Raw genomic sequence first — 114,572 nt, forward strand, 5'->3', positions numbered from 1 at the left:
TCGGCGTCGCCTTCGACGTCTACTTCTCCGAGCAGGAACTCCACGACGCCGGGGCGATCGCCAGTGCCGTGGCCCGGTTGCGCGAGCAGGGCCACGTCTACGACGACGGCGGCGCCGTCTGGCTGCGGACCACGGACTTCGGCGACGACAAGGACCGCGTGATGATCCGCGCGAACGGCGAGCCGACCTACTTCGCCGCCGACGCCGCCTATTACCTGTCCAAGAAGGACCGCGGCTTCACCGAAAAGATCTACCTCCTCGGCGCCGACCACCACGGCTACATCAACCGGCTTAAGGCCATCGCGGCCGCCGCGGGCGACGACCCCGAGGTCAACATCGAGGTCCTGATCGGCCAGCTCGTGTCCGTCAACGGTGCCAAGCTGTCCAAGCGGGCCGGCAACATCATCGAGCTCAAGGACCTGATCTCCTGGCTGGGCAAGGACGCCGTGCGCTACTCCCTGGCCCGGTTCCCCGCCGATTCGCCGCTCACCCTGGACCCGGAACTGCTGAAGAAGCACAGCAACGAGAACCCCGTCTTCTACGTCCAGTACGCCCACGCCCGCTCCCGCGGTGCCTCCCGCAACGCAGCCGCCGCCGGCGTCGAGCGCACCGTGGACGGCCGGGAGGCCTTCGACGCGGCCCTGCTGGACCACGCCACGGAGAACGAACTGCTCTCGCACCTTGGCAGCTACCCCTCGATCGTGGCCAAGGCCGCCGAGCTGCGCGAACCGCACCGCGTGGCCCGCCACCTCGAGGTCATCGCCGGCGCCTACCACCGCTGGTACGACGCCTGCCGGGTGGCTCCGCTCGGCGAGGAAGCTGTCACCGACCTCAACCGCGCCCGTCTGTGGCTCAACGACGCCACCAGCCAGGTGCTCGCCAACGGACTTGACCTGCTGGGCGTCTCGGCGCCGGAACGGATGTGACCATCATGACCGCAAGCCCCGCCAACAACGCCGCGTCCCCGCTCGCCCCGGACTGGCTGGACGTCCCGGCCGACCTGAATGCCCTGCACGCGCCGATGTGGGCCGCCGGCGTCGCCCGCACCGACGGCGGCGAGCTCGCCATCGACGGGGTTCCGGTCAGCGAGCTGCAGCGGCAGTTCGGCACCCCGCTCTTCGTCATGAGCGAGACCGACTTCCGGGCCCGGGCGCGCGCCTTCCAGGACGCCTTCAACGAGGCCTTCGCCGACATCTGCGGGGGAGTGGACGTCTACTACGCCGGTAAGTCCTTCCTCTGCACCGCCGTCGTCCGCTGGGTCGAAGAGGAAGGCCTCCGGCTGGACACGGCCTCCGGCGGCGAGCTGGCCGTCGCGGCCCGCGCCGGCATCCCCGGGGCGGCCGTCGCGCTGCACGGCAACAACAAGTCCGACGCCGAGATCCACCGCGCCTTGGACATGGGCCTGGGCCGGATCGTGGTGGACAGCCTCCCCGAGCTCGAGCGCGTCGCGGCGATTGCCGCCAACCGGGGCGAGACCGCCAAGGTCATGCTGCGGCTGACCCCGGGTGTGCACGCCCACACGCACGAATTCATTGCCACCGCCCACGAGGACCAGAAGTTCGGCCTCTCCATGGCCGGCGACTCCACCGAGCAGGCAGGGCTCTCCGCCGCGGAGGAGGCCGTGGCCGCCGCCGCCGGCCACGCCAGCATCGAGCTGCTGGGCCTGCACTGCCACATCGGCTCGCAGATTTTCGAACCGGACGGCTTCGCCGTGGCCGCGGAGAAGCTTCTGGACTTCCTCGCCGCGATGCGCTCGAAGTACTCCGTGGAACTGCCCGAGCTGGACCTCGGCGGCGGCTACGGCATCGCCTACACCCCGGTGGACGCCCCGCGCCCGCCCGCGGAGATTGCCCGGGCGATGGCCGCCGTCGTCCGCGCCAAGGTGGCCGAGCTTGGCATCACCGCACCGCGGATCTCGATCGAGCCCGGACGCGCGATCGTGGGCACCAGCACCTTCACGCTCTACGAGGTCGGCACCCTGAAAACCGTGCGGGTGGACGTGGCGGTGCCCGCCGGCGGCGCCGAAGGCTTGGATAACGTTACGTACCCCCGCCGCTATGTGTCGGTGGACGGCGGCATGAGCGATAACGCCCGCCCGGTGCTGTACGACGCGGATTATTCGGCGGTCCTGGCCTCCCGCAGCTCCACCGCGGCCCCGCAGCTGTCCCGCGTGGTGGGCAAACATTGCGAGAGCGGCGACATAGTTGTTAGAGATGTATACCTGCCCGAGGACGTGGCAGCCGGTGATCTGCTCGCTGTACCGGGGACCGGCGCCTACTGCTGGGTCCTCTCAAGCAATTACAACTATCTGGCCCGTCCGGGCGTTGTTGCCCTGCGCGACGGAGCAGCCCGGCTGATTGTCCGCGGGGAGACCGAAGCCGATCTGTTGAACCGCGACATGGGAGTCTGAATGACGCAAATGCGTACCTTGAAAGTGGCCCTGCTGGGCTGTGGCAACGTCGGGGCCCAGGTAGCGCGGATTCTCATTGACGACGCCGACGCCCTCGCCTCCCGCACCGGTGCCCGCCTGGAGCTCAGCGGCATCGCCGTGCGCACCCCGGGCGCCCGCCGCGACGTCGAACTGCCGGCGGACCTGTTCACCACCGACGCCGAGTCCTTGGTCAAGGATGCGGACCTGGTGATCGAACTGATGGGCGGCATCGAGCCGGCGCGAAGCCTGATCCTCACCGCCATCCGGCACGGCGCCTCCGTGGTCACCGGAAACAAGGCCCTGCTGGCCCAGGACGGCCCCACCCTCTACGAGGAGGCAGACAAGGCCGGCGTGCAGCTCTCCTACGAGGCCGCCGTCGCCGGCGCGATCCCCATCCTGCGCCCCATCCGGGACAGCCTCTCCGGGGACCGGATCACCCGCGTCCTGGGGATCGTCAACGGCACCACCAACTTCATCCTCGACCAGATGGACAGCACCGGCGCGCAGTTCGCCGATGCCCTCGCCGAGGCCCAGCGGCTCGGCTACGCGGAGGCGGATCCCACGGCCGACGTCGGGGGCCTCGACGCCGCGGCGAAGGCCGCCATCCTGGCCTCACTGTCCTTCCACACCCGCTTCGCCCTCGAAGACGTGTACTGCGAGGGCATCACCGGCGTCACGGCGGCGGACATCGCCGCGGCCAAGGACGCCGGGTTCGTCATCAAGCTCCTCGCCATCGCCGAAAAACTCGGTGATTCGGAAGGCAACGAGGGTGTCTCGGTGCGCGTGCACCCCACCCTGCTGCCCCGCGAACACCCGCTGGCCGCCGTCCGCGGCGCCTTCAACGCGGTCTTCATCGAGGCGGAGAACGCCGGCGAGCTGATGTTCTATGGCCAGGGCGCCGGCGGCACCCCCACCGCGTCCGCCGTGCTCGGTGACCTGGTGTCCGCGGCCCGGCGGATCGTCCTGGGCGGCCCCGGCCGCACCGAGACCACCACCGGACACGTGCCCGCGCTGCCCATCGACGCCGCCGTCACCAGCTACTACATCGGCCTGGACGTGGCGGACCAGCCCGGCGTGCTCGCGCGGATCGCGCAGCTGTTTGCCGAACAAGGCGTCTCGATCGAAACCATGCGGCAGACAGTGCACCGCGAACCGTCCTCTCCGGCCACCTCGGCGGAGCTGCGGATCGTCACGCACCGCGCCAGCGAGGCCGCCCTCGCGGCCACCGTCCAGGCCGTCAAGGGCCTGGACGTCATCAATTCAGTCACATCCGTACTGCGGGTAGAAGGGGTCTAAGTGGCTCACCAATGGCGCGGAGTCATCCGCGAATACGCCGAACGCCTGCCGGTCACCGAGGCCACGAAGGTCATCACCCTGGGTGAGGGCGGCACCCCGCTGGTCCACGCGCAGAAGCTCTCCGCACTCACCGGCTGCACCGTCTACCTCAAGGTCGAGGGCATGAACCCCACCGGTTCCTTCAAGGACCGCGGCATGACCATGGCCATGACGGCCGCCGTCGCCGCCGGCGCCAAGGCCGTGGTGTGCGCCTCCACCGGCAACACCTCCGCCTCCGCGGCGGCCTACGCCACCTCCGCCGGCCTGCGCTGCGCCGTGCTGGTGCCCGAGGGCAAGATCTCTATGGGCAAGCTCAGCCAGGCGATCGCCCACGGCGCCACCCTGCTGCAGGTGGACGGCAACTTCGACGACTGCCTTGAGATCGCCCGGAAGCTGGGGGAGTCCTACCCGGTGTTCCTGGTGAACTCGGTCAACCCGGCCCGGATCGAGGGCCAGAAGACCGGTGCCTTCGAGGTGGTCGATTCCCTCGGTGACGCCCCGGACATCCACATCCTCCCGGTCGGCAACGCCGGCAACATCAGCGCGTACTGGAAGGGCTACAAGGAATACTCGGCGCCCTACGAGTCCGCCACCGCCGGGTCGCTGCCCGCCGTCGCCACCCGCACCCCGGTGATGTGGGGCTTCCAGGCCGCCGGTGCCGCGCCGTTCGTCGCCGGCCACCCGATCACCGAACCGGACACCATCGCCACGGCCATCCGGATCGGCAACCCCGCCTCCTGGGAGACTGCCGTCGCCGCCCGGGACGAATCCGGCGGCGTGATCGAGGCCGTGACCGACGACGAAATCCTCGCCGCGCACCGCTGGCTGTCCGCCCGCGAGGGCGTCTTCGTCGAGCCCGGCTCCGCGGCCGGCGTCGCGGGCCTGATCAAGAAGTACGAGGCAGGCGAGGTCCCGGCCGGCAAGACGATCGTCATCACCGTCACCGGCCACGGCCTGAAGGACCCGCAGTGGGCACTCCGCACCGAGGATGGCAGCGACGTCCAGCCGGTGAAGGTCGCCAACGACGTCGTCACCGTCGCCGCGGAACTGGGACTGGAAGAGCACTAGCAGTGGAGACCACCCTCACCGTCCCGGCGGAGTCCGCCGCCGACACGCCCACGGTGGCGGCCGGACAGTCCGTCACCGTCCGGGTCCCGGCCACCAGTGCCAACCTGGGCCCCGGCTACGACAGCCTGGGCCTGGCCCTGTCGCTCCACGACACCCTTACGGTGGAGACCCTCGACAGCGGGGAACTGGAATTCGACCTCAGCGGCGAGGGGGCGGACACGTTGCCGCGCGACGCCAGCCACCTGGTGGCCCGGGCGCTGACTGAGGCACTGCACCGGCTCGGATACCGGCACGCGGGCCTCCGGATCACCGCGGACAACGTCAACCCGCACGGGCGGGGGCTCGGGTCCTCGGCCGCCGCGGTGGTGGCGGCAGCCTCGGCGGCCAACGCCCTGGTCCCGGCCGCGGACCGTCGCGGCAAGGACTGGATCCTGCAGTTCACCTCCACCCTGGAGGGGCACCCGGACAACGTCGCACCCGCCATTTTCGGCGGACTGGCGCTGTCATGGCAGGACAGTGACCAGTACAGCAGCACCTGCGCCGTCGTGCACGCGGACATCGTTCCCGTGGTGGCCGTTCCTGACTACGAACTCTCCACCGAGGCGGCCCGGGCGCTGCTGCCGGCGTCCGTGGGGCACCATGCCGCGGCCATGAACTCCGGCCGCGCCGCGCTCCTGATCCACGCCCTGACCCAGAGCCCCGCCTTCCTGCTGCCCGGCACCGAGGACTACCTGCACCAGAGCTACCGGGCCCAAGCCATGCGCCCCAGCGCGGACCTGATAGCCGCCCTGCGCCGCGCCGGCCACGCCGCCGTCGTCTCCGGTGCCGGACCCACGGTCCTGGTGCTCGCCGACGGTGCGGAGCGGGCGGCCGAGGCGCAGGCCTTCATCGCCGAGTACACCGCGGCCAACACGCCGGGCGTGTCCTGGCGCGTGATGACGCTGGCCGTGGACAGTGAAGGTGCTAAAGTGGAAGTGCACCGGCGGTAATCACGCTAGCTTTTTCAAAAGACCGCGATGTCGGCCACGTTGCCCACTCTCATCTTTCACTGCGCAATATTTTCCGGTGCCACCTGCTTCCGTCTGGCGCAGGACGCTACAGAAGCACTCTGTACCCCTGAAAAGTCAGCCGGCCGTTCCTCCATTTCGGAACGTGTCCTGGTGTAGCAGTATCCGGCCTTGCCGGCCGGTTTGAGTCCGGCAAGGCCGCAAATCCCGGCTGCAGATCTGAACTGCAGCCCAGATCAATCACCGCGTCCAGCTCCTAGCCTGGACGCCGTCGAGGGGGAAGGATCCTTCGTGACCGAAACCACCGAGCTGTCTCCAGCTGTGGACTCATCATCTTCTGCTGCTTCGGCAGCACCCGCCAAGAGCAGCGGCCTCGCCGGCCTGAAGCTCGCCCAGCTGCAGGCCCTGGCCAGCCAGTTGGGAATCTCCGGGGGTTCCCGGATGCGTAAGGGCGATCTGGTGACCGCCATCTCCGCCCACCGCGCCGGCACCCCGGTGAGCAAGGCCCCCGCCGCTGCCGAGAAGGCCAGCGACAACGGAACCATCTCCAGCGGCGCTGTTGCGTCGAACGGCGCTTCTTCCAACGGCGCTGCTTCTTCCAACGTTGCCGAGGCCCCGGCGCAGGAAAACCCGCGTGCCCGCCGTGGCCGCAGCCGCCGCGCCGGCAGCGACGGCATCATCAGCACCGCCACCGAGGCTCCCGCCGCCGTGGAAGCCCAGCCGGCCGTCGAGGCCGCCCCGGCCGAACAGCCCGCCGAGACCAACGACCGCGCCCGCCAGCCGCGGACCCGCAACCGCCGCCGCGGCGAAGCAGCCGCCCAGGCTGCAGGCCAAGCGGAGGCCACGGAGGCTCCGGCCGAGCAGCCCGCCCCCGAGCAGCGCCAGGGTGAACAGCGCCAGGGTGAACAGCGTCAGGCCGAGCAGGGCAACGACGACGCCCAGCGCCGCGAGAACACCCGCGGCCGCGGCAACCGTGACGAGAACGCCGGACGCGAGAACGCCCGCGACAACAACCGGGACAACCGCGACAACAACGACGACAACGACGGCGGCAGCCGTCGGAACCGCCGCAACCGCCGGGACCGTAACGATCGCAACGACCGTAACGACCGCCAGGACAACAACCGTAACGACCGCTTCCGCGACCGCAACGAACGCCGCCGCGGCCGCAACCAGGGTCCCGACGTCGACGACGTCGAGGTCACCGAGGACGACGTCCTGCTGCCGGTCGCCGGCATCCTGGACGTGCTGGAGAACTACGCGTTCATCCGCACCTCCGGCTACCTGCCGGGCCCGAACGACGTCTACGTCTCGCTCGCCCAGGTCAAGAAGTACAACCTGCGCAAGGGCGACGCCGTCGTCGGCGCCATCCGCGCCCCGCGCGAAGGCGAAGACCGCAGCAACCAGCAGTCCGCCCGCCAGAAGTTCAACGCGCTGGTCCGCGTCACCTCGGTGAACGGCAAGACCGCCGAGGAACTCAAGGACCGCGTGGAGTTCGCCAAGCTGGTGCCGCTCTACCCGTCCGAGCGGCTGCGCCTCGAAACCGATCCCAAGAAGATCGGCCCCCGCGTTATCGACCTGGTGGCCCCGATCGGCAAGGGCCAGCGCGGCCTGATCGTCTCCCCGCCGAAGGCCGGCAAGACCCTGATCCTGCAGTCCATCGCGAACGCCATCACCACGAACAACCCTGAGGTCCACCTCATGATGGTTCTGGTCGACGAACGTCCCGAAGAAGTCACGGACATGCAGCGCACCGTCAAGGGTGAGGTCATCGCCTCCACCTTCGACCGTCCGGCCGACGACCACACCACCGTTGCCGAACTCTCCATCGAACGCGCCAAGCGCCTCGTCGAGATGGGCATGGACGTGGTGGTCCTGCTGGACTCCATGACCCGCCTGGGCCGTGCCTACAACCTGGCCGCGCCGGCCTCCGGCCGCATCCTCTCCGGTGGCGTGGACTCGGCGGCGCTCTACCCGCCGAAGCGCTTCTTCGGTGCCGCCCGCAACATCGAAAACGGCGGCTCGCTCACCATCCTGGCCACCGCTCTCGTCGAGACCGGCTCCAAGATGGACGAGGTCATCTTCGAAGAGTTCAAGGGCACCGGCAACATGGAGCTCCGCCTGTCCCGCCAGCTGGCGGACAAGCGCATCTTCCCGGCCGTGGACGTCAACGCCTCCGGCACCCGTCGTGAGGAGAACCTCCTCTCGCCCGAGGAAGTCAAGATCATGTGGAAGCTGCGCCGCGTCCTCTCCGGTCTCGAGACCCAACAGAGCCTTGAGCTGCTGACCAACAAGATCCGGGAGACCCAGAGCAACGTCGAGTTCCTCATGCAGGTGCAGAAGACGACGCTTGGTGCGAAGTCCGATAACGACAAGTAGCTGAGTACAAGGCGGGGTGCCGGAACTTCCGCGCGGTGAGCCGCGTGGGTTTCCGCCCCCGCCTTCGCCGTTCGGTTTTGCCGCCCCCGCCCCTCCGCCGGGTGGCTTGCGATCTCCGATCGCAAGCCACCCGGCTCCGACAGGCCCGATGCCACTCCCGGGGCGGCAGAAACCGAACGGCTTCGCTGTTTTCCCACCTTTGTCGTCGCGTTACTAGACTTGTAGAAGTCGAAAGAGGTTTTGAAATGTTTGAGTCCGTACAGGGGCTGTTGGATGAGCATGCTGCTATCCAGGCGCAGCTCGGGGATCCTGCTGTGTATGCCGACCAGAAGCTGGCCCGGAAGCTGGGGCGGCGGTCCGCGCAGCTGAACGGCATCGTGGAGGCCTACCACCGCTGGGAGGCACTCAACGATGACCTGGCCGCGGCGAAGGAGATGGCTGCCGAGGATCCCGAGTTCGCGGCCGAGGTGCCCGAGCTGGAGGAGTCCCTTGAGACGGCCGCCGCCAAGCTGCGCCGCCTGCTGATCCCGCGCGACCCGGACGACGCCCGCAACGTGATCCTCGAGGTCAAGGGCGGCGAAGGCGGCGACGAGGCCGCCCTGTTCGCCGCCGACCTGCTGCGGATGTACAGCCGCTACGCGGAATCCCGCGGCTGGAAGACCGAGATCATCTCGGCCACCGAGTCGGACCTTGGCGGTTACAAGGACGTCCAGATGGCCGTCAAGGGCAACTCCAACGACCCCGCCGAAGGCGTCTTCGCCCGGCTTAAGTTCGAAGGCGGCGTCCACCGCGTCCAGCGTGTGCCCGTCACCGAATCCCAGGGCCGGATCCACACCTCCGCCGCCGGCGTCCTGGTGCTGCCCGAGGTGGACGAGCCCGAGGAACTGGAAATCAACCAGAACGACCTCAAGATCGACGTCTACCGTTCCTCCGGCCCGGGTGGCCAGTCCGTGAACACCACCGACTCCGCGGTCCGCATCACGCACCTTCCCACCGGCATCGTCGTCGCGATGCAGAACGAGAAATCCCAGCTGCAGAACCGCGAGGCCGGCATGCGCGTGCTCCGCGCCCGCATCCTGGCCCACCAGCAGGAGCAGATCGACGCCGAGAACTCGGCGCAGCGCAAGTCGCAGATCCGCACCATGGACCGTTCGGAGCGCATCCGCACCTACAACTACCCGGAGAACCGGATCGCGGATCACCGCACCGGCTACAAGGCGTACAACCTCGACCAGGTGATGAACGGCGACCTGGAACCGGTGATCCAGTCCGCAATCGAGATGGACGAACAGTCCCGCCTCGACGCCATCGGCGACTAGCGCCCCGGCGCGACCATCCGACGAGACTAATGACCGACCACGATGACGCCTGATCCCGCACAGAGCCTCGCCGACGCCGTCCGCGGGGCGACGGCGGTGCTGGCCGCCGCGGGCGTGCCGAGCCCCAAGGTCGACGCGGAGCTCCTCGCGGGCCACCTCCTGGGCGTCGGGCCGGGGCGGCTCCGCGCCCTCCTGCTCGGCGACAGTCCGGCGCCGGAGGGGTACGCGGATCTTGTGGCCGAACGCGCGCGCCGGATCCCGCTGCAGCACATCACCGGGGTGGCGCACTTCCGCTACCTCGAGCTCGCCGTCGGCCCCGGAGTCTTCATCCCGCGTCCGGAGACCGAGTCCGTGGTCCAGCTGGTCATCGATTGGCTGGCGGCCCCCGGCCGGCCCGCCAGGCCCAAGGTGGTGGACCTTGGCACCGGCTCGGGGGCGATCGCCGGGTCGATTGCGCACGAGGTCCCCGGCGCGGAGGTGCACGCGGTCGAATACAGCGAATTCGCGCACGCCTGGGCGGCGAAGAACCTGCTCCCGCTGGGGGTCCGGCTGGTCCGCGGCGACCTGCGCGACGCGCTGCCGGAGCACGACGGAACGTTCGACGTCGTCGTGTCCAACCCGCCGTACATTCCGGCCGAAGCGGTGCCCAACGAACCCGAGGTGGCGCTGCACGATCCGCCCGAGGCGCTGTACGGCGGGGGAGCGGACGGCATGGAACTCCCGACGGCGGCCGCGGCGTCCGCCGCGCGGCTGCTGGTCCCCGGCGGCTACTTCGTGATGGAGCACGCCGAGGTGCAGGCCGGCTGGATCGCCCGGATGATGGAGGCCACCGGCCACTGGACCGGCATCACCACCCATCTGGACCTCAACGGCCGGGAGCGGGCCACCAGCGCCCGGCGCCTGGCAAGCCCCACCGGCGGCGCGGACCGCGAAGCGCAGCCCGGAATGAAAGGATAGGCCAGTGACCACTAGCTACGATTGCAACGATGCGGCCCAGCGCGCGGCCGGACTGGAACACGCCCAGAAGGCGATCCGCGAGAACAAATGCGTCGTCCTGCCCACCGACACGGTGTACGGCATCGGCGCGGACGCCTTTTCACCGATGGCCGTGACCCTGCTGCTGGCCGCCAAGGGCCGCAGCCGGCAGATGCCGCCGCCGGTCCTGATTCCGCGGCTGAATGCCCTCGACGGGCTGGCCACCGAGGTTCCCGCGGAGGCCCGCAAGCTGGCCGAGGCCTTCTGGCCCGGCGGCCTGACCCTCATCCTGCACGCCCAGCCCTCCCTCGACTGGGATCTCGGGGAGACCAAGGGCACCGTCGCGCTGCGCCTGCCGGCCGACGACGTCGCCCAGGACCTGCTGACGCTGACCGGGCCACTCGCCGTCTCCTCCGCCAACCGCACCGGCCTGCCCGCCGCGCAGACCGCCGCCGAGGCCGAGACGATGCTCGCCGAGTCCGTGGAGGTCTACCTCGAGGGCGGCCGCCGTCCCGTGGACGGCGAGGCCGAGTCCGCGCCGTCGACCATCATCGACGCTACGTCGCTGCCGCTGCGCGTGGTCCGGCAGGGCGCCATCAGCCTGGAACGGATCCGCGAGGTGGTGCCCGGCGTGCTCGGGGCCGGCGAGGAACCGGCAACCGCCGATGAGGCCGCCAAGCCGGCCGCCGAGTCGCCCGCAGAAGAACCGGCCGCGGAGACAGCAGCCGGATCCGCCGCAGAAGAACCGGCCGAAGCGAAGCCCGCAGCCGAAACCCCGGAGGCCTAGAGTGCAGCCCAAAGTCGCCGTCGCGGCCGTCACGTTCAACCGCCACGAGGAACTCGCCCTGCTGCTCAAGGGCCTCGCCGCGCAGACGGCCCCGATCCACTCGATCGCCCTGGTGGACTCCGGCACTGACCCCGCCGACCGGCTGGTGGCCGAGCAGGGCATGGATAACATCAACTACCTGCGCTCCGAGGCGAACCTTGGCGGAGCCGGCGGCTTCGCCTACGCGATCCTGGCCGCCATGGCCTCCGGCGCGGAGTGGATCTGGATGATGGACGACGACGGGCACCCGGAGGACGCCAGCTGCCTCGAGGAGCTCCTCAAGGCCGCCGACGAACACGGGCTGGACATCATCAGTCCCCTGGTCGCGGCCACGGCCGATCCCAACCGGCTCTCCTTCAACTTCCGGATCAACGGCCTGCTCACCAACGACCGGTCCCGCCTGGCCCCGATGGGCTACCTTCCGGACATGGTCCACTTCTTCAACGGCGCCCTGATCCGCGCCGAGGTCTTCTACACGATCGGCATTCCGGACGTGAAGTTCTTCATCCGCGGCGACGAGGTCGACTTCCTGTCCCGGGTCAAGAAGGCCGGGCTCAAGTACGGCACCCTGGCCACCGTCGCCGTCCAGCACCCCGCCACCTGGACCGAGATGAAGCCGGTCTTCGGCGGCTTCATCACCCCGGTCATTCCGGAAGGCAACTTCAAGCGGTACTGCTACTTCCGCAACCGTGGCTACCTGACCCGGAAATACCGCAACCTGCGCTGGTTCGGCGCGGACGTGGTCGGCTTCCCGTACTACTTCCTGAAGGCCGGTGACCTGAAGGGGCTGGCACACTGGTTCCGCGCCTACTCCACCGGGTTCATGGGCAAGGGCTTCGGCGCACCCGCGGACCTGATGGCCCGGAACGGCTAGGCGGCGTGGAGAAGCTCTACGCCGTCGTCGTCACCTACAACCGGGCGGAGTTCCTGGCGAACCTGCTGGACTCCTTCGCCAGGCTCGACACGAAACCCGAGGGAATCATCGTCGTCGACAACGCCAGCACGGACGGCACCGCCGCGGTGGTCGACCGGGCCAGGACCGCGGGCGACCTTCCCCTGCAGTACGAGCGGCTGGAGACCAACGCCGGGGGAGCCGGCGGATTCTCCCGTGGCGTCGAACTCGCGCTGGCGGCCGGCGCCGAATGGCTCTGGCTGATGGACGACGACGTCGAGGTCCTTTCCGGGGCTGTCGACGCGCTGGCGAGGTTCACGCCGGACTACTCATGCATCGTGGGACGCCGCTACGACGCCAACGGCCAACCCTTTTTCTGGCAGCACCACTTCGTCGACGCCCTCGGCGTCTTCCTCCCGGTATCCCGCGACGTGTTCAAGCACTCCGACGTCTTCCGCACCAACGTGGGCAACTTCGAGGGCATGCTGATCAGGGCGTCCGTGGCGCGCGAGATCGGCCTTCCCGATCCGCGCTTCTTCATCACCTGGGACGACGCCGTCTACGGCTGGCTCGCCGCGCAGCGCACGCCGGTGGTGTACGTCAATGCGTTCGTGATCCGGAAGGTGCGGGCGCAGCGCCAGGTGGACCTCGGCCTGCGCCACCTCAACGATTCCTCCGACCTGAGCCGGCGCTACGTGATGCGCAACCGCGGCCACGTCGCCCAGTACCTCCGGGCCCACGGCCGGTACAACCGTGCAGGGTTCGGGGCCGGAACGGCGCTGACCTTCGGCAAGGAAATCGCCCGCCTGGTCCTAGTCGAACGCACCCTCAAGGGGGTCGCTGCGCTCTGGCAGGGATGGCGCGAATCGCGCGAAATCCTTCGCGACAGGACCTGGAAACCCATGCCGCCGCTGCCCGTAGATGCGGGCCGCGGGAACGAAACGGCTTAGTATCGTTCTAGGTTCCGCGCTGTCCGACAGTCCCGCGCGGGTACTTTTTTGACCCAGGCGCCTTGCCGCCGCAGTACTGGAAGTCGGTTGCACACTCTGTTGACTACGAAATCTGAACCTCGAGAATCCGAGCAGATCCGGGACGAAAAGCCGGCCCTCTGGATCTGGATCCAGCTCATCCTGGACTCCATGTCCTGGGTGGTGGCCGTGATCCTGGCCCTGCTGCTGCGCTACGAGATGGGGATCCGCGTCGAGCAGTTCGCCGGTGCCGCCGTGATCGCGGCGATCGCCGTCGTCGTCCAGGTGCTGACCGGCTACGCGCTGGCCCTCTACCGCGGCCGCTACCCGTTCGGAAGCTTCCAGGAGGCGCGGGCCCTGGTCTTCGTCACCGTGATCGTCGCCGCCTCCATCACCGCCAGCCTGCTGGTGCTCTACGAAGCCATCAACATTGGCCGCAGCGTCGGCCTGATCGCGTTCCCGTTCGCCTGCCTCTTCATGGGTGCCGCCCGCTACGCCAAGCGGCTGTACGTCGAGAGCCGCACCCGGCCCGGCGACGGCGCGCAGAACACCCTCATCTACGGCGCCGGCTTCCTCGGCAACTCCCTCCTCACCCGGATGATCCAGGATCCGGAGTCCCCGTACTTCCCGGTGGGCCTGATCGATGACGATCCTGCCAAGAAGCACCTCCGGCTCTCCGGCGTCCAGGTCCAGGGCCGCGGCGAAGACCTTCCCGCCATCATCCGGCGCACCCGCGCCACGGTCCTGGTGCTGGCCTTCGCCAACGTCGAGGCGTCCGTGGTGCGGCGCATTTCCGACGCCGTCGCCGGCCTGAACATCCGGGTGCTGGTGCTGCCGCCGCTGCGGGACATGCTCGGCGGCTCCGCCCCCGCCGGGTTCTCCGACTTCCGCGACGTCGCCGTGGAGGACCTGATCGGCCGCCGCCCGGTGGACATCAAGGTCGACGAGATCGCCGGCTACATCAAGGGCAAGCGCGTGCTGGTCACCGGCGCCGGCGGGTCGATCGGCTCCGAGCTGTGCCGACAGATCATGCCGTTCGGCCCCGCCGAGCTGATCATGCTCGACCACGACGAGACCGGACTCCAGCAGACCCAGATCTCCATCACCGGCCGCGGCCTGCTGGCCGGCCGGGACACCGTGCTGGCGAACATCCGCGACGGTGAGGCCCTGAAGGAGATCTTTACCGACCGCCGTCCGGAGGTGGTCTTCCACGCGGCCGCACTGAAGCACGCGCCGCTGCTGCAGCAGTATCCGGTCGAGGCCTGGAAGACCAACGTCTGCGGCACGCTGAACGTCCTGCAGGCCGCCCGGAGTGCCGGGGTCTCCCACTTCGTGAACATCTCCACGGACAAGGCCGCGAACCCCACCACCGCCCTGGGCCACTCCAAGCGCGTCGCGGAGAAGCTGACCGCCTGGATGGCGGGCCAGACCGGCGGCAGGTTCGTCTCCGTCCGCTTCGGCAACGTCATGGGCAGCCGCGGATCCATGCTTCCGCTCTTCACCGAGCAGATCCGCGTCGGCGGTCCGGTGACCGTGACCGATCCCGAGGTCACCCGCTTCTTCATGACCATCCCCGAGGCCTGCCAGCTGGTCATCCAGGCCGGAGCCATCGGCGCCGGCGGCGACGTGCTGATCCTGGACATGGGCGAACCGGTCAAGATCCTTGACGTGGCACAACGCATGATCGCCATGTCCGGCAAGAAGGTGGAGATCATCTACACCGGGCTGCGGCCGGGGGAGAAGCTGCACGAGGAGCTCGTGGGCACCGGCGAGCTGGACCAGCGGCCGCTGCACCCGAAGATCTCGCACACCCGCGCCACCGAACAGGACCCGGCCACGCTGGACCTCGGAGTCTGGCTGGAACGCTGCGAAGCCGAACAGGGCGCCAGCATCGCGGAGATCCCCGACGACGAGTCGGACGAGACGGGACCGATCAGAATCGTCCGGGTCGCCTCGTGACCGCCCTGCTGGTCACCGCCGCCGTCACGCTCCTGGCCAGCCTGCTGCTGCCCTATGCGGTGAAGCCCTGGCTGATCCGGCTCGGCGTGGTGGACGTGCCGTCCGCGCGGTCCTCGCACGTGAAGACCACCATCCGTGGGATGGGCCTGGCCGCGGCGCTGGCCACCGCGGCCGGCTACGGGGTGGCCGTCCTTACCGGCGCCGTCACCGTCAACCGTGCGGTGTTTGCCGTCGTGCTGCTGATGATCGGCGCGTGTGCCGCCGTCGGCTGGACCGAAGACCTGCGCGGGCTCTCCATCCGCGGCCGTGCCGGAGCCCAGCTGGGCATCGGGGCAGCGGGCTCGGCGGTGCTGATCGTCATGACGGGCCAGTCCTTCTGGTGGCTGCCGCTCGCCGCCGTCGCGGTCGCCGCCTACGTCAACATCGCCAACTTCATGGACGGCATCAACGGCATCTCCGGGTTGCACGGCGTCACCGTGGGCGCCGCCTACGCGGCCGCCGGTTCCCTCTCGGACCAGCCCTGGCTCACCGCCGGCGGCGCCATCCTGGCCATGGCCTTCCTCGGCTTCCTGCCCTGGAACCTGGGCCGGGGCACTGTGTTCCTCGGCGACGTCGGAAGCTACCTCCTCGGCGCCTCCGTCGCCGCCCTCGCCATTGCCGGCTTCTTCACCGGGGTGTACGTCGAGTACGTGCTCTCGCCGATCCTGGTCTACGTCGCGGATACCGGCTACACGCTGCTGCGCCGGATCAAGGCGGGGGAGCGCTGGTACGCCTCGCACCGCGAGCACGTCTACCAGCGGCTGACCGACGTCGGCTTCTCGCACCTGCAGTCCTCCGCCGCTGTCACCGTCTGCACCGCTGCCGTGATCGTCCTAGGCTTCACCGCCGCGACGGCGCCGCTGCCCGTCGTCGCGCTCTGCGTCGCGGCCAGCGTGGCGGTGCTGGTGCTGTACGTCGCCAGCCCGGACCTCATCCGCCGCTACCGCCGCAAATCCAAGGTCACCCGCCTCCCCGTGGCCTAGCCATGTTCTATCTCGTGTAGAATTCAGGGGCGGACTTCTCCGCGCCCCCGCCCTTACCGCCAGCGACGATTGGGATCCCATGACCTCCAACGCCGAGCCCGGACGCACGCCCGGCCGCGGTCGCGTCGGCGTTTCTGGACCCACCACGTCGCTCTGGCTGCGCCTGCTGGCGCTCAGTTCGGTGACCGCCGCCGCCGCACTGGCGGTGACGGCCGTTCCGGCCTGGATCTTCAATGGCGGCTTCGGTGCCCTCTCCAGCACCTTCGGCGGTGCCCTGGTGATGGCGTTCTTCGCCATCAGCCTGCTGGTCGGCCACTTCGTCGGCCGGAACAATCCCTCCGGGGCGATCGGCATGTTCGTCGCCACCTACTTCATCAAGGTCGTAGGCTTCGCCGTCGTCCTGTTTGTCTTGGGTGCCCCGGAATGGCTGCACGCCCGCTGGTTCCTGATCGGCGCCGTCGTCACCGTCGTGGCCTGGCAGGCTGCCGAGATCATCGGCTTCAGCAAGGCCCGGCTGCAGATCTACAACGACCCCGACTCCACGGAAGGCGGACCCCATGCCGGACCGTAAAGAGCGAGACGAGAACACCCCCCGGAAGCCGCGCGGTACCACCGGTGCCCCCGGCGTATCAAAGGACGGCGACGACGGCGGATACAACGCCGGGATCGCAGTGTTCAGCTACATTGTTGGCGGAATCATCGTCTGGAGTTTGATAGGGTGGGGTCTGGATAATCTGTGGGGAACCCGCTGGATTGTGCTCGCAGGCGCCCTGCTTGGAGCTGCGGGAGGGTTCTATCTTTCTCATATGCACGGCCTCACCAGCCACCGGTCTACGGCTGGCGAAGACGGCGCTGCAGGTGGCCCGTCCAAGGACGCGGAACAGTAATGCCAAAAAATTTCAGAGGGGGACTGGTTGGCAGCAATGCCGTCGCTCCCCGCCCAACGCCCAATGATGGACACTGCAGAGAGGAAACGCGTTGATCGCGCTTGCGCTCCCGGCCCAAGATTCAGGAGAGTTTACTCCTCCCGGAATTGAACAAATGCACCTGCCGGCAATCCTGCCCTGGGGTGCTGCCGAAGGATTCTCCAAGCAGATGCTGCTGGTGATCCTCTCGGTCGTCATTATCGCCACCTTCTTCGTGCTGGCCGCGCGGAAGCAGCAGCTCGTTCCGGGCAAGCTGCAGTTCGCCGGCGAGGCCGCCTACGGTTTCGTGCGGAACGGCATCGCCAAGGACATCATCGGCGGCAAGGACTTCATCAAGTACGTCCCGCTGCTGTTCAGCCTGTTCTTCTTCATCCTGGTGAACAACATCTATGGCGCCATCCCGGTGATCCAGCTCCCGAGCTTCTCCCACGTCGGCGGCGCCTACGTGCTGGCAGCCATCGTCTACGTGACCTGGATTGCCATCGGCATCAAGAAGAACGGCCTGAAGTACTTCAAGCTGGCCACGGTCCCCAGCGGCGTGCCGGTCTACATTCTTCCGATCGTTATCCCGATCGAGATCATCTCCAACTTCCTGGTCCGCCCGGTGACGCACAGCCTCCGTCTGTTCGCCACCATGCTGGCCGGCCACTTGATCGTGATGATTGCCGGCTCCGGCATCGAGTTCCTGGTCATGCAGGAGAACGTCCTGCTCAAGGGCGCCTCGGTTCTGGTCCTCGCCGGCTCGCTGGCGATGTACATGCTGGAGGCGCTGATCATGGCGCTGCAGGCGTACGTCTTCACGCTGCTGACCGCGATCTACATCGAAGGCGCACTGCACGCCGACAGCCACTAAGGCTCCAAAAGACTTCCCCTCCGGGGGATGAAGCAACCCAAACAACCTGCCACACGGGTGGCATCTTGAAAGGAAGAAAAATGGAAGGCTCCATCAACGGCTCCCTCAACCTCATCGGCTACGGCCTCTCCGCCATCGGCGGTGGTATCGGTGTGGGTCTCGTGTTCGCTGCTTACATCAACGGCGTTGCACGTCAGCCGGAAGCCCAGCGCGTCCTGCAGCCGATCGCATTCCTCGGCCTCGCGCTGACTGAAGCCCTCGCCATCCTCGGCCTGGTCTTCGCATTCGTTCTCAAGTAAACCTTCAGAACACCAGCGAACATCCAGAACCGAGTAGATAAGGACGGGTGAAATATGAAGCAGCTGATCATCTCAGCCGCCAGCGAGGCCGGGTCAAACCCCCTCGTTCCCAACATCTGGGAAATGTTTGTCGTCCTCGTAGGCTTTGCTGTCCTCCTTTACATCGTGACGAAGTACGTTGTCCCGATGTTCGAGAAGAACTTCGCAGAGCGTGCCGAGGCGATTGAGGGCGGCATTGCCAAGGCCGAAAAGGCCCAGGCTGAGGCCACTGCGGCACTCGAAGAGTACAAGCAGCAGCTGACGGATGCCCGCACCGAGGCCAACCGCATCCGCGAGGAAGCCCGTGCCGAAGGCGCCCAGATCCTGGCGGATCTGAAGGATAAGGCAGCTGCCGAGTCTGCCCGCATCACCGCCCAGGCGCACGCCCAGATCGAATCCGAGCGTCAGGCGGCCGTTGTGTCGCTGCGCGCGGAGGTCGGCACGCTGGCCACCACGCTGGCAAACCGGATCGTCGGCGAGGCCCTCACCGACGATGCACGTTCGGCCCGCGTGGTCGATCGTTTCCTGGCAGATCTGGAGAACCAGAGCGCAGGTGCAGCTAAGTAATGGCAGGTGTATCGAGCGAATCGCTGACCGCGGCACTCGCCGCGTTGGAGCCCACGCTTCCCAACGCGTCGCTGCAGTTGGCTAAGGAACTCTTCGGAATCCTGGGAACGGTGGACAGCTCCGCTGGCCTGCGCCGCGCCCTGACCGACCCGTCCCGCACCGGCAGCGAGAAGTCGGCGCTGGTCACGCAGCTGTTCAGCGGAAAAGTCTCCGCTGACGCCGTGCAGATCGCGAGCGGACTGGCCGGCTCACGCTGGGCATCGGCCCGCGACATCGGCGATGCACTCGAGACCCTGGCCGCCACGGTGGTCATTGCCGTTGCTGAAAACAAGTCGGCAGTCTCTGCCTCGGGCCTCAGCGGACTGGAGGAGCTGGAGAACGACCTCTTCAGCTTCAACCGGGCCGTCGACGCCAGCCACGAGGTTCAGCGTGCCTTGTCCGAGCCGCAGGCGAGCCAGGCAGCCAAGGCTGCCCTTGCCGCCAAGCTCGTCCCCGGTGCCAGCGAGGAGGCCAAGGTCCTCATCGGCCAGGCCGTCGCGCAGCCCCGAGGACTCAAGGTCACCCGGCTCGTCAGCCGTTTTGCGGAGCTTGCAGCCAAGCGCCAGCAGCGCTGGATTGCCACGGTCAGCGTCACCCGTCCGCTGACGGAGGAACAGACCGGCCGGCTGCAGACGGCGCTCAACGCCCTCTACGGCCGCGAGCTGAAGCTCAACATGAACATTGACCCGGCACTGATCGGTGGAATCCGGATCCAGGTAGGCGACGAAGTGGTTGACGCTTCGGTCCTCGCCCGCCTGGGCCAGCTCCAGCGACAGCTTGCCTAGTCAGCCGGACAAGCACAACTTACCGACAAGAAACCCCGGTCATCGTGAGCAACGATGATCACGAAAACAGGAGAGCAGGGACTGCAGATGGCCGATTTGACCATCAACGCCGACGACGTCCGTAATGCGTTGAACGAGTTCGCGGCGTCCTACGAACCCGGTAACGCAGAGCGCGTAGAGGTTGGCCGTGTAACGACCGCAGGTGACGGCATCGCCCGTGTTGAGGGCCTCCCCTCGGTCATGGCGAACGAGCTGCTTCGCTTCGAAGACGGCACGCTGGGCCTCGCCCAGAACCTCGACGTCCGCGAGATCGGCGTCATCGTCCTCGGTGACTTCAAGGGCATCGAAGAAGGCCAGGAAGTGCACCGCACCGGACAGGTTCTGTCCGTACCCGTGGGCGACGCCTTCCTCGGCCGCGTGGTTGACCCGCTGGGCCAGCCGATTGACGACCTCGGCGAGATCAAGGCCGAGACCACCCGTGCCCTGGAACTCCAGGCCCCGGGCGTGACCCAGCGCAAGTCGGTCCACGAGCCGATGCAGACCGGCCTGAAGGCCATCGACGCGATGATCCCGATCGGCCGCGGCCAGCGCCAGCTGATCATTGGTGACCGCCAGACCGGCAAGTCCGCCATCGCGATCGACACCATCATCAACCAGAAGGCCAACTGGGCTTCCGGCGATGTGAACAAGCAGGTCCGCTGCATCTACGTCGCCATCGGCCAGAAGGCGTCCACCATCGCGGCGGTCCGCCAGACCCTTGAGGATAACGGCGCGCTGGAGTACACCACCATCGTGGCGTCCCCGGCATCCGACCCGGCCGGCTTCAAGTACCTGGCCCCGTACGCCGGTTCGGCCATCGGCCAGCACTGGATGTACGGCGGCAAGCACGTCCTCATCGTGTTCGATGACCTGTCCAAGCAGGCCGAAGCCTACCGCGCCGTGTCGCTGCTGCTGCGCCGCCCGCCGGGACGCGAAGCCTACCCGGGCGACGTCTTCTACTTGCACTCCCGTCTGCTGGAGCGTTGTGCAAAGCTCTCCGACGAGCTCGGTGCAGGTTCCATGACCGGTCTGCCGCTGATCGAGACCAAGGCGAACGACGTGTCCGCCTACATCCCGACCAACGTCATCTCGATCACCGACGGCCAGATCTTCCTGCAGTCGGACCTCTTCAACGCCAACCAGCGTCCCGCCGTCGACGTCGGTGTCTCCGTGTCCCGCGTCGGTGGCGCCGCCCAGGTCAAGTCCATGAAGAAGGTCTCCGGTACCTTGAAGCTGGAACTGGCCCAGTACCGCGACATGCAGGCCTTCGCCATGTTCGCCTCGGACCTGGATGCGGCTTCGCGCCAGCAGCTGACCCGTGGCGCACGCCTGATGGAACTGCTGAAGCAGGGCCAGTACTCGCCGTTCCCGGTTGAGGACCAGGTCGTTTCCATCTGGGCCGGCACCAACGGCTACCTCGACGACGTTCCGGTTGAGGACATCAACCGCTTCGAGACCGAGTTCCTGGAGCACCTCAAGCACAAGTCCTCCATCCTGACCACGCTGGCTCAGACCAACGTGATGAGCGACGACACCGCAGAAGCACTGAAGACCGCGATTGTGGACTTCAAGAAGGGCTTCTTCGGCGAGGGCGACAGCCTGCTGGTCGGTGCGGGGCACGAGGAGTACGCCCCGATCGATGAAGACCAGGTCGACCAGGAAAAAATCGTCAAGCAGAAGCGCTAGTTCCGTAGGCCGGGACTGCCGGATCCCTCAAGGGTCCGGCAGTCCCGGCCCAACGGAAGCTTAGGAAAGGATAAGTATGGGAGCCCAGATTCGGGTCTACCGCCAGAAGATCAGCTCGACGACGTCGATGCGCAAGATTTTCAAGGCGATGGAACTGATCGCTACCTCGCGCATCGGCAAGGCCCGCGCACGCGTAGCGGCTTCACTGCCTTACGCAAACGCGATTACGCGTGCCGTTTCTGCTGTCGCAAGCCAGAGCGAAATCGACCACCCGCTGGTGACCGAGCCGGAGCAGATCCGCCGGGCCGCCGTGCTGGTCATCACCTCCGACCGCGGCCTCGCCGGGTCCTACTCCGCGACCGTGCTCAAGCAGGCCGAAGGCCTCGTCGAGCTGCTCCACGAGGAGGGCAAGGAAGTCAAGATGTACCTCATGGGCCGCAAGGCACAGGCGTACTTCGACTTCCGGAACCGTCCGTACGAGCGGGTCTGGACCGGCAACACGGACGCTCCGCAGTTCGAGACCGCACGCGAGGTGGGCGAGGCCCTCCTGGCCGACTTCGCCGAGGTCTACGAAGAGGGCGGTGTGGACGAAATCCACGTCGTCTACACGCGGTTCAAGTCCATGGTGACGCAGGAACCGACGGTCATCCGTCTGCTCCCGCTGGAGGTCGTCGAGGAACAGGCTGCCTCCGAGTCGGAGCTGCTGCCGCTCTACGAATTCGAACCGGAGACGGAGCAGGTCCTCGATGCCCTGCTGCCGCGCTACATCGAGTCACGCATCTTCGCCGCCATGTTGCAGGCCGCAGCTTCCGAGCTCGCAGCCCGCCAGCGCGCGATGAAGTCCGCCGGCGACAACGCCACGGAGCTCATCAAGAAGTACACGCGTCTGCGCAACACTGCCCGCCAGGCTGAAATTACGCAGGAGCTTTCCGAGATCGTGGCCGGCGCCGACGCACTGAACGCGTCCTAGCCTGCCCGTCACGGGCCCAGCTGTACCTGCACCACAGAACGAACTTAACCGCCCACGCCATCTACTGAGTGAAGTGAGAGAGATGACTGCCACTGCTACCGAACACGTAGCCGCGACGTCCGGTGCCACCGGCCGTATTGCACGTGTTATTGGCCCGGTTGTCGACGTCGAATTCCCGGCTGACGCAATCCCCTCGATTTACAACGCTCTCACCACCGAGATTTCTCTCAACGGTGAGACCAAGACCATCACCTTCGAAGTTGCGCTGCACCTCGGCGACAACCTCATCCGCGCCATCTCGCTGCAGGCGACCGACGGCCTGGTCCGCGGTACCACCGTGGTCGACACCGGTGCCCCGATCTCTGTGCCCGTCGGCGACGGCGTCAAGGGCCACATCTTCAACGTCCTGGGCCAGCCCCTGGACGTTGCGGAGTCCGAACTGCAGGTCTCCGAGCGCTGGCCGATCCACCGCAAGGCCCCCGCCTTCGCGACCCTCGAGGGCTCCACCGAGATGCTCGAGACCGGCATCAAGGTCATCGACCTCCTCACCCCGTACATCAAGGGTGGCAAGATCGGCCTGTTCGGCGGCGCCGGCGTCGGCAAGACCGTGCTGATCCAGGAAATGATCACCCGTGTTGCCCGCAACTTCGGCGGCACCTCGGTGTTCGCCGGCGTGGGTGAGCGCACCCGTGAAGGCAACGACCTCTGGGTCGAAATGGAAGAGGCAGGCGTCCTCAAGGACACCGCCCTTGTGTTCGGCCAGATGGATGAGCCGCCGGGAACGCGTCTGCGCGTGGCCCTGTCCGCCCTGACCATGGCGGAGTACTTCCGCGATGTGCAGAACCAGGACGTGCTGCTCTTCATCGACAACATCTTCCGCTTCACCCAGGCAGGCTCCGAGGTTTCCACCCTCCTCGGCCGCATGCCGTCCGCCGTGGGCTACCAGCCCAACCTGGCCGATGAGATGGGCCTCCTGCAGGAGCGCATCACCTCGACCAAGGGCCACTCCATCACGTCGATGCAGGCCATCTACGTTCCCGCGGATGACTACACCGACCCGGCTCCGGCAACGACCTTCGCACACCTCGACGCGACCACGGAACTCTCCCGTGAAATCGCTTCCCGTGGTCTGTACCCGGCAGTTGACCCGCTGACGTCGACCTCGCGCATCCTGGATCCGCAGTACATCGGCAACGACCACTACAACACGGCCGTCCGCGTGAAGCAGATCCTGCAGAAGAACAAGGAACTCCAGGACATCATCGCCATCCTCGGTGTCGATGAACTCTCCGAAGAGGACAAGATCGTCGTGTCGCGTGCACGCCGTATCCAGCAGTTCCTCTCGCAGAACACCTACACCGCCAAGCAGTTCACCGGCGTCGAGGGCTCCACCGTGTCCATCAAGGACACCGTGGAAGGCTTCGCGGCGATCTGCGACGGCGAGCTGGACCACATCGCAGAGCAGGCGTTCTTCAACGTCGGCGGCCTGGATGACGTCGAGCGCCAGTGGGCCAAGATCCAGGAACAGACCAAGTAATATGGCTGAGCTTGAGGTTGAGATTGTCGCAGCGGACCACTTCGTGTGGTCCGGAGCGGCCAAGATGGTCAAGGCCCGCACCAGCGATGGTGAAATCGGAATCCTGCCCGGCCACTCGCCCCTGCTGGCGATTCTGGCCGAAGGTGAACTGGCCATCGAGCCTGTTTCCGGTGACCGCATCGCAGTGGACGTTGACGGCGGATTCTTCTCCGTCGACAACAACCGCGTGGTGATCGTGGCCGACAACGCCCAGATGGGTGATTCGGCTACTGCGGGGATCCGCTAGCCCTACCTTGATGGACGATACTGGTCTTCCGTTCATCATTCTGGCAACGGCGTTTGCGTTGCTGGTCTTTGCACTGTGCCTCTCCGGGGTGCGCCGCATTAATCTGCGGCGCGCCCTGGGCACGGTGGACGCCTCCATTTGCGTAGCTGGAAACAGCTGGCAGATGGGGGTTTGTCGTTATCAGGACAACGACCTCGAGTGGTTCCGTCTTGCCTCCCTGAGCGTCCGTCCGAAATACACCTTCCGCCGCAGCTCCCTGGAGCTGATCGGCCGGCGTCCACCCACCGAAACCGAACTGGTGAAGGTGCAGCCGGAGTCCGTCATCGTCGAACTGCGCTACGAGGGCCGGGACGTCCTGCTGGCCATGCGCTTCGACGCGTACACGGGGCTCTCTTCCTGGCTTGAGGCCGGCCCCGTCATCGGCGTCGGCACCTGGCGCTAACCGCCTTGGACTTCGTCGAAGACATCCGGCTGGTGGACGGGCCGGTGCTCTGGGTTGCCTGGGCTGCCGCGGCCGCCGGTGCCGCCTACCTGCTGTGGAAGAGCGGCCGCCGGCATACCCCCGGAGCGACGGCGGTGGTCGTCGGCTCTGCCCTGCTGCTGGGCGCCGGCCTGGTCGCCGGAGTCCACCTCCTCCTGATCTACGTCCTGTCCGTCTTCCCCGAGGAACTGCCCTGGGAGACACTCGCCTGGAGTGTTCCCGGCGTCGCGGCCCTGCTGTTCTGGCTGCTGCGGCTGCACGGCATCTGGGGCCGCCGGCCCTTCTTGGCGGCCATCCCCGGACCCGTCCTGCCGGTGGTGCACCGGATCCGCGCCACCGCGGTGGCCACGGCCGCCCTGCTGGGCGTGCTGCTGCTCTCCGCCGTCCAGATCAACTCCTACTTCGGCCTCAATCACACCGTGAGCGACCTGACCGGCACCGCCGTCGCGCGCATTCCGGTGCTGGAGGACGCGTTGCGTAGGCAGCCCGGGGGAGCCGCCGCGGTTCCGTTGGCCGACTGGACGGCCCCGAACGGCCTGCCGCCGGACGGCACGGTCCGCAAGGCCACCATTCCCGGCACGGCGTCAGGCTTCCAGAGCCGCGACGCTTACATCTACTTCCCGCCGGCGTACAGGGCCACACCCCGGCCCGCGCTGCCCGTCCTGGTCCTCTTCTCCGGCCAGCCCGGGGCCCCGGCCGACTGGCTGACCGGCGGCGCCCTGCGCAGCCGGATGGACCGCTTCGCCGCGGACCACGGCGGGGTGGCCCCGATCGCGGTGGTGGTGGACCCCAACGGGTCCGCTTCCGGGAACACGCTCTGCATGGACAGCCGCATCGCGAAGGCCGATACCTTCCTCTCCCGCGACGTGCCGGATTGGATCCGGGCCACCCTCGACGTCGACGCCGACCCGCACCAGTGGGCCGCCGGCGGATTCTCCTTCGGCGCCACCTGTGCCATGGAGATGGTGACCCGCCACCCCGAGGTGTACAGCGCCGCCCTGGCGTTCTCCAGCGAAAAGGAGCCGTCCCTGGCCAAGGAGCGCCGCAAGACCATCGACGCCTCCTTCGGCGGCGACACCGCGGCCTTCGAGGCACAGACCCCGCTGCGCTTGATGCAGGAACGCCGGTACGAGGGCAACGCCGTGTATTTCGGCGCCGGCGAACGCGACCCCGAGTTCATCGAGTACATGGCCCTGCTCGCCGGGGCCGCACGGAAGGCCGGCTTCACCGTGGAGGACCACCGGATCGCCAACGCCGGGCACTCCTGGGAAGCGGCGTCGCGCGGCATGCCCGGCGGCCTGGACTTCCTCGCCCAGCGGTGGGGGATCAAACGGTGAGCGGGCTGCACGGCATCCTCCGGCAGGCCCGTCAGCTCCCCGTCACCCTGTCGGTCCTGGCCCTCTTCCTCTTTGCCGGTGCGGCCACCGGCAGCTTCCTCGCCGGGCCGCCGGAACCGCTGCTGGACTTTGCCTCCGTCAGCGTCCAGGGGCTGCAGGCCGGGCACTGGTGGACGATGTTCACCTCGCTGTTCTTCGCCACCAACCCGCTGGCGTACCTCGCGGCGTCGCTGATGATCCTTGGCCTGATGGGCGTCGCCGAGCGGCGGGTGGGCTCGCTCCGCACGGCCGTGTTCTTCCTCGCCGGCCAGTTCGCCGCCGTGTCTCTGTTCCTGCTGGTCACGCAGCTGGCGCGCTACGCCGGGGACGGCTGGCTGGGCCTGATGGTCGATGCCCCGCTGATAGGACCCTACGCGGCGATCCTCGCCGTGGCTCTGGCCGCCTGCGGGCTGCTGCCCACCCTGTGGCAGCGCCGGCTGCGGACCGCGGTGCTTTCCGTGGCCCTGCTGCTGGTGCTCTACGTGGGCCACCCCGAGACGGTGGTGGGCCTCTCCGGTGCCGTGGTCGGCCTGCTGGCCGGGTGGTGGCTGCAGGGGGACAAGGGTACCCTGCAGCGGCACCGATCCACCGGGCGCGAGACCCGGAACCTGCTCTCGCTCACCGTGGCGATCTTCGCCGTCGGGCCGATCCTCACCGCGGTGGTGCGGACCGCGAACGGTCCGCTGGCCTTGCTGCGCGACGTCGTGCTCAACCCGCTGCCCACGCTGAACCAGCTGGAGCAGAACTGCGGCGGCGCCGTGGATGCCTCGTGCCTGGAGGCGGGCCGGCTGGGCTTCGCCGGGCCACTGGGCCTGGCCCTGGCCGTGGTGCCGGTGGTCCTCCTGCTGATCTGCGCCGATGGCATGCGGCACGGACGGCAGCTGGCGCTGCGGATCGCCATCCTGGTCCAGCTGGGCGTGACGGCGCTGGCCGCGGTCTACCTGGCCCTGTTCGCCCGCATCCCGCATTACCCCAACCGGCCACACACGGCCATCATGGGCTCGGGCTTCGTGCACATCCTGCCGCTCGCGGCGGTGCCCCTGGCGCTAGTGCTGCTGCTGTTCGCCAACCGCCGGCTCTTCCGGGTCGAGACCACCCGGCGGGCCCGGCGGACCCTGGCCCTGACCGTGAGCGGGACCTTCCTGGTCCTGGCCGGCGCGTACACCGGCGCCTGGTTCGCCGCCGGGGGACTGGAGCGCGACGGCGGTTGGCTGGGCCTGGCGGCCGAGCTGGCGCGGCAGTACCTGCCGTTGCCCATCCCGGGGACCTACAACCGGGTCTTCCAGGACCGGAATCCCGTGGAGGCCTTCCTCTTCGCCTACTCCGGCATCGCCTTCTGGGTGGTGGCGCTGGCCGGGGTGTGGCTGGTGCTGCTCCGCCGGGCGCACGGCACCGACGCCGGCCACGGCGACCGGGAGGTGGCACGCCGGCTGGTGCACCAGGGCGGCGACTCGCTCTCCTGGATGGCACTCTGGGAGCCGAACAAGTTCTGGTTCAACCAGGCCGCCCGCGGTGCGGTGGCCTATCAGCAGCACAACAACGTGGCGCTGACCCTCGGCGGACCGCTTGGACCCGCGGCGAACCGGCTGGATACCGCCGAAGGGTTCCTGGACTTCTGCGCGGACAATGCCCTGATTCCGTGCTTCTACTCCTGCACGGATGAAATCTGGCCGCTGCTGCAGGCCCGCGGCTTCCGGCGGCTGGCCGTTGCCCAGGAGACGCGCCTGGGCCTGCAGGAGCTGACCTTCAAGGGCAAGGAGTGGCAGAACGTCCGCACGGCGATGAACCGCGCGGCCAAGACCGGAGTGCACGCCGTCTGGGGCCGTTACCGCGACTTCTCGCCGGCGCTGCGCGCGCAGCTCAGCGAGGTCTCGGAGGAATGGGCGGCCCGGAAGTCCGTTCCCGAGATGGGCTTCACCCTGGGCGGCCTGGACGAGCTGATGGACGACGAGGTGCTGTGCTGCCTGGCCGTGGACGCCGAGGGCCGGGTGCAGGGCGTCACCAGCTGGCTCCCCGTGTACGACGGCGGTGCGCTGGTCAGCTGGACCCTGGACTTCATGCGGCGCCGCGGCGACGCCTTCCCGGGGGTGATGGAGTTCCTGATCGCCTCGGCGGTGACGGAACTGCGCGACTCGGTGGACGTCATTTCCCTCTCCGGATCGCCGCTGGCGCGCGACGAATCCCGCGACGAGGCCCGCGACGACGACTCCGACGGTGCCGGCGGCGAGGGCCTGGCCGGGATCCTGGACGTGGTGGGCCGGGCGCTTGAACCGGTCTACGGCTTCCGCTCGCTGGCGACGTTCAAGTCCCGCTTCAAGCCGGAGTACCGCACGCTCTACCTGTACTACCAGGACCCGCTGCAGCTTCCGGCCATAGGCCGGGCGCTCAGCCGGGCCTACCTGCCCGACCTGTCCGTGCGCCAGAGCGCCCGGCTGCTGCGGACGCTCGTGCGCTAGCGGGGACGGCGGAACGCAAAAAAATGATCCCCGGCAAAAGCCGGGGATCATTTTCTTCAGCCGGGAATGCTTCTAGCGCATTCCTGAAGACCTCATTAGACGACCGTGACGCCGGTGGCCTGGGGGCCCTTGGCACCCTGGCCGATTTCGAACTGAACGCGCTGGTTCTCATCGAGGGTCTTGAACCCGCCGGTCTGGATTTCGGAGTAGTGGACGAAGACGTCGCCGTCGGAGTCATCCGGGGTAATGAAGCCGAAGCCCTTTTCAGCGTTAAACCACTTGACGGTTCCCTGAGCCATTTAATTCTCCTCATTGTCGAACTTGAGAAAGTCCGGCGCACCTTACGCCGGGCTTAGTCACTCCGCGGGAAGAACCTTGGCATCCGCCCGGTACTCCGGGTTTCGGCGTCAGGAGCTTCACGCTCGCAACATGTCTTGCGAGCATGAAAAACACCTACACAAAGACTGTTCTAAGAATTTCATGCCCCCACAGTCAGGTCAACGGGCGCGGCTGATAAATCCACAAATTTTATGTAACAAGCTGGTGAACCAATTGGTGCGTGATTGCGGTGCAATTGCCGCGCTTAGAAGAGGCGGGATTCGCTGTCGTCCACACCGCGCATCGCGTCATAGTCCAGCGTTACGCAATCAATGCCGCGGTCGGTGGCGAGGACCCTTGCCTGCGGCTTGATCTGCTGGGCGGCAAAGATACCGCGAACGGGAGCCAGGAGCGGGTCGCGGTTGAGCAGTTCGAGGTAGCGGGTCAGCTGTTCGACGCCGTCGATGTCGCCCCGGCGCTTCAACTCGATGGCGACGGTGCCGCCGTTCGCGTCGCGGGCCAGGATGTCCACCGGCCCGATCGCGGTAAAGTACTCGCGGCGGATCAGCGAAAATCCCTCGCCCAGGGTCTCGATCTGGTCAGCCAGCAGGCGCTGCAGGTCCGCCTCCACGCCGTCCTTGATCAGTCCAGGGTCCTGGCCAAGGTCGTGCGAGGTGTCATGGAGCTGTTCGTGGATGTTGATGATCAGCCGGTCGTCGGTCTTGGTGGACTGCACGGTCCACTGCTCGATCACGCCGACCTCGACGTCGACCTCGTCCGGGGTGGACACCCGGAGCCGGGCCGGCGGGCTCATCCAGTTCAGCGGCTTGTAGGAACCGCCGTCGGAATGGACCAGCACGGAGCCGTCCGCCTTGACCACCAGCAGGCGGGTGGCGAGGGGGAGGTGGGCCTTGAGCCGGCCGACATAATCAACGGAGCAACGGGCTATCACTAAACGCACCCGGTCAACACTACCGGCAGCGGGGAGGCGCCGCGGCTTGGACACCGTCCGGGGACCCGCTGGGGCAGAATGGGACCATGCCCCGTTCCAACCGCCCCCGCCGCCCCGCCCCGGGCAACGGGGGCGCCCGGCAGCCCGGCAAGCACGGCGGGCCGGTGCCCGAGCTGGACCTGGAACGCGCCCGGACCGGGATTGCCCGCCGGGAAAGCGCCCCGGACGGTGAATGGATGGTCCGGTCCATCTCGGCCAGCCGCGCCGGCAAGACCTATGTCTGCCCTGGATGTCTCCACGCCGTCCCGCCCGGAACCGCCCACCTGGTGGTCTGGTCCGAGGACCATCTCTTCGGTGCCGCCGCCGGGCTGGCCGAACGGCGCCACTGGCACACCAACTGCTGGACCTCGCGCACATACCGGTACCGCTAGGCGCTCACTGCTCCCGCGGGTGCCGCCCGTAGCTTCGCTAAGCTGGAGGGCATGACTTTCGACCCGGCCTCGTACGACTTCACCCAGCCCGCCGCCCCGACCCCCATCCGGGCCGCCACGGTGCTGCCGGCACGGCGGGAGAACATCGAGCTGCGCACCGCGGACGGTCACCTGCTGGTGGGCGAACTCGCGCTGCCGGAGTCCGGCGAGGTCCGGGCCACCCTGATCACCCTGCATCCGCTGCCCACGCACGGCGGCTTCATGGATTCGCACGTCTACCGCAAGGCCTCCTACCGGCTGCCGGCCCTGTCCGGCGTCGCCGTGCTGCGCTTCAACACCCGAGGCACGTCCTCGCCCCGGGGAACCAGCGGCGGCAGCTTCGAGGAGGGCATCGGCGAACGGATGGACGTCGAGGCGGCGGTGCGGTTCGCGGTGGACCGTGGCCTGCCGAACCGCTGGCTGGTGGGCTGGTCCTTTGGCACCGAGCTGGCGCTCATGTACGGCGCGGTGGATCCCGTAGCCGGAGAGATCGAGGGCGCCATCCTGCTCTCGCCCCCGCTGCACCGCGCCACGGACGTGCACCTCAAGGAATGGGCTGCCGCGGGCAAGCCGCTCAAGGTGCTGGTCCCCGAACACGACGACTACCTGCAGCCTGCCGCCGCGGCCGAACGCTTCGCCCTGGTGCCCCAGGCCGACGTCGTCGGCGTCGACGGCGCCAAGCACCTCTGGGTGGGGGAGAAGTACGCCGGACGGGTGCTGAACGAGATCGTCGCCGAGGTCCTGCCGGGGACGGCGCAGCCGCTCCCCGAGGAGTGGGACGGCCCGGTGGCCACGGCGCACGCCTGAGCGGTGAGCGCCTGCCGGGGTTAGTGCTTGCCGGGTTAGTGCTTGCCGGGGTTAGTGCTTGTCTTGGCGGACGATGAAGATTTCCTTGACCAGGAGCATGATGGCCGCGGCCGTCGGGATCGCGATCAGCGCGCCGAGTACACCCAGCAGGCTGCCGCCGGCAATCACCGAGATGACCGCCACCGCGCCGGGCACCGCCACGGCCTTCTGCATGATGCGCGGCGAGACGAAGTAGGCCTCGAACTGCAGGTAGGCGAAGTAGCAGATCGCGAAGACGACGGCGGTCTGCCAGCCGGCGGTCAGAGCGATCAGGGTGACCAGGATGCCGGCGATCATGCCGCCGACCAGGGGAATGAAGGCTAGCAGCGCCACGACGAAGGCGAGCAGCACCGCGAACGGCACGCCCACGATGGTCATCACGATGAAGGCGAAGAGCGCGTTGAGCAGTGCCACGCAGACTTGGCCGATGACGTAGTTGCCGACCGAGCCGGTGATCTCCTCGGACAGGGCCTCCACGCGCGGCCGGCGGGAGCGCGGAGCCAGGCGGTAGCCCCACAGCTTCATCGAGGGCATCGCGGAGAGGAAGTACAGGCTCAGCACCAGGACGATCAGGGCGCCGAAGAGGCCGTTGGCGATGGTGGAGCCGACGCCCACCACGCCGCCGAAGATGCCGCCCATCGCGTCCGGGTTGTTGACGAACTTCTCGAGCTCCTGCGTGATCCGGTCCCGGACGCCGAACTGGCTGTCGAGGCTGCGGAAGAAGTCCGAGTCGATGAAGTCCTGGATCCACTTGGGGGCCTCCTGGACGATCTGGGTCACCTGAGCCACGATGGTCGGGATCAGGGTGGCGAAGAACCCGGCGACGGCCAGGGCCAGGACGGCGACCGAGACCAGGATGCCGGCCGGGCGGGGCACCTTGCGTTTCTCCAGCCAGCGCACCACGGGATCGAGGCCCAGGGCGATGAAGAGTGCCGTCAGGATCCAGAGCAGCAGCTGGGTGATGTTGGAGCCGATCCAGTAGACCAGCAAGGCCACGCCGACGCCCACGGTCCCCATGAACCCGACGTAGAGCGGATGCTGCGCGGAAATCCGCGGCCCGGGACGGCCGAAGCGGGTCTCCTCGGTGTCCTCAAGAGCGGCGTCGGCGTCGTCCAGCTGCTCGGGCGGCAAATCGAAGCGCAGCCGGGGCTGTGCGCCGGGCAGGGGTTGCCGCAGGCGGCGGGCCATCGCGGCCAGGAACCCGGCCGGAGCCTGGGCAGGCCGCGCGACGGATTCCGGGGGAGCTGCCTGTCCTGAGGGGGACGAATCCGTGGGGTCAGTCACTGCGCTGCAAGCCTTTTTCTCTCAATTTTCCCCGGAATTCCGCGGCTGCGGGGCCGGTGTGACGATCACCGCAAACACTATCAGCAGCCTTGCTACCGGGCGGATCGACGGGCCGGGACGGGCCGGGAAAGGGGCTTGACAAGCCGCCCGATCTGACTCGGAGGTAACAAAACGGTTACTCTTAAAACTACGTGTCCGCTGATGATAGGTAATATTTTGCGTTTCAAGACTGCAGTTGCACTTGTGCTGCTCGGCCTCCTGACACTGCTGGCGGGGATCGGGCAGAAGACGATCTGGGCTCCGCAGGCGACGGTGACGGCCAGCGTCCCGGCCAACGGCACCGCCGCGCCGCTGACGGTGGTCGACCAGAAGCTGCGCACCCTGCACGGCGGCACGGTCAAGATCCACGTCAAGGGTGAAGGTAACTTCCTGCTGGCCTCCGGCCGCCCCGACGACGTCAACGCCTGGGTGGGCAAGACGGCCCACAACACCATTTCCGGGCTCTCCGAGGACCGCAAGTCCCTGACCGTCGAGCACGCCGACGGCGAGGCCACCGCGCCGTCGCCCGCGGGCTCGGACCTCTGGGTCTCCACCGAGAACGCCAACGGCGAGCTGGACTACTCGTGGACTCCGCCGGCCGACGGCGACTGGTCGCTGTTGCTGGCCACCGACGGCACCAAGGCCGCCCCCTCGGACATTTCGATGACCTTCCCCAATGACACCTCCACGCCGTGGGCCATCCCGCTGATGGTTATCGGCGGGCTGCTGGTGGTGGGCGGCGTCGCGCTGCTGGTGCTGAAGCCCAAGCAGGGCTCGCCGCGCTCCGGCACCTCCGGTGACGGCGGTTCCGATGATTCCGGTTCCGATAACTCCGGCTCCGGCGACGTCGAGGCCAAGGAAGCCACCGCCGGCAGCGCCTTCGCGCGCCGGGCCCGGGCCCGCGCCGCCGACCGGGCCAAGGCCCGCGAGGCCGGCTCCACCCCGGCCGCCGGGGACACCGGACAGGCCCCCCGGGCCGCAACCCTGTCCACGCGCCGCCGCGCCGCGGGTGCGGCCGTGGCCCTGCTGACCGCCACCGCAGTCGCCGGCACGGGCGTTGCCGCCCAGGCCAGCCAGTCGCCGTCGCCCGCCCCGAGCGGAAGCACCGGCACGGCCGCCCCCTCCGCCGGCGGGACCCCGATCCTGCTGGATGCCCAGTTCCGCCGGATCCTGGAACAGGTCTCCGCGGCCACGGACGCCGGTGACGCCGCCAAGGACGCGGCCAAGCTCGCCCCGCGCGTCGGCGGGACCGAACTCGAGGTCCGCACGCAGAACTACAAAATCCGCTCGCAGGTGGGCAGCTACGAATCCCGGATGCCCGTGCGCGCCACCAAGCTGCTGACCACCGTGGTGAGCTCCAAGCGAGACTGGCCACGCTCCGTCATGGCAGTCACCCAGGGCGACGGCAACGTGGTCCCGCAGCTGCTGACGCTGGTCCAAGCGTCCCCGCGCGAGAACTACAAGCTGGTGGGTGCGACGCCGCTGCAGCCGGGAACCACCTTCCCCGCGATCAACCGCGGCGGCACGGAGACGCTGGGCGCCGACGACAAGTCCGGCCTGCTCTACAGCGGCCAGGAGGCCCTCGCCGGCCTGGGCGACCGCCTGACCAACGCCGACTCGGCCTTCAAGGACAAGCTCGCCGAGGGCCAGTCCTCGCCGTACATCGCCGACACCCTGGCCTACCAGGCCGACGTGGTGAAGTCCGGTGCCAACGGAAACTTTGCCTTCACCCACAAGGCCGTTCCCGAGGACACCGTGGTGTTCCGCACCGCCGACGGCGGGGCCCTGGTCCTGGGCCGGCTCAACTTCGGTTTCGACGGCACGCCGAAGAACTCCGGCGACAAGCTGACCATCGGGGACGACGCCGCGGCCCTGGCCGGCGGCAAGGAAACCAGCACCGGCATGGTCCTGAACTTCGCCGAGTCCGTGGCGGTCTACGTGCCGCCGGCGGGGTCCAAGGATCCGATGAAGCTGGTGGCCGCCACCCGCGGCCTGGTCGGGGCGAGCTTCAAGTAGTCCCGGCCGCGGGCGGAGTCGATAGAGTGGTTCCATGACTTCGCCCGCATCCCGCCCGGTCCCGCCCGCAGCCGCAAACCCGATCAACCTGCGGGGCGCCGTCGATCTTTCGTCGCTGAAGCAACGCCCCGCACCGCCCGCCGGACCGGGGTCCACGCACGCCGGGGCCGCCCAGGCCGGAGCCGCCCAGCAGCCGGCAGACGGCGGCGCCGCCCCGCTGCGTGTCAACGTCACCGAGGCCAACTTCCAGGACCTGGTGGATCTCTCCGCCCGGGTGCCCGTCGTCATCGCCATGTGGGCCGCCTACTCACCCGGGTCCGGGGATCTGGTGGACGCCCTCGAGCAGATCGTCACCAGCTACGAGGGCCGCCTGGTTCTCGGCGCCGCCGACATCGAGGCCTTCCCGCAGCTGGCCCAGGCGTTCCAGGTGCAGGCCGTTCCCACGGCCGTCGCCGTGGTGAAGGGCCAGCCCGTGCCGCTCTTCCAGGGCGGCGCCGACGAGCAGCAGGTCCGCAGCCTCTTCGATGAACTCCTCAAGGTGGCCGCGGCCAACGGCGTCACCGGCCGGATCGGCGGCGGTCCGGGCGCCGCGGAGGCCGAGGCCCCGCCGCTGCCCCCGCTGCACCAGAAGGCCTTCGACGCGATCGAGGCCGGTGACTTCGACGGTGCGGCCGCCGCGTACCGCCAGGCCCTCACCGAGATGCCCGCCGACGCCGACGCCAAGGTGGGCCTGGCCCAGGTGGAGCTGATGGGACGCCTGCAGGCCCTGTCCACCGAGGACGCCGACGCCGTCCGTGCCAAGGCCGCGGATGAACCGGACAACCTGGACGCACAGCTGGCCGTCGCCGATCTCGACGTCGCCGGCGGGCACGTGGAGGACGCCTTGGGCCGGGTGGTGGCCTTCATCGGACGGAACTTCGGACCGGAGCGGGAGACCGCCCGGGTGCGCCTGCTGGAACTCTTCGACGTCGTCGGCGCCACCGACGAGCGTGTGGCCAAGGCCCGCCAGAACCTGGCCCGGGTGCTGTTCTAATGGCGTCCGCACTCTTCAGCCCGCTGACCCTGCGCTCCCTGCGGCTCGAGCACCGCGGCTGGGTCTCGCCGATGTGCCAGTACAGCTGCGAACCCGAGACCGCCGAGGGCGTCCCCACCGACTGGCACCTGATGCACCTCGGATCGTTCGCCACCGGGGGAGCGGCCCTGATCCTCACCGAGGCGGCCGCCGTCAACCCCGCCGGGCGGATCAGCCCGCGGGACGCCGGCCTCTATAACGATGCCCAGGCCGAATCCTGGACCAGGATCGTGGACTTCGTGCACCGGCACGGCACCGCGGAGACCAAGATCGGCACCCAGCTCTCCCACGCCGGCCGCAAGGCCTCCAGCTACTGGCCGTTCTCCGGCAAGACCGGCACCGTCCCTGCCTCCGAGGGCGGCTGGGACCCGGTGGGCCCGGGCACCGGTGCCTTCGACGGCTACGCGCCGCCGTCGGCCATGACCGGGACCGAGATCGAGGGCGTGATCGCCGACTTCGTTGCCTCCGCCCGGCGGGCAGTGGAGGTTGGCTTCGACACCATCGAAATCCACGGTGCGCACGGCTACCTGCTGCACCAGTTCCAGAGCCCGCTGATCAACGACCGCACCGACGAATGGGGCGGCGACGAGGCGGGCCGTAACCGGCTCATGCTGGCCGTGGTGGACGCGGTGCGCGGGGTCATTCCGGACTCGATGCCGCTGTTGCTGAGGATCTCCGCCTCGGACTGGGCCGAGGGCGGCGTAGACGCCGAGGCCTCCGTCCGGCTCGCCCGCGCCGCCTCCGAGCGCGGCGTGGACCTGGTGGACGTCTCCAGCGGCGGCGCCGTAGCGCACCAGACGATTCCGGTGGGTCCCGGCTACCAGACCGGCTTCAGCGCCAAGATCCGACGCGAGGCCGGCGTCAAAACCGGCACGGTGGGATTGCTCACCTCCGCCGGCCAGGCGGAACACGCCGTGGCGACCGGCCAGGCCGACGGCGTGCTGATCGCCCGCGCGGCGCTGCGCGACCCGCACTGGTGGCTGCGCGCGGCCTTCGAACTGGGCCACGAGCTGGCCTGGCCGCCGCAGTACGAACGGGCCATGCCCCGGCGGACGTTCTAGCCAGCGGCTAAGATGGAAGCCATGACCAGCATGACGGAACCCCTGACGACGGCCCCCCAGAACGCCCTGGACAACGACCTCGACAACGACCCGATGCGTGAGCTTTCCGGCGCCGGGACGTCGACGGCGACGATCGAGCGTGAGGAACTGCGCCAGGAAGTGGAACCGGGAGACCGGGAGCGCTTCGCGCATTACGTCCGCAAGGAAAAGATCATGGAGTCGGCCCTCTCCGGGGAACCCGTCATTGCCCTCTGCGGCAAGGTCTGGACCCCTGGACGGGATCCGAAGAAGTTCCCTGTGTGCCCCGAATGCAAAGAGGTTTACGAGGGGCTGCGCCCCGGCGGTGACGACGGCGGCTCCGGCAAGTAGGGCGTGGCATCCGGTTCAACCGAAAAAGATTGGTGTTTTTGTGCTTAGTGGGGCTTTTCCCGAACCAACAGACGCGTATGGACGGGAGGCCCGCTAAGTGACGGAAACACTGTTCGGCGGTCCCGTGCTGCCGCCCGCCTATCCCGAGCGGGCCGCGTGGGGAACCGCGCCGAAACTGCGTGCCTGGCAGCAGGAGGCGCTGGATAACTACTTCGCCACCAACCCCCGGGACTTCCTTGCCGTCGCAACCCCCGGGGCCGGTAAGACTACGTTCGCCCTCCGGGTGGCCTCCATGCTGATCGATTCGGGCGTGGTCAACCGCGTGACCATCGTGGCGCCCACGGACCACCTCAAGCGCCAGTGGGCGGACGCCGCCGCGAAGGTGGGCATCGCCATCGACCCGAACTTCAAGAACGCCGACGGCCAGCACGGCCGCGGCTTCATCGGCGTCGCCGTCACGTACGCGCAGGTGGCCAGCAAGCCGATGCTGCACCGGGCCAAGACCGAGGCCGCCCGCACCCTGGTGATCCTGGATGAGATCCACCACGGCGGCGAGGCGCTCTCCTGGGGCGACGGGCTCCGCGAGGCCTTCGACCCGGCCGCGCGCCGGCTGTCCCTGACCGGTACCCCATTCCGCTCGGACACCTCCCCGATCCCGTTCGTCGAGTACGCGGAGGACCGCGACGGCATCCGCCGCTCCAAGGCCGACTACACCTACGGCTACGGCAAGGCGCTGCGCGACCACGTGGTCCGTCCGGTGATGTTCATGGCCTACTCCGGGCAGATGCGCTGGCGCACCAGCGCGGGCGACGAGATGGCGGCCTCCCTCGGCGAAGCCGCCGTCACCAAGGACATCACATCCCAGGCGTGGCGCACCGCGCTGAACCCGGCCGGCGAATGGATCCCGGCCGTGCTGGCCGGGGCGGACAAGCGCCTGAGCGAGGTCCGGCGCACGGTGCCCGACGCCGGCGGTCTGGTCATCGCCACCGACCACGAGGACGCCCGGGCCTACGCCGGGCAGCTGAAACGGATCACGGGCGAGTCACCCACCGTGATCCTCTCCGACGACGCCAAGGCCTCCTCCAAGATCGAGGAGTTCTCCGCCGGGGAGAAGCGCTGGATGGTCGCGGTGCGGATGGTCTCCGAAGGCGTCGACGTGCCCCGCCTCTCGGTGGGCGTGTACGCGACGTCGACCTCCACGCCGCTATTCTTCGCCCAGGCCGTGGGCCGCTTCGTGCGTGCCCGCAAGCGCGGCGAAACGGCGTCGGTGTTCCTGCCCTCGGTACCGCAGCTGATGGCGCTGGCGAACTCGATGGAGGCCGAGCGGGACCACGCACTGGACCGCCCGGAGAAGGAAGACGCGGACGGGCTGTTCAACCCCGAGGATTCGCTGATGGACGAGGCGAACCGCGAGGAGAAGGCCTCGGACACGCTGATGAAGGGCAAGTTCGAGGCCCTGGATTCCCAGGCGTCCTTCGACCGGGTGCTGTTCGACGGCGGCGAATTCGGCACCGGCGGCGAGGTCGGCTCCGAGGACGAGCTGGACTTCCTCGGCATTCCGGGCCTGCTTGACGCCGAACAGGTGGGCACTCTGCTGCGCCAGCGCCAGCACGAACAGCTCAGCCGCAAGAACAAGCGCGCCCCGCAGGCGGCGGCCTCCGAGCCGGTGCCGGCGGTCCCGGACCACCGGATGCTGATGGACCTGCGCACCGAACTGGCCAAGAACGTCGCCGCCTGGTCCGCCCGGACCGGCACCCCGCACGGGGTCATCCACACCAAGCTGCGCACGGTCTGCGGCGGCCCGCCCGTCGCCCAGGCCAACGAGGAACAGCTGCAGAGCCGGCTGCGGAAGCTGCAGGACTGGTTCATCGGCCGGAAGTAGCCGGACGCCCCGCGGGGCCCGGTACGCCCGGTGCGCCCGGGCGCCCCGGAGTCACGGCACGAAAAAGGGACCGGAGTGATCCGGTCCCTTTTCGTGTCGTTCGGGGGAGCTGCTACTGGTTCGGCTGGCCGGACTGGGCGCCGCCGCCGCAGGCCTGGGAGAAGGTCTGGCCGGCCGAGGTGTACTTGCCCTTGAGCTCGTCGAGCTTGCCCTGGTCCGGGTCCTTCTCGGCGGCCTCGTCCAGGTAATCAACGATCGACTGCAGCGGTGCCTGCAGTTCCTCGGAGGCGGTGGCCTGGATCGGGCGGATCTGGTTTGCCAGGCGGGTCATGCCGAACTTGTCCGAGCTGGAGGACGGGGAGCTGGTGATCGTCTTGATCCGGTCGCAGGTCTCGGCGGTGGTCATCTTCGGGGCCGAGCAAGCGGCCGCTCCGAGGATGGTCCCGGCAGCGAGCAGGACGGTCAGGGTCTTCTTCATGATGATGTACTCCGGGATTTACTGTTCCGACGTTACTGGCAAGGATTCCGAGTCTACTGTGCGCGGCGCCGGGGCCGCGATCTCAGTCCAGCTCGACGCCGCCGAGTTCCATCTCGGCGAAGGTGTCCTCGAGGTCGTCGGCGATGCCCACGGTCAGGTTGCGCGGGACGGTGACGGTATAGCCGGCCTGGACCGCGTCCAGGGCCGTGGCCTTGACGCAGTAGTCGGCGGCGATCCCCACGACCACAACCTCTTCGACGTCGTGGCTCTGCAGCCAGTCGTCCAGCCCGATCGCGTCCTCGTCACCCTCCTGGCCGCCGGCCGGGCCGGCCGCCGGCAGCGCGCCGGGCGTCCGGTCGCCGGTGGGTACGGCGTCGTCCGGGGCAAGCAGGCCCTCGAAACCGGAGTAGGCGGCCGTGTACTGGCCCTTGCGGAAATAGGCCTGGATGTATTCGGTGTCCAGGTCCGGGTGCAGCTCCGCCCCGCGGGTGCCGGCGACGCAGTGCCGCGGCCAGCTCTCAACAAAGTCGGGCGTGTCCGAGAAGTGCGCGCCCGGATCGACATGCCAGTCCTGGGTGGCCACGACGTGGTCGAACTGCCCGTGGTGGGCGTCGACGTATTCGCTGATCTCCGCGGCCAGTGCCGCCCCGCCTTCAACGGCCAGGGAACCGCCCTCGCAGAAGTCGTTCTGTACGTCGACAACGATCAGGGCGCGGGACATTCAGTCCTCCTCGTAGACGGTGGGGATGGCCGGTTCGCCGCGCTGCAGCCGGTTGACCACGGGCGGCAGTTCGGCCATGGAGGCGGCGTGCCGGTCGCGGGCGCGCACCACCCCCTCGGGGCCGGTCCAGCCGGGAAGCAGCTCGCCGTTCTTGATGAACTGCTGCAGCAGCTGGCGGTCGTTGCCGTCGTCCTCGGGCCGGTGGCCGATGCCGACGATCTCCTGGGTCGCGATGCCGCGGTCGTTGAGCCGGCGCAGCGCGTATTTGCGGCCGCCCTTGCTCGCCTTGTTCTTCGCCGCCTTCGCGACCGCGACGAACTCGCCGTCGTCGTTGGTGCGGCTGACGAGCTTGTAGACCAGGCTTGCCGTCGGCGCGCCGGACCCGGTGACCAGGGAGGTGCCGACGCCGTAGGAATCCACCGGGGCGGACTGCAGGGCGGCGATGGCGAACTCGTCGAGGTCGGAGGTGACGATGATGCGGGTGTTGACGTTGCCGAGGTCATCGAGGAGCTGGCGTACCCACTGGGCCTGGGCCACCAGGTCGCCGGAGTCCAGTCGGACGGCGCCGAGCTTGTCCCCGGCGAGGTCGACGGCGGTGCGCACGGCGGCCTCGACGTCGTAGGTGTCCACCAGCAGCGCCGTGCCCGCTCCCATCGAGGCCAGCTGGGCCTCGAAGGCGTCCCGTTCGGTGTCGTGCAGCAGGGTGAAGGAGTGGGCCGCGGTGCCGACGGTCTTGATGCCGTAGCGGCGGCCGGCCTCCAGGTTGGAGGTGCTGGCGAAGCCGGCGATCACGGCGGCGCGGGCGGCGGCGACGGCGGATTCCTCCTGGGTGCGGCGGGAGCCCATCTCCACGCACGGCCGGGTGCCGGCAGCGGTGATCATCCGGGACGCGGCGGAGGCGATGGCGGAGTCGTGGTTGAGGATCGAGAGGATGTAGGTCTCCAGGACGCAGGCCTCGGCGAAGGTCGACTCAACGATCAGGATGGGGGAGTTGGGAAAGTACGCGTCGCCCTCGGCGTAGCCCCAGATGTCGCCGGAGAAGGAGAAGTCCGCGAGGTACTCCAGGGTTTGTTCGTTGACCACGCCGGTGCTGCGCAGGAAGTCGATTTCCCCGGGGCCGAAGCGGAAGTTCGCGATGCCCTCAAGCAGGCGGCCGGTACCGGCGACGATGCCATAGCGGCGGCCCTCGGGCAGCCGGCGGGCGAAGGCCTCGAACACCGACTTGCGGTGGGCCGCGCCCGAGTGCAGGGCGGCCTGAAGCATGGTCAGCTCGTAATGGTCGGTGTACAAGGACGTGCGGGGGTGGTCCCAGCCGGCGGAGGTGCTCACGAAATTTACTCTAGTCCCCGACGGCTCCCTCGTCTCGCTCCGCTTCGACGCGGGGCCCTCGCCGTCGGGGGCCCACCCACCGGCTCCAGCCGGGCTCCTTCATCGCCATAGAATGGACCAATGACCCTCAGCGTTGCGCTTGGCCCCGATACCGAGGCCGGCACCCACACCGGAACGGCGACGTCCACCGACGTCCTGACGGCCCCGGACATCCCCTGGAACCTCGTGATCTGGAACGATCCCGTGAACCTGATGAGCTACGTCAGCTACGTTTTCCGCAGCTACTTCGGCTACTCCGAGGCCAAGGCGACCAAGCTCATGCTGGAGGTCCACAAGAAGGGCCGCTCCATCGTGGCGCACGGCAGCAAGGAACAGGTCGAACAGCACGCGGTGGCCATGCACGGCTACGGCCTCTGGGCCACCGTGGAGAAGGCCAGCGGCGGCCCCGGCAACGGATCGGGCAAGGGCAAGGGAAAACGTGGCTAAGGCATTCAAATACGGCCTCAAGGGCATCACCGGCTACCTCGAACCGGCCGAGCGCGACCTGCTGCGCAGCCTCTTCGACGACGTCATCTCCATGCTGGAGCCGCACGAACGCGCCAATGAGGATCCACTCGCGGCCCTCGTGGGGTTGGACACGGAGGCGCGTGAACCCTCCGACCGCGCCCTGCGCCGGCTGCTGCCCAACGTCTCCAAGAACGACGCCGAGGCCTCCCTGGAGTTCCGCCGGTACACGGAGCGCTCGCTGCGGGAGAGCAAGATCGGCGCCCTGAAGGCCGCCTCGCTGGGCCTCGACAAGGAGGAACTGGTGCTGACCCCCGCCGACGCCCGGCACTGGTCCACCGCGCTGAACGATGTCCGCCTGGTCCTCGCCGAGCGCCTCGACATCCGCGACGACGCCGACGCCGAACACGTGCACCGGATGCAGGACTGGTCCCAGGCCGAAGACGTCGAAAGCTATCTGGCCCTGGTCTACAACTTCACCACCTGGCTGCAGGAATCCCTCGTCCAGGCGATGCTGGCGTCCCTCGAGGCCTAGGCCGCCCGGCCCTGTACACCCCCCAGCCCGCGGCGTAGCGTGATCCGCCGTGGACGGACTTTCCCGCGACGAGTTTTCCCTCCCGGAGCGCCTCACCGGGGCCCTGGGCCGCAGTGCCGCGGCCGGCCGGATCGGCGCCGCGCAGGAGGCGATCTACGGGCCGGTCATCGACTGGGCGCGGCGCACCCCGCTGCACAGCGGAACCCTCGGCCACTCGGTCCACCCGATGCTCACCGACGTCACCCTGGGTTGCTGGCTCAGCGCCGCGATCCTGGATATAGCCGGCGGTCCTGCCTCCCGGCCTGCGGCCACGGTGCTGACCGCTGCGGGCCTCGCGGCGGCGGTTCCGACGGCGTTTGCCGGTGCCGCGGACTGGTCCGAGACGGAGGGGGAGGAGCACCGGATCGGCGCCGTCCACGCCCTCGGCACCGACGCCGCAACCTTTCTCTTCCTGGGCTCGCTGATCGCCCGGCTGCGCGGCCGGCACGCGGCCGGGGTCCGGCTGGGCCTGGCCGGTAATGCGGTGGCCGCGGCCGCGGGATTCCTCGGCGGCCACCTGGCGTTGAACCGCGGCACCGCCCGCCGTTCCGCCGCCGCCGTGTGATCCATTGCACACGAGTTGCTCGACACAATGTCATGGTCCGGCCCGGGGCGAAGCCCTATTCTCGTAGAACCATGACTTCAGCATCGAGCACGGACCCCGAGACCTCGGCACTGGCCGAACGCCCCATCGGCGTTTTCGACTCCGGCGTCGGCGGCCTCACGGTGGCACGCTCCATCATCGACCAGCTGCCCAACGAGTCCATCCTGTACGTCGGCGACACCGCGCACGGCCCCTACGGCCCGTTGCCGATCGCCGAGGTCCGCGCCAACGCCCTTGGCGTCATGGACGAACTGGTCGACTCCGGGGTCAAGCTCCTGACCATCGCCTGCAACTCCGCCTCCGCCGCCGTGCTCCGCGACGCCCGCGAACGCTACACCGCCCGCTACGGCATCCCCGTCATCGAGGTCATCCAGCCCGCGGTCCGCCGGGCCGTCTCCGCCACCCGCACCGGCCGCGTCGGCGTCATCGGCACCTCCGCTACGGTCGGCTCCCGCGCCTACGAGGACACCTTCGCCGCGGCGCCGGACCTGCAGATCACCTCCGCGGCGTGCCCGGCCTTCGTGCCCTACGTCGAGGCCGGCATCACCACCGGCCCCGAGCTGCTGGCCGTGGCCCGCGAATACCTCGCCCCGCTGATCGCCGCCAAGGTGGACACCGTGGTGCTCGGCTGCACGCACTACCCGCTGCTGACCGGCGTGATCTCCTTCGTCATGGGAGAGGACGTCACTCTCGTCTCCAGTGCCGAGGAAACCGCCAAGGACGTCTACCGGGCCCTGGCCTCACGCGGACTGGAACGAGCCGGCAGCACCGCCCCGGAACACAACTTCATCGCCACCGGGGACGCCGCGCAGTTCGAACACCTGGCGCGCCGCTTCCTCGGCCCGGAGGTGCTCAGCGTCCGGCATGTGGACCACGTCGCGGCGCAGTACCCAACCGGCAGCCTGGCCCGCATCACCCCGGAGATGATCGCCGCCGCCCAGGCCGCCGTCGGCGGGCCCCGGATCTCCAACTTCGTCTCCTCCGCCGCACAGGTCTCCCCGCCGCGGACCAGCGGCCTGTGAAGCTCACCATCGTCGGGTGCACCGGCTCGTTTCCCGGCCCCGGCTCGCCGGCGTCGTGCTACCTGTTGACCGCCGACGACGGCGAGCGGCGCTGGAAGGTGGTGCTGGACCTCGGCAGCGGGGCGCTCGGCGCCATCCAGCGCTACACCGACCTCGAGGACATCGACGGCATCTTCCTCACCCACCTGCATCCCGACCACTGCATGGACCTCTGCGGCCTGCACGTGGCGGTGCGCTGGAAGCCGGGCGGTTGGGGCCGGGGGCGGATCCCCGTCTGGGGGCCGGCGGCGACGGCGGATCGGATGGCCACGGCCTACGGGCTGGACCTCGACCCGGGGATGCACGAGGAATTCGACTTCAGCAACTGGGCCGAACGCTGCCCGGTGACGATGGGGCCCTTCACCATCACCCCGTACGCGGTCAACCACCCCGTCGAGGAGGCCTACGCCCTGCGCGTGGAGGTCACCGAGCCGGACAAGGACGGCAACCCGGTGACCCGGGTGCTCAGCTACTCCGGCGACACCGACTCCTGCACCGGGCTCGAGGATGCCGCGCGCGACGCGGACCTGTTCCTCTGCGAGGCGGCCTTCGAGGAGGGCCGCGACGACGGCATCAAGGACGTGCACCTGACCGGCAAGCGCGCCGGCGAGGCCGCCTTCGCCGCCGGCGCCCGCCGGCTGCTGCTCACGCACATCCCGGTCTGGACCTCGCACACGACCGTGATGGCGGAGGCGAAGGAGGTCTTCGGACCGCACGTCGCCGTCGCCGTCGCCGGGGTGCACTACACCGTCTGACCGGGCCGCCCGGCTGTCGATAAGCTAGGGGGCATGACTTCCGAAGCTCCCACTGCCCCCGTTCTCCGCGCCGACGGCCGGACCCCGGACCAGCTCCGCCCCATCAGCATCACCCGCGGCTGGTCCAACCAGGCCGAAGGCTCCGCGCTGATCGAATTCGGCAACACCCGGGTGCTGTGCACCGCCTCGCTGACCGAGGGCGTGCCCCGCTGGCTCAAAGGCGAGGGCCGCGGCTGGGTCACCGCCGAGTACGCCATGCTGCCCCGGGCCACGAACACCCGCTCCGCCCGCGAATCCGTCAAGGGCAAGATCGGCGGCCGCACCCACGAGATCTCCCGCCTGATCGGCCGCTCCCTCCGCTCCATCATCGACACCAAGGCCCTGGGCGAGAACACCATCGTGCTGGACTGCGACGTGCTCCAGGCCGACGGCGGTACCCGCACCGCGGCGATCACCGGCGCCTACGTCGCCCTCGCCGAGGCGATCCGCTACGCCCGGGAGAACAAGCTGATCGCCCGCAACGCCGAGCCGCTGACTGACACCATCGCCGCCGTCTCGGTGGGCATCATCGACGGCATTCCGATGCTGGATCTGCCCTACGTCGAGGACGTCCGCGCCGAGACCGACATGAACGTGGTGGTGACCGGCTCCGGCAAGTTCGTCGAGGTCCAGGGCACCGCCGAGGGCGCCCCGTTCGACCGGGACGAGCTGAACAAGCTGCTGGACCTGGCCCTGCTGGGCACCGAACAGCTCGCCGCGATCCAGCGCGAGACCCTGGCCGAGGCCCCGTGAGCGGCGAGGCAGCCGCACCTGTCCTCGTTCTCGCCACCCACAACCAGGGCAAGCTCCGGGAGCTCCGGGAGCTGCTCCGGGGGCAGATCCCGGGCCTGGACGTGGACACGCAGGTGGTGGACGCCGGCGCCGTGGGGGCTCCCGACGTCGTCGAATCCGGCGTGACTTTCGCCGAGAACTCGCTGCTGAAGGCCCGCGCCGTGGCGGAGGCCACCGGGCTGGTGTCGATTGCGGACGACTCCGGCCTGGCCGTGGACGTGCTCGGCGGGGCGCCGGGGATCTTCTCCGCCCGCTGGGCCGGCCGGCACGGCGACGACGCCGCGAACCTCGAACTGCTGCTGAACCAGCTCTCCGACGTCCCGGACGGCTTCCGCGGCGCCGCGTTCGTCTGCGCCGCCGCGCTGGCCGTTCCCGCGTCGGCGGCGGGGGAGGGACGTGAGGTAGTGGAGTACGGCCAGCTGGAGGGCACCCTGCTGCGCGAGCCGCGCGGCGCCGGCGGCTTCGGCTACGATCCGGTGCTGCAGCCGAGCGGGCTGGACCGCAGCTGCGCCGAGCTCAGCCCGGAGGAGAAGAACGCCATCAGCCACCGCGGGCAGGCCTTCCGCGCGCTGCTGCCGGCGATCGTGGAGGCACTGGCCGGACGGTAACCGCGTTTAGCACTGCAAAAAAGGATGGCGCCCCACCTCGGTGGGACGCCATCCTTTGTGCGTTGTGACGGTTCAGGCCGCGGCGGGGGTCAGGGCGTCTTGCGCTCTTCTTCGGGCTCGTGTTCCTCGATGAATTCATCGACGACGTCGGTGCCGTACTTCGCGGCCTGGCGCTTGGCGATCATGCCGCGGATGACCTCAATGGCGATCGGCACCACGGAGACCAGGACGATCACGATGAAGATGATGTCCAGGTTGTCGCGGACCCACGGCACGGTGTCGCCCAGCAGGTAGCCCAGCAGCGTCACGCCGCCGCCCCACAGCGCCGCGCCAATGACGTTGTAGAGGAAGAACTTGCGCTTGCTCATCTGCGCGACGCCTACGATCACCGGCACGAAGGTGCGGATAATCGGGACGAAGCGGGCCAGGATCAGGGCTTTGCCGCCGTGCTTCTCGAAGAACGCGTGGGCGCTCTCGACGTTCTCGCGCTTGAAGAGCTTGGAGTCGGGCTTGTTGAAGATCGCGGGGCCGGCCTTGGAGCCGATCAGGTAGCCGGCCTGGTTGCCGATGATCGCGGAGACCACGATCAGGGCGGCGAACGCCCAGATGTTGAACTGGATGGTGCCCGTGGCGACCAGCAGGCCCGCGGTGAACAGCATGGAATCACCCGGCAGGAAGAAACCGACCAGCAGGCCGGTCTCGGCGAAGATGATGCCGCAGACCAGCAGGACGACCCAGGGGGCCAGGGCGGGATCGGCCAGGAAGACCTGGGGGTTGAGCCAATCGGGCAGGAACGAGGCCATGTGCGGCTGGACCGGGCCGGCGCCGCCGAGGGTGGACACGGCGAGGTCGTGCAGGGTATTTGGGTTCACCCTCCAAGCGTACTGGAGAAGGGCCTGCCGGTTCCGGCGGTAAAGTATGGGGCGTGGCTTTGGACTTTACGGCGATCGACTTCGAGACGGCGAACGGGTTCCGGGGCTCCGCCTGCTCGGTCGGCCTGAGCAAGGTCCGCAACGGCGTCGTGGTGGAGGAGGCGTCCTGGCTGATGCGTCCTCCCGCCGGCCACGACATCTTCGACCACCACAACGTGCGCATCCACGGCATCCGGCCCGAGCACGTCGCCGGCCGGCCCCGCTTCGGTGAGCTCTTCCCGGAGATCGGCGCATTCATCGGCGAGGACATCCTGGCCGCCCACAACGCGGCCTTCGACCTGGGCGTCATCCGGTCCGGCCTCGAGGTCTCCGGCCTGCCGGGGCCGGCCTACGACTACGTCTGCACCGTGATGCTCTCCCGCCGCTGCTATTCGCTGGTCTCCAACTCCCTGCCCTACGCGGCGGAAGAGGCGGGCGTGCCGCTGGTCAACCACCACGACGCCGCCGAGGACGCCCGTGCCTGCGCCGGGATCCTGATCGATATCGCGGCCCGCAACGGCGCCGCCAGCATCGCCGAACTCTACTTGTCCCTGGGGCTCACCGTGTCCCGGCAACCGGCCTTCGACCCGCGGCGCGACCCGCTGTCCAAGGCCAGCCAGTCGGCGCTGGAAGCGCTCGCCGCCGGACAGGGCCCGGCAGTGACCCGCCCGTACCGCGCCGGCTGGCCGGAGGAGGGTGAAAACCCGCCGCCGAACCCGCTGGCCGAACCGGGGCACCCGCTCTTCGGCCAGACCGTGGTCTTCACCGGCGAACTGGCCATCCCGAGGCAGGAGGCCAAGGTGCGCTCGGCCGAGCTGGGCGCCGCGCCGGAGAGCCGGGTGACCGGGCGCACCACCGTGCTGGTGGTGGGCGACGGCTTCGTCGCGGCGGACCTGCGTTCCGGCCGGCTGACGGGCAAGGCCCGGCGCGTGCTGGAGCTGCACCAGCGCGGCCAGCGCATCGAGGTCCTGTCCGAGGGTGAATTCCTGCAGATGGTGGGCGGCCACTCCGTCCCCGCGGCCCGGGCGGTCTGAGGCCGTCGGTTCCGGCCGGCTTCACATGACGCAACATTCATTTCGGCCCCGCGCCCGGGGCTTCTAGCCTTAAATGATGAGCAAACTGATCTCTTCACCTGCCCGGCCGGCCTCCCGGGGCCCGGTCAGCTTCGACACTGCTCAGGCCAACCTCGTCACCGTTCCGCCCGCCCGCGGCGGAGTGGACTGGGGCAGGGTCTTCGCCTTCCCCAATCCGGTGAACGAATACTCCGCCCGCATCACGGCGGCGCTCGTGGTGCTGCTGTCCGTGGCGACCCTGCTCACGGGCTCCGGCTGGGGCCTGGCCGTCATCGCCGTCGGCTTCTGGCTGCGGGTGCTCTTCGGGCCGCGGATCTCGCCCTTCGGCATCCTCTCGGTCAAGGTGCTCACGCCGGCGCTCGGCCGGAAGCGGCTGGTCCCTGGGCCGCCCAAGCGCTTCGCCCAGGGCATTGGCGCCGCCCTCTCGACGACGGCGGCCATTCTCTTCGCCACGGGCGTGGCGCCCGCCGCCTGGGTCCTCCTGGGCCTGCTGATCGTGGCGGCCTCGCTCGAGGCGTTCGCCGGCTTCTGCCTGGGCTGCGCCATCTTCGGCCTGCTGCAGCGCCGGGGACTCATCCCGGCCGACGTCTGCGAGGCCTGCAACAACGTCTCGTTCAGGCGCCGGTAACCGCCGCCAGCCGCTCGGCCATGCCCTTCACCAGTGCCACGGCCTCCGGTTCCGGGGCTTCCAGTTCCGCCAGCCAGTCCGCAGGGAGGGCCGCCGCTCCGTAGTGGGCGCCCAGGAGGTAACCGGCGAGGGCGGCCGCGCCGGCGGCATCGTCCGCCCGCTCAGCCGCCGCGGTGACGGCCGCCCGGAAGTGGGTCCGGCCCGTCTCCGGGTCGTTGCCGTCGTGCGTGGCGTCCGGCGCCGTCGTCAAAACCGCCGACAGTGCGACGGCGAGGAGGCCCGCGGCGTCCGCGCCGCCGGCGGAGGCGGCATAGATTTCCGGTGCCCGGAGTACCGCGGTGAGCGTTTCCAGCACGCCGGTGTCGGCGTCCTCGCCGCGGGGGAGCGGGGCCCCTGCCAGATGGGTGACCGCCTCGCCGGCGGCCTCCGCCAGGCCCGCGCCCAGGGCCAGGGCCCGGATGGTGAGGCTCAGGACCCCGGCGCTCTGCCGGGCGGAGGGGTGCCCGTGCGTGAGTGCCGCCGCGTCAGCGCTGAGCTTGTAGACGGCAGCGGCGTCCAGGTGGGGCACCAGGCCGAAAGGCGCCGAGCGGAGCAGGGCGCCGCCGCCGCGTGAGTCCGGGTTCAGCGGCCGCTGCACCGTCCCCATCTCGCCGGTGACCAGGGCGGCGACGGAATCCGGGTCGGGGGAGCGGGACTCCCGCGGCAGGCCGTGACCGTCAATCCAACGCGGCGGCTGGAACGGGGCCGCCTCCGGCAGCGACATCCCCTGGGTGCCCAGCCAGCGCAGGTAGGCCAACCAGAGGCAGGCGTTCGCGTCCGCTGCCACCCCCGAATTGGCCCACTCCAGTGCCTCCAGCAGGCCGTCCACCGTATAGAGGGTCATCCGGGTGCGGCCGGAGAGGACGCCGGTTCCGTCCGTTCCGGAGGCGCTGCCGCCGGAGGCGCCCAGCGCGTCACCGAGGGCACCGCCCAGCAGGCAGCCGTGGATGCGGGATTCGTGCGACGGGACCGGGGGCTGCTCGTTCATGGTTTCAAATTTACCGTCCCGGACCCACGGGCCTGACGCGGTTGCCGCGGACCTTGCACGGGACCTGCCATACGGCCCGGATCCAGCGAACGTCCAGACTTCGCTGGAAGACTGCTGGCGGCACCCGACCCGAAGCGAAGGAAACCCCACGAGATGACACACCCCGCGCCCGATGCCCGGCCCGCCGCCGTTCCGCCCTCCGACCAGGCACCGGCTGCTGTTCAGCCCGCCGTCGGACGGCCCGGGCTGCTGGCCCGGTTGTCCGCCGAGGGCCTGGGGACGCTGCTGGCGGTCGTGATCGGACTCGGCGTCCCGATGTTCGCGGTGCCGCAGTACAACCCGCTTCCGGCCCCGCTGGCCGCCGGCCTGGGCCTTACCGCCGCCATGCTTGCCTTCGGGTACCTCAGTGGCGGCCACTTCAACCCCGCCGTCACGGTGGGCCACATAATTGCCGGCCGGACCCGGCTGGTTGAGGGTGCCGCGTACGTGGCGGCGCAGTTGGTGGGTGCCCTGCTCGGTGCCCTGGCCCTCTTCGGCGTGCTGCGCACGGTACCCAAGCTCAACGGCACCCAAAGCGCCTTCGACACGGTTGCCGCCGGCTTCGACTCACGCTCGATCATCCAGGCCCCGATGCCCGGCGTCCTCCTGGTGGAGGTGCTCGGCGCGGCCCTGCTGGTGGCGGTCTTCCTCGGCACCAGCGCCGGCCGCAACCCCGCCCGGACCGCCGCGCCCTATGCCGTGGGCCTGAGCTACGCCGGCCTCCTGCAGCTGGGACAAAGCATCGGCAACACCCCCTTCAACCCGGCCCGTGCCACCGCCTCCGCGATCTTCAGCAGCCCGGATGCCCTGGGCCAGCTCTGGCTCTTCTGGGTGGCCCCGCTGGTGGGCGCGGCCGTTGCCGGCCTGGTCTTCCGCGGATTCTCCCAGGCTGCCGTCGTCGCCCCCGACGCCGTGGCCGCCGATTCCACTGCCGTGGCCGGGGACCCAAACATCGTGGACCCGGAGGTTGAGGACCCGGAGGTTGAGGACCCGGAGGTTGAGGACCCGGAGGCCGCGGGTAGCGACGTCGACGTCGTGGAGACCGCGCCCACAGCCCCGGCGAAGGCTGCCCCTGCCCGCGCCGACGAGGCCCGCGACTTCTTCGACAAGCGCACCCCGTAAGCGTTCTCACACACCGATACATGGCCTCGACGCCGGGCCTGCGCTTGAGTGTCAGTGCCAGCCGTTAGCGTAGTTACATGCGGTTATTGCACACCTCGGACTGGCATCTGGGCCGGTCGTTCCACAGCGTCGGAATGCTTGAAGCGCAGCGGTCCTTTGTCGACCAGCTGGTCGCCTTCGTCCGCGACGAAAAGGTCGACGTCGTCCTCATCGCGGGCGACGTATACGACCGTGCGCTGCCCGGCGTCGACGTCGTCGGTCTCCTGGACGACGCCCTGGTGCGGCTGACCGACGCCGGCGCCGCGGTGGTGCTGACCAGCGGCAACCACGACTCCGCCATCCGGCTCGGCTTCGCTTCCCGGCTGCTGGAACGCGGCGGCGTGCACCTGCGGACCAGGCTCGACGACCTCGCCACGCCCCTGCTGCTGCCCCTCAACGGCGACGACGCCGGCCCGCAGCTTGCGATCTACGGCATCCCCTGGCTGGAACCCCGGCTGGTCGCCGGCGCCCTCGGCGTGGACACGGCCAGCCACTTCGAGGTCACCCGTGCCGCCACGACCCTGGTCCGCGCCGACCTCGCCGCCCGGTCCGCCGGGCGCACGGTCCACTCCGTTGTGCTGGCCCACACCTTCGCCAGCGGCGGGATCAGCTCCAACAGTGAGCGCGACCTGAGCATCGGCGGCGTCGGTGCGGTGCCGCTGGATCTGTTCGACGGGTTCTCCTACGTGGCACTCGGCCACCTGCACGGCCGCCAGGAACTGTCCCCGGCGGTCCGCTACTCCGGATCGCCCCTGGCCTACTCCTTCTCCGAGGCCCGTCACCGCAAGGGCGGCTGGCTGGTGGACATCACGGCCGACGGTGTGGACAGCGTCACGGAGGTGCACTGGGAAGCCCCGCGAGAACTGGCGGTGCTCCGCGGGACGCTCGAGGAGCTGCTCGCCGACGACGGGCTGGTGTGGGCCGAGGCGGCGTACTGCCAGGTGACGCTGACGGACGCCCAACGCCCCGCCCAGGCCATGGAACGGCTGCGCGCCCGCTTCCCGGATACCCTCGTGCTCGGCTTCGACCCCGAGGGTGCCAAGGACGCGCCCAAGACCAGCTACAGCAGCCGGCTCGCCTCCGCCGTCGACGACCTCTCTGTCTGCTGCGGCTTCCTGGAACACGTCCGCGGCCGGAGCGCGGCCGAGGCCGAGGCGGCCGTCCTTGCCGAGGCACTCGAAGCGGTCCGGCTGGAAGGGGTATCCCGATGAGGATCCACCGCCTGGAAATCTCCGCGTTCGGCCCCTTCGCCGGCACGGAAGAAATCGACTTTGACCGGCTCAGCGCCCATGGTCTGTTCCTGCTCAACGGTGCCACCGGCGCCGGCAAAACCAGCGTCCTCGATGCCATCTGCTTCGCCCTCTACGGCTCCGTTCCGGGGGCCCGGCAGGAGGGCAAGCGGCTCCGGAGCGACCACGCCGAGGCGGGAGCCGAGCCACGGGTCACCTGCGAATTCTCGGCCAAGGGGCGGCACTTCGAGGTCTCCCGCACCCCGGCGTGGAACAAGCCCAGCGCCCGGGGCAAGAACGGCTTCACCGAGCAAAAGGCGAACACCCTGCTCCGGGAGCGGGTGGACGGCACCTGGGTGGAAAAGTCGGGCCGCAACGACGAGGCCGGGGCCGAGATCACGGCCCTCCTGGGCATGGACCGGGACCAGTTCACCCGGGTGGTCATGCTTCCGCAGGGGGACTTCGCCGCGTTCCTGCGGTCCAAGGCCGCGGACCGCCTGGCCCTCCTGCAGAGCCTGTTCGGGACCCAGCGGTTTGAGGCCGTCGAACAGGAGCTCGGCCGGAAGGCGGCAGCCGCCCGGGCCGAGGTAGAGACCCTCAACGGCGAGCTGGCGCTGCTCGTCGCCCGGGCCGGCACCGAAGCCGCCGGGCTGGGGATCGACCCCGACGGCGGTTCGGAAGACGTTTCGCAGGACGACCCCGCCGCGCTGCTGGACTGGTACGGCCGCGAGGCGGAAGCGGCCGGCGCTGCCCGCCGCGCCGCCGCCGGGGACGCCGACGCCGCCGCCGCCGACCTGTCCGCCCGTGCGGAATCTCTCGCGGCCCGGGCCGCCCGCCAGGCCCGCCTCACGGCCGCCCGGCAGCGGCGGGAGCTGGCCGAGGCGGCTGCCCCGGACCTGCGCACCGCCGAAGAGCGGCTTGCCCGGCACCGTAAGGCGGAAGTCCTGGGCGGACACCTCGACACCCTCGACGGCGCCACCGCCGCCGAGGACCGTGCCGGGGAAGCTGCCCAGGCTGCGGCCACCGTCCTGCACGCCGCAGCTGCCACCGATCCCGAACTGGCGGCGCTGCCCGACCTGGCCCCGCACCAGGGCGGGCCCGACCCCGCCGCGCTCCGCTCCGGCGTCACCCGACTGCGCAGCCTCCGGGCCGTCCTGGCCGAACGGATGCCGGACGAAGAACGGCTCGCCGCCCTGCGCACGCGCTCCGCGGGCCTGCACCGGGACGTCGAACGGCTCACCGACACCGGCACGGCCACCGCGGCGCGGCTGGAAGCGCTCCGGGCGGACGCCCTCGGGCTCCGGCACGCCCTGGCCCCGCTCGAAGAGGCGGCGGCCGACCTCCAGCTTCGGGTCAAGGAAGCCGACGCGGCCGACGAACTCGTGGCCGTCGTGAAGCGGCACGCCGCGGCCGCGGAGGACTGCGACCGGCTGGCCGAGCGGCGCCGCGTGGCCCGCGACACCCACCAGGACCGCCGCCAGGCCTGGCTGGACCTCCGCGAGGAGCGCCTGGCCAACGCCGCCGCCGAACTGGCCGCACAGCTGCACCCGGGGGAGCCCTGCGCTGTCTGCGGCAGCCCCGACCACCCCGCGCCGGCACCGCTGGCGGCCTCCGCGCTGACCATAGCCGACGCCGAGCAGGCAGCCCAGGCCGCCGCCGAGGCGGCCGAAGCGGTGCTCGCGGACCTCGACCGCGAACTCGCCGACGCCCGCCAACACCTGGCCGTCCTCGCCGCCCAGGGCGGGGACGCGGCCCTCGAGGACGCGCTGAGCGATGCCGGGCGCGCCCGGGAACGGGCCGCGGAGGCCACGAAGGCTGCTGCAGACCTCGAAGCCGCCCGGAACCGCTGCGAGGGGCTGGACGAGGAGATCTCCGCCCTCGAGGACGCGGAGGAGGATTCCGCCGCCGAGCTGGCCCGGACCCGTACCGCCGTGGTCGAGGTGGACACCCAGGCCGCCGAGCTCGACGCCACCCTGCTGGGCCTCCGAAGCGGGCACCCCGGACTGGCCGGCCGCATCGCCGCCGTGGACTCGGCCGTTGCCCTCCTCGAAGACGCCGACGCGGCCGCCGTCAGCCTGGCGCAGGCACAAGCCCGGACAGCGGAGGCCCGGGAGCGGCTGGAGCAGGCCCTGCCCGCCGCCGGCTTCGACTCCGCCAACGCCGCACGGGAGATGCTGCTGTCCGCCCGGGAAGCCGCCAACCTGGAAGCCGCGGTCCGTGCCGGACGGGACGAAACCGCGCGCCTCGAGGAACTGTTCGCGGGGGAGGACCTGGTCCTGGCCGCCGCGGAACTCGCCGACCAGGGACCGGTCCCCGCCGGTGCCCTCGAACAGCTCAGGTCCGAGTCCGTCGCGGCGCTGGACGCGGCCCGGGAAGCCGGGGTGTCCGCCGGCCTGGCCGCCTCCTCGGCACGGACCCTGGCCGGTCTCCGTTCCCGCTACAGCGAACTGGCCGAAGCCGGCCGGGAACCGCGGGAGCGGGCGGCGCTGCTGACCGCTGTGGCCGAGGCTGCCCGAGGCGGCGGCGACAACAGCTACCGCATGAGCCTGAACAGCTACGTTCTGGCCGCCCGGCTGGAGCAGGTGGCCGACGCGGCCTCCGAGCGGCTGATCGGCATGAGCGACGGCCGGTACACGCTCCAGCACACCGACGCGAAGGCCTCCCGCGGGCAGAAGTCCGGCCTCGGTCTGGAAGTCGTGGACCTCTGGACTGGCCAGCGGCGGGATACCGCCACCCTCTCCGGCGGCGAATCCTTCATGGCGTCGCTGTCGCTCGCCCTCGGACTGGCCGACGTGGTGCAGATGGAATCCGGCGGCGTGGACATCGAGACGCTCTTCGTGGACGAGGGCTTCGGCAGCCTGGACGAGCAGTCCCTGGAACAGGTCATGGATGCCCTCGAGGGTCTCCGGGACGGCGGCCGGGTGGTGGGCCTGGTCAGCCACGTCGCCGAGATGAAGCAGCGGATCACCACCCAGCTGCAGGTGGTGAAGGGCCGGAACGGTTCCACCCTGCACATCTCCGACGAGGTGCCCGCTTAGGCCCGGCCGGGAGCTGCCCCCGAACGCCGTCCCGGGGGAGGCCACGGCACGTGCCGCCCGATATACTGGGACGGTCACCGGGTCGCGCGCATCGGGAGGGGGGACGATGCGCACCTCTTAGCGAACCCGGAAACCATGAACCCCTCAGCCTCATCGACGCCTCACGCGTCCCCGGATGTCTCCGCCCCGGCCCAGGACCAGGAGCGCGGCGGCCGGTTCGCCCGGCTCCCCGTCCTCGCCGGGCGCGGATTCATCCCCCTGGGCCTTGCCGCCCGCCTGCCCCTGGCGATGCTCACCGTCGGGGCGCTCACCCTCGTCACCGCGGTCACCGGCTCCTACGCCGTCGGCGGTGCCGCGGCAGGCGCCGTCGGAATCGGGTCCGCGGCCGGCGCCCCCGTCTTCGGCGCGCTCGCGGACCGGCTCGGCCAGCGGCGCGTCCTGATCGTCGCCGCCCTGCTGAACGCCGCCGCCGTGACCGCCCTGATCCTCGCCGCCTACCTGGTGCCCGACGCCCGTGACCTCGCCGCCGCCGTGCCGGTCCTGGCCGCCGCCCTGAGCGCCGGCGCCAGTTGCCCGCAGGTGGGACCGCTGGCCCGCGTCCGCTGGATGGCCCTGACCTCCGGCCGGTCCGGCCGGCCCGGGGACCTCGACACGGCACTGTCCTACGAGAGCACCGCCGACGAGATCACCTTTGTGCTCGGCCCCGCGCTCGTGGGCATCATCGCCAGCCTGCTTAGCCCGTGGCTGCCCTTGGCCATAGCCGCGGTCCTGACCCTGGCGCTGGTCCCGGCCTTCGCCGTCCACCCCACGCACCTCGCCGTGCCCCGCACCCGCAGAACGCAGGAGGCCGGGATCCCCGCCGCCGCGGCACCGGCCTCCACCGCCGCCCGGCTCCGGGCCGCCGTCGCGATTGCCGTACCGGTTCTGGCCATGGTCTGCATGGGGACCTTCTTCGGCGCCACCCAGACCTCGCTGAGTTCCTTCTCCGCCGGGTTCGACGGCTCCGAGCTGGCCGGCCTGCTCTACGCGGTGATGGGCCTGAGCTCCGCCGCGGCCGCCCTGTCCGTGGCGTACTGGCCGCGGCGGATCGGGCTCCGCGCCCGGTGGCTTGCCTGCGCGGGCCTGATGACGGCCCTCGCGCCGCTGCTGTTGCTGCCCGATTCCCTGCCGCCGATGATTGTGGTGCTGCTGGTACTCGGCCTGCCGGTGGGGCCGCTGATGGTCACAGTCTTCGGCATCGGCGGCCTGGTGGCGCCGGCGGGACGGCTTGGGACCGTGATGACCGCGCTGGCCAGCGGAATTGTCGCCGGCACGGCCATCGGCTCCTCCGTGGCCGGCCAGCTGGCGCAGACCGCCGGCTACTCCACGGCGTTCATCGTGCCGGTCTGCGCGGCCGGTGCCCTGTTCCTGCTGGGAGCCGCTGCCGCCGTCGTCCTTCGTCGGCGGCCCTAGGGGCTCAGCCGAGCTGGGCCTCGATCCGGGCGGCACCGGCGGTGAGGGCCGCGGCCACCTCGGCGGGATCCTGCGCGGCCCTGAGGTACACCACGGCCAGCGCAGCGGGCCGGCCGCCGGGCACGCGCACCGGGACGGCCAAGGACGAAACACCCGGGATGACCTCGTCGTGGCTGGCGGCGTAGCCAAGCCGGCGGGCCGTGGCGGCCTCGGCCCGGTACGGGACTGCCGGTGCCAGGGCGCGCCATTCGTCCTCCGTGTAGGCGGACTGGATGGCGATCCCGGGGGCGCCGGCGTTGATCGGGTGCCGCGATCCCGGGTGCTGGACGACGGCGGGGCCGGCGTGGCGCGGATCGACGGTGACCAGCGTGACGCAGTCCTCCCGGTCCCAGACCGCCAGGAAGGCACTCATGGCCAGGGCGTTGGCCAGCTGGGTCAGTTCCGGCAGGGCCGCCGTCTGCAGGTTGCGGGACACCCCGCGCGCCAGGACGGCCAGCCCCGGCCCGGGCTGGACCCGTCCGGCGTCGTCGCGGACCAGCAGGGAGTGGTCCTCAAGGGTCCGCAGGATCCGGTAGGCCACCGAGCGGTGGACTCCCATGGCAACGGCCAGTTCCGCGATGGTCATGGGTTCCGGGGCGTCCGCGAGGATCTCCAGCGCGCGGATGCCGCGGGAGAGGGTCTGGGACGGGGGCGCCTGGACGCCGGCGTTGGGGGTCATGTGCCCATCCTAAATTTGCACGGCTCCTAAGTTCGCACGGCCCGCTCCTGCCGCGACGGCGGCAGGGGACCGTAACGGCGTGCCGGACGGGCGCCCCTTGTGCGCGGGGTCACAGTGAAGTAGCGTGTGACAGCAGTGTTCCATATATGAACAGCAAGTTCAAATATAGAACAGCACACCGAACCGACATCGGTTCGTCATCAACCGAAAATGTGTGCCTTATCACAACTTTTGTAGTAGGCTCACGATACTAACTGACCGTTCGATCAGTAAATCGGTAGGCACAGCAACACTTAGCACCCACTGGCAGTACCTCTGCCCCAGCAACGGAGTTCCAATGACCGCAACTTCAACCGTCGATTCAGCGGCGGGCCCCAGCACTAAACATGAGGAACGCAAGGTCCTCGCCGGGACGCTGGTCGGTACCACCATCGAGTGGTACGACTTCTTCATCTTCGCCCAACTGACAGCAACGCTGCTGTCCCCGCTCTTCCTCGCCCCGCTCAACGCCTCCAACCCGGGCCTGGCCCAGATCCTCTCGTTCGCGTTGATCGGCATCAGCTTCCTGTTCCGTCCCCTCGGCGCGATCATCGCCGGCCACCTCGGCGACCGTCTCGGCCGGAAGGCCATGCTCGTCTTCACCCTGGTGATGATGGGCGCAGCCACCGCCCTGATCGGCGTGCTGCCCACCTACGCACAGATCGGTTTCTGGGCCCCGGTCCTGCTGATCCTGCTGCGCGTCATCCAGGGCTTCTCCGCCGGCGGCGAATGGGGCGGCGCAGCCCTGATGGCCGTCGAACACGCCCCGGTCGGCCGCCGCGGACTCTTCGGCGCCTATCCGCAGATCGGCGTCCCGGTTGGCATGATCCTCGCCACCGGCCTGCTCTACTTCCTCAACACCGGCATGTCCAAGGAAGACTTCGCCAGCTGGGGCTGGCGGGTGCCGTTCCTGCTCTCCATCGTGCTGATCGTCGTCGGCTACCTGATCCGCCGTGCCGTGGCCGAAAGCCCGGTCTTCAAGGAGATGCAGGAGCGCAAGGAGGAAAGCAAGGCGCCGCTGGGCGAGCTGGTCCGCAAGCACAAGAAGGCCGTCCTCTACTCGACGCTGATCTTCATCGGCAACAACGCCGCCGGCTACCTGCTGATCGCCTTCTTCATCTCCTACGCCACCAAGACCCTGAAGATGCCCACCCCGCAGATCCTGCTGGCCACCACGCTGGCGTCCTTCGGCTGGCTCATCTTCACCCTGGTCGGCGGCTGGCTCTCGGACAAGATCGGCCGGGTCAAGACCTTCCTGATCGGCTACGCGATCGTGTTCGCCTGGATGATCCCGATGTTCGCGCTGATCGACACCAAGGACATCATGCTTTACGGCATCGCCCTGTTCGTCCTCACCGTGGGCCTGGGCCTGTCCTACGGTCCGATGTCCGCGATGTACGCCGAAATGTTCCCGGCCAACGTCCGCTACTCGGGCATCTCCATCGGCTACGCCTTCGGCGCGATCCTGGGCGGCGCCTTTGCGGCCACCATCGCCGAGGCACTGCTGCAGGGCACCAAGTGGACCGGCTCGATCGGTATCTACATCATGATCCTCTGCGTCATCTCCGCCGTCGGCGTCGTGCTGGCCAAGGAAACCAAGGGACGCCCGCTGGGCGTCAGCAGCCACCACTAGGCCGCGGCTGCCGGCAGGCAGCACACCGTGCGGGGTCACGTGCCCTCATCCGGTACCACCGGAGGGGTAGCGCGTGGCCCCGCGCCGCTGTCGGCGGCCCCGGACGGTGGCGGTTCCAGCACAGAACGGATGGGGAGACCTATCCATCCATCAAATGGAAAAATCCCGGTAGGCTGACGCGATGGGCTGCCGGAGGCGCCCCGACGCGTATGCAATGTGTGGACTACTGGGGGATTGAGTGGCCTGGACCTTTTACGGCGCCGACGTGGCGCAGCTGCGCCGCCTGGCCGCGCGCGCGGGGAGCGGGGCGGGCAGCCTGGGTGCCCTGCAGCGCCGCCTTGGCGCGGAGATCGCCGCGTCCGCCTACTGGCAGGGGCACGACGCCGGGGCCTTCCGGTCGGAATGGGACCGCGTCCACGCGCAGTCCCTGGCCCGGGCGGTGGCGGAGCTGGAGCAGATGCAGCGCGAACTCACCGCCCACGCCGACCAGCAGGAGAGCGCCAGTGCCGCAGCCGGGGCCCCGGCTCCCTCCGGCGGGGCCGCCCCTTCGGCCGGCGCGCCGCCAACCGCCCCGGCCGGCGCGCCGCCGTCGGTGCTGCTCACGCCCGCTGCGCTCTCGGCACTCACGCCGCGCCAGGTCGGCAGGTGGTGGGCCGGCCTGGACGCGGCCGGACGGGCCGACTTCCTCCGGCTCTACCCCTACGCGGCCGGCAACACGGACGGCCTGCCGGTCGACACCAGGATCGAGGCGAACCGCGTCGCCGCCGGCACGCGCCTGGCGGAGCTGGAGCGGGAGGGAAGGGGTTCGACGGAGGAGGCTCAATACCTGAGGAACACGGTCAAGGGGAACATCCGCCTGGCGGCGTACGACCCCTCGAAAGGTAACCTCATTCAGATGATCGGCGACTATGACGGCAGCACCACAACGGTCCTGACCTATGTGCCCGGCACGTTCGCGACGGCCGGCGACTTCTACGCCGGCAGCGCCCAGAAGATGGCCGCGTACCTGCAGCAGTCCGATCCCACCGGCCGGACGGCGGCCTTCGTCTACAAGAACAGCGAGTTCCCGCAGGACGGGACCTTCCGGCAGTCGGCGGACAAGGCCTTCGGCGAGGCGGCCGGACGGAAACTGGCCGCCTTTGAGTCGGGCCTGGCGGACCAGAACCCCTCCGGCGCCCGCACCGTCGCGGTGTCCCACAGCTGGGGCGAGGCCGCCGTGGCATCCTCCGAAATGTACGGTACCCACTACGACCGGCAGATTTCGTTGTCCGGAGCCTGGATGCCGGAGGGATGGAAGGCCGATCCCGGCACCGCCTATGATCACTTCGCCTACGATTTCGACGCGCTGGCCACCGCCCAGGGCCTCGGCCTTGTGGGGGATAAGTACCCGCTGGCCGATCCGGCCTTCACCAAGCACATCTACGATGACCCGGCGCGGAACATCGTCCTCGGCCCGGTGAAGATCACCACGGATCCGATGGCCAAGATCGACAACCACAGCCTGATTGCCAACGCCCAGGACGCGCGGAACCGGGCTGCCCGCGAGGACGTCGCCAAACTCATTTTCGGCGGCCGGCGATGAGCCCCGCCACGGTCGCCCGCCGGCTGTCCACCGCCGTGACCCTTACCTGCCTGGCTGCCATCCTGGCCGCCTGTGCACCCGCCGCCGATCCAGGGAGCCCCAGCATGGACCTCACCACCGCGAAGCAGTCAACCCGCAGCCAGCAGCAGGAACTGATGGCGGTCGTCCCCCCCGCGGAGATCGCGACGACGACCCAGACGGAGACCTCCCGCGCCCTTTTCGAATGTGACGCCAACAGCTACTACTGGCCGGGAACGATGGATCTGGTCCTCACCCCGGAGGCGGACGGCGCCGGGCTGCTGCAGCAGATCAAGGCCGCGTGGTCCGGCAAGGAAGGCTGGACAGTGGAGGAAAAGACCAGCGTCAACGGGATCCCCGAACTCGTGATCGTCAGCCGGGAGGGGTTCCGGCATTCGATCGAGTTCAACCCGCAGCGGAACGCGCTCTACACACTCTCCTCGTCGGCGTGCTTCCAGATGGAGGGCAAGCCCGACCCCGGGACCGACTACTGAGCGGGGCCAGGTCCTAGACGCCGAGGAACTCGATGGCCCCCTGCTTGAAGGCCCGGCTGGTCACGGCGTTGGTGTGGTTGCGGCCCGGCAGGACCAGTTGCTCCACCAGGGCCCCGGCCTTGCTGCCCAGCGCGGCCAGTTCGGGCATGGATGCCGCCCGCTCGTCCTTCTCACCGGCCACCAGCAGCATCGGCATCGGCGGGACCGCCTCGGCCGGATCGAAGGGTTCGTCCTTGATCGCCTCGATCAGGGACAGCAGCGCGAAGATGTTGTTGCTCGGCAGCAGCTGGGCCATCTTCAGCAGCCCCGCGGTGGAGTCGTCGGCGATCGGGGTTCCGTCCGCCAGGTAACGCTGCGCGGCGGGCAGGTCGAACGCGGCCAGGGGGTCCGCCACGTTGGGGCCGCCCAGGACCAGGCGGTGCACTAGCTCGTGCTGGGTGGCGCCGAATTCCCAGGCCAGCCGGGACCCCAGCGAGTAGCCGATCACGTCCAGGCCGGACGCCGGGTCGCCGTCGCGCAGGGGCCGCGCGCCGGCGTCGAACGCGATCTGGAGCAGGTCGGCGCGGATCCGGCTGGGGGAGTAGGAATCCCGGTCCTCCGGTGCGCCGCTGCGGCCGTGGCCGGGAAGGTCGACGGCGATCACGCGGCGGCCGGCCTGCGTGAGGGCGGTGATCCAGCCCGTGTCCTCCCAGTTCAGCTTGGAGGAGGTGGAGAAGCCGTGCAGCAGCAGCACAGGGCGGAGGCCGGCGTCGTCCTGCGGGTCGACCACGTTGACGTACAGCTGGGGGTCGGTGCCCTCGACCGTGTGCTGGTGCTGTTCCCCGGTGTGCCTTCCGCTCATGGCCTCAGTCCTCATCAAGTACGGCGCTCAGGCGGACCCGGCGCTTCGGTGCCTCTTCTTTCGGGACCGTGCCCACGATGCCGGCGGTGTCATCCGGCACCTCGAACACGATCAGCGGCTCGCCGACGTTGATCTTCTCACCCGGTCCGCCGTGAATACGCACTACCTTACCCGCCTGGGGGCTGGGCAATTCGACCGCGGACTTGGTGGTTTCAACCTCCACCAGGGGCTGGTTGCGCTCCACCTGGTCGCCGGGGGCGACGAGCCATTCCAGCACGGTCGCCTCGATCAGGCCCTCGCCCAGGTCCGGCAGGGGGAAGGAAAGTTCAGCCACGTTTGTACTCCAATACTCGCTGGATGCCGAAGAGGATCCGGTCAATGTTCGGGATGTATTCGTCCTCCAGGTCCCCGGAGGGGTACGGGACGTCGAAGCCGGTGACGCGTTCCACCGGCGCCTTGAGGGTGTCGAAGCAGGCCTGCGTGATCAGCTGGGCCACCTCGGCGCCCAGGCCGGAGGTCAGCGGCGCCTCGTGCACCACGACGGCGCGGCGCGTCTTGCCAACCGAGGCGGCCAGCGCGGCGGCGTCGATCGGCTTGAGCCAGCGCAGGTCCAGGACCTCGATCTCGATCCCGTCCTCGGCGGCGAGCTCGGCCACCTGCAGGCAGCGGGCCACCATCGCGCCCCAGGCCACCAGGGTCAGGTGCCGGCCCTCGCGCATCACCTTGGCGCCCTCCGGCGAGCCGGGATTGGCGATATCCACCTCGCCCTTCTGCCAGTAGCGGGACTTCGGTTCCATGAAGATCACCGGGTCCGGCCGGGTGGCGGCGTGCTTGAGCAGGTGGTAGGCCTCGTGCGGGTTCGACGGCGAGACCACCTTGAGCCCGGGCACGTGGGCGAAAAGCGCCTCCAGGCTCTCGCCGTGGTGTTCGGGTGCGCGAATGCCGCCGAAGCTGGGCACGCGGAGGGTGATCGGCATCGGCAGCGTGCCGCGGCTGCGGTAGTTCATCCGGGCGATCTGGCAGACGATCTGGTTGATTGCCGGGTAGGCGAAGCCGTCGAACTGGACCTCGGGGATGGGGTGGAAGCCGGCCATGGCCAGGCCCACCGACATCCCGAGGATGCCCGACTCGGCCAACGGGGTGTCGAAGACCCGCTGCGCGCCGTGCCTGGCCTGCAGCCCGTCGGTGATCCGGAAGACCCCGCCCAGCCGGCCGCAGTCCTCGCCGAAGATCACCGCCTTCGGGTTCTCGGCCAGCACCTCGTCCAGCGCCCGGTTCAGGGCCTGCTGCATGGACATCGTGACCGTGGCGGCCGCGGTGGTGGCGGTGCCGCTTTCCAGGGTCGGGCTAGACATGTTCGGACTCCTCGCGCCAGTTGGCCGCCTGCGCCTGCAGGGCCGGGGTGGGTTCCTGGAAGACCAGGTCAAACATTTCCGCACCGGGCCGGGACCCGAGCGCCTGGATGCCGGTGCGGATGGCTTCCTCCTCGGCCTTGGCGGCGGCGAGGGCCTCCGCGAAGAACGCCTCGTCGGCGATCCCCTCGGCCAGCAACCGCTGCTTCAGCCGCTCCAGCGGGTCGGCGCCGGCGCCGTCGCGCTCCTCATCGAGCGAGCGGTAGCGTCCCGGATCGTCCGAGGTCGAGTGCGGTCCGCGCCGGTAGGTCATGGCTTCGATCAGCACCGGGCCGTGCCCGGCGCGGGCGTGGGCGAAGGCGCGGCGGGTCGCCTCAACGACGGCGACGACGTCGTTGCCGTCCACCTGCAGCGCCGGCATACCGTAGCCGGCCGCCCGGGCGGCGACGGAGCCGCCGGCAACCTGGCGTTCGGTGGGCACGGAGATGGCCCAGCCGTTGTTCTGCACGAAGAAGACCACGGGAGCCTTCATGACGGCGGCGAAGTTCAGCGCCTCGTGCACGTCGCCCTGGGAGGAGGCGCCGTCGCCGAAGTAGGTCATGGCCACGCCGGTGGTTCCGCCGCCGGTGTTCTCCAGGGTCTGGCCGTGGGCCCAGCCGACGGCGTGCAGGACAGAGCCGGCCACGACGGCCTGGATCGGGGCGAGCCGGGATTCCAGCGGGTTGTAGAGGCCGCCGTGCCAGGTGGCCTTATGGGTGGACATGTAGCCCACCATGTCCACGCCCATGGTCCGGGCCACGCCCATCTCCCGGTAGGTGGGGAAGACGAAATCGCGGCTGGTGTCCACGGCGTAGGCGCTGCCCACCTGGGCCGCTTCCTGGCCGAGTTCGGGCGCGTAGCCGGGAATGATGCCCTGGCGCTGCCACGCGATGGCGGAGGTGTCCAAGTGCCGGACGGACGCCATCAGCGTGTACAGCTCGCGCAGCTGGTCGGGGGTGAGCGGTGCGGCGTCGTCGCCGGACACCGCAAGCGGGAGTGTATCCATGGCTGTGACCCTAGTCACGGGCTAGGCGTTGGGCAATCAGCCCACAACACGCTGGCCAATCTGCCAAAAGCTGCCGGCGTCTACGCATCCATGGGTAGCAGCTTGTATAGCTGCGCCCCGGTCGGGTCAGCCGTCTGTCCGGCGGGTCCTGCCGAACCGGGCCGCGGCCCAACAGGCCGCGGCGATGGCGGCCACCAGGATCAGGGTGCTGACCAGCTGCTTGCTGCTCTCCGGGCTGCTGAACCCGACGGCGAAGATCAGCGCCAGCAGCACCAGGCCGACAATCGTCAGCACCGGGAACCCCTTCATCCGCAGCGGCAGCGCTGTCCCCTCCCGGTCGGCCCGGCGGCGCAGCACCAGCTGCGAGACCAGGGCCGAGCCCCAGACCACCAGGCAGGTCGATCCCACCAGCTGGAAGAGCGCCGGCAGGATCCGGTCCGGGAAGAGCAGCTCCAGTATGGCGGCCACGAAGCCGAAGGCCACCGAGACCGCCACCGCCACCACCGGGACGCGGGCTGCGTTCAGCCGGGACAGTACCCGCGGCGCCTCCCCGCGCTGGGAGAGCGAGAAGGCCATCCGGGACGCGCCGTAGAGGTTCGCGTTCAGCGCCGACAGGAGGGCGACGACGGCCACCAGGGTGATCGCGGCGCCCGCCCCGGGAATCCGGGCGGCGTCCAGGACCCCGGCGAAGGGGGACTTCAGCGCCTCCGACGTCGAGGGCAGGACCGCGGCGATCACGAAGACCGAGCCGATGTAAAAGACCAGGATGCGCCAGACCACGGTCCGGATCGCGTGGCGCACGCTGCGCTCCGGATCCCTGGTCTCGGCGGCGGCGACGCTGACGATCTCGGTGCCGCCGAAGGCAAAGATCACCACGAACAGGGCCGTGGCGATGCCGCCCAGGCCCGCGGGCGCGAAGTCGGCGGTGATAACCGACAGCCCGGGGCCCGGCACGTCCGGCAGCAGCCCGAGGATCAGGGCGGCACCGATGATCAGGAAGATGACGATCGCGGCGACCTTGAGGATGGCGAACCAGAACTCGAACTCGCCGAAGTTCTTCACGCCGGCGAGGTTGATGGCGGTGAACACCGCCATGAAGATCAGCGACAGGGCCCAGACCGGCACTACCGGCCAGACGGTGAAGAGCAGACCCGCCGCGCCGAGGGCCTCGGCGGCGATCACCACCACCAGCTGCAGCCACCAGAGCCAGCCGACGGTGGCGCCGGCGGTGTTGCCGAGGGCGCGCTGGGCGTAGACGGAGAACGCCCCGCTGACGGGATTCGCCGCGGCCATCTCGCCGAGGGCCCACATCACGATGATGATTAGCGTCCCGGCCACCAGGTAGGAGAGCAGGACGGCGGGGCCGGCGGCCTGGACGCCCGCCCCGGAGCCGAGGAACAGCCCGGCGCCGATCGCACTGCCGAGGCCCATCATGGTCAGCTGCCGGGGCAGCATGGTGTGGCCGAGCTCGCGGCCGGGTTCCGTCGCGGCGGACTTCGTTGTCATCTGGCGGACCTTCTCTGCGTGGTGGGATGTCCTTTTGGGACCATTTGAATTTACCGCCCGTCCGCGGCGCCGAAGAACCACCGGCGTGAGATTATTGTGGCAGTTTGCTTTCCAAACCGGCCGTTATTCTGCTGTTTGTACTTCTGATTCGCCCGAAATCGAGGAATCCGCCATGACCGTCGACGCGCTCGATGCCAAAATTGTCCGATTCTTCACCGACTCCCCGCGCTCCTCGGTGCTGGAGGCCTCCCGCGTGCTGAAGGTGGCCCGGGCGACCGTGCAGTCCCGGCTGGACCGCATGCAGGAGTCCGGGGTGATCGGCTCCTGGGTGCCACAGCCGGACCCCGCCCGGTTCGGCTACCCCGTGGTGGCGTTCTGCTCGCTGACCATCAATCAGGACCTGGGCCACGACGCCGTCGTCGAGGCGCTGGCGCAGATCCCGGAACTGATCGAGATCCACACCGTCTCCGGCGGTTCGGACCTGATGGCCCGGATCGCCGCCCGCTCCAACCCGGACCTGCAGCGGGTCCTGGATGCCATGATCGCCACGCGGACCGTGCTGCGCTCCTCGTCGGTGATCGTGCTCAACACCCACTTCGAAGGGCGGACGCTGCCGCTGCTGGAGGCTGCGGCCCGCCCGCAGTAGCGACCCGTCACTATTTGGTGCTCCGGCGGCGTCGGCGTAGAATCAGTTCTAGTCAATATGACTATAACTACTCCGGCAGTCGGGCCGGAGCCGTCCGGCCGGCGCCCGCCACCGGCCCCGGACCCCGAACCGCGGGGGCAGACCACCATGTACACCTCACCGGCCAATGTCAGCGAGCGCCGCCTCGCGCCGCCGTCATTGGCCATTTCCACGGTGATCTTCGCCCTCCGGCCAAGCGAGTCCTCGGGCCGGCCCACCCTCTGGATCCCGCTGGTGCGGCGGATCCGCGAACCGTACAGGGGCCTGTGGGCGCTCCCGGGCGGCCCGCTCAGCCACGACGAATCCTTGCAGGACGCCGCGTCCCGGAACCTGCGCGAGACCACCGGCCTGGCGCCCAGCTACCTCGAACAGCTCTACGCCTTCGGCGGCCTGCACCGCTCACCCACCCAGCGCGTGGTCTCGATCGTCTACTGGGCGCTGGTGCGCCCCACCGAGGCGGCGCTCGCCGACGAGTCGGAGAACGTCCGCTGGGTGAGGGCGGACCGGCCCGGCCAGCTGGCCTTCGACCACAACGCGATCGTCGACTACGCGCTGTGGCGGCTGCGCAACAAGCTCGAATACGGCCCCATCGCCTACCACTTCCTCGGCGAGTACTTCACCCTCGCCCAGTTGCGCGAGGTCTACGAGGCCGTCCTGGACCGCGAACTGGATCCCGCGAATTTCCGCCGCCAGATCAAGGCGGCCCCGGAAATAGAAGAAACCGACGAATACCTCCAGGGCGGCAAACACCGCCCGCCCCGCCTCTACCGTTACACCGGCCGCCCCGGCCTCGATCCCGACCACAGGAGCACACCATGAGCAGCGTCAACACGGCGATCCAGCTGATCACCCGGGAGGCGGCCACAGGCCAGGCATCAGGCAGTCCGGCCGCGGGGTCCACCTGCAGTCCGGCGCTGGCCAGCGGACCCTGGGACTTCGACCTCGCCGAGGCGCTGGCCGGCGTCCCGGCGTACGGTCCGGGCGCTTCGGCAACCGACGTGGCCCCGCCGTCGACCCCGCGGCAGGGGCAGCTGCCGGAGGAGTACAAGCGGGCCACCGACGCCGAACTCGACGCCCGGATCCGCGCCGCCAAGGCCACGCTGGGGGACCGGGCCGTGATCCTGGGCCACTTCTACCAGCGTGACGAGGTGGTCGAATACGCCGATTTCGTGGGCGACTCCTTCCAGCTGGCCAACGCGGCGCTGACCCGGCCCGAGGCGGAGGCAATCGTCTTCTGCGGCGTGCACTTCATGGCCGAAACCGCGGACATCCTCTCCGCCCCGGAGCAGGCCGTGATCCTGCCCAACCTCGCCGCGGGCTGCTCGATGGCGGACATGGCGGACATCGACTCGGTCACCGAGTGCTGGGATCAGCTGGAGGAACTCTTCGGCACCGAACCCGACGCCGACGGCCGGGTCCCCGTCATCCCGGTCACCTACATGAACTCCTCGGCCGCGCTCAAGGGCTTCTGCGGCGAGCACGGCGGCATCGTCTGCACCTCCTCGAACGCCGCCACGGTGCTGGAATGGGCGTTTGAGCGCGGCCAGCGGGTGCTGTTCTTCCCCGACCAGCACCTGGGCCGCAACACCGCCAAGGCCATGGGCGTGCCGCTGGAGCAGATGCCGATGTGGAATCCGCGCAAGGACCTCGGCGGCAACGACGAGCAGACGCTGCGGGACTCCCGCGTGATCCTCTGGCACGGCTTCTGTTCCGTGCACAAGCGCTTCACCGTCGCGCAGATCGAGAAGGCGCGGGCCGAATACCCGGACGTGCAGGTGATCGTGCACCCCGAGTGCCCGATGCCGGTGGTCGACGCCGCGGACGCCGCCGGCTCCACCGACTTCATCCGGAAGGCCATCGCGGCCGCCACCGAGCCCACGGTCTTCGCCGTCGGCACCGAGATCAACCTGGTTAACCGGCTGGCTGCGGAGTACCCGCAGCACACGATCTTCTGCCTGGACCCGGTGATCTGCCCCTGCTCTACGATGTACCGCATCCACCCCGGCTACCTGGCCTGGGTGCTGGAGGCCCTGGTCCGCGGCGAGGTGGTCAACCGGATCACCGTGGCCGACGATGTCGCGGCCCCGGCCCGGGTGGCACTGGAACGCATGCTGGCGGCGCGGCCGTGACCAGGCGCCTGGTCATTGTCGGCAGCGGCATCGCCGGGCTGTACGCCGCGCTGCTCGCGGCCGAGGCGCCCGGCGTCGAGGCGGTGCTGCTGACCAAGGGGACGCTCGGGGACGGCAACACCGGCTACGCCCAGGGCGGGATCTCCGCCGTTCTGGGCCCCGGGGAAGCGGCCCCCGGGGACTCGGTCTCCGCCCACATCGCCGACACCCTCGCCGCCGGCGCCGGACTGAGCGACCCGGAGGCCGTCCGGGTGCTTTGCACCGAGGCGGTGCGGGACATCGCGGGGCTGCGCCGCTTCGGCGTGGAGTTCGACGCCGCGGCCACCGGCGGGCCCGCGCTGGGTCTCGAGGCGGCCCACTCCGCCGCCCGGATCCTGCACGCCGGCGGCGACGCCACGGGCGCCCGGATTTCCCACGCCCTCGGTGCCGCCGTGCTGGAACAGGCAGCCCGCGGCCGGCTGCGGGTCCTCACCGGGGCCTTCGCCACCGCGCTGCTCACCGGCCCTGATGCCGGCGGCCAGGACGCCGGCGACCAGCTCCCACCTGCAGTGACCGGCGTCGCCTACCTCGCCGGCGGGCGGCGGCACCGCCTGGACGCCGACGCCGTGCTGCTGGCCACCGGCGGGGCGGGCCGGATGTTCTCCCGCACCACCAACCCGCGGGTCGCCACCGCCGACGGGCTGGCCTTGGCTTGGCGCGCCGGTGCCGCCGTGCGGGACCTGGAGTTCTACCAGTTCCACCCCACCACCCTGGCCACCGCCGACACCCCCGACGGACCGCCCGCCCTGCTGGTCTCCGAGGCCGTACGCGGCGAGGGCGCCGTGCTCCGCGACGCCGCCGGCCGCCGCTTCCTGCCGGACTACCACCCCGACGCCGAACTGGCACCGCGCGACGTCGTCTCCCGCAGCATCGCCCTGCACCTCGCCGCCACCGGCGCCGACGCCGGAACCGCCGTCCACCTTGACGCGCGCGGGATCGAGGCCGCCCGGGGCGCCGGCTACCTGGCACGAAGGTTCCCCACCATCAGCGCGGGCACGCGTGCGGCCGGCTACGACTGGACGGCGGAGACCGTTCCCGTCTCGCCGGCGGCGCACTACTGGATGGGCGGCGTCGCCACCGACCTCGCCGGGCGCACCAGCGTCCCGGGGCTCTACGCCGCCGGGGAGGTTGCCTGCACCGGGGTGCACGGGGCCAACCGGCTGGCCAGCAACTCCCTGCTGGAGGGGCTGGTGTTCGGGCGCCGGGCCGTTGAGGACTTCCTCGGAGCTGAGCCGTCGCACGACAGCACTGCTCCGCGTGCTCCCCACGATCGCCCTAACCTCGCAAGCTCGGTCAGGGAACCCGGATCGTGTGGGCCCACGGCCGCGGGCGGCCTCGCCTTGACGCACGCTTCCGCAGCGCTGTCGCGCGACGCGGAATCGGGAGGCTCCACACCGGCTTTTCCCGAGGGCTGTATAGAGACTTGGCCCGGGACGTTTTCCCGGGACGCCCTGGGGCGGCTTATGACCCGGACCGCCGGGGTCTCGCGCACGGGCGCCGGGCTCGATGCGGCCGCGGCCCGGCTCGCCGCCTGGGCGTCAGACCTCCGGCCGGAGGCCGTATCGGAGAGCGCGGACCAGGCCGGGCACGAGGACCGCAACCTGCTGCTGGCCGCCACCCTCCTCGTGGAGGCGGCCCGGCGCCGCACCGGCTCGGTGGGCGCACACTTCCGGGCGGACCCGGAGGCCGCGGCGGCCGTCCCGCACACCCCGGAGCCCCGGTCCCTCCACCTCCCGCAGCCCGCCCACGGCCCGCGGCACGCCACCCGTTCCAAGCAAAGGATCACTTCATGACAGCACCCGCCCCGGCCGCCCGCAGCACCCGCTCGGCCGCGAGCCCCGCCGTCGCTCCCGCAGCCGTGGCCGGGACCCTGCCGGCCGCCGCCGTCGAAGCCGTCCTGTGTGCCGCGCTCGCGGAGGACGCCCCTTACGGGGACATCACCTCCCAGACGCTCATCCCCGCCGGGACCCGCGCGACGGCGGTGCTGGCCGCCCGCGTGCCCGGGGTCTTCAGCGGCGGCCAGGTCTTCGCGGCGGCCATGAAACTCGCCGACGCGGACGCCGTCGTGAGCCTGCTGCTGGCGGACGGGGAGCGCTTCGACGCGGGCACGCCCCTGGCCAGGGTCACCGGTGACGCCCGCGGCGTGCTGCTGGCCGAACGGGTGGCCCTGAACCTGGTGCAGCGGATGAGTGCGATTGCCACGAAAACCGCCGAGTACGTCGCCCTCGTGGCCGGCACCCGGGCCCGCATCACCGACACCCGCAAGACCACGCCGGGACTGCGCGTGCTGGAACGTTACGCCGTGCGGTGCGGGGGCGGCAGCAACCACCGGGCGGGGCTCTCGGACGCCGTCCTGGCCAAGGACAACCACCTGGCCGTGCTCACCGGGGGAGACCCGGCCAGGCTGACCGCCGTGCTGCGGGAGGCCAGGGCCCGGCTGGGCCACACCACCCACTTCGAGGTGGAGGTGGACACCATGGAGCAGATCGAACCGGTGCTTGCCGCCGGGGTGGACACCATCATGCTGGACAACTTCTCCCTGATGGAGCTGGCCGACGGAGTCGACCTGGTGGCCGGGCGCGCCCGGGTGGAGGCCAGCGGCAACGTCAACCTGGGCACCGTCGCCTCGATCGCGGCCACGGGCGTGGACGTGATCTCCATCGGTGCCCTCACCCACAGCGTCGCCGCCCTGGACCTGGGGCTGGATATTGAACTGGACTTTGAACCGGGCACCGATCTGGACACTGACCTGGACACCGACGCCGGCTCCGGCACCACCACGCAGCCCGACCCGGGAGCCCAGGGGACGCCGTGATCTTCCTCGACGCGGCCGCCACGACCCCGGTCCGCCGGGAGGTGCTGGCGGCCATGTGGCCCCACCTGACCGGGGAGTTCGGCAACCCCTCCAGCCACCACTCGCTGGGGGAGGCGGCCGCGGCGGCCCTCGCGGACGCCCGGGTGGCCGCGGCCCGGGTCCTGGGCTGCCGCCCCGGGGAAATCGTGTTCACCTCGGGCGGCACGGAGGCGGACAACCTGGCAGTCAAGGGCATCGCGCTGGCCCGCCGTGCTGCGGATCCCCGGCTGGACAGGGTAGCCATCAGCGCCGTCGAACATCCCGCCGTGACCGAATCCGCCCGCTACCTCGAACGCGTGCACGGCTTCGCGGTGGACGTGATCCCGGTGGACCGCTACGGACAGGTCACGGAGGATGCCGTCGCCGCGGCGCTGCGCCCGGAGACCGCCGTCGCCAGCGTCATGTACGCCAACAACGAGGTGGGAACCGTCCAGCCCGTGGCCCGGCTGGCCGGCGTGGCCGCCGACGCGGGCGTCCCGCTGCACACCGACGCGGTGCAGGCCGCCGGCTGGCTGCCGCTGGACGCGGCGGCGCTGGGCGTGGCCGCGCTCTCGGTGTCCGGGCACAAGCTCGGCGCGCCCAAGGGCTGCGGTGCCCTGGTGGTGCGCGGCCGGACCAGGCTGGAGCCGCTGGTCCACGGCGGCGGCCAGGAACGCGGCCGCCGCTCGGGGACCGGGAACGTGGCCGCCGCGGTGGCGCTGGCGACGGCGCTGACGCTCGCGGCGCAGGACCAGGCCGGGCGTGCCGCCCGGGTGGCGGCGATGCGGGACGGGTTCATCGCCGCGGTCCTCGCCAACGTGCCGGGTGCGGTCCTGACCGGGCACCCGGCCGAGCGGCTGCCCTCCGTGGCGTCGTTCTGCTTCCCCGGGACCAGCGGCGAGTCGGTGCTGCTGGAGCTGGAGCGCCGGGGCGTGGTGTGTTCCAGCGGCTCGGCCTGCGCCGCCGGGTCCGATGAGCCGTCCCCGGTGCTGGTGGCGATGGGGATCCCCGCAGCGGTGGCGCAGACGGCGGTCCGGTTCAGTTTCGACGCCGGCATCACCGCCGCCGAGCTGGACCAGGCGGCCGCCGCGGTCCGCGGGGCGGTCGGCAGCGTGCGGTCCCTCGGGGCGTAACGCCGGGCTTTATTGGCGAAGGGCCTTAGCGGTGCCGGGCCCGCCGGAAGATCCAGTGCCGCAGCATGGTGAACCGCACGGCGGTGGCGAGGAAGCCGGAGAGCGTGGTGGTCCAGAGCTCCTCGGCCACGGTGGCGTCCGGCTTAACCCAGTGCAGGATGCCCAGGCTCCCGCCGGTGATGAGCAGCGCCACCAGGATCACGATCAGGCCGTTGAGGTGGTCGCGGCGCATCCGGTGGGTGTCCGTGATCTTGAACGTCAGCCGGCGGTTCAGTGCCGTGTTCATCAGGGAGGTCAGGATCAGCGCCGCGGCGTTGGCCGGCTGCGGTCCGATCCACGGCCGCAGCAGCGCGAAGAGCGCCAGAGACGTCACCGTGCACACCACGCCGACGCCGGTGAACCGCAGCAGCTGCCGCACCACCGGGTACCGCAGCAGCCCGCGGCGCCGGGGCGCGCGGGTGACCGGGGGAGCGGGGGCCCCGGGCGGGTCGGCCTGGAGTTGGGGTTCCATCCGGCTAGTAGAGCTCCCCGGCCGGCAGCTCGACCGCCAGCCGGTTGGACGGGCCGGGCAGCGGGCAGGCCCAGGCCTCGTTGTAGGCGCAGGACGGGTTGTACGCGAAGTTGAAGTCCAGGACGAAGCTGGCGTCCGGACCGGATCCGGTCACCCCGTGGAACGCGCCCTTGATCGTGTCGATCAGGTAGCGTCCGGCCCCGTAGCTGCCCCCGGGCTGTCCCGCGGTGGCGTCGCGGAACGGCACGAAGATACCGCCGCCGTAGCCCTGGTGCTTCCAGACGGCCAGCTGGCCGATCTCGGGCAGGTCGAATGTGCCGAGCCGGACAAAGCGGACGACGCCGTCGGTGCCGGTCTCGACGTTCATCTCACGTCCCGCCCCTTCCGGGGTGATCGGGACGTGGAAGCGGTAGATCGGGTCGTAGTCGGCAGTCTTCAGGCCGGAGAATTCGGCCTTCGCGGCCCGGGTCAGGGGCGAGGCGGGGTGGGTAACGAACATCCGGTCGCGGGTGTGGCGCCAGTAGGCGTGCGCCTCGGCGGGGCTGTCCGCGGCGATTTTCCGGACGGTGGCGTAGAGGTCGAAGGTCCGGAGCCGCCAGTCGGCGATGTCGAGCGCGGACATCTGCAGGACGTCGTCCCCGGTGTCGGCCTCCGTCCCGGCAGCCGCATCCGACTGGACGTCCTTATCCGTACCCTCAAGATCCTGTTCCGACATCCCTCCAGCCTAACCCTGTTTGCGCCGCGGTCCCCCCGCGCGGTGACGCCTCCGGCCGTCCGGGGCCGGCCGTGCCTAGACTGGCGCGCATGCACAGCACCGACACAGCCGCCGCCGCGGACGCCCTCGCCACGCTGGTCAGCTACCGGACCGTCTCCTCCCGTAGCCCGGGCGGGACCGACGAGGCCGAATTCGAGGCGTTCCTGGCCGCGCTGCCCGGGCTGTTCCCGGGGGTGTACGCGGCCATGGACGTGGAACGGGTCAACGGCCGCGCCCTGCTGTTCCGCTGGGCCGGCGTCCCCCGCACCAGCAGCCCCACCGACAACACGGCCCCCGCCACAACCGGTACGGCCGGCGGCCTGGAGGGGCCGGCGGTGCTGATGGCCCACTACGACGTCGTGCCCGCCGGGGACGAGGCGGCCTGGACCCACCCGCCGTTCTCCGGCCATAACGACGGCACGCATCTCTGGGGCCGCGGCACCCTGGACGACAAGGGCCAGCTCGCGGTGATCCTTTCCGCCGCGGAGGCGCTGCTGGCCGAGGGGTTCGCGCCCGCCCGGGACGTCTACTTCTCCTTCGGCGACAACGAGGAAACCGCCGGGGACAGCGCGGCCGCCGCCGCGGCGCTGCTGGCCGAACGGGGTGTCCGGCCCGCGCTGGTGCTGGACGAGGGCGGCGCCGTGGCCGGCGGGGCCTTCCCGGGCGTCACGCGGCCGGCCGCCGTCGTCGGGGTGGCCGAGAAGGGGATCCTGGACGTCGAACTGCTCACCCGGGACCCCGGCGGCCACGCCTCCACGCCGCCCCGGATGGGCGCCACCGCCCGCCTGGCCCGGGCCATCACCCGGATCGAGAACCACCCGTTCCCGCAGCACCTGCCGGACGTCACCGCCGAGATGCTGCGCCGCTTCGGCCCGCACGCGCCCCTCCCGCTGCGGCTGGCGTTCGCCCGCGTGGAGCGCCTGCGCAGGCCCCTGACCTGGCTGTTCGGCCGGCTGGGCGGCGAGACCAACGCCATGACCCGGACCACCGTCGCCATCACCACGCTGCGGGGCAGCGCCGGCGCCAACGTCCTGGCCGCCACCGCCGCCGCCAACGCCAACATCCGCGTGGCCGTCGGCGAGACCGTGGCAGGCACGGTGGAGCGCCTGCGCCGGATCATCCGCGACCCGAAGGTGGAGCTGCGGGTGGTGGAGGGCAACGAACCCTCCCCGGTCTCCGCGAGCTACGGCCCGGCGTGGGAGCTGCTGACGGAGTGCATCGGCACGGCCTACCCGGAGGCGATCGTCACCCCGTACATCATGATGGGCGGCACCGACTCCCGCCGCTTCACCGGAATCTGCGAGGCGGTTTACCGGTTCGCGCCGTTCGCCATGGACCGGGCGGACCGTGCCTCCATCCACGCCGTCGACGAGAAGATCTCCCTCGACGCCCTGGGCCGCGGCGTCCGCTTCTACGAAACGCTGCTCCGGAAGCTCTGAGCGGCGCCGGGACCGCACTACGCTGGCAGCATGATGCGGATGAGGCTGCGGACCGGTGTACGGGTTGGGCTGCCTGTGGGGCTGGTCGCGGCGCTGGTGCTCGGCACCGGCGCGCTCGCGGGGTGCTCCGGCGGACCCGCCGCACCGCAGTGGACGGCCGACGCCGGCGGGACGGCGACGTCGCAACCCTCCGGCGGCGCAACGCCGTCGGGCTCCGGCTCGCCGGGAACCGCGTCACCGGGGTCAACGTCGACGGCCACGGCGTCTGCCGGCGCCACGGCGGCGGCCTGGAAGACCTACACCGATCCGGCCAAGTCGGTCAGCTTCGAGCTGCCGCAGGAGTGGATCGCCCAGTCACAGGCCCCGGCCCAGGGCAGCCTCCCCGGCGCGGTCAAGGTCGAGGTCAAGGACGCCGCCGGCCGCTACCTCGCCACCCTGCAGACGGGACTGCCGCCGCGGACGCCGGCCTCCTGCGCCCCCGACGCCGCCAAGTCCTACATCGTGGTCAGCAGCGTGCCGGTGGACCTGCCGCATGCCTCCGGCGACGGGATGATCGATCCGCACGTGGTCTACCGCGTGATCCAGGGCTACAAGTATTTCGGCTCCTACGGCATCACCAACATCGTCGGCGGTACCGGGGGCAAGGCCTGCGCCCTGCAGAACGTGGTCCGAGGGCCCGAGGGCAAGGGCGACATCTCCTTCGGCGACCTGGGCGAGCTCACGGCCTTCGCCCCGGACCAGCGGGTGGCCCCGGCCAAGGCGTTCGACACGCTGGCCCAGGCCGACGCCTACGTCAACGAGGGTTCCGAGTTCGCCAATGTCCAGCGGATGCTAATGTCGCTGAGGATCACACAGTAGCCCTGCCGCGCCGGCCCCACGGCAGCCAGGGAACCCCCGGCGGCAGGCGCACGCGCCCCGCCCGCACCCCCGGAGAATTATGGAACGCATCGTGTCCGCCCGCATGGCCTTCAAGACCGTGGCCGGCACCAAGGTCGCTATGGCCGTGGCTGTGGCGCGCAACCCCGGCTATACCGGCTTTGACGAGGAACTCTCCGTTACCGCCGACGGCGTCGAGGTTCCCCTGACCGAGCTCGCCGACCATCACGGAGGCAGGTTCCACTACATGGAGTTCGCCGAGCCCACCGAGGTGCTGGTGGAGTACGACGCCACCGTCACCGGCGCCGCGGACCCCGAGGAGCCGGGGCTGATGGAACTGATCCGCTACGTGCGGCCCAGCCGCTACGCCGAATCGGACCGGCTGCTGCCGACGGCCTACGCCGAGTTCGGCGGCCTGCAGGGTCCGGAACTGCTGCACGCCGTCCGCGACTGGGTCTTCAACGAGCTGCGCTACGTCAGCGGCTCCTCGCGCGGTACCGACGGCGCCGTCGAGACCCTGCTGCACCGGCGCGGCGTCTGCCGCGACTTCGCCCACCTGGCCATCGCCCTGCTGCGCTCCAAAAACGTCCCGGCCCGGCTTGCGGCGGTCTACGCCCCCGGGCTGAGCCCCATGGACTTCCACGCCGTCGCGGAGGCCCACATGGACGGCGCGTGGCACGTGATGGACCCGACCGGCCTGGCGCCGCGGGAGAGCATGCTCCGGATCACCGCCGGCCGGGACTCCTCGGACACGGCCTTCCTCTCCACCGTGGGCGGCAGCCTGTCCCTGAGGGAACTCAAGGTCACCGCCACGGTGGCCGGGGACCTGCCCGAGGAGGACCCGGCCGCGCTGGTGACCATCCGCTAGGTTCGGGCCTGCACCGAGGCCCGCAGCTTGTCCGTCAGCCGCAGCAGCTCCTGTTGCTCCTCGGCGGTCAGGGCCGGGCCCACCAGGGCGGCAATGTCCCGCACGTGCTCACGGCCGATCTGCTTCTGCAGGTCCCGGCCGGCGTCCGTGAGCCGGACCAGGACGCCGCGGCCGTCGTCGGGGGCCGGCCGCCGTTCCACCAGCCCCCGCTTCTCCAGCCGCTCCACCAGCCGGCTCAGGCTTGACTGGCTCAGCAGCACATGGTCGTTCAGTTCGTTCTGCCGCAGCCAGCCCGTGGGGCAGCCCGAGAGGGTGAACAGCACGTCGTATTCATTGACGGCCAGGTCACGGAAGGCCGGGCCGCCCTGCAGGCGCCGCATCACGGCCACCTGCGCCCGGAACAGCGACTCCCAGGCCTGGGCCGCCAGCCGCACCGTAGGCGCCGGGGGGGTGCCGGTAGCTGTGCCGGTGCCAGTCCCGGTACCCGTGCCGGGCGCCCCCGCGGCCATCATGCCTCCTGCGGCGCGGCCTGGTGGGCCGCCAGCTGCGCGGCGACGCGCCCGGCGTGGGTGGGCGACGCCGGGACGTGCGCCGGGGTCTTCTCCGCGTACTCCTTGCGCAGCACCGGCAGCACCTCCTCACCGAACAGGTCCAGCTGCTCCAGGACGGTCTTCAGCGGCAGGCCGGCGTGGTCGATCAGGAAGAGCTGGCGCTGGTAGTCGCCGAAGTACTCGCGGAACGTCAGGGTCTTCTCGATGACTTCCTGCGGGCTGCCGACCGTCAGCGGGGTCTGCGAGGTGAAGTCCTCCAGCGAGGGCCCATGGCCGTAAACCGGGGCGTTGTCGAAGTAGGGGCGGAACTCCTTGACCGCGTCCTGGGAATTCTTCCGCATGAAGAACTGGCCGCCGAGGCCCACGATCGCTTGGTCCGCCGCGCCGTGGCCGTAGTGCTCGTAGCGTTCCCGGTACAGGCCGATCAGCTGCTGGTAGTGCTCCTTGGGCCAGAAGATGTTGTTGGCGAAGAAGCCGTCACCGTAGTACGCGGCGACCTCGGCGATCTGCGGAGTGCGGATGGAACCGTGCCAGACGAAGGGGGCGACGCCGTCGAGCGGGCGCGGCGTGGAGGTGAAGTTCTGCAGCGGGGTGCGGTGCTTGCCGGACCAGTTGACCGTGTCCTCGTCCCAGAGCTTGCGCAGGAGGGAGTAGTTCTCGATCGCGAGTTCGATGCCGTCCTGGATGTTCTTGCCGAACCAGGGGTAGACCGGGGCCGTGTTGCCGCGGCCCAGCACCAGGTCCACGCGGCCGTCGGCGAGGTGCTGGAGCATCGCGAAGTCCTCGGCGATCTTCACCGGGTCGTTCGTGGTGATCAGGGTGGTGGCGGTGGAGAGGATGATCCGCTCCGTCTGCGCGGCGATGTAGGCCAGCGTGGTGGTGGGGGAGGAGGAGAAGAACGGCCGGTTGTGGTGCTCGCCGATGGCGTAGACATCCATGCCGATCTCTTCGACCTTCTTGGCGATCGCCACCGAGGCCTTGATGCGCTCGTGTTCGGTGGGGGTCCGGCCCGTGGTGGGGTCGGTGGTGATGTCGCTGACGCTGAATACGCCGATCTGCATGATGATCCTTTCCGTTCCGGAGGCTTCCGGGGTCCTGCTCTCAGTGTAACCGATTTACATGCATTTGCATCTATCGACCGGTATAACAGCCGCCACGCGCAGGTATTCCCGGACCTTCGCCGCCGCCGGCCGCGCCGGGACCTAGGATGCAATCAATCTGCTGGCCGCCCCGGGTCCAGCCCGTACGGAAGGCCCGCATGCGCCGGATCATCGCGTTCCTCTGCCTGGTGGAACTCACCAGCGGCATCCTGCAGGGGTACTACACGCCCATCCTCACGGACATCGCCCGCCACCTCGGCATCCACGACGCGGACGTCAACTGGTTCGAGGCAGCGCAGCTGACCGTCAGCGCCCTCGCCGTCCCGGTGCTGGCGAAGCTGGGCGACCTCTACGGGCACCGGCGGATCCTGCTGGTTTCCACCGCGCTCACCGCCGCCGCGTCCTGGGCGGTGGCCTTCGCGCCGGACTTCTGGACCTTCCTCGCCGCCTGGTCGCTGCAGGGGTTCTACGTGGTCTGGCTCCCGCTGGAGATCGCCCTGGTCTTCAGCCGGGTGCATGGACGGCCCGACGGCGCCGCCCTCACCCGCCGGGCGGCCGGCGTGCTGGTGGGGGCGCTGGAGTTCGGCGTGATCGCCGGCGCCCTCGCCTCCGGTGCGCTCGCCGAGGCGTTGGCCGGTCAGCTGCCGCTGGTGCTGAGCGTGCCGGCGCTCGCGGTCACGGCCTGCTGGTTTGTGATCCGTTTCGGGGTCCCGGAGTCCGCCGGGCGCGCAGCGGGCCGGGTGGACACCCAAGGCCTGGCGCTGCTCGCCGTCGGCCTGCTGCTCGTCACCTCCGGCCTGACCCTGATCCGGCTGACCGGTCCCGGTGCCTGGTGGGTGTGGGCGGTGCTGGCCGCCGGCATCGCCGTGTTTGTCCCGTTCGTGCGGGTGGAGCTGCGCAAAGAGGACCCGCTGGTGGACATCCGGATGCTCCGATCCCCGGCGATGTGGCCAGTACAGCTCACGGCCGGACTCTTCGGCGTCTCGGTGCTCGGCGCCCAGGCCCCGCTGTCCACCTTCGCCCGCACCGATCCGGGGACCTACGGCTACGGGCTGGGGCTGCGCTCCGGCCAGGTCTCGATCATCATCGGGGTGTACGTGCTGGCGCTGCTCGCCGGGGCCCTGCTGTATCCGCTGGTGACCCGGCGGCTGACCCCGCGCCTAACCCTCGTGGGGGCCGCGGCGCTGGTGGGCATCGGCTACCTGCTGTTCCTGCCGCTGCACTCCAGCCTGGCCGAGACGCTCGTGAACATGGCCATCGCCGGCGTCGGCTCCGGCGCGCTGGTGGCCGCGCTGCCCTCGGCCGCGGCGGCTGCGGCCCCGTTGAACCGGACCGCCATGGCCACCGGGCTGACTAACACCACCAAGACCATCGGCGGAGCCTTCGCCTCGGCGGTGTTCGGCATCGCCCTGCTCAGCCACGCCGCGGCCGACGCCGGGGTCGGAGGTGCCGACGCGGGGCAGACCGCGGCCCCGTTGGCCGGCTACCTGCTGGTCTGGGCGATCTGCGGCGTCACCGGCCTGGCCGCGGCGGCAGCCCTGGCCCTGGTGCCCCGCTTGGCGTTCTCGGACCCGGCTCCGGAAGCAACCGTCGGCCCCGCCAACGCCCGCACCTGACTAGTTGCGGAACGCCGGGGCCGCGTCCGGGTCATCGGAAGTCGCGGTTGCATCCTCTGCGGCGTCCCCGTTCCGGGCAGCGGGAGCCGCGGGCCGGGCGTGGCGTCCACTTGTCGGCGCGCCGCCGTCGCGCTCCAGGGCCTTCCGCTCCCGCCGTCCCTCGACCAGCCGGTACAGCACCGGCACCAGGATCAGGGTCAGGGCGGTGGAGGAGATCAGGCCGCCGATGACGACGACGGCGAGCGGCTGGGAGATGAACCCACCGCCGCCGGTCAGGCCGAGGGCCATCGGGGTCAGTGCGAAGACCGTGGCCAGGGCCGTCATCAGGATCGGGCGCAGACGCTGTCGGGCGCCGTGGGTGATGGCATCGGCGACGTTCATGCCGGGTTCGCCGTTGCGTGGCTGACGGTACTGGTTAATCAGGTCGATCAGCACGATCGCGTTGGTGACCACGATGCCCACCAGCATCAGCATGCCGATCAGTGACGGCAGGCCCAGCGGGACCTTGGTGATCAGCAACAGGGCGATGGCACCGGTCGCCGCGAACGGGATCGACACCAGGAGGATCAGCGGCTGCACCAGCGACTTGAAGGTGGCCACCATGATCACGTACACGATCGCGATCGCCGCCAGCAGGGCCAGGCCCAGCTGTCCGAAGGACTCGGCCTGCTGGGTCGTGGCGCCGCCGATTTCCGCGGTGACGCCCGGCGGCAGCTGGACCGTCTTCAGCCGGGCTTGCACCTCGGTGCTGACGGCCCCGAGGTTCCCGCCGGAGGGGGTCACGGAGACGCGCGCGGTCCGCTGCCCGTTGCTGGCGGTGATGGAGACCGGCACGTCGGCCTGCTCCACGGAGGCGATGGAGGACAGCGGCACGGGTCCGCGCGCGGTCGGCAGCTGCAGGTCGCGGACCGCGCCGATGCTGCTGAACTTCGTTCCCTCGCCGATCCGGACCGGGTAGTCGTTGGTGCCGATCCGGACCGTGCCGGCCGGGATCGGGCTGATGGTGGAGGCGAGGACGGCGCCGACCTGCTGTTCGTTCAGGCCGGCCGCGGTGGCCTTGGCGCGGTCCACCTTGACCTGGACCACGGGCTGGCTGGCGGCGAGGTTGGTGCTGACCTCCGAGGAGCCGGGGACGCCGTCCATGGCCTTGACCATCGTGTCGCTGGCCGCCTGAAGGTCGGCAGAACCGGCGGCCTTGAGCGTGATGTCCACGGTCGACGTCGTCCCGAAGCCGCCCTGCTGGGAGCCGACGGTGATCTTGCCGGCGTCGGAAATTGCGGCCAGCCGGGTCCGAACGGTGTCCTGCAGCTTCTTCTGGTCCGCCTTTTCGTCGGTGACCACGGTGAAGGTGGAGTTGGCGGCGCCGGTGGACTGCAGGGCGGAGAACCCGGTCTGGGCGTTGCCCGTGGTGACCTGGACGTTCTTGATCCCGTCGATGCCGCGGAGCACGTCCTCGACCTTGACGGCGGCCGCGTTGCCCTGGTCCAGGCTGGTGCCTGCGGGCAGTGCCTGGCTCACGGTCAGGCTGTTCTGGCCGGAGCTGCCCAGCAGGTCGGTGGCCAGCAGCGGGGTCATGGCGACGGTGCCGCCCAGGACCAGGACGGAGGCGATGAGCGTGATGACGGGGTGGCGCTGGGTCTTGGTGAGCACCGGGAGGTAGCCGCGCTGCAGCAGGCTGCGCCGCTCGGCGTCGTGCGCCTTCGCGGCCGCTTCGGCGGCGTCGGTGTTCCCGACGGCGTCGTCACGTGCTGTTGTGTCACGGGACCGGGGGCTGCGCAGGAACCAGTAGGCCAGTACCGGCACGATCGTCAGGGAGACCAGCAGCGAGGAGATCAGCGCGATCGTGACCGTCAGCGCGAAGGGACGGAACAGCTCCCCGGCCAGGCCCGCCACGAACGCGATCGGCAGGAAGACCGCCACCGTGGTCAGGGTCGAGGCCGTGATCGCCCCGGCCACCTCGCGGATCGAGGTGAGGATCGCGGTGATCTTCGCCTCGCCATAGCTGAGGTGCCGCTTGATGTTCTCGATCACCACGATCGAGTCGTCCACCACGCGGCCGATCGCGATGGTCAGCGCGCCCAGGGTCAGGATGTTCAGCGAGTAGCCGGTGGCCTTCAGCCCGATGAACGTGATCAGGAGCGAGAGCGGAATCGAGACGGCCGTGACCAGGGTGGAGCGGACCGAGAGCAGGAACAAGAGGATGATGCCGACGGCGAAGCCCAGGCCCAGCAGGCCCTCGGTGGTGAGGTCCTTGATGGACTTCTCGATGAACGGCGCCTGGTCGAAGACGGGGGTGAACCTGGCGTTGGACCCCAGTTCCGCCTCCAGTTGCGGGATGGCGTCCTTGACCGCGTGCGAGATGCCCACGGTGTCACCCTCGGGCTTCTTGGTGACGGAGACCGCCAGGGTCTCCTTGCCGTTGGTGCGGGTGATGGAGGTGCGGGCGTCCTCGGCGATCGAGACGTCGGCGACGCCGCCGATCGTGGCGGCGTTGCGCGCCCCGCCCAGCGGCAGGGCCTTGATGGCGTCCACGGAGTCCACCGGGCTGCCGATCTGCAGGGAGAGGGTCTTGCCCTGGTCCTGGATGCTGCCGGCCGGGACCAGGCTGCCGTTGTTCTTCAGGGCGTCGCTGATCGCCTGGATGGCGGTGCCGGCGGCCGCCATCGCCTCGGGCTTCGGCTGGATCTGGATGTGCTCGGTGGCGCCACCGGTGACCTCGGCGCCGCGGACGCCGTCGATCTTCTGCAGCCGGGGCACGCTCAGCCGGGCGAGGTCGGTGTTGAGCTCACTGAGCGGCTTGTCCGAGGAGACCGCCAGGTACACAATCGGGAAGTCACTGATGCTGCCGGCGATCGCCTGCGGCTGGACATCCTTGGGCAGCGCCTGCTTGGCGTTGGAGATGGCACGGTCGATCTGGTTCCGGGCCCGGTCCAGGTTGGAGCCGTAGGTGAACGCCAGGGTGATCTGCGAAACGCCGTTGCGCGAGGTGGACGACGTCGACTCCAGGCCCTCGACGCCGCGCAGGGCGGTCTCCAGCGGACCGCTCACTTGCTTGTCCACGACCTCGGGCGAGGCGCCCGGCATAGAGGTGATCACCGTGATCTGCGGGAACTCGATCGAGGGGATGAGCTCCTGCTTCAGTGAGGTCATGGTGATCACCCCGAACACCGAGGCGAAGACGGTGATCAGCGCGATCAGCGCCCGGTTTCCGAGCGAGAGCCTGGCCAGCCGGAACATTCATGAACTCCTGTGGGTCTACGGACGCCGTACCGGACGGGACGCCTCAAGGGACTAAACGTGCCGCAACCCGGCAGAGTTTCAGCGGGAGGCCGGGACCGTTTCCAGCTGCAGGACCTTGGCCGTGTCGGCCTCGAGCTGCGCGGCGAGCTCCGGGTTCTCGTTGAGCTTGACGCCGTAGCCCGGCATCATCTCCTTGAGCTTGCCCTGCCAGCCCTTGAAGTCCTTCGGGAAGGCCTTCTGCAGCAGTTCGATCATGATCGGCACGGCGGTGGAAGCACCCGGGGAGGCACCCAGCAGGGCGCCGATGCTGCCGTCGCGGCCCGCGATGACCTCGGTGCCGAACTGCAGCACGCCGCCCTTCTTCGGGTCCTTCTTGATGATCTGCACGCGCTGGCCGGCGGTGATGAGCTCCCAGTCGCCGTCCTTGGCCTCGGGGTAGTACTCGCGCAGGGCCTCGACCTTGGCGCCGTGGCGCTTGGCGACCTCCTTGACCAGGTAGGCGGTGAGGTCCATGTTGTCCTTGGCCACGGCCAGCATCGGGATGATGTTGGAGGGGCGGATGGACAGCGGCAGGTCCAGGTAGGAGCCGTTCTTCAGGAAGTTGGTGGAGAAGCCGGCGTACGGGCCGAAGAGCAGGGAGCGCTTGCCGTTGACGTAGCGGGTGTCCAGGTGCGGGACGGACATGGGCGGGGCGCCCACGGAGGCCTGGCCGTAGACCTTGGCGCTGTGCTGGGCGGCCAGGGACTCGTCGGTGCAGCGGAAGAACTGACCGGAGACGGGGAAACCGCCGTAGCCCTTGCTCTCGGGGATGCCGGAGGCCTGCAGCAGGTGCAGGGCCCCGCCGCCGGCGCCGACGAAGACGAACTTGGCGTGGATGGAGCCGCGCTCACCGGAGCGCGGGTGCTTCAGGGACAGGTCCCAGCCGCCGTCGGCCGCGCGGCTGATGCCGGTGACGTCGTGGCCGTAGTTGATCTCCACGCCGTTGTTGCCCAGGTAGCCGGTGAGCTCGCGCGTCAGGGCGCCGAAGTCGACGTCGGTGCCTTCGGCGGCGCGGGTCGCGGCCACACGCTGCTTCGGGTCGCGGCCCTTGATGATCAGCGGCGCCCACTTGGCGATCTGCGCCTGGTCCTCGGAGTAATCCATGGAGCGGAACAGCGGGTTCGGCTTGAGCGCCTCGTAACGGGTCCGCAGGAACTTGGTGTTCTCCTCGCCCACCACGAAGCTCATGTGCGGGACGGTGTTGATGAAGCCCTTGGGGGAGCCGATCAGGGAGTTGGTGACCAGGTGGGACCAGAACTGGCGGGAGAGCTGGAACTGCTCGTTGATGTGCAGCGCCTTGGACGGATCCACCGAGCCGTCTTTGGCGGCGGGGGAGTAGTTCAGTTCGCAGAGGGCGGCGTGGCCGGTACCGGCGTTGTTCCAGGGATCGGAGCTTTCCAGGCCCGGGCGGTCCAGCCGCTCGAACAGCGAGATCGTCCAGTTCGGCTCGAGCTGCTTGAGGAAGGCACCGAGCGTGGCGCTCATGATGCCGCCGCCAATCAGGACGACGTCGGCGTGTTGGGTCTTGGAAATGAAAGTCACATCAGTCTCCGGTAGCAGCGGCTCTGGCTGTCACAGAATATCCCCGCACGGCCCACTAACTGAAATTGGCCCGGCACGTCAAGACTTGAGGACCACCTTCGTGAAAACTTCGTTGAGCACCGGCGACGCCGGGTACTTCACCACCCGGTCGGAGAGCGCCAGCGCGGAGATCGGGAAGGCGATCGGCACGGCCGGCACCGACGCGGCGATCTGCGCGTTGATGGTCTGGTACTGCTCGGTGCGGTCCTTGCCGTCCGGCAGGCCGCGGGCCCGGGCGATCTTCGAGAACACCTGCGGGTCCTGGTAGCCAAACTCGCCGTTCTTCTCGCCGAAGAGCGGGCCGACGAAGTTGTCCGGGTCCGCGTAGGAACCGTTCCAGCCGAGCAGGTGCAGGGCGTGGTCCCCGGGGGAGGTGACCTTTTGCAGGTAGCCGTCGGACCAGTCCACCGGGACGGGCTTGATGTTCAGGCCGACGGCGATCAGCTCTCGGCTGATCTCGGCGTAGACCTTCTCCGGCGTCGGCAGGTACGGCCGGGTGACGTTCAGCGGGTAGTAGAACTTCAGCTCCTCGCCCTTGTACGTGGACTGGGCCAGCAGCTCCTTGGCCTTGGCCGGGTCGTGGCCCAGAGACGGGGCGTTGTTGTTGAAACCGCTGAGCTTCGGCGGCACGAACTGGGAGGCCGAGGACGTGTTGTCGATGAAGAACTTCCGGATCAGGGTGTCCTTGTCCAGGGCCATCTCGATCGCCTGGCGCACCTTCAGGTCCTGCAGGGCCGGGATGTCCTGGTTCATGCCCAGGTACATGACGGAGAACGGGTCGCGCTGGATGATCTGCTTGCCGCGCTTGACCAGCTGGTCGAAGTTACCCACGGTGACGGAGTCGTAGGCGTCGATCTTGCCGTCCAGCAGCGCCTGCATCCGGGTCTGCGGGTGGTCGTAGGTGACGAAGTTGATTGTGGCGATCTGGCCCCTGTCACCCCAGTAGTTCTTGTTGCTGGAAAGCGTGACGGTGTCGTTGTCCCAGGACGCGAACACGTACGGGCCGGTTCCCACCGGCTTGAGCGCGTAGGCGGAGACCGGCTGGCCGTCCCGGGTCTGGTTCAGCACGTCCGCGGACTGCGCCGCGAGGGCCTTCGGCGAGGACATGGCGAAGGCGGGGAGGGTCAGCGCCTGCAGGAAGCCGGTGAAGGGCTGGGTCAGGTCGATCTCGACGTTGCCGCCCGCGAGCGGGGTGCAGCCCTTGTAGATGGAGAGCGAGGCCTGGTCCGCGTTGGCCTTGAAGACGCCCTTGAACGAGGTCCCGGGGGCCTGTTTCCGCAGCGCCTCGGAGAAGTTGAACCAGCGGTTGAAGTTCGTGCACACCGCGGGACCGTCGAAGGGGGTGCCGTCCTGGAAGGTCACACCGTCGCGGAGCTTGAAGGTATAGGTGCGGCCGTCGTCGCTGGTCTTCCACTCGGTGGCCAGCAGCGGCGTGGGCTTGCCGCTGTTTTGGTCAACGCCCACCAGGCCCTCGAGGATCTGCCGGGTGATGCGGTACGAGTCGACGTCGGAGACCAGCGCCGGGTCCAGTCCCAGCGGGCGGGACGCGGTGCCGAAGGTAAAGGTTTCGGTGGGTCCGGTGCCGGCGGCGGCCGACGACGACGGCACCGGCCCGGGGGCGCCCGTGCAGGCAGCAACGGGAGCCAGGAGCAGCAGCGCGCCCAGGCCTGCGACGAGGCGGCGCATCCTGCGCGGTCCTCTGATGGGCGCGGTCCTGCTGGGCACTGAAGAATCACCTCGGGAAACGATGGGGCCGCCGGCTGCGGAGTGAGCCCCATTCTAGTGGACGGTGCCGTGCCGCAGACTCCCGCAGACTCCGGCGCGGCCCCGGCCCGGCCGTCATGAACGCCCCGGGCACGGCGAAGGCCCGCACCGATGGTGCGGGCCTCCGTTTTCTCCGGTCGGGTCCGGGGAGTCAAGCCGGACCCGGAAAGGGAGGTTGGTGGTGGTTACTTCGGCATCAGCACGGAGTCGACCATGTACACGGTGGCGTTGGCGGTCTTGACACCGCCGCAGACGACGTTGGCGCCGTCGACCATCAGGGCGTCCTTGCTGCCGGTCACGGTGACCGAGCCGCCCTCAACCGTCTTGTGGGTGCCCACGATCTGGTCCGGGGAGATCTTGCCCGGAACAACGTGGTAGGTCAGGATCTTGCTCAGCAGGGCGTCGTCCGACTTGAGCTTGTCGATCGTGGCCGCGTCGATCTTCTTGAAGGCGTCATCGGTCGGGGCGAAGACGGTGAACTCGCTGCCGTTCAGGGTGTCCACCAGGTTGACCTTGGGGTTGAGCTTGCCGGAGACGGCGGCGGTCAGCGTGGTGAGGATCGGGTTGTTAGAGGCCGCGGTGGCTACCGGGTCGAGAGCCATGCCGGACACGGAGCCCGCACCGCTGGGGACCTGGGCGGCGTAGGCGGCGCAGCCGGAGCCGACCAGGTTGGCGGCCGGGTCCATGGCGCCGGCAGAGGCGCTCATCGACGGCGAGGCGCTCATGGAGGGGGAGGCTGCCATGCTCGACGCGGACGGGGCCGCAGCCGGGGCCGACGAGCTGGAGGAGCCGGTGGTGGATCCGCCGCAGGCGGTCAGGCTCAGCATGGCGACGGCGGCGATGCCGGAAACGGCGAGCGTGGTGCGCTTGATGGTCTGCATTGTGAATCTCCTTAGTTGTGCCGAGGTAATGCGTGCAACGGAGGGTTGTTCCGGTGCTGCTGTTGTTCGACTGGCGGGCACCGACCCTTGGTTGGTGTCTCACTGAAGATTCGGGCGATGGGGCCGGGGGGATGGGTGGGATTGCAGAAATATTTTTAAAACGGGAAAACCCCGGCCAGAGACCGGGGTTTTCCGAGGTGCGCAAGGGGGGACTTGAACCCCCACGCCCGAAGGCACAGGAACCTAAATCCTGCGTGTCTGCCAATTTCACCACTCGCGCGCGGCGCCGTCGTCGGCGGATCCGGGGGGACCCGGCGTCGGACGCCAGGGACCATTCTACAGATCGAGCTTGAGGTCCCGCCGCAGTTTGGCCACGTGGCCCGTGGCGCGGACGTTGTACTGGGCCAGGGCCACCTTGCCGTCCGGTCCCACCACCACGGTGGAGCGGATCAGCCCGTCGTAGGTCTTGCCGTAGTTTTTCTTCTCGCCCCAGGCGGCGTACGCCTCCGCGACCTTGTGGTCCGGATCGGACAGCAGCGGGAAGGTCAGGCCCTCGTCCTCGGCGAACGTGGCGAGTTTAGCGACGGGGTCGGGGGAGATGCCGACGACCTCGTAGCCGGCGGCGGAGAGCGAGGCGAGGGAGTCCCTGAAATCGCAGGCCTGCTTGGTGCAGCCCGGGGTCGCGGCCGCCGGGTAGAAGTAGACGACGGTGCTGCGGCCCTTGAAGTCCTTGAGGCCCACGGTGCGGCCGGTGGAATCCTGGAGGCTGAAATCGGGCGCGGTGTCGCCGGGAACGAGTCGTTCTGCCACGGTGGGCTCCTGTTCTGGGACGCTCCGAAGAGCGGATGTGACGGACGGAACCCCAGCTTAGTGAGCGCCTGAACCGACGACGAATCAGGGATTCGGTATACTGCTTACTATGCCCGATTTGGATCGCTGGCCCACTGGCCGCCTTTTGTCCACGGCAGCACGCCTGGTTGAGCACTCCTGGAATGAAAAGCTGGGAGCAATCGGCCTTACCCACGCGGGGGTCATCGCGATGGAAGTGCTCTCCGTCCATGGCCCCATGACCCAGGCGCAGCTGGCGCAACTGGTGCGTGTCCAGGCGCAGACGATGGGCAAGACCCTCAGCCGCCTCGAGGCGCACGGCCACATTTCCCGTGAGCGCAGCGTCTCCGACCGCCGCAGCCACGTGGTGACGCTGACCGACCGTGGCCGGGAGGCCGTCGTCGCCGCCGCGGACATGGAACGCTCCGTGCTCGCCGCCGCGTCCATCGACCCGGATACCCTTCGCCACGAACTGCAGGCCGTGGTGCGTGAACTTGCAAACCGCATCTCCTCCACCGAGGACGCCAAGGACATCGTCGACGCGCCGGCACCCAAGGTGTCGGCGGACGCAGGCACGCTCTCCTAGCCGGTCCTTTCTGGCCGGCGCCGTCCCGCCCCCGGGAGCACGGCGCGAACTGCGTGTCACGCCCCGGGGTGCCGGTCGACCTCGCATAGGGTTGTGTGCCATGGACACGTCGCACCCGCCGGAGCTGGAAGGGCAGACCTCGATCAATGAGCTGCTCGACGAGCCCGTGGGCGCAGATCCCGTCCAGTTGGTCCTGCCCCTGCTCTTCCACCCGGCGCTCCGCGTCCGCGGCTGAGCCCGCGCCGGAGGTTGCCATGACCGATCACCGCTGTGCGCGCCGCCCCTCCCCGGGAGCCGTTGCCGCGACTCTGGCCGCCACGGTCCTGGCCCTCACGATCTCCGCGGCACCGGCGAAGGCCGAGACCTGCGCACCCGTGATCGTGTTGCCCCTCGGGCCCTGCCAGCCGACGGCACCGTCCAGTCCCAGGCCCACGGCCACCGCTAGCCCGGCGCCTGCCCCCACCACAGCCCCCGTGGCCCCTGCACCAGCCCCGGCCGTTCCCGCTCCCGTGGCCCCGGCACCGGTTTCCCCGGCGGACCGGGCCGCCCCGGCCGCCTCCGGTGTGCCGCCGGCAACGACGGCGCCTGCCACACCCACGAGCCCCGCGTCCCCGTCCCGGGCGCCCTCCGCTTCCGTTCCGCCGCAGCCCGCCGCCCCTACCCTGACGGCGGCCGCTCCGACGGCCGGAGGCGCCACGGACGCGCCGGAACCGGGGGAGCGGGGCACCATGGGGCTGGGGGCCGCCCTGCTGGCCGGCGGCGGCGTCCTGGTCTCGGCATCAGCTGCCCTGGGACTGCGCGCCCGCCGCCTCCGACTGCGGTGACCGGAACCCCCTCGCCGCAGCGGCTCCCTGCCTTCGGGTAGTCCACCTTGCCGCCCGAAACCCGCGCAGACACAAAAAAGCCGCTCCAACTCCGACTTTCATCGGTGTTGGAGCGGCTTCTCCAGTGGTGCACCCCCCGGGACTCGAACCCGGAACCCATTGATTAAGAGTCAATTGCTCTGCCAGTTGAGCTAGAGGTGCAGCTGTTGTTTTCGTTCCCCCGGGCTGTTTATTTCCCGCGGTGTTCTCCGCAACGACATGAAACTCTACACGAGATTTGCCGGAGTGCGAAATCGGGGCCCGGGAGGTTGTCCAGGCGGGCGGGACGACGCGCGGCAACCCCGCAATTCCGCGGATTTCCGGGCCTCCGGGGCCCGCACGCTTGCCCTTGAAAGGATGCCGGGAGGGGTGGCGGGCCCGCGTAGAAAGTGTGAAGTGAGCCACAGTGCGGGAGGGTCAGAGCCTGACGCGGCGGGGCGGGCGGAACCCGGCGGCCTCGGCGTGCGCGGCCGACTCGAACCACACCCCGGCCCGGGCCTCCTCGTAGCCCTGGCTGGTCTCCTCAAAGTACGTCATGGTTTCCGCGTCACCCTTGACGGTGAAGTCGGCCGGGCCGCTGCCGTCGGCGGCCGGTGCGGCCGAGCCGACGCCGTAAGGCTGCTCGGCGGCAAGGTGGCCGGCGGGCTCCGGCTCGGGCATCGGCTCGTGGACGGGGGCATGCGCCGGTTCGTGAGCGGGTTCGGTCGCCGGTTCGTGCACCTGCTCCTGGGTCGGGGGAGCAGTGTGGCTGGCCGAGCCCTCGACGGCGGCCGAGGATGCCGCCGCCTGCAGGGTCTCCGCTTCTGCGGCCTCGGCCGCCGCGGACTCCGCCCCTGGGAGAGTGGGCGCGTGCGGTCCGGTGTACTCCGGGTGGTGCACCGGCGCGGCTTGGGCTTCCGCGGGGGCAGCCTCAGCAGGGGCTGTCTGGGTAGCGGGCTCAGGTGCGGCGGTGGGTTCTGAGGCGGCGGCCGGTGCTGCGGCCGGCGCGGGCTCGGGGGCCGGTGCGGGTACGGGGACAGGCGCCGCGGCTGCCGGAGCAACGGGTTCCCGCTCGGCGGACCGCGGCGTGCTGCCGGCGGCCGGTGCACCGGCGGACTGCGTGCCGGAAGCCTGGGTGCGGCCGCCGCGCCGGCTGTTGCGGTTCAGGAGCGTCCACACCACCGCGACGATCAGCACGATGACAATGAGCCAGATAATCCAATCCATGGCCGGATCCTTCGGGTCGGGCGGCAGGGTTGCCGTGTGCTTGACGTTACGTCCGGCCCTCGCGGGTGTCCAGCAACGCCCGGGCCGCCCGTGTAGCCTCGGCTCATGGACTTCAAGAGGCTGCGGATCCTCCGCGAACTGGCGGACCGCGGCACCGTCGGGGCCACCGCGGAGGCCATGCAGGTCACCCCGTCTGCCGTCTCCCAGCAGCTGAAAACGCTGCAGGAGGAACTCGGGGTGGTGCTGGTCGAGAAGTCCGGGCGGGGCGTCCGCCTGACCGAGGCCGGCCTGGCGATGGCCGGCGCCGCGGCCGAGGTGTCTACCGCCATGGCCCGGGCCGAGGCCACCATCGACACCTACCGCCGCGGCTGGCAGACACGGGTGAGCGCGGCGTTCTTCCCCAGCGCCGCGGAAATGTTCCTGCCCGGCCTGCTGCATCGGGTCCGCGAGATCGACGGGCTGCGCTTCGAGGCCCATTTCGAGGACCCCGGCGTCGCCGGCTTCGCCGCCCTGGCCGCCGACTACGACGTCGTCCTCGCGCACAGCGTGGACGGCCCCGAGGTCTTCGCCCGGCAGGGCCTGGAGGTGGTCCCGCTCCTCGAAGAGCCGCTGGACGTTGCGGTTCCCGCGGGGCATCCGCTCGCGGCCAAGGCCAGCCTCAGTGCCCAGGACGTCATCGGCTGCCCGTGGATGGGCGTGCCGGACGGCTTCCCCTTCGATACCGTGCTGCGCCAGATCGAGATGCAGGCAGACTCCCCGGCGCTGCGGGCCCAGCTCTACCCGGATTTGCGCGTCCTCGAGGCCCTGGTCAGTGCCGGGCACGGGCTCAGCCTGCTGCCGCGCTACACGGCCCTGAAGAACCAGGGCCGCGGCTTCGTGCTGCGCCCCCTCCGGGGCGTGAAGGCGAGCCGCAGCATCGTGGTGCTGGCCCGCCCCGAGGCCGCGGCACGCACCACCATCCAGGAAGTGATCGCCCTGTTGCAGGCCGAGGCGCGGGCGGTGGCGTTGGCGCCGGAACTCCGTGGCGGAGATCACGGAAAACCCGCGGGCCACGCGGCGGCTTCCGTAGTCTAGGACGCGAGTCCGCTGTGGGGGCGGAAATATTCCGGAATTGCCGCTTAATCCGGCCGGGCGGCTCGTTGGCATCCTCGCCGGACCCATAGACTTTGAGCCATGAGCCAGGACACCGAAGCCGCAGCAGTTGCCACCCCGGACATCAAGCCCCGCAGCCGCGTCGTCACCGATGGCATCCACGCAGCGCCCGCCCGCGGCATGTTCCGCGCCGTCGGCATGGGCGACGACGACTTCGCCAAGCCGCAGGTGGGCGTCGCCAGTTCGTGGAACGAAATCACCCCCTGCAACCTCTCCCTGAACCGGCTGGCCCAGGGCGCCAAGGAAGGCGTCCACGCCGGCGGCGGCTTCCCGATGCAGTTCGGCACCATTTCCGTCTCGGACGGCATCTCCATGGGCCACGAGGGCATGCACTTCTCCCTGGTCTCCCGCGAAGTCATCGCCGACTCCGTCGAGACCGTCATGCAGGCCGAGCGGATCGACGGCTCCGTCCTGCTGGCCGGCTGCGACAAGTCCCTCCCCGGCATGCTGATGGCGGCGGCCCGCCTGGACCTCTCCAGCGTCTTCCTCTACGCCGGCTCGATCATGCCCGGCTGGGTCAAGCTCGAGGACGGCTCGGAAAAGGAAGTCACCCTCATCGATGCCTTCGAAGCCGTGGGCGCCTGTGCCGCCGGCAAGATGAGCATGGAGGACCTGACCCGCATCGAAAAGGCCATCTGCCCGGGCGAAGGCGCCTGCGGCGGCATGTACACCGCCAACACCATGGCCTGCATCGGCGAGGCCCTGGGCATGTCCCTCCCCGGTTCCGCGGCCCCGCCCTCGGCCGACCGCCGCCGCGACGACTTCGCGCGCAAGTCCGGCGAAGCCGTGGTGAACCTGCTCCGCCTCGGCATCACCGCCCGCGACATCATGACCAAGAAGGCCTTCGAAAACGCCATCGCCGTCACCATGGCCTTCGGCGGTTCCACCAACGCGGTCCTGCACCTGCTCGCGATCGCCCGCGAGGCCGAGGTCGAGCTGACCCTGGACGACTTCAACCGCATCGGCGACAAGATCCCCCACCTGGGCGACCTCAAGCCCTTCGGCCGCTACGTCATGACCGACGTCGACAGGATCGGCGGCGTGCCCGTGATCATGAAGGCGCTGCTCGACGCCGGCCTCCTGCACGGGGACTGCCTCACCGTGACCGGCAAGACCGTCGCGGAGAACCTGGACGCTATCAACCCGCCGGACGTCGACGGCAAGATCCTCCGCGCCCTGGACAACCCGATCCACAAGACCGGCGGCATCACCATCCTGCACGGCTCGATGGCCCCGGAAGGCGCCGTCGTCAAGAGCGCCGGCTTCGACGCCGACGTCTTCGAGGGCACCGCCCGCGTCTTCGAACGCGAGCAGGGCGCCCTGGACGCGCTGGACAAGGGTGAGATCAAGGCCGGCGACGTCGTCGTCATCCGCTACGAGGGCCCCAAGGGCGGCCCGGGCATGCGCGAGATGCTCGCCATCACCGGCGCCATCAAGGGTGCCGGCCTCGGCAAGGACGTACTGCTGCTGACCGACGGACGCTTCTCCGGCGGTACCACCGGCCTCTGCATCGGCCACGTCGCGCCGGAAGCGGTTGACGGCGGCCCGATCGCCTTCGTCAAGGACGGCGACCGGATCCGCGTCGACATCGCAGCCCGCTCCTTCGACTTGTTGGTCGAGCCCGCCGAGCTGGAAGCCCGCAAGGAAGGCTGGCAGCCGCTCCCGGCCCGCTACACCAAGGGCGTGCTCGCCAAGTACGCCAAGCTCGTCCACAGCGCCTCCACCGGCGCCTATTGCGGGTAGTGCCCGGCCTGGGGCCGCGGCGCGACGCCGTGGCCCCCGTTCAGCAGGTGGACAATGGTGTCCAAATAGTGAGACAGGCGGCGGCCTCGTTGACACCCGTCTCGCTCAGAGGGAAAACTGAACGCATGACCGCAATCGTTACCGCCGGCATTGCTGCAGGTGTATCCGTCGTCCTTACCAAGCGCGTGGCCTCATAGCCTCCACTGGTAACGAACCGTCACGCGCAAACCCCTCGAAGAGCCGGCAGGCTGAGGGGTTTTTTTATTTCCGCTTCACCCGTACCGCCAGCACCACACGATCACTGTAGATCCACCCGAAGATCCACCTAAGGAAGAGTCCGATGAGCAAAGGATCGCCGATCAGCCCCTCGCTGATGGCTACGAAGTCCGCTGGAGCGCACAAAGTTCCGGAACGCGTCGAACGACCGGCCGACACCGCCGTCGTCGAGCATGCTGCTGCCTCTCCCGTCCTTGGGCCGAACAACGTCGTACCCCCGACGGTGATGACCGGCTCGCAAGCAATCGTCCGCGCACTCGAAGAACTCGGCGTCGAGGACATTTTCGGTTTGCCCGGTGGCGCGATCCTGCCCACCTATGACCCTTTGATGGCCTCCAGGATGAATCACGTCCTGGTCCGTCACGAACAGGGAGCCGGCCACGCCGCGCAAGGCTATGCCATGGTTACCGGACGGGTGGGCGTCTGCATCGCCACCTCCGGCCCCGGTGCCACCAACCTCGTTACCGCCATCATGGATGCCCACATGGACTCCGTGCCGATGGTGGCCATCACCGGCCAGGTCTCCAGCGGAGTCATCGGCACCGATGCCTTCCAGGAAGCCGACATTGTCGGCATCACCATGCCGATCACCAAGCACTCGTTCCTGGTCACCGACGCCAACGACATTCCCCACGTGATGGCGGAGGCGTTCCACCTCGCCTCGACCGGCCGCCCCGGCCCGGTCCTAGTGGACGTGGCCAAGGACGCCCAGCAGTCCGAGATGACCTTCTCCTGGCCGCCGAAGATCGACCTGCCCGGCTACCGCCCGGTGCTCCGCGGCCACAGCAAGCAGGTCCGGGAGGCGGCACGCCTGATCGCGGCAGCCAAGAAGCCGGTCCTGTACGTCGGCGGCGGTGTGGTCAAGGCCCACGCCTCCGCGGAGCTGCGGGAACTGGCCGAGCTTTCCGGCGCCCCCGTGGTCACCACCCTGATGGCCCGCGGCGTTTTCCCCGACTCCCACCCGCAGCACGTCGGCATGCCCGGCATGCACGGCACGGTCTCGGCCGTCACCGCGCTGCAGCAGTCGGACCTGCTGATCACCCTCGGCGCCCGCTTCGATGACCGGGTCACCGGCATCCTCTCCTCCTTTGCCCCCAATGCAAAGGTGATCCACGCGGACATCGACCCCGCGGAAATCTCCAAGAACCGCACCGCGGACGTGCCGATCGTGGGTTCGGTCAAGGAGATCATCCCCGAACTGAGCGAAGCCCTGCGTCTGCAGTTCGAGGAATCCGGCACCCCGGACCTGGCCAACTGGTGGGCCTTCCTGAACAACCTCAAGGAGACCTACCCGCTCGGCTGGACCGAACCCGACGACGGCCTGACCGCTCCGCAGCGGGTCATCGAGCGGATCGGTGCCCTGACCGGCCCCGAAGGCGTCTACGTGGCCGGCGTGGGCCAGCACCAGATGTGGGCCTCGCAGTTCATCAAGTACGAGCGCCCGCACGCCTGGCTGAACTCCGGCGGCGCCGGCACCATGGGCTACGCCGTGCCCGCGGCGATGGGCGCCAAGGTGGGCAACCCGGACCGCGTGGTCTGGGCGATCGACGGCGACGGCTGCTTCCAGATGACCAACCAGGAACTGGCCACCTGCGCGATCAACAACATCCCCATCAAGGTCGCCGTCATCAACAACTCCTCCCTGGGCATGGTCCGCCAGTGGCAGACCCTGTTCTACGAGGGCCGTTACTCCAACACGGATCTCAACACCGGCCACGACACCGTCCGCATCCCGGACTTCGTCAAGCTCGCCGACGCCTACGGCTGCGCGGCCCTGCGCTGCGAACGCGACGAGGACATCGACGCAACCATCCAGAAGGCCCTGGAAATCAACGACCGTCCCGTGGTGATCGACTTCGTCGTCAGCCCCAACTCCATGGTCTGGCCGATGGTGCCCGCCGGAGTGAGCAACGACCAGATCCAGGTTGCCCGGAACATGACCCCGGACTGGGAAGAAGAGGACTGACCATGACCCGCCACACACTCTCCGTCCTGGTCGAGGACAAGCCCGGCGTGCTGACCCGCGTGGCCAGCCTCTTCGCCCGGCGCGCCTTCAACATCAACTCCCTGGCCGTCGGCCCGACCGAGGTCGCCGGCATCTCCCGGATGACCGTCGTCGTCGACGCCGACGGCGAGCTGATCGAACAGGTCACCAAGCAGCTGAATAAGCTGGTCAACGTGATCAAGATCGTCGAGCTCACCCCAGAATCTTCCGTACAGCGCGACCACATCCTGGTCAAGGTACGGGCGGACGCCGCAACCCGGCTGCAGGTAACCCAGGCAGCCGACCTCTTCCGCGCATCGGTGGTCGACGTCTCCACAGAGTCGGTCGTCATCGAGGCCACCGGCCACCCCGACAAGCTCACGGCATTGCTCTCGGTGCTGGAGCCCTTTGGCATCCGCGAAATCGTGCAGTCCGGCACCCTGGCCGTCGGCCGCGGGTCCCGCTCGATGAGCGACCGGGCCCTGCGCTCCGCGTAGGCGGCGCCGCACCTGCAGCACAGCGCCACACGAATTCACAGACAACACCCCACGAATCCATTAATAAGGAGACACCCCAGTGACTGAAATGTTTTACGACGACGACGCCGACCTGTCGATCATCCAGGGCCGCACCGTCGCCGTGATCGGTTACGGATCCCAGGGCCACGCCCACGCCCTCAGCCTGCGCGATTCCGGTGTTGACGTCCGCGTCGGACTCAAGGAAGGTTCGAAGTCCCGCGCCAAGGCCGAGGCGGAGGGCCTGCGCGTCCTCAACGTCGCCGACGCCGTCGCAGAGGCCGACCTGATCATGGTCCTCACCCCGGACCAGGTCCAGCGCCACGTCTACGCCGAGGACATCGCCCCGAACCTGCAGGCCGGTGACGCCCTGTTCTTTGGCCACGGCTTCAACATCCGCTACGGCTACATCCAGCCGCCGGCCGATGTCGACGTCGCCCTGGTCGCCCCGAAGGGCCCGGGCCACATCGTCCGCCGCGAATTCGAGGCCGGCCGCGGCGTGCCGGACCTGATCGCCGTCGAGCAGAACCCGTCCGGCAAGGCCAAGGAACTGGCCTTGTCCTACGCCAAGGCCATCGGCGGCACCCGCGCCGGCGTCATCGAGACCACCTTCACCGAAGAGACCGAAACCGACCTCTTCGGCGAGCAGGCGGTCCTCTGCGGCGGCGCCTCGCAGCTGATCATGTACGGCTTCGAGACCCTGACCGAGGCCGGCTACAAGCCCGAGGTCGCCTACTTCGAGGTGCTGCACGAGCTCAAGCTGATCGTCGACCTGATGGTCGAGGGCGGCATCGCCAAGCAGCGCTGGAGCGTCTCCGACACCGCCGAGTACGGCGACTACGTCTCCGGCCCGCGGGTCATCACCCCCGAGGTGAAGGAGAACATGAAGGCCGTCCTCAAGGACATCCAGGACGGCACCTTCGCCAAGCGCTTCATCGACGACCAGGACGCCGGCGCACCGGAGTTCAAGGCCCTTCGCAAGAAGGGTGAGGACCACCCGATCGAGGCCACCGGCCGGGAACTGCGCAAGCTCTTCTCCTGGATCAAGAACGAAGACGACTACACCGAAGGATCAGTCGCCCGCTAGGGAACTGACCGGCAGGGGGAGCCGGACACCCGCAACGGGGGTCCGGCTTTCCCTGTGTTTACCTGCACCATCTGTTTACCCGCACCATCGATTCACCAAAATCCCCACCTGAATACAAGAGAGCTAAAGAGGTCACCGGTGACAAGCACCAAACCTGTCGTACTCCTCGCCGAGGAACTTTCGCCCGCCACAGTCGAGGCCCTCGGCCCGGACTTCGAGATCCGCCAGACCGACGGCGCCGACCGTTCCCAGCTGCTCTCGGCGATCGCCGACGTGGACGCGATCCTGATCCGCTCGGCCACCCAGGTCGACGCCGAGGCCATCGCCGCGGCAAAGAACCTCAAGGTCATCGCCCGCGCCGGCGTCGGACTCGACAACGTGGACATCAAGGCCGCCACCCAGGCCGGCGTCATGGTGGTCAACGCCCCGACGTCAAACATCGTCTCCGCCGCGGAACTGACCGTCGGCCACATCCTGAGCCTGGCCCGGCACATCCCGCAGGCCTCCGCGGCGCTCAAGGACGGCGAGTGGAAGCGCTCCAAGTACACCGGTACCGAACTGTTCGAGAAGAAGATCGGCATCATCGGCCTCGGCCGCATCGGCGCCCTGGTCGCGGCCCGGCTGAAGGGCTTCGACACCAAGATCCTCGCCTATGACCCCTACATCACCTCCGCCCGGGCCGCCCAGCTCGGTGTGCAGCTGGTGACCCTGGACGAGCTGCTGGCCCAGTCCGACTTCATCACCATCCACATGCCCAAGACGCCGGAAACGGTCGGCATGCTCGGCGCCGACGCGTTCCGGAAGATGAAGCCCACCGCGTACGTCGTCAACGTCGCCCGCGGCGGCTTGGTGGATGAGGAAGCCCTCTACACCGCGCTGGAGTCCGGCGAGATCGCCGGCGCCGGTGTCGACGTGTTCGTCAAGGAGCCAAGCACCGACCTGCCCTTCTTCAAGCTCGACAACGTGGTGGTCACCCCGCACCTGGGCGCCTCCACCGACGAGGCCCAGGAGAAGGCCGGCGTCTCGGTGGCCCGGTCCGTCCGCCAGGCCCTGGCCGGCGAGCTGGTCCCGGATGCCGTGAACGTCGCCGGCGGCGTGATCGCCCCCGACGTGCGCCCGGGCATCCCGCTGATCGAGAAGCTCGGCCGGATCTTCACCGCCATGACCCACGCGTCGCTGACCCAGTTCGACGTGGAGGTCGCCGGCGAGATCTCCGAACTGGACGTCAAGGTCCTCGAACTCGCCGCGCTCAAGGGCATCTTCGCCGACGTCGTCACCGAGCAGGTCTCCTACGTCAACGCCCCGGTGATCGCCGAGCAGCGCGGCATCAACGTCCGGCTGATCACCACCCCGGACACCGAGTCCTACCGCAACGTCCTGACCCTGCGCGGGGCGCTCAGCGACGGCAGCCAGATCTCCGTGGCCGGCACCCTGACCGGGCCCAAGCAGATCGAGAAGCTGGTCGGCATCAACGGCTTCGAGGTCGAAATCCCGATCAGCGAGCACCTCGTGGTGGTCGCCTACTCGGACCGCCCCGGCGTGATCGGCACCATCGGCCACATCCTCGGCATGAACAACATCAACATCGCCGGCATGCAGGTGGCCCGGCAGGCCGAGGGCGGCCAGGTGCTCGCCCTGCTGACCATCGACAGCTCCGTGCCCCAGCAGGTCCTCGACGCCATCAAGGCCGGCATCGGCGCCGAGATGGTGCGCGAAGTGGACCTCGAGGACTAAGCACCCTTACCGGTTTGCCTGCGGCGGCGCGTCCGCCGCAGGCGTCCGGGAACCACCGGCCGGTCTGCGTACAATAGCTACGTCCGATTCCAGGATGTGGCCGGCAGACCGGCCTTTACTTTTGCACGCCCGGCAGGGGAAGCCTTCTCATCCGCGCCGAGAACCCGCGGATTCGAACAGCGGCGTGTGCACGCAATCCAGCTTTCAGGAGCCCAATGAACGCCGTCCAAAGGTTCATCAGAAGCAGAGTGCTTTTGCTGACCGCGTCCATTTTGATCGTCGCCATGTGCCTGTCCGTCCTCGTGCAGGGACAGTCCCAGGCGGCGCTCAACCGCACCGTCGACCAGAACTCGCGCGGCCTCTACGACATCCTGGTCCAGGCCAAGGCCAGCTCGTCCGGAGCGTTGATGCAGCCGGACATCGCCACCGGCCAGGGCGGCATCGGCTTCGACCAGCTCGACGCCATCCGGAAGCTCTCCGGCACCTCCGTTGCCGCGCCGATCAGCCTGGTCTCGCGTGTCTCGCAGAACCTGGAGGCGCCCCGCCTCGACGCCACCGACTACCTGGGCTACAACGCCGGCCTGGCCGGCACCGCCGGTGACCCCACCGCCACGGACCCCTCCAAGTGGCCCGCCGCGCAGTCCGTCCTCAGCGACACCCCCAAGAAGTACCGCCTGACCGCCAGCGCCGTCAGCTCCAACGGCTCCAGCGAACAGACGCTGTTCAAGACCACCGCCGAGGGCACCCTCGGCAAGGGCAAGCTGGTCGAGGAACAGGTCGCCGGCGGCAAGAACGTCCGCATCGCGGGCCCGGCGGGGGAGACCGGCATCAAGTTCCCGGCCCCGGCCGGTGGCTCCGAGCACACCCTCTTCAACCTCTCCGTGGCGCTGCCCCTGGCGCCGCAGGTCACCGAGTCCGTTGTCGCCGTCGACCCCGTCGCCGAACGCGCCCTGCTGGGCGGTGCCGGCGACTTCCTGGCACCCCTGGAGAAGGCCCCGCCCGCCGACGCCCGCGACGCCGGCGCGATCGGCCGCCACTTCGAGAGCCTCTTCACCAGCGGCATCACCATGGACCAGCTCAAGGAAGGCCCCGACTTCCTGGGCGTGAAGCTCAAGTACTGGGCGCCGCTGATGACCCAGTACCAGCAGGCCAAGAACGCCGGCCAGCTCACCGCCGACTCGCAGGCCATCCCGCTGATCGTCCGCTCCGGCACCTCCCTGGACCTGAAGTACTCGGTCAAGATCGAGGAAATCGACAACGCCGGCAATGTCACCAAGGACGTCGGCACCGTGACCCGGTCGCTGGACAAGGATTACCTGCCGTTCGTCTCGAAGGCCCCGTTCGACCTGGCCTGGCCCGGCTCCAAGGACCTCAGCTCGCTGATGGGCGACACCGGCGGCTTCGGCCAGGGCCTCTACAACCCCGCCATCTGGAGCACCGACTTCGCCACCGCGCCGAAGTACAAGGACGGCCAGACCGCCGGCAACGGCGCCGTCGAAAAGTCCGCCGTCCCCGGTGAGTGGGTCACCGTGAACCGGCTCCCCGAGAAGGGCGCCAACGGTGCCGCCGTCGACCAGACCCAGCGCACCCCGGTGGACGAGCGCTCCTACCGGGAGAACCTGCAGACGGGCAAGAAGCCGGCGACGCCGCTGCCCATGGTCTACGGCACCTTTGATCCGGCCAAGGTGCAGGAGGCCGCCGGCGACGTCAACCGCCTCCCGCTGGGCGGCTACGACCCGACGCCGATGACCCTGACCAAGGACGGCTCCGGCAAGGACACCACCCCCACCGCCCTCAAGCCCTCGCTCAGCGCCACGGGCCTGGTCAGCCAGTCCGCCGGCGCCATCACCGACTACTACGGCCTGGCCGCCGCCCGCGGCTACGACAAGAACGCCTCCGTCATCGACGCCGTGCGGGTCCGAGCCAAGGTCGACGGCACCTGGAAGCAGGCGCAGCCCGAGGTCGAGAAGCTCGCCAACCAGATCCGGGACATGGGCCTGGAGGCCACCGTGGTGGCAGGCTCCGCCCGCGAGGACGCCAGCATCTTCGTGCCCGGCTACTCCAAGGACGACGCCGCCAAGGAATCCCCGCTGGGCACCGTCACGCAGTCGTGGGTGCGGCAGAACGCAGCCGACGCCGTGACCGGCTCGCTCTCCGGGACCAACCTCACCCTGCTGTTCCTGACCCTCTGCGGGGCCGCCCTGCTGACCGGCGCCTCCACCGTCAGCTACGTCCGCAAGCGCCGCCGCGAGGCCGGAACCCTGCGCGCCATGGGCTGGACCCAGCGCCGGATCCGCACCTGGGTGCTGGCCGAGTTCGGAGTCGGCGCCGCGGCGCTGGCCGCCGCCGGGATCATCCTGAGCCTGGTCAGCTGGAACCCGGCCACCGCGATCGTCTCCGCCTCGGTCCTGGTGCTCTACTGCGCCGCGGCCTTCTTCGCCGCCCAGCAGCTGCGCCACCGTGAGGTGATCGACCAGGAACCCCAGCATGACGAGCGGCTCATCCCGGTCGACTCCCCGCTGACCTTCGCCAGCCGGCAGCTGAGCACCAACAAGTTCAACACCGGCTCCCTGGCGATCGCCGTCGGCGTCTTCGGCGCCGCGGTGGGCGGCCTCGCGGCCCTGCTGATCGACATCCCGCGCGCCGCCGGCGCCAGCGCCCTCAGCGGCGTAGCCGCCGCCAGCATCGCCCTGCCCAGCATCATCCTGGGCATCTCCGGGGTTGCCGTGGGCCTGCTGCTGACCATGGTCACCGGCCGGTTCGAGCTCGCCGCCAAGCGCCAGTACCTGGGCACGCTGCAGGCGATGGGCTGGAACCCGGACATGCTGGGCCAGGTCCGCTTCTTCGAAAATGCCATGGTGGGAACCATCGGCCTGCCCCTGGGCGTCCTCGGTGCCCTGGGCGTGGGCCTCATCCTCGCCCCCTACGCCGCACTCTGGGCCGCCGTCGCCGGCCTGGTCGCGGTCCTCTGCTGGATCCCGATTGCAACGAAAGTAGTCCAATGACCAACGAGCTGAACCTTGACCGGGAAGCACACGACCGGATGACCACCAGCACCCGCCGTGCGGCGGCGCAGAAGACCCGCGCCAACACGATCGTGCGGCCGACGGACCACGCCACGCCGCTGGAGCTGAGCAACATCACCATCCACTACGGCGGCGGCAAGAACGGCGCCGAAGCCGTCAACGTCGTGGATGACTTCAACATGACGCTGCACGCCGGCGAGATGCACTGCGTCGCCGGCCGCTCCGGCTCCGGCAAGACCAGCATCCTCACCGTCGGCGCGGGCCTGACCCTGCCGACGTCGGGCCGGGTGTTCTGGGAGGGCGACTCGCTGGAGACCATGGGCGACGACGAGATCGCCGACCGCCGCCGCGCGCTGATCGGCTACGTGGACCAGGGCGGCGCCCTGATCGACGGCATGAGCGCGCTGGAGAACGTCCTGCTGCCGGCCGTCCCGGACGGCGAGGTCGAACAGCGCCGCGACATGGCCAAGGACCTCCTGGACCTGGTGGGCCTGGGCCGGCGCATGCGCCACCGCCCCGCCCAGCTCTCCGGCGGCGAACGGCAGCGCGTGGCGATCGCCCGTGCGCTGATCCTGGGCACCCGGGTGCTCGTGGTGGACGAACCGACCGCCAGCCTGGACCGGGCCTCGGCCAACCGCATCATCAGCATCCTCAAGGACACCACCTCGGACGGCATCGCCGTGCTGGTCGCTTCACATGACCACGAACTTGTCCGCCAGAGCGATACCCTCACCGAACTGATTTAGGTTTAACCCGTGACGTCTTCCGAAAAGCCCCCGTTCTACATCACCACCGCCATCACCTACCCGAACGGCGTGCCGCACATCGGCCACGCCTACGAATACATCGCGACCGATGCGATGGCACGGTTCAAGCGGCTGGACGGCTACGACGTCTTCTTCCTCACCGGGACCGACGAGCACGGGATGAAGATCGCCCAGACGGCCGAGAAGGAAGGCATTCCGCCCAAGGAACTGGTCGACCGGAATGCGGAGATCTACCAAGCCGCGCACGCTGCCCTGGGGATCTCCTACGACCGCTTCATCCGGACCACGGACGCCGACCACTACGCCGCGTCGCAGGCCATCTGGAAGAAGATGGAAGCGAACGGGGACATTTACCTGTCCAACTATGAGGGCTGGTATTCGGTCCGCGACGAGGCCTACTACGGCGAAGACGAGACCGTGGTCAAGGACGACGGCCTCCGCTACTCGCGGGAGACGGACACGCCGGTCACCTGGACCGCCGAGGAGAGCTACTTCTTCCGGCTCTCGGCCTACCAGGACAAGCTGCTGGCCCTGTACCAGGCACACCCCGAGTTCGGTGCACCCCAGTCACGGTTCAACGAGGTCATCAGCTTCGTCAAGCGCGGCCTGGAGGACCTCTCCATCAGCCGGACCACCTTCGACTGGGGCGTGCCCGTCCCGGGCAGCGACGGGCACGTCATGTACGTGTGGGTGGACGCGCTCACCAACTACCTCACCGGCGTCGGCTACCCGGACCTCGACTCCGACTCCTTTAAGAAGTACTGGCCGGCCGACGTGCACGTGATCGGCAAGGACATCTCCCGGTTCCACGCCATCTACTGGCCCGCCTTCCTGATGTCCGCCGGGCTGGAGCTGCCCAAGCGCATCATGATTCACGGCTTCCTGCACAACAACGGCGTCAAGATGTCCAAGTCGCTCGGCAACGTGGTGGCGCCGGCGGACTTCGTCGCTCAGTACGGCCTGGACCAGGTGCGGTACTTCTTCCTCCGGGAAGTCCCCTTCGGCGCCGACGGCAACTACAACCACGAGGCGATCGTCGGCCGGATGAACGCGGACCTGGCCAACAACTTCGGCAACCTGGCCCAGCGGTCCCTGTCCATGGTCGCCAAGAACTGCGAGTGCAAGGTCCCCGTCCCGGCCGCCTTCAGCGCCGAGGACGACGCCCTGCTGGGACAGGCCCGCGGCCTGCTGGAGACCGCCCGGGCCGCGTTCGAGAAGCAGGAATTCAGCCGCGCGCTGGAGGCCATCTGGAATGTCCTGGGCGACACCAATGCCTACTTCGCCGAGCAGGCTCCGTGGGTGCTGCGGAAGACCGACGTCGAACGGATGAACACGGTCCTCTACGTCACCCTCGAGGTGTTGCGGAACGTCGCCATCCTGGCGCAGCCGGTGATGCCGACGGCGGCCGGCGCCATCCTGGACAGCCTCGGCCAGCCCGAGGGGGAGGCCCGCAGCTTCGCCGCGCTGGCCACGCCGATCGAGGCCGGCACCGCCCTGCCCGCGCCGGCCCCGGTCTTCCCGAAGTACGAGGAACCCGCGGAGGCCTGAGCCACCGGCCCGAACTCCGCGGACACCCCCGGCACGCCGCCGGGGGTGTTCGTATTTTGAGACGGATTGCCCAGCATGCGGATGGCCTTACTACCCTGAAGGTATGAGCGAATCCACGATCGACCTGGCCGTTATCCCCGGCGACGGCATCGGCCCCGAGGTCGTAGCCGAAGCCCTCAAGGTGCTCGAGAAGGCCGCCGCGGCCGAGGGCATCGTGTTGCAGCAGACCCACTACGACCTCGGCGCCACGCACTGGCTGGCCACGGGGGAGACCCTGCCCGAGGAGACCCTGGCGGACCTGCGCGGCCGCGACGCCATCCTCTTCGGCGCCGTCGGCGCCGCTCCCGGGGACACCCGGATCCCGTCCGGCATCATCGAGCGCGAACTGCTGCTCAAGCTCCGCTTCAGCCTGGACCACTACGTGAACCTGCGCCCCTCCAAGCTGTACGCCGGCGTCGGCAGCCCGCTGGCCAACCCCGGCGAGGTTGACTTCATCGTGGTCCGCGAGGGTACCGAGGGCCCGTACGTCGGCAACGGCGGCACCCTGCGCAGCGGCACCCCGCACGAGGTCGCCACCGAGGTCTCGCTGAACACCGCCCACGGCGTCGAGCGCGTGGTCCGGGACGCCTTCCGCCGCGCCAACGAACGCCCGCGCAAGAAGCTGACCCTGGTGCACAAGCACAACGTGCTGGTCTACGCCGGCCACCTCTGGAAGCGCACCGTGGAGGCCGTCGCCCAGGAGTTCCCCGAGGTCAGCCACGATTACCTGCACGTGGACGCCGCCACCATCTTCATGGTCACGGACCCTGCCCGCTTCGACGTGATCGTCACCGACAACCTCTTCGGCGACATCCTCACCGACCTCGCCGCGGCCATCACCGGCGGCATCGGCCTGGCCGCGTCCGGCAACATCAACATGGACCGCACCGCGCCGTCGATGTTCGAACCCGTCCACGGCTCCGCCCCGGACATCGCCGGCCAGCAGAAGGCCGACCCGAGCGCCGCGATTCTTTCCGCGGCCCTGCTGCTGGACCACCTCGGCTACGGCGCGGCCGCGCGGCGGATCGAGGCGGCCGTGACCGCCGACGTCGAGGCCCGCGACGGGAGCTTCCGCAGCACGGCGGCGATCGGCGATGCCATCGCGGCCGCCCTCTGACGCCCGGGCGTAAGCTAGTTTCGACTCACCAATTTGCTGCCGTGGTCCGAGGATGAACCACGTTCACACCGCCAGGCAGCCGACCATGGAGGAACCATGACCCAGACTGCCCATGGCGTCGAATTCGCGCAGCGGCTCTCGGCGAACCCGAAGTCCGCGGAAGAGCGCGCAGCCATCCTGGCGAACCCGGGATTCGGCGACTACTTCACCGACCACACCGCGATCGTCGACTATAGCGTCGACGCCGAGGGCAAAGGCGGCTGGCACGACGCCCGGATCGAACCCTACGGTCCGATCATGCTGGACCCCTCCGCCGCGGTCCTGCACTACGGCCAGGAAATCTTCGAGGGCCTGAAGGCCTACCGCCACGCGGACGGCTCCGTCTGGACGTTCCGGCCCGAGGCCAACGCCGCCCGGCTGAAAAAGTCCGCCCGCCGGCTCGCACTGCCGGAACTGCCCGAGGAATACTTCCTCGCCGCCATCCGCGAACTGGTCTCCGTCGACCGTGACTGGGTTCCCTCCGGCGACGGCGAGGCCCTGTACCTGCGGCCGTTCATGATCGCCACCGAGGCGTTCCTGGGCGTCCGGGCGGCCCGCGAGGTCTCCTTCCGCGTTATCGCCTCCCCGGCCGGCAACTACTTCGGCGGCGAGCTCAAGCCGGTTTCCATCTGGATCTCCCGCGAATACGCCCGCGCCGGCCGCGGCGGCACCGGTGCCGCCAAGTGCGGCGGCAACTACGCCGCGTCGCTGATCGCCCAGCAGGAGGCCGAGGCCAACGGCTGCAAGCAGGTGCTCTTCCTGGACCAGTTCAACGACAACGCCGTCGAGGAACTCGGAGGCATGAACGTCTTCTTTGTGATGAAGGACGGCTCCCTGGTCACCCCGGCGCTCTCCGGCACCATCCTGGAGGGCGTCACCCGCTCCTCGGTGATCCAGGTGGCCCGCGACATGGGCCGCGAGGTCACCGAACGGAAGATCACCCTGGACGAGTGGCGCGACGGCGTGGCCTCCGGTGAGATCGCCGAGGTCTTCGCCTGCGGCACCGCCGCCGTGATCACCCCGATCGGCGTGCTCAAGGACGCCACCGAGTTCATCGGCTCCGAGGACGCCAAGGCCGGCGAGACCACCATGGCCATCCGCGAACAGCTGCTCGGCATCCAGACCGGCACGGTCGAGGACACCCACGGCTGGCTGACCCGCCTGGCGTAAGCACTCCGGCCCTGCCCTCCGGGCGGGCGCGGTGGGAAGATGGGACTGTGATCCATGACGACGTCCGGGCCCCGGTCCGGAGTACCGACCTGACCGCCTTCCATCTGGCGCCCAACCCGGGGCCGATGAGCCTGCACGGGACCAACTCGTACGTGCTCTCGGCCCCGGGGGCCTCCGCCGTCGTGGTGGTGGACCCGGGCCCGCTGGATGAGGAGCATCTGGCCGCGCTCGGCCGGGCCGGGACGGTGGAACTGATCCTGATCACCCACCGCCACGCCGACCACACGGCAGCGGCCGCCCGGTTCGCGGAGCTGACCGGCGCCCCCGTGCGGGCCGCCGACCCCGCGCACTGCCACGGCGCCGAACCGCTGGCCGACGGTGAGGTGCTGCACGCCGCCGGCGTCGAGATCCGGGTGCTGGCGACGCCGGGCCACACCTCCGACTCCGTCTGCTTCCATCTGCCCGGCGACGGCGAACACGGCTCGGTCCTCACCGGCGACACCGTCCTTGGCGTCGGGACCACGGTGCTGGACTACCCCGACGGGCGGCTGGGGGACTATCTCGACTCGCTCGACCAGCTGGAGCGGATCGGCCCGGCGACGGTCCTGCCGGCCCACGGGCCCATCCTCCCCGCGCTGGACACGATCGTCCGGGCCTACCGCGACCACCGCCAGGACCGGCTCTCCCAGATCCGCTCCGCCCTGGCCGAACTCGGCGGGGACGCCGGCGTCGTGGAGGTGGCCGACGCCGTCTACGCCGCCGTCGACCCCTCCGTCCGGCCCGCCGCCGAACTGTCCGTCGCCGCGCAGCTGGACTACCTGCGCGGACGGTAGGCTAGGGCGCATGCGTATCGCCCGGTTTGTAGTTGATTCTGATCCCCTTTACGGCATCGTCGAAGGCGAGCCCGGCAGTGAGGTCATCACTGTCATCCACGGCGACCCCTTCTTCAACGGCGTCGAACGGACTTCCGTGAAGCACCAGCTGGAGGACGTCCGCCTGCTCGCGCCGATCATCCCGCGCAGCAAGGTCGTCGGCGTCGGCCGCAACTTCGTGGAGCACGCCCACGAACTCGGCAACGAGGTGCCCGCCCAGCCGCTGCTGTTCCTCAAGCCCAACACCTCCGTGGTGGGCCCGAACGACCCCGTGGTCCTGCCCGAGTTCTCCGAGGAGATCTCCTTCGAAGCCGAACTGTGCGTCGTGATCGGCCGGATCTGCAAGGACGTCCCCGAGGAGCGTGTGGACGACGTCGTCTTCGGCTACACCTGCGGCAACGACCTCACCGCCCGGGACGTCCAGAAGACCGACCTGCAGTGGGCCCGCGCCAAGGGCTTCGACACGTCCGCCCCGCTGGGCCCCTGGATTGAAACCGAACTGGACACCGAGGACCTGCAGATCCAGGGCCGCCTGAACGGCGAACTGCGCCAGGACGGCAACACCAACCAGATGATCCGCGGTGTCCGCGAGCTGGTCTCGATCGTCTCGCACGCCTTCACCCTGCTGCCCGGCGACGTCATTATGACCGGCACCCCGGCCGGCGTCGGCCTCGTCCAGGCCGGGGACCGCTACGAGGTGGAGATCGAGGGCATCGGACGCCTCTCCAACCCGATCGTCCGCCGGTAGGAAGTTGGCGCACGCGGTAAAGTTGGTACCACTATGACTACTCCCACCTTCTCCAGCTCTGCCACCACGGACCCGAACCGTGAAGCCCCCCGCGAAGTCACCGCGGACACCCCGGTCCGGGTCCGGTTCTGCCCCTCGCCCACCGGAACCCCGCACGTCGGCCTGATCCGCACCGCCCTGTTCAACTGGGCCCACGCGAAGCACACCAAGGGCACGTTCGTCTTCCGGATCGAGGACACGGACGCGGCGCGCGACTCGGAGGAGAGCTACCAGCAGCTGCTGGAGGCGCTGAAGTGGCTCGGCATCAGCTGGGAAGAGGGCGTCGAGGTGGGCGGCCCGCACGAACCCTACCGCCAGTCGCAGCGCCTGGACCTCTACAAGGACGTGGTGGCCAAGCTCGTCGCAGGCGGCTACGCCTACGAGTGCTACTCCTCCCCGGAGGAAGTCGAGGCACGCCACCGCGCCGCCGGCCGCGACCCGAAGCTTGGCTACGACAACTTCGACCGGAACCTCTCCGAGGAACAGCTCGCCGCGTTCCAGGCCGAGGGCCGGCAGCCGGTGTTGCGGATGCGGATGCCCGACGAGGATGTCACCTTCACCGACATGGTCCGCGGCGAGATCACCTTCAAGGCCGGCAGCATCCCGGACTACGTGATCGTCCGCGCCGACGGTTCGCCGCTCTACACCCTGGTCAACCCGGTGGACGACGCGCTGATGGGCATCACCCACGTCCTCCGCGGCGAGGACCTGCTCTCCTCCACGCCCCGCCAGGTGGTGCTGTTCCGGGCGCTGATGGAGATCGGCGTCGCCAGCTACCTGCCCGAGTTCGGCCACCTGCCCTACGTCATGGGCGAGGGCAACAAGAAGCTCTCCAAGCGCGATCCGCAGTCCAACCTCTTTCTGCTGCGCGACCGCGGCTTCATCCCCGAGGGCCTGCTTAACTACCTCTCGCTGCTGGGCTGGAGCCTCTCCGCGGACGAGGACATCTTCACCGTGGAGCAGTTGATCGAGAACTTCGACGTCCACGACGTGCTGGCCAACCCGGCCCGCTTCGACCTCAAGAAGGCCGAGGCCATCAACGGCACGCACATCCGCATGCTCGACGCCGAGGACTTCCGCGGCCGGCTGGTCCCGTACCTGCAGGCCGCCGGCCTGGTGGGGGAGACGCTCACCGCGCGCGAAGAGGAGATCCTCGCCGAGGCTGCGCCGCTGATCCAGGAGCGCATCTCGCTCCTCGGCGAAGCGCCCGAGATGCTCGCCTTCCTCTTCAAGGCCGACGACGCGGTGGACGTGGCCGACGACGCCCGCAAGGGACTCCCGGAGAACCTCACCGAAGTCCTCGACGCCGCACTGGCCTCGCTGGAACCGCTGCAGGAGTGGACCGCGGAGAGCATCCAGGCCGCCCTGAAGGAATCGCTGGTCGAGGGCCTCGGCGTCAAGCCCCGGCTGGCGTTCGGCCCGGTCCGCACGGCCATCTCCGGCCGCCGGATCTCCCCGCCGCTGTTCGAGTCCATGGTCATCCTGGGCCGGGACTCGTCCCTGGCCCGCCTGCGCGCCTTCCGCGGCTGATGATGGATGCCGCCACGCGGGGCGGGGACCGGGCGGCCGACGTGCTGGCGCCCGGTCTCACCGCCGTCACCGGCGTGCTCTTCGATATCGACGACACGCTGGTGGACCTGGAGTTCGCCATGACGGCGGCCCTGCGCGGCGTCAGCGAGCATCTGCTCCCGGGCCTGGATGAGGCCTCCTGGGAGAAGTTCGGCCGCATCTTCACGAAGGAAACCACGCACTACTACGACCGCTACCTGGCCGGCGAGCTGACGTTCAACGAGCAGCGCCTGCTCCGCGGCCGCGCCGCACTGGGGCACTTCGGCGTCGAGCTTGCCGAGGGGGAGCAGGCCCATCACTGGGTCAGCTCCTACGCGAGCCTGCAGCACAGCTACATCCGCGCCTTCGACGACGTGGTTCCGCTGCTGGACGCCCTGGACGCCGCCGGCATCCCGTACGGTGCGGTCAGCAACAACGTCCACGACTACCAGCGGGTGAAGCTCGACGCCGCCGGGCTGGAGCGGATCGGCGTGCTGGTCGGCACGGACACCGTGGGCGTCCCGAAGCCGGACCCCGCCATCTACCTCGAGGGCGTGCGCCTGCTCGGCACCGGCCCGGGGGAGACGCTCTACGTCGGCGACAACCGGCTGCTCGACGCGGACGGCGCGACGGCGGCCGGGCTGGTGGGCGTGTGGCTGAACCGCGGCGGAGACCCCGCGCCGGAGTTCACCGGACGCGAGGTCTCCTCGCTGCTGGACCTGCTCGCCTGAGTTGATGTCCCTGGACGGCCTGGCGGGCTGGCCTGGGCGGTCCTTTAGGCCGGAGCTTGGGCGAGCCGCCGGTTCCGCAGCGCCAGGTAGGCGCCGACGGCGCCGAGCGCCAGCAGGGTCACCAGCCCCAGGGCCACGGCGACGTCGTTCTTGATCATGCTCGACGGCGACACCGCGGAGGCGCTGGAGAAGAGCGTGCCGGTTCCGGCGGCGATCTGCGCGTTGCCGTCGGCCAGCTTGTCGGCGCCGGTGGCGAGCTGCGTGGACCCCGCGGCGAGCTTGCTGTTGCCGGTGTGGAGGTCGGAGGCGCCGGTGGCCAGTGCGGTGGATCCGTTCAGCAGGCCCGGGTTTGCCGGGTCCGCGGGATCGCCCTTGATGCCCGTGTTCAGTGCCAGGGTTCCGTCCGCGAGCCGTGAGCTGCCGTCGGTCATCTTGGCCGTGGCCTTCAGCAGGCCCGGGTGCTCCGGATCGCCGGGTACGCCGTCCATGCCCACCCGGATTTTCGAGGTGCCGTCCGCCAGCAGTCGGGTGCCCAGGACGACGCCGGGGTTGTTGGGGTCCTGGCTGTTGAGCTTGGCCGCCAGGGTGGCGAAGCCGGCGGTGAGCTTCCCGGTTCCGGCGTGGAGCTGCCCGGCGCCGGTGTTCAACTGGGCGGCGCCGCTGCGGAGCTGGCCGGCCCCGGTTTGCAGTTGCGAGGCGCCCGCGTCCAGGCGGTGGGCGCCGTCCAAGATCTTGGTGATCTTGTCCCTGACCACGGACAGCGGAACCAGGCCCTGGACAGGATCACTGGCGGCGGCATTCAGCTGCTCCAGCGCCTGGGCCAGGGCAGCCGTTCCGGTTCCGGCCTCGGGGTTGTTGTTGGCGCCCCGGTAGCCCTTGAGCTGGTCGGTGCCGGCGGCGAGCTGGTCCGTGCCGGCGGCCAGTTGGCCCGTGCCCGCGGCCAGCTGGCCGGCTCCGGCGTTGAGCTGGGTAGCGCCGTCGGCCAGGTTGTTCTCCGCGTTGCCGGCGGCCGTGGGGGTCAGCGCGGCGGAGAGCTGGACAGCACCCGCCGCCAGCTTCTGGGCGCCGTCGTCCACCTGGTAGACGCCGGGGGCGAGCTTATTGTCCACATCCGTCTGGATCTTGACCGCCCCCTCGGAGAGCTGGGTCGCGCCCTGCTGCAGCTGATCCGCGCCGGGGGCGAGCTTGCCGGCGATGCCCTGGTGGATCTTCTCCGCGCCGTCCGAGAGCTTGCCCGAGCCGGTGTCGGCCTGGCCCGCGCCGTCGGCGAGCTTCCCCGCACCGTCCTTGAGCTGCTGTGCCCCGGCGGCGGCCTGGCCCGCGCCGTCGTTGAGACGGGCGGACCCGTCGGTGATCTTGCCCGTGACCAGGGTGTAGAAGCCCAGCAGGGCGATCAGCAGCAGCGCCAGGACGGCGATGGCGATTTGTTGGGCCCGGTTACGGGGCGGAGCGATGGCGACACGACTCTGTGGCACAACTTGTTCCTCTCGACGATCCAGCCGGCAACGGCTGCGCTGCCGGCCCCGCCAGTGTGATGCAGCTAACAGCCGTCTCCGGCCGTGGGGATGCTGCTTTTCGATTGGGGGAGGGTTGGGTTACTCGTTGGTAACTTACCGAGAGTAAACTTATCGACGGCGGGTTGGCAAGGGTTTTTCGCAGATTGGCCGGAGCTGCCTGCCGCGCGGGCCACCCTTCGGGGCTTTCCAGCGGGGTCTTCGGGCCGATTTGTGCCGGACAAAAGTCTCGGGTAAAGTAATTACTCGTGCTGAGGCGCCGGGAGCGCGGGTTTAGGCCTGCGGAACTGGTCCGAAAGTCACAATGGGATATGGTGTAATTGGCAACACTACGGTTTCTGGTACCGTCATTCTAGGTTCGAGTCCTGGTATCCCAGCTCTGAAAATCCGCGGTATTCCGCGGAAAATCGGAGCATCTGAATCGGTTCAGCCGATTTGGATAACGGCTGAAGGTGTGAAACAATCTTCGAGCTGGAAAAGTGCAAGGCCCCATCGTATAGCGGCCTAGTACGCCGCCCTCTCACGGCGGTAACGCGGGTTCGAATCCCGCTGGGGTCACAAATTTCCCTCGGAGACTACGGTCTCCGGGGGATTTTTTTATGCCCTGAATGCCGCTGCCCGGCCGCCCCGCGGACCGTCGACCTGCCATGATGAAGCTGTGAGCGACCACGAGAGCACCATTCCCGCCCGCGCAGGGCAGGCCGCCGCACGCCAGGCGAACGCGGTAGAGCTGCTGGAGTCCGCCCGCCGCGACCTGGCCACCGTGGTCCTGCCGCTGGACCTCCCCGGGGTGGGAGACGCCCGCCGCGACGTCCTCAACGCCGCCGCCCAACTGGATGACTACATCCTGCCCCGCTACCGCAGCCTCGACGCGCCCCTGCTCGCCGTCGTCGGCGGATCCACCGGCGCCGGCAAGTCCACGTTGGTCAACGCCCTGGTAGGCCACCGCGTCACCCGCGCCGGGGCGATCCGCCCCACCACCCGCCAGCCCATCCTCCTGCACCACCCGGACGACGCCGGCTGGTTCGAGGACCAACGCGTGCTGCCCACGCTCGGCAGGATCCGCGGCGCCGTCCTCGCCGGGCCGCCCCCTGCGCAGCCTGCCTCAATCCCCGCCGTCGGCGAGGAGACTGACCCGGTGACCTCGCTGGTCCTCGCCGGCGACCCGGCGGTTCCGGCCGGCGTGGCCCTCCTGGATGCCCCCGACGTCGACTCCGTCTCCGATGAGAACCGCCAGCTCGCCGGACAGCTGCTCGCCGCGGCGGATCTCTGGATCTTCGTGACGACGGCCAACCGCTACGCCGACGCCGTGCCCTGGCGC

At 69.5% G+C, this 114,572-nt stretch carries 103 protein-coding genes and 4 tRNA genes (2 of these 107 running past the window's edge); 80 read left to right on the forward strand and 27 right to left on the reverse strand.

Annotated elements, in window-relative coordinates:
* The 26 genes from argS to QWJ39_RS08810 form a co-directional block, all read left to right on the forward strand.
* A protein-coding gene (argS, locus tag QWJ39_RS08685) for an arginine--tRNA ligase (RefSeq protein ID WP_290257382.1) crosses the window boundary here: on the forward strand, nucleotides 1-926 show its 3' portion. The gene continues 739 nt to the left of window position 1, outside the view; only the last 926 of its 1,665 coding nucleotides appear in the window; its start codon lies beyond the left edge, outside the window; it ends in the stop codon at nucleotides 924-926.
* Between the two features lie 5 nt (nucleotides 927-931).
* The gene (gene lysA / locus QWJ39_RS08690) at nucleotides 932-2,410 is read left to right on the forward strand and encodes a diaminopimelate decarboxylase (protein WP_290257383.1); all 1,479 of its coding nucleotides are present in this window, start codon (nucleotides 932-934) and stop codon (nucleotides 2,408-2,410) included.
* The gene (locus tag QWJ39_RS08695; RefSeq protein WP_290257384.1) at nucleotides 2,411-3,727 is read left to right on the forward strand and encodes a homoserine dehydrogenase; all 1,317 of its coding nucleotides are present in this window, start codon (nucleotides 2,411-2,413) and stop codon (nucleotides 3,725-3,727) included.
* Nucleotides 3,728-4,834 carry a threonine synthase gene (gene thrC, locus QWJ39_RS08700; protein WP_290257385.1) on the forward strand — a complete coding sequence of 369 codons (1,107 nt, stop codon included), beginning with the start codon at nucleotides 3,728-3,730 and terminating at the stop codon, nucleotides 4,832-4,834.
* A 2-nt stretch (nucleotides 4,835-4,836) separates the two neighbouring features.
* Nucleotides 4,837-5,823: a homoserine kinase gene (gene thrB, locus QWJ39_RS08705; protein WP_290257387.1), complete on the forward strand. Its 987-nt coding sequence runs from the start codon at nucleotides 4,837-4,839 to the stop codon at nucleotides 5,821-5,823.
* Between the two features lie 309 nt (nucleotides 5,824-6,132).
* On the forward strand, nucleotides 6,133-8,220 hold the full coding sequence (gene rho / locus QWJ39_RS08710) for a transcription termination factor Rho (RefSeq protein WP_290257389.1): 2,088 nt from the start codon (nucleotides 6,133-6,135) through the stop codon (nucleotides 8,218-8,220).
* Nucleotides 8,221-8,465: 245 nt separating this feature from the next.
* Entirely contained in the window at nucleotides 8,466-9,539 is a 1,074-nt protein-coding gene (prfA, locus tag QWJ39_RS08715; RefSeq protein WP_290257390.1) for a peptide chain release factor 1, read from the forward strand.
* A 42-nt stretch (nucleotides 9,540-9,581) separates the two neighbouring features.
* A complete protein-coding gene (gene prmC / locus QWJ39_RS08720; RefSeq protein ID WP_290257391.1) occupies nucleotides 9,582-10,496 on the forward strand; it encodes a peptide chain release factor N(5)-glutamine methyltransferase in 915 nt (304 codons plus the stop codon).
* Nucleotides 10,497-10,500: 4 nt separating this feature from the next.
* Nucleotides 10,501-11,301, forward strand: a complete 801-nt coding sequence (locus tag QWJ39_RS08725) for an L-threonylcarbamoyladenylate synthase (RefSeq protein ID WP_290257392.1) — start codon at nucleotides 10,501-10,503, stop codon at nucleotides 11,299-11,301.
* A gap of 1 nt (nucleotide 11,302) precedes the next feature.
* On the forward strand, nucleotides 11,303-12,214 hold the full coding sequence (locus tag QWJ39_RS08730) for a glycosyltransferase (RefSeq protein WP_290257393.1): 912 nt from the start codon (nucleotides 11,303-11,305) through the stop codon (nucleotides 12,212-12,214).
* 5 nt (nucleotides 12,215-12,219) lie between these two features.
* Nucleotides 12,220-13,182 (forward strand): glycosyltransferase, encoded by a 963-nt coding sequence (locus QWJ39_RS08735; RefSeq protein WP_290257394.1) that lies wholly within the window; start codon nucleotides 12,220-12,222, stop codon nucleotides 13,180-13,182.
* Between the two features lie 99 nt (nucleotides 13,183-13,281).
* Entirely contained in the window at nucleotides 13,282-15,159 is a 1,878-nt protein-coding gene (locus QWJ39_RS08740) for a nucleoside-diphosphate sugar epimerase/dehydratase (protein WP_290257395.1), read from the forward strand.
* The gene (locus tag QWJ39_RS08745; RefSeq protein WP_290257396.1) at nucleotides 15,156-16,181 is read left to right on the forward strand and encodes a glycosyltransferase family 4 protein; all 1,026 of its coding nucleotides are present in this window, start codon (nucleotides 15,156-15,158) and stop codon (nucleotides 16,179-16,181) included. Before QWJ39_RS08740 ends, QWJ39_RS08745 begins: the two co-directional genes overlap by 4 nt.
* Before the next feature lie 79 nt (nucleotides 16,182-16,260).
* Entirely contained in the window at nucleotides 16,261-16,752 is a 492-nt protein-coding gene (locus QWJ39_RS08750; protein ID WP_290257397.1) for a hypothetical protein, read from the forward strand.
* Nucleotides 16,739-17,068, forward strand: a complete 330-nt coding sequence (locus tag QWJ39_RS08755) for a hypothetical protein (RefSeq protein ID WP_290257398.1) — start codon at nucleotides 16,739-16,741, stop codon at nucleotides 17,066-17,068. Before QWJ39_RS08750 ends, QWJ39_RS08755 begins: the two co-directional genes overlap by 14 nt.
* 91 nt (nucleotides 17,069-17,159) lie before the next feature.
* Nucleotides 17,160-17,960, forward strand: coding sequence for a F0F1 ATP synthase subunit A (gene atpB / locus QWJ39_RS08760; RefSeq protein ID WP_146337178.1), 801 nt, complete (start codon nucleotides 17,160-17,162; stop codon nucleotides 17,958-17,960).
* Between the two features lie 80 nt (nucleotides 17,961-18,040).
* Nucleotides 18,041-18,259 (forward strand): ATP synthase F0 subunit C, encoded by a 219-nt coding sequence (gene atpE / locus QWJ39_RS08765; RefSeq protein ID WP_003804776.1) that lies wholly within the window; start codon nucleotides 18,041-18,043, stop codon nucleotides 18,257-18,259.
* Nucleotides 18,260-18,313: 54 nt separating this feature from the next.
* Nucleotides 18,314-18,865, forward strand: a complete 552-nt coding sequence (locus QWJ39_RS08770; protein WP_290257403.1) for a F0F1 ATP synthase subunit B — start codon at nucleotides 18,314-18,316, stop codon at nucleotides 18,863-18,865.
* A complete protein-coding gene (locus QWJ39_RS08775) occupies nucleotides 18,865-19,689 on the forward strand; it encodes a F0F1 ATP synthase subunit delta (protein WP_290257404.1) in 825 nt (274 codons plus the stop codon). The genes QWJ39_RS08770 and QWJ39_RS08775 overlap by 1 nt, the downstream gene beginning before the upstream one ends.
* 87 nt (nucleotides 19,690-19,776) lie before the next feature.
* Nucleotides 19,777-21,414, forward strand: coding sequence for a F0F1 ATP synthase subunit alpha (gene atpA, locus QWJ39_RS08780; RefSeq protein ID WP_290257405.1), 1,638 nt, complete (start codon nucleotides 19,777-19,779; stop codon nucleotides 21,412-21,414).
* Nucleotides 21,415-21,490: 76 nt separating this feature from the next.
* Nucleotides 21,491-22,384 (forward strand): F0F1 ATP synthase subunit gamma, encoded by an 894-nt coding sequence (locus QWJ39_RS08785; protein WP_290257406.1) that lies wholly within the window; start codon nucleotides 21,491-21,493, stop codon nucleotides 22,382-22,384.
* Between the two features lie 82 nt (nucleotides 22,385-22,466).
* The gene (gene atpD, locus QWJ39_RS08790) at nucleotides 22,467-23,921 is read left to right on the forward strand and encodes a F0F1 ATP synthase subunit beta (RefSeq protein WP_290257407.1); all 1,455 of its coding nucleotides are present in this window, start codon (nucleotides 22,467-22,469) and stop codon (nucleotides 23,919-23,921) included.
* Between the two features lies 1 nt (nucleotide 23,922).
* Nucleotides 23,923-24,207 (forward strand): F0F1 ATP synthase subunit epsilon, encoded by a 285-nt coding sequence (locus QWJ39_RS08795; RefSeq protein WP_290257408.1) that lies wholly within the window; start codon nucleotides 23,923-23,925, stop codon nucleotides 24,205-24,207.
* A 10-nt stretch (nucleotides 24,208-24,217) separates the two neighbouring features.
* Nucleotides 24,218-24,649, forward strand: a complete 432-nt coding sequence (locus QWJ39_RS08800) for a DUF2550 domain-containing protein (RefSeq protein WP_290257409.1) — start codon at nucleotides 24,218-24,220, stop codon at nucleotides 24,647-24,649.
* 5 nt (nucleotides 24,650-24,654) lie between these two features.
* The gene (locus QWJ39_RS08805) at nucleotides 24,655-26,025 is read left to right on the forward strand and encodes an alpha/beta hydrolase-fold protein (RefSeq protein WP_290257410.1); all 1,371 of its coding nucleotides are present in this window, start codon (nucleotides 24,655-24,657) and stop codon (nucleotides 26,023-26,025) included.
* Entirely contained in the window at nucleotides 26,022-28,520 is a 2,499-nt protein-coding gene (locus QWJ39_RS08810; RefSeq protein ID WP_290257412.1) for a DUF2156 domain-containing protein, read from the forward strand. The genes QWJ39_RS08805 and QWJ39_RS08810 overlap by 4 nt, the downstream gene beginning before the upstream one ends.
* A 95-nt stretch (nucleotides 28,521-28,615) precedes the next feature.
* Here the strand turns inward: QWJ39_RS08810 and QWJ39_RS08815 are convergent, their stop codons facing one another.
* Entirely contained in the window at nucleotides 28,616-28,819 is a 204-nt protein-coding gene (locus QWJ39_RS08815) for a cold-shock protein (protein WP_003804766.1), read from the reverse strand.
* A gap of 284 nt (nucleotides 28,820-29,103) precedes the next feature.
* Nucleotides 29,104-29,799: an endonuclease NucS gene (gene nucS, locus QWJ39_RS08820; RefSeq protein ID WP_290257414.1), complete on the reverse strand. Its 696-nt coding sequence runs from the start codon at nucleotides 29,797-29,799 to the stop codon at nucleotides 29,104-29,106.
* Nucleotides 29,800-29,876: 77 nt separating this feature from the next.
* Between nucS and QWJ39_RS08825 the strand changes: the two genes are divergently transcribed.
* Nucleotides 29,877-30,221, forward strand: coding sequence for an ATP/GTP-binding protein (locus QWJ39_RS08825; RefSeq protein ID WP_290257415.1), 345 nt, complete (start codon nucleotides 29,877-29,879; stop codon nucleotides 30,219-30,221).
* Between the two features lie 51 nt (nucleotides 30,222-30,272).
* Nucleotides 30,273-31,067 carry an alpha/beta hydrolase gene (locus QWJ39_RS08830; RefSeq protein WP_290257416.1) on the forward strand — a complete coding sequence of 265 codons (795 nt, stop codon included), beginning with the start codon at nucleotides 30,273-30,275 and terminating at the stop codon, nucleotides 31,065-31,067.
* 51 nt (nucleotides 31,068-31,118) lie between these two features.
* Here the strand turns inward: QWJ39_RS08830 and QWJ39_RS08835 are convergent, their stop codons facing one another.
* The gene (locus tag QWJ39_RS08835; protein WP_290257867.1) at nucleotides 31,119-32,294 is read right to left on the reverse strand and encodes an AI-2E family transporter; all 1,176 of its coding nucleotides are present in this window, start codon (nucleotides 32,292-32,294) and stop codon (nucleotides 31,119-31,121) included.
* Between the two features lie 297 nt (nucleotides 32,295-32,591).
* On the opposite strand from QWJ39_RS08835, the gene QWJ39_RS08840 reads away from it, so the two are divergent.
* From QWJ39_RS08840 to QWJ39_RS08860, 5 genes are all read left to right on the forward strand, one after another.
* Nucleotides 32,592-34,445, forward strand: a complete 1,854-nt coding sequence (locus QWJ39_RS08840; protein ID WP_290257417.1) for a hypothetical protein — start codon at nucleotides 32,592-32,594, stop codon at nucleotides 34,443-34,445.
* A 34-nt stretch (nucleotides 34,446-34,479) separates the two neighbouring features.
* Nucleotides 34,480-35,478, forward strand: coding sequence for a tetratricopeptide repeat protein (locus QWJ39_RS08845; protein ID WP_290257418.1), 999 nt, complete (start codon nucleotides 34,480-34,482; stop codon nucleotides 35,476-35,478).
* Nucleotides 35,478-36,578, forward strand: a complete 1,101-nt coding sequence (locus QWJ39_RS08850; protein WP_290257419.1) for an NADH:flavin oxidoreductase/NADH oxidase — start codon at nucleotides 35,478-35,480, stop codon at nucleotides 36,576-36,578. Before QWJ39_RS08845 ends, QWJ39_RS08850 begins: the two co-directional genes overlap by 1 nt.
* Nucleotides 36,579-36,599: 21 nt before the next feature.
* Nucleotides 36,600-36,947: a DUF3039 domain-containing protein gene (locus QWJ39_RS08855; protein ID WP_290257420.1), complete on the forward strand. Its 348-nt coding sequence runs from the start codon at nucleotides 36,600-36,602 to the stop codon at nucleotides 36,945-36,947.
* A 97-nt stretch (nucleotides 36,948-37,044) separates the two neighbouring features.
* Nucleotides 37,045-38,829 (forward strand): DEAD/DEAH box helicase, encoded by a 1,785-nt coding sequence (locus tag QWJ39_RS08860; protein ID WP_290257421.1) that lies wholly within the window; start codon nucleotides 37,045-37,047, stop codon nucleotides 38,827-38,829.
* A gap of 112 nt (nucleotides 38,830-38,941) precedes the next feature.
* On the opposite strand, the gene QWJ39_RS08865 is transcribed toward QWJ39_RS08860, so the two are convergent.
* From QWJ39_RS08865 to QWJ39_RS08875, 3 genes are all read right to left on the reverse strand, one after another.
* Nucleotides 38,942-39,307: a hypothetical protein gene (locus tag QWJ39_RS08865; protein WP_290257422.1), complete on the reverse strand. Its 366-nt coding sequence runs from the start codon at nucleotides 39,305-39,307 to the stop codon at nucleotides 38,942-38,944.
* An 82-nt stretch (nucleotides 39,308-39,389) separates the two neighbouring features.
* Nucleotides 39,390-40,028: an isochorismatase family protein gene (locus QWJ39_RS08870; protein ID WP_290257423.1), complete on the reverse strand. Its 639-nt coding sequence runs from the start codon at nucleotides 40,026-40,028 to the stop codon at nucleotides 39,390-39,392.
* The gene (locus tag QWJ39_RS08875; protein WP_290257424.1) at nucleotides 40,029-41,357 is read right to left on the reverse strand and encodes a nicotinate phosphoribosyltransferase; all 1,329 of its coding nucleotides are present in this window, start codon (nucleotides 41,355-41,357) and stop codon (nucleotides 40,029-40,031) included.
* Nucleotides 41,358-41,477: 120 nt separating this feature from the next.
* On the opposite strand from QWJ39_RS08875, the gene clpS reads away from it, so the two are divergent.
* From clpS to rdgB, 7 genes are all read left to right on the forward strand, one after another.
* A complete protein-coding gene (gene clpS, locus QWJ39_RS08880; protein WP_290257425.1) occupies nucleotides 41,478-41,843 on the forward strand; it encodes an ATP-dependent Clp protease adapter ClpS in 366 nt (121 codons plus the stop codon).
* A complete protein-coding gene (locus QWJ39_RS08885) occupies nucleotides 41,836-42,396 on the forward strand; it encodes a DUF2017 domain-containing protein (RefSeq protein WP_290257426.1) in 561 nt (186 codons plus the stop codon). The genes clpS and QWJ39_RS08885 overlap by 8 nt, the downstream gene beginning before the upstream one ends.
* A 49-nt stretch (nucleotides 42,397-42,445) precedes the next feature.
* Complete coding sequence (locus QWJ39_RS08890) at nucleotides 42,446-43,000, forward strand: DUF2231 domain-containing protein (protein ID WP_290257427.1); 555 nt, start codon at nucleotides 42,446-42,448, stop codon at nucleotides 42,998-43,000.
* A 71-nt stretch (nucleotides 43,001-43,071) separates the two neighbouring features.
* Complete coding sequence (gene murI / locus QWJ39_RS08895; protein WP_290257428.1) at nucleotides 43,072-44,061, forward strand: glutamate racemase; 990 nt, start codon at nucleotides 43,072-43,074, stop codon at nucleotides 44,059-44,061.
* Entirely contained in the window at nucleotides 44,058-44,855 is a 798-nt protein-coding gene (locus tag QWJ39_RS08900) for an MBL fold metallo-hydrolase (RefSeq protein WP_290257429.1), read from the forward strand. The genes murI and QWJ39_RS08900 overlap by 4 nt, the downstream gene beginning before the upstream one ends.
* A 33-nt stretch (nucleotides 44,856-44,888) precedes the next feature.
* Entirely contained in the window at nucleotides 44,889-45,647 is a 759-nt protein-coding gene (gene rph, locus QWJ39_RS08905) for a ribonuclease PH (RefSeq protein WP_290257430.1), read from the forward strand.
* Nucleotides 45,644-46,294, forward strand: a complete 651-nt coding sequence (gene rdgB / locus QWJ39_RS08910; protein WP_290257432.1) for an RdgB/HAM1 family non-canonical purine NTP pyrophosphatase — start codon at nucleotides 45,644-45,646, stop codon at nucleotides 46,292-46,294. Before rph ends, rdgB begins: the two co-directional genes overlap by 4 nt.
* Nucleotides 46,295-46,383: 89 nt before the next feature.
* Here the strand turns inward: rdgB and QWJ39_RS08915 are convergent, their stop codons facing one another.
* Nucleotides 46,384-47,151 (reverse strand): VTT domain-containing protein, encoded by a 768-nt coding sequence (locus tag QWJ39_RS08915; protein WP_290257868.1) that lies wholly within the window; start codon nucleotides 47,149-47,151, stop codon nucleotides 46,384-46,386.
* A 68-nt stretch (nucleotides 47,152-47,219) separates the two neighbouring features.
* Between QWJ39_RS08915 and QWJ39_RS08920 the strand changes: the two genes are divergently transcribed.
* Both QWJ39_RS08920 and QWJ39_RS08925 read left to right on the forward strand, forming a co-directional pair.
* Nucleotides 47,220-48,239, forward strand: a complete 1,020-nt coding sequence (locus tag QWJ39_RS08920) for an exonuclease domain-containing protein (RefSeq protein WP_290257433.1) — start codon at nucleotides 47,220-47,222, stop codon at nucleotides 48,237-48,239.
* Between the two features lie 76 nt (nucleotides 48,240-48,315).
* Nucleotides 48,316-48,906, forward strand: coding sequence for a DUF4395 domain-containing protein (locus tag QWJ39_RS08925; RefSeq protein WP_290257434.1), 591 nt, complete (start codon nucleotides 48,316-48,318; stop codon nucleotides 48,904-48,906).
* Here QWJ39_RS08925 and QWJ39_RS08930 read toward each other — a convergent pair.
* The gene (locus tag QWJ39_RS08930; protein ID WP_290257435.1) at nucleotides 48,893-49,933 is read right to left on the reverse strand and encodes an ADP-ribosylglycohydrolase family protein; all 1,041 of its coding nucleotides are present in this window, start codon (nucleotides 49,931-49,933) and stop codon (nucleotides 48,893-48,895) included. The two genes, QWJ39_RS08925 and QWJ39_RS08930, sit on opposite strands and share 14 nt — an antisense overlap.
* 153 nt (nucleotides 49,934-50,086) lie before the next feature.
* Here QWJ39_RS08930 and QWJ39_RS08935 point away from each other — a divergent pair, with 153 nt between their 5' ends.
* From QWJ39_RS08935 to QWJ39_RS08950, 4 genes are all read left to right on the forward strand, one after another.
* Entirely contained in the window at nucleotides 50,087-51,094 is a 1,008-nt protein-coding gene (locus tag QWJ39_RS08935; RefSeq protein ID WP_290257436.1) for an aquaporin, read from the forward strand.
* A gap of 77 nt (nucleotides 51,095-51,171) precedes the next feature.
* Nucleotides 51,172-52,344 (forward strand): exonuclease SbcCD subunit D, encoded by a 1,173-nt coding sequence (locus QWJ39_RS08940; protein ID WP_290257437.1) that lies wholly within the window; start codon nucleotides 51,172-51,174, stop codon nucleotides 52,342-52,344.
* Nucleotides 52,341-55,400 (forward strand): SMC family ATPase, encoded by a 3,060-nt coding sequence (locus QWJ39_RS08945; protein ID WP_290257438.1) that lies wholly within the window; start codon nucleotides 52,341-52,343, stop codon nucleotides 55,398-55,400. The genes QWJ39_RS08940 and QWJ39_RS08945 overlap by 4 nt, the downstream gene beginning before the upstream one ends.
* Before the next feature lie 135 nt (nucleotides 55,401-55,535).
* Nucleotides 55,536-56,852, forward strand: a complete 1,317-nt coding sequence (locus QWJ39_RS08950) for an MFS transporter (RefSeq protein WP_290257439.1) — start codon at nucleotides 55,536-55,538, stop codon at nucleotides 56,850-56,852.
* Between the two features lie 4 nt (nucleotides 56,853-56,856).
* Here the strand turns inward: QWJ39_RS08950 and QWJ39_RS08955 are convergent, their stop codons facing one another.
* The gene (locus QWJ39_RS08955) at nucleotides 56,857-57,570 is read right to left on the reverse strand and encodes a helix-turn-helix domain-containing protein (protein ID WP_290257440.1); all 714 of its coding nucleotides are present in this window, start codon (nucleotides 57,568-57,570) and stop codon (nucleotides 56,857-56,859) included.
* A 337-nt stretch (nucleotides 57,571-57,907) separates the two neighbouring features.
* On the opposite strand from QWJ39_RS08955, the gene QWJ39_RS08960 reads away from it, so the two are divergent.
* From QWJ39_RS08960 to QWJ39_RS08970, 3 genes are all read left to right on the forward strand, one after another.
* Entirely contained in the window at nucleotides 57,908-59,242 is a 1,335-nt protein-coding gene (locus QWJ39_RS08960) for an MFS transporter (protein WP_290257441.1), read from the forward strand.
* A 238-nt stretch (nucleotides 59,243-59,480) separates the two neighbouring features.
* Entirely contained in the window at nucleotides 59,481-60,824 is a 1,344-nt protein-coding gene (locus tag QWJ39_RS08965) for a WXG100 family type VII secretion target (RefSeq protein ID WP_290257442.1), read from the forward strand.
* Nucleotides 60,821-61,336 carry a hypothetical protein gene (locus QWJ39_RS08970; protein ID WP_290257444.1) on the forward strand — a complete coding sequence of 172 codons (516 nt, stop codon included), beginning with the start codon at nucleotides 60,821-60,823 and terminating at the stop codon, nucleotides 61,334-61,336. The genes QWJ39_RS08965 and QWJ39_RS08970 overlap by 4 nt, the downstream gene beginning before the upstream one ends.
* A gap of 13 nt (nucleotides 61,337-61,349) precedes the next feature.
* Here QWJ39_RS08970 and QWJ39_RS08975 read toward each other — a convergent pair whose 3' ends face one another.
* From QWJ39_RS08975 to QWJ39_RS08995, 5 genes are all read right to left on the reverse strand, one after another.
* Complete coding sequence (locus QWJ39_RS08975; protein WP_290257445.1) at nucleotides 61,350-62,177, reverse strand: alpha/beta fold hydrolase; 828 nt, start codon at nucleotides 62,175-62,177, stop codon at nucleotides 61,350-61,352.
* Nucleotides 62,178-62,181: 4 nt separating this feature from the next.
* Nucleotides 62,182-62,511 (reverse strand): biotin/lipoyl-containing protein, encoded by a 330-nt coding sequence (locus QWJ39_RS08980; RefSeq protein ID WP_290257447.1) that lies wholly within the window; start codon nucleotides 62,509-62,511, stop codon nucleotides 62,182-62,184.
* A complete protein-coding gene (locus QWJ39_RS08985) occupies nucleotides 62,504-63,532 on the reverse strand; it encodes an alpha-ketoacid dehydrogenase subunit beta (protein WP_290257449.1) in 1,029 nt (342 codons plus the stop codon). Before QWJ39_RS08985 ends, QWJ39_RS08980 begins: the two co-directional genes overlap by 8 nt.
* Nucleotides 63,525-64,574: a thiamine pyrophosphate-dependent enzyme gene (locus tag QWJ39_RS08990; RefSeq protein WP_290257450.1), complete on the reverse strand. Its 1,050-nt coding sequence runs from the start codon at nucleotides 64,572-64,574 to the stop codon at nucleotides 63,525-63,527. The genes QWJ39_RS08985 and QWJ39_RS08990 overlap by 8 nt, the downstream gene beginning before the upstream one ends.
* 126 nt (nucleotides 64,575-64,700) lie before the next feature.
* Entirely contained in the window at nucleotides 64,701-66,080 is a 1,380-nt protein-coding gene (locus tag QWJ39_RS08995) for an amino acid permease (RefSeq protein ID WP_290257451.1), read from the reverse strand.
* A 172-nt stretch (nucleotides 66,081-66,252) separates the two neighbouring features.
* On the opposite strand from QWJ39_RS08995, the gene QWJ39_RS09000 reads away from it, so the two are divergent.
* The 6 genes from QWJ39_RS09000 to QWJ39_RS09025 all read left to right on the forward strand — a co-directional run bounded on the left by QWJ39_RS09000 (nucleotide 66,253) and on the right by QWJ39_RS09025 (nucleotide 72,899).
* Nucleotides 66,253-66,726: an Lrp/AsnC family transcriptional regulator gene (locus QWJ39_RS09000; RefSeq protein WP_290257452.1), complete on the forward strand. Its 474-nt coding sequence runs from the start codon at nucleotides 66,253-66,255 to the stop codon at nucleotides 66,724-66,726.
* A gap of 147 nt (nucleotides 66,727-66,873) precedes the next feature.
* Nucleotides 66,874-67,584, forward strand: coding sequence for an NUDIX domain-containing protein (locus QWJ39_RS09005; RefSeq protein ID WP_290257453.1), 711 nt, complete (start codon nucleotides 66,874-66,876; stop codon nucleotides 67,582-67,584).
* Nucleotides 67,581-68,894, forward strand: a complete 1,314-nt coding sequence (nadA, locus tag QWJ39_RS09010) for a quinolinate synthase NadA (RefSeq protein ID WP_290257454.1) — start codon at nucleotides 67,581-67,583, stop codon at nucleotides 68,892-68,894. The genes QWJ39_RS09005 and nadA overlap by 4 nt, the downstream gene beginning before the upstream one ends.
* Nucleotides 68,891-70,726, forward strand: a complete 1,836-nt coding sequence (locus QWJ39_RS09015) for an FAD-binding protein (protein ID WP_290257455.1) — start codon at nucleotides 68,891-68,893, stop codon at nucleotides 70,724-70,726. The genes nadA and QWJ39_RS09015 overlap by 4 nt, the downstream gene beginning before the upstream one ends.
* The gene (gene nadC / locus QWJ39_RS09020) at nucleotides 70,723-71,748 is read left to right on the forward strand and encodes a carboxylating nicotinate-nucleotide diphosphorylase (protein WP_290257456.1); all 1,026 of its coding nucleotides are present in this window, start codon (nucleotides 70,723-70,725) and stop codon (nucleotides 71,746-71,748) included. The genes QWJ39_RS09015 and nadC overlap by 4 nt, the downstream gene beginning before the upstream one ends.
* Nucleotides 71,745-72,899 carry a cysteine desulfurase family protein gene (locus tag QWJ39_RS09025; RefSeq protein ID WP_290257457.1) on the forward strand — a complete coding sequence of 385 codons (1,155 nt, stop codon included), beginning with the start codon at nucleotides 71,745-71,747 and terminating at the stop codon, nucleotides 72,897-72,899. The genes nadC and QWJ39_RS09025 overlap by 4 nt, the downstream gene beginning before the upstream one ends.
* Nucleotides 72,900-72,924: 25 nt before the next feature.
* Here the strand turns inward: QWJ39_RS09025 and QWJ39_RS09030 are convergent, their stop codons facing one another.
* Entirely contained in the window at nucleotides 72,925-73,410 is a 486-nt protein-coding gene (locus QWJ39_RS09030) for a GtrA family protein (protein ID WP_290257458.1), read from the reverse strand.
* Between the two features lie 4 nt (nucleotides 73,411-73,414).
* Nucleotides 73,415-74,032, reverse strand: a complete 618-nt coding sequence (locus QWJ39_RS09035; protein WP_290257869.1) for a DUF1684 domain-containing protein — start codon at nucleotides 74,030-74,032, stop codon at nucleotides 73,415-73,417.
* 182 nt (nucleotides 74,033-74,214) lie between these two features.
* On the opposite strand from QWJ39_RS09035, the gene QWJ39_RS09040 reads away from it, so the two are divergent.
* The 3 genes from QWJ39_RS09040 (at nucleotide 74,215) to QWJ39_RS09050 (ending at nucleotide 77,347) form a co-directional block, all read left to right on the forward strand.
* The gene (locus QWJ39_RS09040; RefSeq protein WP_290257459.1) at nucleotides 74,215-75,603 is read left to right on the forward strand and encodes a M20/M25/M40 family metallo-hydrolase; all 1,389 of its coding nucleotides are present in this window, start codon (nucleotides 74,215-74,217) and stop codon (nucleotides 75,601-75,603) included.
* Between the two features lie 30 nt (nucleotides 75,604-75,633).
* Nucleotides 75,634-76,461, forward strand: a complete 828-nt coding sequence (locus QWJ39_RS09045) for a hypothetical protein (protein WP_290257460.1) — start codon at nucleotides 75,634-75,636, stop codon at nucleotides 76,459-76,461.
* Nucleotides 76,462-76,540: 79 nt separating this feature from the next.
* Nucleotides 76,541-77,347 carry a transglutaminase family protein gene (locus tag QWJ39_RS09050; RefSeq protein WP_290257461.1) on the forward strand — a complete coding sequence of 269 codons (807 nt, stop codon included), beginning with the start codon at nucleotides 76,541-76,543 and terminating at the stop codon, nucleotides 77,345-77,347.
* Here the strand turns inward: QWJ39_RS09050 and QWJ39_RS09055 are convergent.
* The gene (locus tag QWJ39_RS09055) at nucleotides 77,344-77,859 is read right to left on the reverse strand and encodes a MarR family winged helix-turn-helix transcriptional regulator (protein WP_290257462.1); all 516 of its coding nucleotides are present in this window, start codon (nucleotides 77,857-77,859) and stop codon (nucleotides 77,344-77,346) included. The two genes, QWJ39_RS09050 and QWJ39_RS09055, sit on opposite strands and share 4 nt — an antisense overlap.
* Nucleotides 77,856-78,959, reverse strand: a complete 1,104-nt coding sequence (locus QWJ39_RS09060) for an LLM class flavin-dependent oxidoreductase (protein ID WP_290257463.1) — start codon at nucleotides 78,957-78,959, stop codon at nucleotides 77,856-77,858. The genes QWJ39_RS09055 and QWJ39_RS09060 overlap by 4 nt, the downstream gene beginning before the upstream one ends.
* 197 nt (nucleotides 78,960-79,156) lie before the next feature.
* On the opposite strand from QWJ39_RS09060, the gene QWJ39_RS09065 reads away from it, so the two are divergent.
* Nucleotides 79,157-80,614: an MFS transporter gene (locus QWJ39_RS09065; protein ID WP_290257464.1), complete on the forward strand. Its 1,458-nt coding sequence runs from the start codon at nucleotides 79,157-79,159 to the stop codon at nucleotides 80,612-80,614.
* On the opposite strand, the gene QWJ39_RS09070 is transcribed toward QWJ39_RS09065, so the two are convergent.
* The 6 genes from QWJ39_RS09070 to bcp all read right to left on the reverse strand — a co-directional run bounded on the left by QWJ39_RS09070 (nucleotide 80,615) and on the right by bcp (nucleotide 88,929).
* Nucleotides 80,615-83,851: an efflux RND transporter permease subunit gene (locus QWJ39_RS09070; RefSeq protein ID WP_290257465.1), complete on the reverse strand. Its 3,237-nt coding sequence runs from the start codon at nucleotides 83,849-83,851 to the stop codon at nucleotides 80,615-80,617.
* An 81-nt stretch (nucleotides 83,852-83,932) separates the two neighbouring features.
* Complete coding sequence (locus QWJ39_RS09075; RefSeq protein WP_290257466.1) at nucleotides 83,933-85,435, reverse strand: malate:quinone oxidoreductase; 1,503 nt, start codon at nucleotides 85,433-85,435, stop codon at nucleotides 83,933-83,935.
* Nucleotides 85,436-85,513: 78 nt separating this feature from the next.
* On the reverse strand, nucleotides 85,514-87,160 hold the full coding sequence (locus QWJ39_RS09080) for an ABC transporter substrate-binding protein (protein WP_290257467.1): 1,647 nt from the start codon (nucleotides 87,158-87,160) through the stop codon (nucleotides 85,514-85,516).
* 263 nt (nucleotides 87,161-87,423) lie between these two features.
* The gene (locus QWJ39_RS09085) at nucleotides 87,424-88,119 is read right to left on the reverse strand and encodes a fasciclin domain-containing protein (protein WP_290257468.1); all 696 of its coding nucleotides are present in this window, start codon (nucleotides 88,117-88,119) and stop codon (nucleotides 87,424-87,426) included.
* A 198-nt stretch (nucleotides 88,120-88,317) separates the two neighbouring features.
* Nucleotides 88,318-88,399 (reverse strand) — tRNA-Leu (locus QWJ39_RS09090).
* A 56-nt stretch (nucleotides 88,400-88,455) separates the two neighbouring features.
* Nucleotides 88,456-88,929, reverse strand: a complete 474-nt coding sequence (bcp, locus tag QWJ39_RS09095) for a thioredoxin-dependent thiol peroxidase (protein WP_290257469.1) — start codon at nucleotides 88,927-88,929, stop codon at nucleotides 88,456-88,458.
* Nucleotides 88,930-89,038: 109 nt separating this feature from the next.
* Here bcp and QWJ39_RS09100 point away from each other — a divergent pair, with 109 nt between their 5' ends.
* The 3 genes from QWJ39_RS09100 to QWJ39_RS09110 all read left to right on the forward strand — a co-directional run bounded on the left by QWJ39_RS09100 (nucleotide 89,039) and on the right by QWJ39_RS09110 (nucleotide 90,357).
* Entirely contained in the window at nucleotides 89,039-89,533 is a 495-nt protein-coding gene (locus tag QWJ39_RS09100) for a MarR family transcriptional regulator (protein ID WP_290257470.1), read from the forward strand.
* A gap of 100 nt (nucleotides 89,534-89,633) precedes the next feature.
* Entirely contained in the window at nucleotides 89,634-89,768 is a 135-nt protein-coding gene (locus tag QWJ39_RS09105) for a hypothetical protein (protein WP_290257472.1), read from the forward strand.
* Nucleotides 89,769-89,787: 19 nt separating this feature from the next.
* Nucleotides 89,788-90,357, forward strand: coding sequence for a hypothetical protein (locus QWJ39_RS09110; RefSeq protein WP_290257473.1), 570 nt, complete (start codon nucleotides 89,788-89,790; stop codon nucleotides 90,355-90,357).
* A 125-nt stretch (nucleotides 90,358-90,482) separates the two neighbouring features.
* On the opposite strand, the gene QWJ39_RS09115 is transcribed toward QWJ39_RS09110, so the two are convergent.
* Nucleotides 90,483-90,558, reverse strand: a tRNA-Lys gene (locus QWJ39_RS09115).
* Between the two features lie 255 nt (nucleotides 90,559-90,813).
* Entirely contained in the window at nucleotides 90,814-91,602 is a 789-nt protein-coding gene (locus tag QWJ39_RS09120; protein WP_290257475.1) for a hypothetical protein, read from the reverse strand.
* Between the two features lie 105 nt (nucleotides 91,603-91,707).
* Here QWJ39_RS09120 and QWJ39_RS09125 point away from each other — a divergent pair, with 105 nt between their 5' ends.
* The 15 genes from QWJ39_RS09125 to QWJ39_RS09195 all read left to right on the forward strand — a co-directional run bounded on the left by QWJ39_RS09125 (nucleotide 91,708) and on the right by QWJ39_RS09195 (nucleotide 111,737).
* Nucleotides 91,708-92,676, forward strand: coding sequence for a LysR family transcriptional regulator (locus QWJ39_RS09125; RefSeq protein ID WP_290257476.1), 969 nt, complete (start codon nucleotides 91,708-91,710; stop codon nucleotides 92,674-92,676).
* 99 nt (nucleotides 92,677-92,775) lie between these two features.
* On the forward strand, nucleotides 92,776-94,497 hold the full coding sequence (ilvD, locus tag QWJ39_RS09130; protein WP_290257477.1) for a dihydroxy-acid dehydratase: 1,722 nt from the start codon (nucleotides 92,776-92,778) through the stop codon (nucleotides 94,495-94,497).
* Nucleotides 94,498-94,837: 340 nt separating this feature from the next.
* Complete coding sequence (locus QWJ39_RS09135) at nucleotides 94,838-96,739, forward strand: acetolactate synthase large subunit (protein ID WP_290257478.1); 1,902 nt, start codon at nucleotides 94,838-94,840, stop codon at nucleotides 96,737-96,739.
* A gap of 2 nt (nucleotides 96,740-96,741) precedes the next feature.
* On the forward strand, nucleotides 96,742-97,254 hold the full coding sequence (gene ilvN / locus QWJ39_RS09140; protein WP_290257479.1) for an acetolactate synthase small subunit: 513 nt from the start codon (nucleotides 96,742-96,744) through the stop codon (nucleotides 97,252-97,254).
* A 79-nt stretch (nucleotides 97,255-97,333) separates the two neighbouring features.
* Nucleotides 97,334-98,359 (forward strand): ketol-acid reductoisomerase, encoded by a 1,026-nt coding sequence (ilvC, locus tag QWJ39_RS09145; RefSeq protein WP_290257480.1) that lies wholly within the window; start codon nucleotides 97,334-97,336, stop codon nucleotides 98,357-98,359.
* A gap of 138 nt (nucleotides 98,360-98,497) precedes the next feature.
* Nucleotides 98,498-100,093, forward strand: a complete 1,596-nt coding sequence (gene serA, locus QWJ39_RS09150; protein WP_290257482.1) for a phosphoglycerate dehydrogenase — start codon at nucleotides 98,498-98,500, stop codon at nucleotides 100,091-100,093.
* A gap of 215 nt (nucleotides 100,094-100,308) precedes the next feature.
* Nucleotides 100,309-103,098, forward strand: coding sequence for an FtsX-like permease family protein (locus tag QWJ39_RS09155; RefSeq protein ID WP_290257484.1), 2,790 nt, complete (start codon nucleotides 100,309-100,311; stop codon nucleotides 103,096-103,098).
* 38 nt (nucleotides 103,099-103,136) lie between these two features.
* A complete protein-coding gene (locus QWJ39_RS09160; protein ID WP_290257870.1) occupies nucleotides 103,137-103,865 on the forward strand; it encodes an ATP-binding cassette domain-containing protein in 729 nt (242 codons plus the stop codon).
* A 9-nt stretch (nucleotides 103,866-103,874) separates the two neighbouring features.
* On the forward strand, nucleotides 103,875-105,434 hold the full coding sequence (metG, locus tag QWJ39_RS09165; protein WP_290257485.1) for a methionine--tRNA ligase: 1,560 nt from the start codon (nucleotides 103,875-103,877) through the stop codon (nucleotides 105,432-105,434).
* 103 nt (nucleotides 105,435-105,537) lie between these two features.
* Nucleotides 105,538-106,590: a 3-isopropylmalate dehydrogenase gene (locus tag QWJ39_RS09170; RefSeq protein ID WP_290257486.1), complete on the forward strand. Its 1,053-nt coding sequence runs from the start codon at nucleotides 105,538-105,540 to the stop codon at nucleotides 106,588-106,590.
* A 96-nt stretch (nucleotides 106,591-106,686) separates the two neighbouring features.
* Nucleotides 106,687-107,799 (forward strand): branched-chain amino acid aminotransferase, encoded by a 1,113-nt coding sequence (locus QWJ39_RS09175; RefSeq protein WP_290257487.1) that lies wholly within the window; start codon nucleotides 106,687-106,689, stop codon nucleotides 107,797-107,799.
* 47 nt (nucleotides 107,800-107,846) lie between these two features.
* Nucleotides 107,847-108,632 (forward strand): MBL fold metallo-hydrolase, encoded by a 786-nt coding sequence (locus QWJ39_RS09180; RefSeq protein WP_290257488.1) that lies wholly within the window; start codon nucleotides 107,847-107,849, stop codon nucleotides 108,630-108,632.
* Nucleotides 108,633-108,642: 10 nt separating this feature from the next.
* Entirely contained in the window at nucleotides 108,643-109,419 is a 777-nt protein-coding gene (locus QWJ39_RS09185; RefSeq protein ID WP_290257489.1) for a fumarylacetoacetate hydrolase family protein, read from the forward strand.
* A 33-nt stretch (nucleotides 109,420-109,452) separates the two neighbouring features.
* A complete protein-coding gene (gene gltX, locus QWJ39_RS09190; protein ID WP_290257491.1) occupies nucleotides 109,453-110,988 on the forward strand; it encodes a glutamate--tRNA ligase in 1,536 nt (511 codons plus the stop codon).
* Between the two features lie 2 nt (nucleotides 110,989-110,990).
* Complete coding sequence (locus tag QWJ39_RS09195; protein ID WP_290257871.1) at nucleotides 110,991-111,737, forward strand: HAD family hydrolase; 747 nt, start codon at nucleotides 110,991-110,993, stop codon at nucleotides 111,735-111,737.
* A 44-nt stretch (nucleotides 111,738-111,781) separates the two neighbouring features.
* Here the strand turns inward: QWJ39_RS09195 and QWJ39_RS09200 are convergent, their stop codons facing one another.
* Nucleotides 111,782-113,212, reverse strand: coding sequence for a hypothetical protein (locus tag QWJ39_RS09200; protein WP_290257492.1), 1,431 nt, complete (start codon nucleotides 113,210-113,212; stop codon nucleotides 111,782-111,784).
* A gap of 344 nt (nucleotides 113,213-113,556) precedes the next feature.
* Here QWJ39_RS09200 and QWJ39_RS09205 point away from each other — a divergent pair.
* The 3 genes from QWJ39_RS09205 to QWJ39_RS09215 all read left to right on the forward strand — a co-directional run.
* Nucleotides 113,557-113,628 (forward strand) — tRNA-Gln (locus QWJ39_RS09205).
* Between the two features lie 108 nt (nucleotides 113,629-113,736).
* Nucleotides 113,737-113,809, forward strand: a tRNA-Glu gene (locus tag QWJ39_RS09210).
* Between the two features lie 121 nt (nucleotides 113,810-113,930).
* Nucleotides 113,931-114,572: the beginning of a dynamin family protein gene (locus QWJ39_RS09215; protein WP_290257872.1), read on the forward strand. The gene runs 1,131 nt beyond the window's last position; the window shows 642 of its 1,773 coding nt (coding positions 1-642); the start codon lies at nucleotides 113,931-113,933; its stop codon lies off the right edge, out of view.

It is taken from the genome of Arthrobacter sp. YD4 (assembly GCF_030410515.1).
Lineage (GTDB): Bacteria > Actinomycetota > Actinomycetes > Actinomycetales > Micrococcaceae > Arthrobacter.

Coding starts and splice junctions, on each gene's coding strand:
- lysA (WP_290257383.1), top strand. CDS start 932: ATGACCGCAAGCCCCGCCAACAACGCCGCGTCCCCGCTCGCCCCGGAC.
- QWJ39_RS08695 (WP_290257384.1), top strand. CDS start 2,411: ATGACGCAAATGCGTACCTTGAAAGTGGCCCTGCTGGGCTGTGGCAAC.
- prfA (WP_290257390.1), top strand. CDS start 8,466: ATGTTTGAGTCCGTACAGGGGCTGTTGGATGAGCATGCTGCTATCCAG.
- prmC (WP_290257391.1), top strand. CDS start 9,582: ATGACGCCTGATCCCGCACAGAGCCTCGCCGACGCCGTCCGCGGGGCG.
- QWJ39_RS08750 (WP_290257397.1), top strand. CDS start 16,261: ATGACCTCCAACGCCGAGCCCGGACGCACGCCCGGCCGCGGTCGCGTC.
- QWJ39_RS08755 (WP_290257398.1), top strand. CDS start 16,739: ATGCCGGACCGTAAAGAGCGAGACGAGAACACCCCCCGGAAGCCGCGC.
- atpE (WP_003804776.1), top strand. CDS start 18,041: ATGGAAGGCTCCATCAACGGCTCCCTCAACCTCATCGGCTACGGCCTC.
- QWJ39_RS08770 (WP_290257403.1), top strand. CDS start 18,314: ATGAAGCAGCTGATCATCTCAGCCGCCAGCGAGGCCGGGTCAAACCCC.
- QWJ39_RS08775 (WP_290257404.1), top strand. CDS start 18,865: ATGGCAGGTGTATCGAGCGAATCGCTGACCGCGGCACTCGCCGCGTTG.
- atpA (WP_290257405.1), top strand. CDS start 19,777: ATGGCCGATTTGACCATCAACGCCGACGACGTCCGTAATGCGTTGAAC.
- QWJ39_RS08785 (WP_290257406.1), top strand. CDS start 21,491: ATGGGAGCCCAGATTCGGGTCTACCGCCAGAAGATCAGCTCGACGACG.
- atpD (WP_290257407.1), top strand. CDS start 22,467: ATGACTGCCACTGCTACCGAACACGTAGCCGCGACGTCCGGTGCCACC.
- QWJ39_RS08795 (WP_290257408.1), top strand. CDS start 23,923: ATGGCTGAGCTTGAGGTTGAGATTGTCGCAGCGGACCACTTCGTGTGG.
- QWJ39_RS08800 (WP_290257409.1), top strand. CDS start 24,218: ATGGACGATACTGGTCTTCCGTTCATCATTCTGGCAACGGCGTTTGCG.
- QWJ39_RS08815 (WP_003804766.1), bottom strand. CDS start 28,819: ATGGCTCAGGGAACCGTCAAGTGGTTTAACGCTGAAAAGGGCTTCGGC.
- QWJ39_RS08825 (WP_290257415.1), top strand. CDS start 29,877: ATGCCCCGTTCCAACCGCCCCCGCCGCCCCGCCCCGGGCAACGGGGGC.
- QWJ39_RS08830 (WP_290257416.1), top strand. CDS start 30,273: ATGACTTTCGACCCGGCCTCGTACGACTTCACCCAGCCCGCCGCCCCG.
- QWJ39_RS08835 (WP_290257867.1), bottom strand. CDS start 32,294: ATGGCCCGCCGCCTGCGGCAACCCCTGCCCGGCGCACAGCCCCGGCTG.
- QWJ39_RS08840 (WP_290257417.1), top strand. CDS start 32,592: ATGATAGGTAATATTTTGCGTTTCAAGACTGCAGTTGCACTTGTGCTG.
- QWJ39_RS08845 (WP_290257418.1), top strand. CDS start 34,480: ATGACTTCGCCCGCATCCCGCCCGGTCCCGCCCGCAGCCGCAAACCCG.
- QWJ39_RS08850 (WP_290257419.1), top strand. CDS start 35,478: ATGGCGTCCGCACTCTTCAGCCCGCTGACCCTGCGCTCCCTGCGGCTC.
- QWJ39_RS08855 (WP_290257420.1), top strand. CDS start 36,600: ATGACCAGCATGACGGAACCCCTGACGACGGCCCCCCAGAACGCCCTG.
- QWJ39_RS08865 (WP_290257422.1), bottom strand. CDS start 39,307: ATGAAGAAGACCCTGACCGTCCTGCTCGCTGCCGGGACCATCCTCGGA.
- QWJ39_RS08870 (WP_290257423.1), bottom strand. CDS start 40,028: ATGTCCCGCGCCCTGATCGTTGTCGACGTACAGAACGACTTCTGCGAG.
- clpS (WP_290257425.1), top strand. CDS start 41,478: ATGACCCTCAGCGTTGCGCTTGGCCCCGATACCGAGGCCGGCACCCAC.
- murI (WP_290257428.1), top strand. CDS start 43,072: ATGACTTCAGCATCGAGCACGGACCCCGAGACCTCGGCACTGGCCGAA.
- rph (WP_290257430.1), top strand. CDS start 44,889: ATGACTTCCGAAGCTCCCACTGCCCCCGTTCTCCGCGCCGACGGCCGG.
- QWJ39_RS08925 (WP_290257434.1), top strand. CDS start 48,316: ATGAGCAAACTGATCTCTTCACCTGCCCGGCCGGCCTCCCGGGGCCCG.
- QWJ39_RS08930 (WP_290257435.1), bottom strand. CDS start 49,933: ATGAACGAGCAGCCCCCGGTCCCGTCGCACGAATCCCGCATCCACGGC.
- QWJ39_RS08935 (WP_290257436.1), top strand. CDS start 50,087: ATGACACACCCCGCGCCCGATGCCCGGCCCGCCGCCGTTCCGCCCTCC.
- QWJ39_RS08940 (WP_290257437.1), top strand. CDS start 51,172: ATGCGGTTATTGCACACCTCGGACTGGCATCTGGGCCGGTCGTTCCAC.
- QWJ39_RS08945 (WP_290257438.1), top strand. CDS start 52,341: ATGAGGATCCACCGCCTGGAAATCTCCGCGTTCGGCCCCTTCGCCGGC.
- QWJ39_RS08950 (WP_290257439.1), top strand. CDS start 55,536: ATGAACCCCTCAGCCTCATCGACGCCTCACGCGTCCCCGGATGTCTCC.
- QWJ39_RS08955 (WP_290257440.1), bottom strand. CDS start 57,570: ATGACCCCCAACGCCGGCGTCCAGGCGCCCCCGTCCCAGACCCTCTCC.
- QWJ39_RS08960 (WP_290257441.1), top strand. CDS start 57,908: ATGACCGCAACTTCAACCGTCGATTCAGCGGCGGGCCCCAGCACTAAA.
- QWJ39_RS08970 (WP_290257444.1), top strand. CDS start 60,821: ATGAGCCCCGCCACGGTCGCCCGCCGGCTGTCCACCGCCGTGACCCTT.
- QWJ39_RS08975 (WP_290257445.1), bottom strand. CDS start 62,177: ATGAGCGGAAGGCACACCGGGGAACAGCACCAGCACACGGTCGAGGGC.
- QWJ39_RS08985 (WP_290257449.1), bottom strand. CDS start 63,532: ATGTCTAGCCCGACCCTGGAAAGCGGCACCGCCACCACCGCGGCCGCC.
- QWJ39_RS08990 (WP_290257450.1), bottom strand. CDS start 64,574: ATGGATACACTCCCGCTTGCGGTGTCCGGCGACGACGCCGCACCGCTC.
- QWJ39_RS08995 (WP_290257451.1), bottom strand. CDS start 66,080: ATGACAACGAAGTCCGCCGCGACGGAACCCGGCCGCGAGCTCGGCCAC.
- QWJ39_RS09000 (WP_290257452.1), top strand. CDS start 66,253: ATGACCGTCGACGCGCTCGATGCCAAAATTGTCCGATTCTTCACCGAC.
- QWJ39_RS09005 (WP_290257453.1), top strand. CDS start 66,874: ATGTACACCTCACCGGCCAATGTCAGCGAGCGCCGCCTCGCGCCGCCG.
- nadA (WP_290257454.1), top strand. CDS start 67,581: ATGAGCAGCGTCAACACGGCGATCCAGCTGATCACCCGGGAGGCGGCC.
- nadC (WP_290257456.1), top strand. CDS start 70,723: ATGACAGCACCCGCCCCGGCCGCCCGCAGCACCCGCTCGGCCGCGAGC.
- QWJ39_RS09030 (WP_290257458.1), bottom strand. CDS start 73,410: ATGGAACCCCAACTCCAGGCCGACCCGCCCGGGGCCCCCGCTCCCCCG.
- QWJ39_RS09035 (WP_290257869.1), bottom strand. CDS start 74,032: ATGTCCGCGCTCGACATCGCCGACTGGCGGCTCCGGACCTTCGACCTC.
- QWJ39_RS09040 (WP_290257459.1), top strand. CDS start 74,215: ATGCACAGCACCGACACAGCCGCCGCCGCGGACGCCCTCGCCACGCTG.
- QWJ39_RS09045 (WP_290257460.1), top strand. CDS start 75,634: ATGATGCGGATGAGGCTGCGGACCGGTGTACGGGTTGGGCTGCCTGTG.
- QWJ39_RS09050 (WP_290257461.1), top strand. CDS start 76,541: ATGGAACGCATCGTGTCCGCCCGCATGGCCTTCAAGACCGTGGCCGGC.
- QWJ39_RS09055 (WP_290257462.1), bottom strand. CDS start 77,859: ATGATGGCCGCGGGGGCGCCCGGCACGGGTACCGGGACTGGCACCGGC.
- QWJ39_RS09060 (WP_290257463.1), bottom strand. CDS start 78,959: ATGCAGATCGGCGTATTCAGCGTCAGCGACATCACCACCGACCCCACC.
- QWJ39_RS09065 (WP_290257464.1), top strand. CDS start 79,157: ATGCGCCGGATCATCGCGTTCCTCTGCCTGGTGGAACTCACCAGCGGC.
- QWJ39_RS09070 (WP_290257465.1), bottom strand. CDS start 83,851: ATGTTCCGGCTGGCCAGGCTCTCGCTCGGAAACCGGGCGCTGATCGCG.
- QWJ39_RS09080 (WP_290257467.1), bottom strand. CDS start 87,160: ATGCGCCGCCTCGTCGCAGGCCTGGGCGCGCTGCTGCTCCTGGCTCCC.
- QWJ39_RS09085 (WP_290257468.1), bottom strand. CDS start 88,119: ATGCAGACCATCAAGCGCACCACGCTCGCCGTTTCCGGCATCGCCGCC.
- QWJ39_RS09100 (WP_290257470.1), top strand. CDS start 89,039: ATGCCCGATTTGGATCGCTGGCCCACTGGCCGCCTTTTGTCCACGGCA.
- QWJ39_RS09105 (WP_290257472.1), top strand. CDS start 89,634: ATGGACACGTCGCACCCGCCGGAGCTGGAAGGGCAGACCTCGATCAAT.
- QWJ39_RS09110 (WP_290257473.1), top strand. CDS start 89,788: ATGACCGATCACCGCTGTGCGCGCCGCCCCTCCCCGGGAGCCGTTGCC.
- QWJ39_RS09120 (WP_290257475.1), bottom strand. CDS start 91,602: ATGGATTGGATTATCTGGCTCATTGTCATCGTGCTGATCGTCGCGGTG.
- QWJ39_RS09125 (WP_290257476.1), top strand. CDS start 91,708: ATGGACTTCAAGAGGCTGCGGATCCTCCGCGAACTGGCGGACCGCGGC.
- ilvD (WP_290257477.1), top strand. CDS start 92,776: ATGAGCCAGGACACCGAAGCCGCAGCAGTTGCCACCCCGGACATCAAG.
- QWJ39_RS09135 (WP_290257478.1), top strand. CDS start 94,838: ATGAGCAAAGGATCGCCGATCAGCCCCTCGCTGATGGCTACGAAGTCC.
- ilvN (WP_290257479.1), top strand. CDS start 96,742: ATGACCCGCCACACACTCTCCGTCCTGGTCGAGGACAAGCCCGGCGTG.
- QWJ39_RS09155 (WP_290257484.1), top strand. CDS start 100,309: ATGAACGCCGTCCAAAGGTTCATCAGAAGCAGAGTGCTTTTGCTGACC.
- QWJ39_RS09160 (WP_290257870.1), top strand. CDS start 103,137: ATGACCACCAGCACCCGCCGTGCGGCGGCGCAGAAGACCCGCGCCAAC.
- QWJ39_RS09170 (WP_290257486.1), top strand. CDS start 105,538: ATGAGCGAATCCACGATCGACCTGGCCGTTATCCCCGGCGACGGCATC.
- QWJ39_RS09175 (WP_290257487.1), top strand. CDS start 106,687: ATGACCCAGACTGCCCATGGCGTCGAATTCGCGCAGCGGCTCTCGGCG.
- QWJ39_RS09185 (WP_290257489.1), top strand. CDS start 108,643: ATGCGTATCGCCCGGTTTGTAGTTGATTCTGATCCCCTTTACGGCATC.
- gltX (WP_290257491.1), top strand. CDS start 109,453: ATGACTACTCCCACCTTCTCCAGCTCTGCCACCACGGACCCGAACCGT.
- QWJ39_RS09195 (WP_290257871.1), top strand. CDS start 110,991: ATGGATGCCGCCACGCGGGGCGGGGACCGGGCGGCCGACGTGCTGGCG.